Source organism: Thalassovita autumnalis (assembly GCF_001458255.1).
In the GTDB taxonomy this organism is placed as follows: Bacteria; Pseudomonadota; Alphaproteobacteria; order Rhodobacterales; family Rhodobacteraceae; genus Thalassobius; species Thalassobius autumnalis.
The window spans coordinates 110,939-219,264 of sequence record NZ_CYSB01000029.1 but is presented as its reverse complement, the minus strand read 5'-3'; the positions used below and the strand labels follow the sequence as shown (position 1 = coordinate 219,264).

The following is a 108,326-nucleotide window of genomic DNA, read 5'->3' as shown; positions in this document are numbered from 1 at the left end:
AACCTCGGGCGTTCTGTCTTTGGGACATGGGGACAGAACAGGAATGGAGGGACGCATGATCCACAAGAACTGGGCAGAATTGATCAAGCCGACCCAGCTTGACGTGAAGCCGGGCAACGACCCGACTCGTCAGGCAACCCTGGTTGCCGAGCCGCTGGAACGCGGTTTTGGTCTGACCTTGGGCAACGCGCTGCGCCGCGTTCTGATGAGCTCGCTGCAGGGCGCAGCCATCACCAGCGTTCAGATTGACAACGTTCTGCATGAATTCTCCAGCGTTGCTGGCGTGCGTGAAGACGTGACCGATGTGGTTCTGAACCTCAAAGGTGTGTCGCTGCGCATGGAAGTCGAAGGCCCTAAGCGCCTGTCGATCAACGCCAAAGGTCCGGCAGTTGTGACTGCTGGTGACATTTCGGACAGCGCTGGCATCGAGATCCTGAACAAGGAACACGTGATCTGCCACCTGGACGATGGTGCCGATCTCTACATGGAACTGACCGTCAACACCGGCAAAGGCTACGTCCCTGCGGACCGTAACAAGCCGGAAGATGCGCCCATCGGCCTGATGCCGATTGACGCCATCTACTCGCCGGTCAAAAAGGTTTCGTATGACGTTCAGCCGACCCGTGAAGGTCAGGTTCTGGACTATGACAAACTGACCATGAAGGTGGAAACCGACGGTTCGATCACCCCGGAAGATGCGATCGCATTTGCGGCGCGCATTCTGCAGGATCAGCTGTCGATCTTCGTAAACTTCGAAGAGCCCGAAGCCGCTGGCCGTCAGGACGAAGACGATGGTCTCGAGTTCAACCCGCTTCTGTTGAAGAAAGTGGACGAGCTGGAACTGTCGGTACGTTCGGCCAACTGCCTGAAGAACGACAACATCGTTTACATTGGCGACCTGATCCAGAAAACCGAAGCCGAGATGCTCCGCACCCCGAACTTCGGCCGCAAGTCGCTGAACGAGATCAAAGAAGTTCTGTCGGGCATGGGCCTGCACCTGGGCATGGATGTCGAGGACTGGCCGCCGGATAACATCGAAGATCTGGCGAAGAAGTTCGAAGACGCTTTCTAAGCCATACAGAATACCGGGGCGGTCCAGTGGGCCGCCCTGCGTTGCAAATGCCCGGACCTGCCGGGGACCATCTGGGTCACAAGACCCCAAGGAGAGCCCGCGACACGCATCGCTGGCCTGACAAAGCAAAAACGCAAGACTTAGGAGATAAACAATGCGTCACGCTCGTGGTTACCGCCGCCTGAACCGTACTCATGAACACCGCAAAGCGCTGTTCTCGAACATGGCCGGTTCGCTGATCGAACATGAACAGATCAAAACCACCCTGCCGAAAGCAAAAGAACTGCGCCCGATCATCGAAAAGATGATCACTCTGGCGAAACGTGGCGATCTGCACGCCCGTCGTCAGGCAGCTTCCAAGCTGAAGCAGGACCAGTATGTCACCAAACTGTTTGACGTTCTGGGCCCGCGCTACAAGGACCGTCAGGGCGGCTACGTCCGTATCCTGAAGGCCGGCTTCCGCTATGGCGACATGGCACCGATGGCGATCATCGAATTCGTTGATCGTGACGTCGACGCCAAAGGCGCGGCTGACAAAGCCCGCGTTGCAGCTGAAGAAGCAGCGGCTGACGAATAAGATCCTCGGTCATTAGACCGGACCTTTGCCCCCGTACCAGAAATGGTGCGGGGGTTTTTCTATGTCGTGCTTTGACGGGCTTGCCTGCGCTTATGCGCGTTGTAGAGCCAGGGCGCGGCGATTTTTTCATAGCCCCAGCAGGCCAGCTGATAGACCCCGGGCAGGCGGCCCAGGCGCGCTGCAAACCGGTACCGCGGTAGCTGCTCCCAGAGGATCAGGAAAGCGTCAAAACCGACGTAGAGCTGCCCCTGATGCAACACGTGCAGACGCTTGGCCGCGTCCTCAGCGCTGACGCCCCAGCCTGACAGGTCCACGCTGTTCAGATCCTCGAATCCCAGGGGCAGGGCGCGGGCCTCAGCATATACCGCGTAGTGGCCAATCTCAGCGTTGCAGATCGGACAATCCGCATTGTAGAGCGTGCGTGTTTCTGGTGACTTTGGCATCAGGCAGGTCCTGTCATTTCCAGACAGAGGTAGCGCGCAGTTTCTGGGTGTCATCCCCAAACCCCTAAAATTGCGCCGTTTTTTCCGCCTTTACAGAATCCCGAATCGCCGTTAGCGTCTGGACATGACCTACCAGACCGCATCTTTTTGGTATTACTTTTATCCGAGCCATCCGGCGGTCGGAGGGGTCTGCGCGTACTGAATTACCAGAACATACGCACCAGAGATACCAAACGAACCGCCCCCTCCGGGCGGTCTTTTTGTATCCGCCCAAGGTTCAGGACCAAGGGGGCATCCAGACAGACAAAATCTAGGACGCCACAAAATGACCACCCAAACCGAAAACCTGCGCATCGCCGATATGATGGAAATGCGCGCCCCCGATGAACTGGCGGCCAAGCTGCCGATCACCGCCAAATCAATCCGCACTGTGCTGGACGGCCGGGCGGCGGTGCAAAAGATCCTGCATGGTCACGATGATCGTCTGATCGTTGTGGTCGGCCCCTGTTCGATCCACGATCCCGAAGCGGCGGTCGACTACGCCAAGAAGCTGCAGCCACTGCGTGAGGAGCTGGGCGACAATCTGGAGATTGTCATGCGGGTCTACTTTGAGAAACCGCGCACCATTTCGGGCTGGAAAGGGTTGATCAATGATCCCGGTCTGGATGGATCTTTCTGCATCGATGCGGGCCTTGAGGTGGCGCGCCAGCTGCTGATCGATGTGAACCAGATGGGCCTGCCGGTTGGAACGGAGTTCCTGGACAGCGCCGTGCCACAATACATCAGCGATCTGGTCAGCTGGGCCGCTATTGGTGCGCGCACCACTGAAAGTCAGATCCACCGGGAAATGGCTTCGGGCCTCAGCTGCCCGGTTGGCTTCAAAAACGGCACCCGGGGCAACGTCCAGATCGCCATTGATGCGGTACGTTCGGCGGCACATCCCCATCATTTCATGGCGCTGGCGAAAAACGGCCGCGCGGCGATTGCGGCGACCAATGGCAATCCGGATTGCCACATCATTCTGCGCGGCGGTGGCGGCACCAACTTTGACGCGACCTCAGTCGATGCGGCCTGCCGGATGGCGGAACAAGACGGTATTCGCCCTCATGTGATGATCGACGCCAGCCATGCCAACAGCGGCAAGGATCCGTTGAAACAACCCGCCGTGCTGGAAGACATCGCCGGCCAGATGGAAGCAGGCGACCGCCGCATCACCGGTGTGATGATCGAAAGCAATCTGGTTGAGGGCCGTCAGGATCTGGTGAAAGGCCAGAAGCTGGTCTACGGCCAGTCGATCACTGATGGCTGCCTTGGTTGGGAGGATACCGAATTCATGCTGCGCCGTCTGGCACAGGCGGTGGACACCCGCCGGGCCATGCCGATGCGCAAAGCCGGCTGATTTCAGCCAAGTCATTACAGGGTTCTCCCCGGTCGGCCGGTCCGCCTTGCATTCGCAACGGGCCGGCCGCATATCATCTGCAAGATTGATTTAGAGGATCCCCATGTTGCGCACGCTGCCTGCATTCGTTTTTGCCCTTTCACTTGGCATCACCTCGGTGATCACCCCTGCGGTGGCTGAGACCAAGATCCCCACATCGCAGGCTGAGATCGCATTGGGCTTTGCGCCTTTGGTCAAACAGGCCGCGCCCGCCGTTGTGAACATCTACGCGAAACGCATTGTGCAGGCCCGTCAGAGCCCATTTCAAAACGATCCGTTCTTCCGCAACTTCTTCCGGGATTTTGGCGAAAGCCGCCCCCAGGTGCAGAACTCACTCGGATCGGGCGTGATCCTGTCGGCGGATGGCTATGTGGTGTCGAACTTCCATGTGGTGGGCGGCGCGACGGATATCCGCGTGGTGCTGAAGGACCGGCGGGAATATGCGGCTGAGGTTGTGCTGGCGGATGAAGACAGCGATCTGGCAATCCTGAAACTGAAAGACGCCCCTGAAATGCCCTACCTGCCGCTGCGCGACAGCGGCGCGGTGGAGGTCGGGGAACTGGTGCTGGCCATCGGCAACCCCTTTGGGATCGGCCAGACCGTCAGCAGCGGCATCGTATCTGGTCTGGCGCGATCCGGTGTCGCCACAGGCGCGGCGCGGGGCTATTTCCTGCAGACCGACGCGGCGATCAACCCTGGCAACTCGGGTGGGGCATTGATTGACGTAAATGGCGCGCTGATTGGGGTGAACACCTCAATCCTGACGCGCTCGGGTGGCTCCAACGGGGTGGGTTTTGCCATTCCTTCTGATCTGGTGGCGCAGTTCGTGGCGCAAGCCCGTCAGGGGTTTGAGACCTTCCAGCGTCCCTGGGCCGGGATGAGCGGGCAAACGATCGACAATGATATTGCCGAGAGTCTGGGGCTGGACCGGCCCGGTGGGGTTCTGATTTCCGGCCTGCATGAAGCCAGCCCGTTTCGCGCCGCTGGCGTTGAGGCAGGCGATGTGATCCAGCTGGTCGCAGGCGCTGAGGTGAACAGCCCACAGGAGATGATTTTCCGCATGTCCGTTGCAGGGCTGGGCAGCACGGTGCCGGTGACGCTGTACCGCGATGGCAGCCGGCAGGATGTTGAGGTGTCATTGGTCCTCGCCCCCGAGGATCCGCCGCGCGCCACACTGACCTTGAATAAAGGCGCAGCGCTGCCTGGCCTGCAACTGTCGCAGGTGAACCCGGCAGTGGTGGCGCAATACGGGTTGCGGTTTGACACATCGGGCGTGGTGATTGAGGATCCGGGCCCCTACGGCGCGCAGGTTGGTCTGCGCACGGGCGATCTGGTGCTGGGCATCAACGGTGTGGAAACAGACAGCCCCCAAGCTGTGGCTAAGGCGCTGGATCAGGCCAGCCGCCGCGTCGCCATTGTGGTGCAACGCGGGTTGCAGCGGGTGCAGATCCGGTTCAGACTCTGACCCATGGCTGATCTTTTTCAATCTGAAACCCCCGCACCCGTGGCGGATACGGCGCCGCGCCCGCTGGCGGACCGATTGCGGCCCAAATCCCTGTCCGAGGTGATCGGCCAGCAGCAGGTTCTGGGTGAGGAGGCACCGCTGGGCGTGATGCTGCGATCAGGCAGCCTGTCTTCGCTGATCTTCTGGGGGCCGCCGGGGGTGGGCAAGACAACCATCGCGCGACTGCTGGCGGATGAAACGGATTTGCACTTCGTCCAGATCAGCGCGATTTTCACCGGGGTTCCGGAGCTGCGCAAAGTCTTTGAGGCCGCCAAGATCCGGCGTCAGAACGGGCAGGGCACGCTGCTGTTCGTGGATGAGATCCATCGGTTCAACAAGGCGCAGCAGGATGGCTTCCTGCCCCATATGGAAGATGGCACCATCCTCTTGGTCGGGGCGACCACGGAAAACCCCAGTTTTGAATTGAACGCAGCGGTTCTGTCTCGTTCGCAGGTGTTGGTGCTGGAACGGCTGTCGCCTGAGGAGCTGGAGGCGCTGACCGCCCGCGCCGAGGCTGAGCTGAACCGCCAACTGCCGCTGGACAAGGACGCGCGCGACGCGCTGTTGGAAATGGCCGATGGCGACGGGCGTGCATTGCTTAATCTGATCGAACAGGTTGCCGCCTGGCAGGTCGATGCACCGCTGAATCGCGAAGCCCTGTCAAACCGGCTGATGAAACGCGCAGCCAAATACGATAAATCCGGTGAGGAACATTATAACCTCATCTCAGCGCTGCATAAATCGGTGCGCGGCTCAGATCCTGATGCGGCGCTCTACTGGTATGCGCGTATGCTCGAAGGTGGCGAAGATCCCCGCTATCTGGCGCGCCGTTTGCTGCGCATGTCGGTCGAAGATATCGCGTTGGCGGATCCACAGGCCCAAACCGTCTGTATGCACGCCTGGGAGGCCTATGAGCGCCTCGGCTCTCCCGAGGGGGAATTGGCGCTGGCGCAGGCGGTGATTTATCTGGCCCTCGCGCCGAAAACCAACGCCGGCTACATGGCTTATAAGGCAGCGCGCCGTGCCGCCAAGAAACACGGCTCAGAGCCGCCGCCCAAACACATCCTGAACGCACCGACCCAGATGATGAAGGATCAGGGCTACGGCACGGGCTACGCCTATGACCACGACGCCGAAGATGGCTTTTCGGGCCAGAACTACTTCCCCGAAACCATGCCGAGGGAACAGTTCTATCAACCGGTGGAACGTGGGTTTGAGCGTGATCTGAAAAAGCGGCTGGAGTATTTTGAGAACCTCCGGCGTAAGCGCGGCGATTAGCGTCGTGCAGATGAGTATTTGGGAAACGATGAAGGCACTTTCACTGTTTCAAAAATACTCAAACTGCAACACATCAGGTTGCTATGCGTCCGGGGCATAGGCGGCACCCGCGCTGCAAAACTTGACAATTCACCCCTCAACCCGCAGGAGGGGCGCCATGTTGACCACCGCATTCCATGTGGCCCTTGGCGGGGCCTTGGGCGCCGTGATGCGCTATCTCTCGGGGGTGGCCATTTTCAAACTACTGGGGTCTGGTTTTCCGCTGGGCGTGTTGTTTGTGAATGTGCTGGGCTCGGGCCTGATGGGGATGTGTGTGGTCTATCTGGGCCAGAAAGGTCTGAGTCAGCTGAACCCGTTTTTGATGACGGGAATTTTGGGCGGCTTTACCACGTTTTCGGCCTTTTCTTTGGAAGCCTACACGCTGTTCGAACGCGGGCAGCTGGGGTGGGCGGCGCTTTATGTTGGGCTGTCGGTGGTCTGTTCGCTGGCAGCACTGGTGGCAGGCGTTTACTTGATGCGATGGGTGTTGGCATGAGCCGGGTACAGATGATCACAGTGGGGCCGGGTGACGGCGATCAGCGGTTGGACCGCTGGCTGAAACGGATGTTCCCGCATGTTGCGCAGGGCCGCATTGAGAAGATGTGCCGCAAAGGTGAGCTGCGCGTCGATGGCGGCCGGGTCAAGGCCTCTACCCGGTTGGAAACCGGTCAGACCGTGCGTATTCCGCCGCTGCCAGAGGCGGGGGAACAGCCCGCTGAGCCTGCCAAACCCAAGATTTCGCCCGCGGATGAAAAGCTGATCCAGTCCTCCGTGATCTACCGCGATGACCATATCATCGCGATCAACAAACCCGCCGGCCTGCCGACCCAGGGCGGCAGCAAGCAGAAACGCCATGTGGATGGTCTGGCGGAGGCGCTGAAGTTTGGTTTTGAGGAAAAACCGCGGCTGGTGCATCGCCTTGATAAAGACACCTCGGGCGTGCTGTTGCTGGCGCGGACCCGTCAGATCGCGCAGGCCCTGACTGCCGCGATCCGTCACAAACAAACGCGCAAGATCTATTGGGCGTTGGTGGCCGGGGTGCCGACCCCCTATCTGGGGGAGGTGAAATATGGTCTGGTGAAAGCGCCGGGTCATGGCCGCCACGGCGAAGGTGAGAAGATGATCTGCGTGCACCCGCGTGAGATTGATCGCACTGATGGCGCGAAACGGGCGCATACGCTTTATGCCACGCTTTACCGTGTGGCGGGGCGTGCGGCCTGGGTGGCGATGGAGCCGGTGACCGGCCGCACCCATCAGCTGCGTGCGCATATGGCTGAGATTGGCCACCCGATCATCGGCGATGGCAAATATGGTGGCTCGGGTCAGGAAAATCTGGGCGACGGTTGGGGCGCTCAGCTGGGGGGTGCCATTTCGAAGAAGCTGCACCTGCATGCGCGCCAGATGCAGTTTGAGCATCCGGTGACCGGCAAGGTGACCTCTATCGAAGCGCCGTTGCCTGAACATATGGCGCACAGCTGGGAAACGCTGGGCTGGTCCGAAGACCTGATCGAACACGACCCGTTTGAGGGTCTCAGATGAGCGCCGATCTGCGGCTGATCCTCTTTGATGTGGATGGCACGCTGGTTGACAGTCAGGCCCATATCGTCGCCTCCATGACCCGGTCGTTTGAGGCGATGGATCTGGCGGCTCCCAGCCGTGAAGAGACGCTGAGCATCGTGGGGCTGTCCCTGCCGGTTGCCGTTGCGCAGTTGGCGCCGGCGCTGTCCGCGACGGATCAGGCCGCGGTCGTCGAGGGGTACAAACAGGCCTATATGCAGATCCGGGCTGAGCAGGGATCGGCGCAGTCATCGCCGTTTTACCCCCATGCCCGGAAGGTGCTGCAGGAATTGGCGGCGGTGGATCACTACCTGTTGGGAATCGCTACGGGGAAGTCCCGTCGTGGATTGGATGCCTTGTTGGCGGGGCATGGGTTGGAAAAGATGTTCCTGACCCAGCAGGTTGCGGACCATCACCCCTCCAAGCCGCATCCGGCCATGATCGAAACGGCGCTGGCCGAAATGGGGGTGGCCCCGGACCAGGCCGTGATGATCGGGGATACGGTGTTTGACATGGAAATGGCCCGCGCCGCAGGTGTTTCGGCGATTGCCGTTGAATGGGGCTATCACGACACGGCGCGACTGGCGCCCTTGGCGGATCACGTCATCAGTGACTTTCGCGCCTTGCCGCAGGCGATCGCGCAGATTTGGGAGAGCGATAAATGAGCATCATGAAGCCAAAACGCTTCTGGAAAGAGGCCGCCGTTGCCGAAGTTGAAGGTGGTTTCCGGGTCGAGTTGGACGGCCGCCCGGTGCGGACCCCGGCCAAAACGCAGGTGATTCTCCCCACCAAAGGGTTGGCTGAGGCCATCGCGGCTGAATGGGATGCCCAGGAAGGTGAAGTAGATCCGGCCAAAATGCCCTTTACCCGCACCGCGAATTCAGCGCTGGACAAGGTCGCCACACAGCAGGCAGAGGTCGCAGACATGCTGGCGGAATATGGGGGCACGGATCTGCTGTGCTATCGCGCCACGTCTCCGCAGGAATTGATCAGCCGTCAGGCGGCAGCCTGGGATCCGATGTTGGATTGGGCTGAGGCCGAATTGGGCGCCCGTCTGGCGATTGGATCGGGCGTGATGCATGTCGCGCAGGATCAAGCTGCATTGGACATCTTGGCGGCGCGCGTTCATGAAATGAACAACTTTAAGTTGGCTGGTTTCCATGATCTCGTTGGCATTTCAGGCTCCCTCGTTCTGGCCTTTGCGGCGGCGTTCAACCAACAGGAGATTGACGCTATCTGGGCCTTGTCGCGGATTGACGAAACCTGGCAGGAAGAGCAGTGGGGTGTTGACGAAGAAGCGGCGGAACAAGCTGCTGTGAAGAAAAGTGAATTTCTTCACGCAAAAAGTTTCTTCGATCTCAGCTGACCCCTGTATTTGCAGCATTTTTTACGCGTCCCTTCAGGGAAACTATACGAATGCTTCGGTTTTTGTGATCTTCGGGTTGACCTTTTGCGATGAATCCGCCTAATGTTTCGACATTGCCGGGGCTGCCCCCGGCTTTATCGCCCTCGGCCCGAACCGGGGCCGAAGCATAACCGTCCATCAACAGGGCGGATAATCAGGAAGAGGTAAACATGAAAAAATCCGTATTTCTTGGCGCGCTGACCGTTGCTGGCCTGGCAGCCGGTGCCGCAGCAGCCGGGACCCTCGACGACGTGAAAGCACGCGGCAAGCTGAACTGCGGCGTGACCACTGGTCTGGTTGGTTTCGCAGCGCCTGACGCAAACGGCAACTGGGATGGCTTCGACGTTGGCGTATGCCGCGCCGTTGCAGCAGCTGTACTGGGCGACGCTCAGGCAGTTGAATTCGTTCCCACCACCGGTAAAACCCGCTTCACCGCTCTGGCCTCCGGCGAGATCGACATGCTGGCGCGTAACACCACCTGGACCTTCTCGCGCGACGTCGACCTGAAGTTCGAATTCGTTGGCGTGAACTACTACGACGGTCAGGGCTTCATGGTTCCGAAAGAGCTGGGTGTATCCTCGGCCAAGGAACTGGACGGCGCCACCGTTTGTATCCAGACTGGTACCACTACCGAGCTGAACCTGGCGGACTTCTTCCGCGCGAACAACATCAGCTACGAGCCGGTTCCGATCGAAACCAACGCAGAAGCACAGCAGCAGTACCTGGCTGGCGCATGTGACGTATACACCACCGACGCTTCGGGCCTGGCCGCTACCCGCGCCACCTTCGAAGCTCCTGGTGACCACGTTGTTCTGCCCGAAATCATCTCGAAAGAGCCGCTGGGCCCGCTGGTCCGTCACGGCGACCACGAGTGGGGTGACGTTGTACGCTGGACCCTGAACGCGCTGATCTCGGCTGAAGAGCTGGGCGTGACCTCGGCCAACATCGCTGAGCTGGCAGCTGGCACCGACGTTCCGGAAACCAACCGTCTGCTGGGCACCGAGGGTACTCTGGGCGAAATGCTGGGTCTGGAAGCTGACTGGGCCGTGAAAGCAATCGCCGCCGGTGGTAACTACGGTGAGCTGTTCGAGAAGAACATCGGTGAAGCAACCCCGATCGCCCTGTCGCGCGGTCTGAACGCTTCCTACAAAGACGGCGGTCTGCTGTACTCGCCGCCGTTCCGTTAAGGACATCTGGTAATGAAGGGCGCGGCCAAGGCCGCGCCCTTTGACTAACTGACAGGTAAAAGTTCGACCAATAGGCCGCAAAAAAGGCCAGTGAAAACAACAAGGTCGACAGACGGGGACATCCCAAATGACAACACTCACCGACCCTCCGAAGGAGTCGTTTCGGCTATCTATGCTGATTTACGACACCCGGTATCGCTCGTTGACCATCCAGGTCATCGCGATGATCGGCTTCATGGTTCTGATCGGCTGGCTGATTTCCAACACCGCTCAAAACCTTCAGGCGCTTGGCAAAGAACCTAGCTTCCGTTTCCTCAGCGAACCGGCAGGCTATGATATCAACCAACGTCTTATCGAATATGATTCCCAGGCCACCCACTTGCGTGCTGCCTTTGTTGGCATCCTTAACACGCTGCTGGTGGCGGTAATGGGCTGTATCACGGCCACCATCCTGGGTGTGATTATCGGCGTTTTGCGCCTTTCCAAAAACTGGCTCATCTCGCGTTTGATGACGATCTATGTTGAAATGTTCCGCAACGTGCCGCTGCTGTTGTGGATCGTGTTCATCATGGCGATCCTGATCGAAACGTTGCCGGCACCGCGGGCGTTCCGGGGCGAAACCCCCGAAGCGACCATGAATCTGGCAGACAGTGTGGCCATCACCAACCGTGGTGTGTATGTGCCCGAGCCGCTGTTTTCCAACAGCCTTGGCAACATCCACCTGTTTGGCGAACACAGCCTGCGGTTTGACATCTCGCTGGATCTGATTGCGGTTCTGGCAGCGCTGTTCATCGGCCTGTTCATCCGCCGCAAGATCAAAACCCGCGCAGATGCCATTCAGGAAAGCACCGGTGATCGTCCGACCACCTGGTACCTGAGCCTGGGCGCTGTTGTGATCCCGACCGGCGCTGTGCTGATCGCACTGGGCTTCCACCTTGGCTACCCGGAGCTGAAAGGCTTCAACTTCAAAGGTGGCATTCACATGCGTAACTCGTTGATTGCGCTGTGGTTGGCTCTGTCGCTTTATACGGCAGCCTTTATCGCTGAAATCGTGCGTGCAGGTATCCTTGCGATCTCCAAGGGTCAGACCGAAGCCGCGTCGGCCCTGGGTCTGCGTCCCAACCGGACGATGAGCCTGGTGATCCTGCCGCAGGCGCTGCGGGTCATCATCCCGCCGCTGATTTCGAACTACCTGAACCTGACCAAGAACTCTTCGCTGGCAATTGCGGTGGGCTACATGGACCTCACCGGCACGCTGATGGGCGTGACGCTGAACCAGACCGGCCGTGAGCTTGAAACCGTTCTGATGGGCATGAGCATCTACCTGGCAATCAGCCTGCTGATCTCGATGGTCATGAACTGGTACAACAACAGCGTCAAACTGGTGGAGCGGTAATATGAGCGACGTATCTTTTGTTCGCACTGAGATGCTGCCGGAACAAGATCCGCCAGCAAGCTCGGTTGGGGTTGTCGGCTGGATGCGTGAGAACCTGTTCTCGGGCGTCTGGAACTCGATCCTGACAGTGATCTCCGGGGTGTTCATCTTCTACACCCTCTATGGTCTGCTCTCCTGGGCGATGGTGCCCACTTGGGCAGCAGGTTCGCTGAATGAGTGCCGTGAAATCCTGCACAACATGGGCCGTGAAGGCCACCTGGCAGGCGCCTGCTGGGGCGTGATCTCGGAACGCTGGGAGCAGCTGATGTTCGGCTTCTACCCGAACGGTTCGGAAGAAGGCACAGCCGATCTGCGCTGGCGTCCGGTTCTGGCCTTTGTTCTGTTGATCGTGGCACTGGCACCGGTTCTGTTTGCAGACAAGGTTCCGGGCAAGCTGATCTACCTCAGCATGGCCTATCCCTTCCTGCTGCCGTTCCTGCTGTGGGGCGGGTCGATCTGGTCGCCCATCGCCGTCGCCGCCGGTTTCGGTGTGGGCTATGCCGCCTATCGTGTCATCGATGGGGTCGCTGGCAGCCTGGCAGCTGTGATTGGATCGGTCGTCGCTGCAATCCTCTGGTGGCTCTTCCTTGCATCCCCTGTTGCGGGGCTGCTGGCGGATATCATCCCGCTGGGCCTGGAGCCGGTTGAAAGCCGTAAGTTTGGTGGCTTCATGCTGTCGATCACCATCGGTGTTGTGGCCATTGGCCTGTCGCTGCCGATCGGGATCGTTCTGGCGCTTGGCCGTCAGTCGGATCTGATGATCGTCAAGTCGCTCTGCGTTGGCTTCATCGAGTTCATCCGTGGTGTACCGCTGATCACCCTGTTGTTCGTCGCATCGACGCTGCTGAACATCTTCATGCCTCCGGGCACGGATTTTGACATCATCATGCGCGTGTTCATCATGGTGACCCTGTTTGCATCGGCCTATATGGCCGAGGTGATCCGGGGTGGTTTGGCCGCTTTGCCGAAAGGCCAGTACGAAGGGGCCGACTCGCTTGGTCTGAACTACTGGCAGGCACAGCGCCTGATCATCATGCCGCAGGCGCTGAAGATCTCGATCCCTGGGATCGTGTCGACCTTCATCGGCGTTTTCAAAGACACCACGCTGGTGTCGGTGATCGGCCTGTTTGACCCGCTGAACTTGACCAACGCCATCCGCGCGGACTCCAACTGGAACGGGATTGTCTGGGAACTCTACGGCTTCATTGCTGTGCTGTTCTTCATCTTCTGTTTCTCCATGTCCCGCTACTCCATGTATCTTGAGCGCAAGCTCAGAACTGACCATCACTAAGGAGATCATGATATGTCTGATCTTGCTGTAGACCGCGATATCGACCGCTCCAAGATGCAAGTCTCGGATGAGGTTGCGATTGAAATCTCGAACATGAACAAGTGGTACGGTGCGTTCCACGTTCTGCGCGACATCAACCTGACCGTAAACCAGGGCGAGCGTATCGTTATCGCTGGCCCCTCGGGCTCCGGTAAATCGACCCTGATCCGCTGCATCAACCGTCTGGAAGAACACCAGGCGGGGCGGATCATCGTTGATGGGACTGAGCTGACCTCGGATCTGAAAAACATCGATAAGATCCGGTCCGAAGTTGGTATGTGCTTCCAGCACTTCAACCTGTTCCCGCACCTGACCATTCTGGAAAACCTGACCCTCGCCCCGATCTGGGTGCGCAAGACGCCCCGTAAAGAGGCGATTGAGACGGCGATGTACTTCCTTGAGAAGGTGAAGATCCCGGATCAGGCCAACAAGTACCCGGGCCAGCTGTCCGGTGGTCAGCAGCAGCGTGTGGCGATTGCCCGCTCGCTCTGCATGAAGCCGCGCATCATGCTGTTTGACGAACCCACCTCGGCGCTTGACCCAGAGATGATCAAAGAGGTGCTCGACACCATGATCGAACTGGCCGAAGAGGGCATGACCATGCTCTGCGTGACCCACGAGATGGGCTTTGCCCGTCAGGTGGCCAACCGCGTGATCTTCATGGACCAGGGCCAGATCGTGGAACAGAACGAGCCGGAAGAGTTCTTCAACAACCCGAAGAGCGACCGGACCAAACTGTTCCTCAGCCAGATCCTGGGGCACTAAAATGGCTTTGCTCGGCCTCCGCTTCGCCCATGTGGCACCAGAAGCTGAGGCCGAGGGCATTGCCAAGGCCCTGCGGGGCCTTGGCCTTTCCCCGAAACACTTCCCCGAGGCGGAGGGGTTTCCGGGCACGATTTTCCCAACAGATGACGAGAAAAGCTGGGCCGAGTTCTGGCACGCCAGTGAGGAAATGCCGGCGGGCACCATGCTGCAGCTTGTTGTTGATGATGCAGATATGATGGCAGCAGAGGCCCGTCAGAACGGGCTGGAGCCGCAGGGCCCGATGGAGGCCCATGGTGAGCGGATTTATTTCCTGACGCTGCCCGGTGGTCTGCAGATGAGCTTTCAGTCCAAGCTCTGAGCTTGTTCCACACCTGCCAGTAATTTGCCTAGCAGTCGCGACAGCTCCGCCTGCTCGTTTGCGTTTAGCCCTGCTGTCAGACGGTGCTGATTGGCGACATGTTCGCTGACGCAGCCCTCAATCAGCTGAAACCCGGCATCGGTCAGCTGCACGGTCACGCTGCGCGCGTCGGTCGCGGATTTCACCCGTTCGATCAGGCCCTGTGCTTCCAACCGGTCCAGCCGGTTGGTCATCGTGCCTGAGGTGACCATCGTCCAGTCTATCAGTTCCGACGGGGTCAGCGCGTAGGGCGCACCGGACCGCCGCAAAGTGGCCAGCACATCAAAGCTGGCTGAGTTGAGCCCATGTGCCTTGAACACGATCTCCATCCCATGCCCCAAAGCCTGGGCGAGTCGCTTGTTGCGGCCGATAAGCGCCATGGGCAGCAGCTGCAGGTCAGGGCGTTCGGCGGCCCATTGCGCCAAAATTCTGTCGACGTTATCCATGTTTAGCAGATTTTCAGCAAACTATCTTGACGTCAAGCTAAATACAAATATCTTGACGTCAAGATAAATGGATAGGAATGATCCGATGACCCGTAAAACTGATTTGATGCTCACCGCTCTGGCCCCTGCGATCTGGGGCAGCAGCTACATTGTCACCACCGAATTGCTGCCGGATGGTTACCCGCTGACGGTTGCGGCGCTGCGGGCATTGCCTGCGGGGCTGTTGCTCTTGGTGCTGGTGCGCCAGCTGCCGCCCGTGGCCTGGCTGGGCCGCCTGTTCATTCTGGGGGCGCTGAACTTCACCCTGTTCTGGGCAGCCTTGTTTGTGGCGGCCTATCAATTGCCGGGCGGGGTGGCCGCAACCCTTGGTGCGATCCAGCCGTTGATCGTGTTGCTGCTGGCGCATCGGTTGCTGGGGGCTGCGCTGTCGCCGTTGTCCCTGACCGCTGCGCTGACCGGGATCCTTGGGGTTGCGCTCCTGATCCTTGGGCCGGATGCCCGGCTGAACAGCCTGGGCGTGCTGGCCGCGCTGGGGGGCGCTGGATCGATGGCGCTGGGTGTGGTGCTGACCCGCAAGTGGCAACCGCCAGTGCCGCCGCTGACCTTCACCGCCTGGCAGTTGACCGCAGGGGGGCTGCTGCTGGTGCCATTGGCGCTGATCTTTGAACCTGCCTTCCCGGCGCCGGATGCCAAGTCTTTGGCCGGCCTTGTCTGGCTGGGGCTGATCGGCGCGGCGCTGACCTATTACCTGTGGTTCCGCGGCATTGCCCGTTTGGGCCCGGAAGCGATTACCGGTCTGGGCTTTCTCAGCCCGCTGAGCGCCGTGATGCTGGGCTGGCTGGTGCTGGGGCAGGGGCTGAGCCCGTTGCAAAGCCTTGGCGCGTTGATTGTGCTGGGATCTGTCTGGGCTGGCAATTTGGGGGGGCGCCCCAAGCAGCCGACCCCCGCGCGCGCCTAAGCGATCAGGTCAATCGGCGTGGGATTATGAAATCGAGGATTTGGCCCATCCCCGGGCCAACCTCTGACCAGCTGTCAGCCTCAAATTGATAGACGGTTGTGGCGCAGGTGGGATAGCGGTCAAAATCCGCATCCCCCGGGTGGGCGGCGGCCAGTGTGTCAGCAAAATCTGCGATCCCGGGATTGTGGCCTAGCATCAATACGGTTGCCGCATCACCAGCCTGTTTCAGCACCTCCAGCATTGCTATCGACGGCGCCAGATATAGCCCGCGCAGAAACCTCTCCTCGGCCTCCAGCGCCAGACCCGCCCATGTTTCCCGCGTGCGCGTCGCGTCAGAGGACAGCATCAGATCCGGCAGGTGCCCATTCCCGCGCAGCCAGTCGCCCAAGGCCATGGCCGCGGCCTGACCGCGTGGGTTCAACCCCCGCTCATGATCGGATTGCAACGGGTCGTTCCAATCGGATTTGGCGTGGCGCATCAGGATCAATTTCAGGCTCATCGAAAGGCTTTCATATGGAAATGGCTGTGTTGGGGCAGCCTGCCATAGGACTGGCTGGTGGGACAAGATCGCCGCACCAGACAGCCCTGCATACACGCGGCACCTTCGGGGCTGTTGAGGTGGGTTTTGCAGGCGGCCACATCATAGCCCTGTGGCCCCAGCGCGCCGATCGGGCAGGCGGTCAGGCAGGGTTGCAAGGCGCAGAGGTCGCAGGGTTGGTTTGGGCGTGCGGGGATATCCAGCCGGTCGGCAAAGCCCAATGCGCCGCGGTAAGACACCAGTAGCCCGGCCTGATCATGCACCAACAGCCCAACCGGCGAGGACCAGGCGCGCCCGGTTTCCGTGGCCCAGCGGATGAAGGGTTGAAACGGCGGCCCGCCAAAGGGGAATAGCGCAGTCGCCCTCAGCTCGCGCGCCAGATCACCGATCACCCGTTCTGACCAGCGGTCCATCGGGTCGGCTGCGCCGTCACGATGCTCGGGTGTTTCGGTGAACATGGCCCAGAAACCGGGCTCCTGCGGGCCCAGCATGACCACGGTCTTTAGGCCATCCAAATCCTCGGGGTGCAGCGCCCCCATAACAGACAAATGCCGCCCGGAGGCGGCATCTTCTATCTCATCCCAACGGCTCACCCGTCCTCCGGGTCATCATTGCGGATCATCGATCCGGCGCCGTGTTCTGTGAACAGCTCCAGCAGGCAGGCATTGGCGACACGGCCATCCTGAATGACCACGGCGCGCACGCCATCCTCCACCGCCTTCAGCGCGGTTTCAGTTTTCGGGATCATGCCGCCCGCAATCGTGCCATCGGCGATCATGTCGCGCACCTGTTGGGTGCTGAGCTGTGTCACCACCTCACCATCGGCGCCTTTGACACCGGCCACATCGGTCAGCAGCAGCAGGCGATCGGCCTTTAGCGCTCCGGCGATGGCGCCTGCGGCCGTGTCACCGTTGACGTTATAGGTTTCATTGCCTTCCCGGCCTGCACCGATAGGGGCAATCACCGGGATCATGCCGGCGTCACACAGATCGCGCACCACCTGCACGTTCATCTCGCTCGGGCGGCCGACAAATCCCAGTTCCGGATCATCAGCGTCACAGATCATCAGCCCGTCATCCTTGCCGGAAATCCCGATGCCGCGACCCCCTTCGTGGTTGATCGCCTGCACAATCCGCTTGTTGACCATGCCGGCCAGCACCATCTCCACCACTTCAACCGTGGCCTTGTCGGTGACCCGCTTGCCGCGTACCCAGTCGCTTTCGATGTTCAGCTTGCCCAGCATCTCATTGATCATCGGGCCGCCACCGTGGACCACCACCGGGTTCACGCCGACTTGTCGCATCAGAACCATGTCACGGGCAAACTCGGCCATTGCCTCATCATTGCCCATGGCGTTGCCGCCAAATTTCACGACAACCACAGCGCCGGTGAAGCGCTGCAGATAAGGAAGCGCCTCGGACAAGGTCCGGGCCGTGGCAATCCAATCGCGGTTCATGTTCTGCTTCTTCATTGTGATCTGGTATCTTTTTTATAAACCCCCTCGTGTTAGCGGCTTCGCCGCGCGCTGCCAAGACCGTTCAAGCGGTTGCGCCCCCGGGCAAGGCTGCTACTGTCGGCGCGCGCGCATATGGGACAGAACAAGGAGTGGCCCGGATGAGTGGAAAAAGCAGTGACAGACGCAAGACCCTGCTGCTGACGGGGGCCAGTCGCGGGATTGGCCATGCCACGGTGCGCCGGTTCAACAAGGCAGGCTGGCGGGTGATCACCTGTTCCCGGGCGCCGTTTCCTGCGGAATGCCCCTGGGGCGGCGGTGAGGAAAACCACGTTCAGATCGATCTGTCGGACCCGACGGATACCATCAACAAAGTGGAAGAGATCCGCGATCGGCTGGACGGCAAGCTGGACGCGCTGGTCAACAACGCCGGAATCTCACCCAAAGGGCCAGACGGCGGCCGGTTGAACACCATCGACACCGATCTGATGACTTGGGGGCAGGTGTTCCATGTGAATTTCTTCTCCTCCGTCGTGCTGGCGCGGGGCCTGCGGGAAGAACTGGCCGCAGCCAAAGGCGCGGTGGTCAATGTGACCTCCATCGCGGGCTACCGGGTGCACCCCTTTGCCGGGGCGGCCTATGCCACGTCCAAGGCGGCGCTGACGGCGCTGACCCGCGAAATGGCGCATGATTTCGGGCCAATGGGGGTTCGGGTCAATGCAATTGCGCCGGGTGAGATTGAAACCGCAATCCTGAGCCCGGGCACGGAAAAACTGATTGAGGATATTCCGCTGCGCCGTCTGGGGCAGACCGAAGAGGTGGCAAACACCATCTACTTCCTCTGCACCGAGGCGTCTTCTTACATCTCAGGGACTGAGATTGAGGTGAACGGCGGCCAGCACGTCTAGGGCCGCCGTCCTTATTGCTTAAACCAGCGTCGCGATGGTGCTGCGCAGGGTTTCGATGCCGTCACCCTTTTCTGAGGAGGTCACGATCAGCTCAGGAAAGGCGGCGGGGTGTTTCGACAGTTTTTCACGCACCTGATCGAGGATCCGCTCGCGGTCCTTGGCCTTCACTTTGTCCTCTTTGGTCAGCACGCATTGAAACGTCACGGCTGAGCTGTCCAACAGGCTCATGATCTCTTCGTCGACCGGTTTGACCCCGTGACGATGATCCACCAGCACAAAGGCCCGGCGCAGGTTCTGCCGGCCTGACAGGTAGCGTTTCAGCAGGCGCTGCCATTTCTCGACCACGGCCAGCGGGGCATTGGCAAAGCCATAGCCGGGCAGGTCGACCAGATAGTGCTCTTCACCTGCGGTGAAGAAGTTGATCTCCTGCGTACGGCCCGGCGTGTTGGAGGCACGCGCCAGACCTTTGCGCCCCGTCAGCGCGTTGATCAGGCTGGATTTGCCCACGTTGGAACGGCCGGCAAAGCAGACCTCAATCCGGTCCGCAGGGGGCAGGCCATCCATGGCGACCACACCTTTGACGAAGTCGGTTTCGCCAGCAAACAGCAGGCGACCTTTTTCGCGTGTGGCTTGATCCGGCTCTTCGGCCAGCGGGAAAGGGAGTTGCATCACAGTACCTCTAGGTGGTCGCCAAGGGCGATCTCACCGTCATTCAGGACTTCGGCGCGGATGCCGAAATCAGTGTGACCCTGGGTGTCGCGGATCGCTTTCAGCGTATTCTGATCGCGCGCGCCGGTTTCAGGGTTGGTTTCAGTTGCGCGGCAGCGCTCAATCCGGTCGATGACCTTCAGGCGCACCGCACCGATCTGCAGCTCACGGCCGACCAGATCCAACTCGGCCCAGGGGGCAAGGCCATCAAGCCACAGGTTGCCGCGGAAACGGCGCTGATCCAGCTCAGCGCCCAGGGTTTGCCCCAGATCCGCAAGCGAGCTGTTTGACAGGATCGCCACGGCCGAAAAATCCGCATCCGCCATGCCCCCCGCAGGGGCCTTGATCAGCGTATGCGGGGCCGGGCGGGCCTCAGGGTAGATCGGGGTGATCCAGTCCACCACTTTGGCACCGTCCTGATCGGGGTTCACCGTCAGGTCGTCCAGCTTCGGATGGCTCAGGGTGATCTGATCGCCTTCGGTGCGGGCGGTCACTGCCATCAGCTCGGGCCCGAAACAGCCCCGGGCAAAGTTGCGGCATTTCTGCCATGTGCCGGTGTCTTCAGCCGTGCCGGTCAGCACCGCATAGGCCCGGTCCAACGGAACAGGCCCGCCTCGTGAGAGACGGACCTTGGAGAGAGGCTCGGCCCCGATGCCTTTGATCGGGTGCCGCCAAAGATTCGCGACTGTTGCGCTCATTCTTTTGCCTTCTCCTTGCGTTTGAAGCTCGACTTGATGTTGCCGAAGACGTCCGGCTTATACCCGTGCGAGCGCATGATCAGATACTGCTGCGTAAAGGTGATCATGTTGTTGGTGATCCAGTACAGCACCAGACCCGAGGCAAAGCCGCCCAGCATGAACATGAAGACCCATGGCATCCAGGCAAAGATCATCTGCTGGGTCGGATCGGTGGGTGCCGGGTTCAGCTTCTGCTGCAGCCACATCGACACACCCAGAAGGATCGGCAGCACACCAAGCGAGATGATCGCCAGCAGCGAACCGGGTTCCGGCGGGGTGAAGGCCAAGAGGCCAAAGAGGTTCAGGATCGAGCTGGGATCCGGTGCCGACAGGTCAGTGATCCAGCCGGCCCAAGGCGCGTGGCGCAGTTCCAGCGTAACGAAGATCACCTTGTAGAGCGAGAAGAAGATCGGGATCTGGATCAGGATCGGCAGACAGCCCGCGGCGGGGTTCACCTTTTCCTTCTTGTAAAGCTCCATCATACCCTGCTGCATCTTCTGACGGTCGTCGCCGGCCGCCTTTTTCAGCTCTTCCATCTGCGGCTGCAGTTCCTTCATCTTCGCCATCGAAGCGTAGGATTTATAGGCCAGCGGGAAGACGAGGATCTTGATCACTACGGTCAGACCGATGATGGCCCAGCCCATGTTGCCGATCATGGCGTTCAGCGTGTGCAGCAGCCAGAAGATCGGTTTGGTGAAGAAGAAGAACCAGCCCCAGTCAATCGAATCGAGGAACCCGGGCACGTTTTCGTCGTTCTCATAGGTGCGGATCGCTTCCCATTCCTTAGCGCCCGCAAACAGACGGGTGTCCGCGGTGATGGTTTCTCCGGGGGCCAGCGTCTGGGTCGGCTGCACCGCTTCGGTCTGGTAAACGTCCAGCTGATCCACATATTTGCGCACCGATTTGAACGGGCCTTCGGGGATCAGGGTCGACATCCAGTAGTGATCGGTGAAGCCGGTCCAGCCGGTTTCCGAAACCTGGGTCACCTCGGCGCGGGCGCCCTGGCTGGCGTCATAGCCCAGATCCGCAACGTCGTCGTAATCCACTTCCGACAGTTCACCGTCGGTCATGGCGATCAGGCCTTCGTGCAGAATGAAGAAGTTCTTCAGGTCTGCCGGCTCCCCATGGCGGGCGATCACGCCGTAAGGCGCCAGCGATACGGTGGCGCCACCGGTGTTTTCGACGCTCTGGCTGATGGAGAACATGTAGTTCTCATCAATCGACATCTCACGACGGAAGGTCAGGCCGGAACCATTGTCCCAGGTCAGGGTGATCGGGGCGTCCGGGGTCAGCGTCTGATTGCCGGTGACCGACCAGATGGTGTTGGCACCCGGCACCTGATCGATGCTCAGGCCTTGGCCCGGGGCCCAGCCGAACAGCGTGTAATAGGGGTTTGCTGAGTTCAGCGGCGACAGCATGGTGACGATGTCGGAATCTTCGTCCTGCGTTTCGCGGTAGTCTTTCAGCGACAGCTCATCCACACGGCCACCCATCAGCGAGATAGAGCCGCTGACGCGCGGGGTGTCGATCATCAGACGCGCGGCGTCTTCGGTGACCGCGGCATTGGCGACGGTGCCAGTGTCCGCAACGGCCGGATCGGCAACGGGTGCTGTGACCTCTGCAGTCACTTCGGTCGCGTTCGGGTCGGTTGCGGTTTGTTCCGGCGGGGGGAACATAAGGAACCAAACCAGGATGACGGCAAAGCTGAGGCCAGTTGCCAAAAGAAGGTTTTTATTCTGATCGTCCATCGGGAGTGCGTGCCTGTCCTTGGAATTCTTAGCCGCTGGTTCAACAGAGTGCGGCCCCAAAGGTCAAGCGGATTCCCCCTTTCGGCGTGTGATACGCGCTGTTTTGCTGGGCTCAGCCGGTGTTGCGGCCGATCTGGCGGTCAATCTTGGGGGTCAGGCTGGGCATAGGCTTGTCCTGACGTTCGTAGTTGCGCAGCCATTCCTGCGCCTTGGCCGCCGGCATCGGACGGGCCAGACCAAAGCCCTGCACATGCCGGCAACCCAGTTGCGCCAGCATTGAATGTTCGCCGGGGGTCTCCACCCCCTCGGCCAGGCTGTCCAGATCCAGCTGTTCAGCCATCGACAGGATTGCGGCCACCATGCGTTGTTGGCTGGGGTCGCGGTCAAGGTTGGTGACGAAGGATCGGTCGATCTTGATCCGGTTGACGTCAAACCGGCGCAAGGCGGTGATGGAGGCATTGCCGGTGCCAAAATCATCCAGATCAATGGCGCAGCCCAGATTGGACAGCCGGGCCACGTTCTGCACCACCACATCATCCGGCGAGGAGGCGACGACGCTTTCCAATATCTCCACCGCCAGGCGTTCCGGCTGCAGGTTAAAGCGATCCAGCGTCCACACGACCTTGTCGACAAGTTTGGGATTGCGCAGTTCTGCGGTGGAAAAATTGACCCCAACGCAAGGCACGGTCAATCCGGCCTCATCCCAGGAGGCCAGCGCCATCAGGCTGCGGGTCAGCATCACATCGCCCAACCGCTCCATCAGACCGTTTTCTTCCATCAGTGGCAGGAAATCCGACGGCGGCACCGTGTGGGTGCCCTGTTTCCAGCGCGCCAAAGCCTCCATCCCGCTGAGGGCGCCGGTGTCGGTGGAGATCTGCGGCTGGAACCATGGGTGGATTGCACCGTTTTCCAAGGCTTCGATCAGCTCATTCACCTGATCAGCATGACGGTGGGTGCGGCTGGTCATCCCGGGGGCGTAGGCCCGGATGGCGGCGGGGGCATTGTGCATCGCCTCATCCAACGCGGCCTGCGCGGCCTCAATCATCGGGGGGCCGTAGGGCATCGTCAGTTGACGATCCAGCACAAAGCCGATGCAGCAGCTGAGGTACAGCGTGGCCCCATCCAGCGCGACGGGTTCCTCCACCGCGGTCTGCAGCCGGCGGGCCAGTTGGATGGCGCTTTCTAGGTCCAGCTTTGCAACGGGGGCCAGCACAATGGCAAACCGCCCGTCCCCCTGCGGCAGCAGCCGGTCACCGGGGCGCAGGGTCTGGCTGAGGCGATCGCCAACCCAGGCCTCAATCCGTTCGGCGGCGGACAGGCCGTGATGGGTGTTCAACTGATGAAAGGAATCGATCGACAGCAGGTAGAGGCCGCAGCGCTGCTTGCGGCGGTCACACTGCAGCAGATTCTGGTCGAGCGTCTCCTCCAACCCCAGAGCCTGCCGTTTGTCTGGCGTCGTACCGATGTTCAGCGGCAGCCCGCCATTGAGAGCCATTACGGCTGGTAGCCCCAGTGCAACGGCCACCAGCCAGCCCTCACCACCGATCCAAAACGCAGCCAGCACCAAGGCTGGGAGGAAGGCCAAAGCCTGCGGACCAGCCACCAGCGCACGCAGCGCTTGCCGCAACTGGACCATCGCGGGGGAAAACAGCCGCATCATCTTGCCCTCTTGTTGTCAGTGGTGACAGCTTGAAGGCGAAATGATCAAGGGCAGGTTAACGCAGCTTGGGAATATCCTCAGAAATCTGATCAATTTTAGCAGTTCCCAGCGCGAGCCCTGCAAAATCGAACAGTTTCGGGTCCAGCATATGGCTGGGCCGCACATTGGTTAGGGCACGGAACATCACCTGACGGCGGCCGGGGCTGTTCTTTTCCCATTGATCCAGAATTTGTTTCACCTGCTGGCGCTGCAGACCATCTTGCGACCCGCACAGATCACAGGGGATGATCGGATAGTTCAGCGACTTGGCGAACTTCTCACAATCCGCTTCGGCCACATGGGCCAGCGGGCGGTAGACAAACAGATCGCCTTCTTCGTTGACCAGTTTGGGCGGCATAGTGGCCAGACGGCCGCCATGGAACAGGTTCATGAAGAAAGTTTCCAGAATGTCATCGCGGTGATGGCCCAGCACCACGGCTGAACAGCCCTCTTCGCGGGCAATGCGATAGAGGTTGCCGCGACGCAGGCGCGAACAGAGCGCGCAATAGGTGCGGCCGGCGGGAACCTTCTCTTTCACCACACTATAGGTGTCCTGATATTCCACCCGATGCGGCACGCCCATGTCTTCAAGGAACTTGGGCAGCACGGTTGAGGGAAATCCAGGTTGACCCTGATCCAGATTGCAGGCCAGCAGTTCCACTGGCAGCAGGCCGCGCCATTTCAGCTCATAAAGCACCGCCAGCAGCGTGTAACTGTCCTTGCCGCCCGACAGGCAGACCAGCCAGCGGCTGCCGCGTTCTATCATGCCGTATTGCTCAATCGCCTCACGCGTTTGACGCACGATGCGTTTGCGCAGCTTTTTGAACTCGGTCGTCGAAGGGGCGCCGGCAAAGAGCGGGTGGATATCGTCCAGATCAGTATCAAGCATGCCGCGCCCCTAGCCGGTGGCGGGCGTTTTGCCAAGGAAAAAACGCGGTTTCTGACCGAATGGACCCCACGCGGTCATCCGAATGCGGCGCCGGTGCGTATCAAGGGAAAGAGGAGAAGTTCATGCGTGCATTTGCCCTACTTGCCTTGGGTCTGGTGCTGGGTCTTGGCTTAAGTGCCTGCGGAAAACCCAGCCTTGAGGATCCAAAGCTCAGCGATAAGGTGCTGAATCTTGAAGAGTATTTTGATGGTCGGACGGTTGCCTACGGTCAGTTCAATGATCGTTTTGGCACGGTGCGGCGGCGCTTTGAGGTGGTGATTGATGGCACTTGGGATGGTGAGGTCCTGACCCTGGTTGAGGATTTCACCTATGCCGATGGCAGCAAGGAAGAGCGGATCTGGTCACTTGTCAAAACCGGGCCATACAGCTGGCAGGGCATGGCAGCGGGCGTACAGGGCGTCGCAACCGGGGAGGAGCGGGGCGATACGTTCAACTGGCGTTACCAGATCGATCTGCCGCTGCCTGAGGGGGACACGCTGCGGGTCGATTTTGATGATTGGATGTGGCTCCTCGAGGATGGGCGTCTGCTGAACCGCGCCTACATGAGCCGGTTTGGCGTTACATTGGGTGAGGTGATCATCTTCTTTGAAAAACGCTGATCGGCTTAAGTGACCGGTCTATCCGGTGAGGCGCCATGGTGGGAAGCGTCGGTTTTTGCCTGCGTGATAAAGGCAGAGGCGATGGCCCGAAGGATCCACAAGCCATGCTTCCCGCCAGAGCCAGGGCTGATCCATTGGCGGATGCTCAAACGCAATGCCTCTTGCCAGTAGCTCCTGATAGCGCGCGTCCAGATCGGCCACCTCGAAATAAAGCGCGGGGCCATTCTGCGGCGCGGTTTCAGACAGATGCAGCGATAGGGTTGCGTGGCCTTCGGGGAGTTCGAACCGAGCGTATTCGCCACGGGCAGAAACGATCAGCGTCAGCCCGAGGCGTTGATAAAAGGTGACGGAGGTGTCGAAATCGATCACCGGCAGGGTCACTTGGTTGAGGTTCATGGCAGGCTCAGCGCAACAGCGTAGGATGGTCGCGCGCATCGGGGGCAAGCCCCATGTCACGGCGCAGATGATCCGAAAGGTCCCCCGGACGCAGGCGGTCCACCCGCCGCAGATCGGGTACCAGCAGGATTGCGCGAAGAACACGCCAGCGGCCATGACGTTCAATCAGCTGGGTGATGGCGGCGGTCAGCCGGGCACGCGAACGTTCGCGTGCAATGGGGCGGTGAGGCAGGGCAAGTGACATGAGCTTTCTCCTTGGTCAGTGTCATCTGCCACGGGTGATAAAAGCTGAAGTGCACTTTAGCTCAAGACCTTTATGCCTCTATTTGCGAAATAATTTGCCAACACAGAAATTGCGCGGTGGGGGCGGGCGCTGAGGCACTCCCAGCGGGAGGTGTCTCAGCGCCCGCTGCGTTACCGCATACGTCTCGGTGGGGGGGCAAGTGTCGGCAAGCCCATGTCACGACGCAGGTGATCCGACAGCGCTGCTTCGTCATGGCGGCGACGCCGGTGGCGCAGGTTGGCGCTGAACAGCGCGCGCAGCACCGCGATCAGCCCGTGGCGGGCGATCAGTTCTTCTAGGATAAGATTCGGCCGCAGTCCGGCCGCTGTGGTTTCCAAACGGGTCATATGTCTTACCGGTCGGTGGTGACCGGTCCCTTAGTTAAGTGGATGTGTGGGTCAAAATCGAAGTAAAGCAGCGGACCAGCACAGGGGCTGGGGCGAAGCTCAGGCGATAGATTTCGAAGGTGAGAGATCCGGCAAAGGATCAGGAATGGCGAAGCGGGGTCTTAGATCAGAGCCAGCTTTTGGCGGCGAAACAGCGCCACATTGCCATAGCAGGTCCAGCCGAAGAGTGCGTTTGAAACAGAGATATTCATGGTCGCCCTCCTTGCTGATTGTTGGACCTGCGGTGGGGATACCGTAGTCGGTGCCATTTCCAAAGCCCGGAAAACCTTACCCCCAGCCAAGGGCGGGGTTGTGTGGTTTTACGGTCACTCGCCCGTGTCTTTGGAGGTTTTGTCGTTCTGCGGTGCGCTGTGGCATCCGCAGGATCCGCTGCGGCCTTCAGCACCGGGCACGGGATCATAGCCGTCACCGCCCCAGGGGTGGCAGCGGCCAATACGGCGCAGGGTTAGCCAGGAGCCTTTGATCGCCCCGTGTTTTTCCAGAGCTTCCAGCGCATAGGCGGAACAGGTTGGCTGATAGCGGCAGTTGAAGCCGACCCAGGGGCTGAACACTAGCCGGTAAAACCGAACGGGCAGGGCAGCGATATGGGCAAGCGGGCTCATCTGCTTAGGTCTTGTCCTTGGGATCCTTGCGGTGTGGCGCTTTGCGGCCCTTGTCACCCTCCTTGCGGGGGCGGGGCGGCTGATGCAGCCGTTTCAACGCATAGATAAGGTCACCCTGCAGCTGTTCAAAGGGGCGCGCGGCGGTAGCATCGGCGCGACCGATCAGCACATAGTCATATCCGGGCAGGCCGTGGTGAGGCAGCACCAGGCGCGCGGCCTCACGCATCCGCCGTTTGGCGCGGTTGCGGGCAACGGCATTGCCAACCTTTTTGGAACAGGTGAAGCCGACGCGAATCCCTGTTGCGGGTTCATCGGTCTGTCGTTTGCGGGCCTGCACCATCATGCCGCCCGTGCCTTGCCGCCGCGCCTTGGCCGCGCGCAGGAAATCTGACCGGTTCTTCAGAACCGTCACACAAACAGAAACCGCCGGGGGGCTATTCCCCATGTCGGCTATTGCGCCTGTCATGGGGGCCTCCGGCGGTGTCATCTGTCCGATAAGTGGCTGAGCTTATGCGCTCAGCGACTTGCGGCCACGTGCGCGACGTGCATTCAGAATCTTACGGCCTGCTTTGGTGGCCATGCGCGCACGGAAGCCGTGGCGGCGTTTGCGAACCAGGTTCGAGGGCTGGTAGGTGCGTTTCATCGCTCCGTCTCCATCTTGTCTAAGGGCCAGACAAGCGGAATCGCTACGGCCCGATATATAATCCGAGGCCCGTCCTTAGGGCGGATTTCGGCAATAGTCAAATGCCCAAATAGGGTTTTGCAACAAAAATGCTGCAACTTTGGGCGTGGGATCGGGGTTTGTGTTACAAAGCCCGGAAAATCGCCCTGTTTTCTGCCTTAGAGCGTCACCTGAGATCAAGCCAGCGTGAGGCGGCTGTGAGAGATCTGTCAAAAAAGCCCCCAGATCTTCATCTTACGGGGGAACAAGACATGTGGTGCCTATGGTGATGACAAACGATTCCCTCCCTCCTCAACCTCGCTCGGCGGCAGCGCCGGCTAAGGCAGACAGCAAATCCGGGCTGATGCGTTACCTGCCTATGGCAGTGATCGCGACAGCGGCGGTGCTGGGCGGGATCTATCTTCGAGATGTCTTCAGTTTTGAGGCCTTGGCGTCGAATCGGCAGATGCTCATCGAGTTCCGCGATGCCAACTATCTGCTGAGCGCTGTGGTGTTCATCGCGCTTTATGTGGGGATCGTTGCCTTTTCGCTGCCCGGGGCGCTGATCGCCACTTTGACCGGCGGGTTCCTGTTTGGTGTCTTCCCCGGGGCGCTGTTCAACGTCACCGCGGCAACGCTGGGGGCTTCGGCCATTTTCCTGGCTGCGCGCTGGGGGCTGGGCGAACGGCTGGCGGCTAAGATGGATGCGGGCCATGGCGCCGTGAAGAAGATCAAAGAGGGCATTGATGAAAACCAATGGTCGATGCTGTTTCTGATCCGGCTGGTGCCGGCGGTGCCCTTCTTTGTGGCCAATCTGGTGCCTGCACTTGTTGGCGTGCCGCTCAACCGCTTCATGATCTCAACCTTTTTGGGCATCATTCCAGGTGGCTTGGTCTTTACCTCGGTTGGGGCCGGATTGGGCGAAGTGTTTGCGCGCGGTGAAACACCGGACTTGGCGGTGATCTTTGAACCGGCCATTCTGCTGCCTATCCTTGGGCTTTGTGCGTTGGCCGCACTGCCGATCGTCATCAAGGCCCTGCGCGGCCAGAAAGGGCTCTGATCATGGCTGAGATTAAGACGGATCTGCTGGTCATCGGGGCCGGCTCTGGTGGCTTGTCTGTTGCGGCGGGGGCCTCGCAGATGGGGGCCGATGTGACCCTGCTGGAAGGCCACAAGATGGGCGGTGACTGTCTGAACTACGGCTGTGTCCCCTCCAAGGCGTTGCTTGCCGCGGGCCATGCGGCCCATGCGATGGGGGCAGGGGCGGCAATGGGAATCACCCCGGTCGCGCCTGAGGTCGACTATGCCGCCGCCAAAGACCACGTGATGCAGGTGATCGACCAGATCGCCCCGGTTGACAGTCAGGAACGGTTCGAAGGGTTCGGCGTGCGGGTGATCCGTGAGTTCGGCCGGTTCATCGCGCCGCGCAAGGTGCAGGCGGGTGAGGATATCATCACCGCGCGCCGCATTGTGATTGCCACAGGATCATCCCCCCTGGTGCCACCGATCAAGGGCCTGCAGGATGTGCCGTTCTACACCAATGAAACGCTGTTTGAACTGCGCGAAAAGCCCGCGCATCTGATCATCATTGGCGGTGGCCCCATCGGTATGGAAATGGCGCAGGCCCATGTCCGGCTGGGCTGCAAAGTCACCGTCATCGAGGCGATGCAGGCGCTTGGCAAAGACGATCCCGAACTGGCCGCCATTGCGCTGGAAAACCTGCGCGCCGAAGGGGTGGAGATTCTGGAAGACGCACCGGCGCAGGAAATTGTGGGGCAGGCGGGCAATATCGCTGTGGAAACCCCCAAGGGCCGGGTGCAGGGCACACACCTGTTGATGGCGGTGGGGCGCAAACCCAATATCGACGCTCTGGATCTGAACAAAGGCGGCATTGCCCACACCGGCAAGGGCATCACCGTGGACGAGAGCCTGCGCACCTCAGATCGCAAGGTTTTTGCCATTGGGGATGTAGCGGGGGGCATGCAGTTCACCCATGTGGCCGGCTACCACGCCGGGCTGATCATCCGTCAGGCGCTCTTTGGGTTGCCCGCGAAAGAGATGACCGCCCACATCCCCTGGGCCACCTACACCGATCCCGAGATTGCACAGGTAGGTCCGACCGAAGAACAGGCGCGTCAGATCCATGGCGACAAGCTGGAGGTGGCGCGCTTTGAATACGCCCACAATGACCGCGCTATAGCGACGCGGCGGACCACCGGGTTGATCAAGGTGATGGTGGTCAAAGGCCGGCCGGTCGGCGCCTCTATTGTGGGCCATCAGGCAGGGGAGTTGATCGCGACCTGGTCTCTTGCCATTGTGAACAAAGTGAAAATGTCGGGGATAAGTGCAATGATTGCGCCCTATCCGACGATTGCAGAGGTTAACAAGCGGGCTGCGGGTGCCTATTTCTCACCGAAACTGTTTGATAACCTTCGTGTGAAAAAGGTCGTGCGGCTGGTGCAGCGCTACCTGCTATGACCCCAAGCCCCTGAACGGAGCGCCCATGCTGAATTCGCTGTCCGGCCGGTTTCTGATCCTGACCATCATTTTTGTGATGCTGGCAGAGATCCTGATTTTCGTGCCGTCGATCGCGCGTTTCCGCGAAGATTATCTGCTGTCGCGCCTGGAACGGGCGCAGATCGCCTCGCTCGCGTTGCTGGCGGATGACATGATCTCCCCTGATCTGGAGGAGGAGCTGCTGCGCAACGCGGAGGTCTTCAACGTTGTACTGCGCCGCGATGAGGCGCGTCAGTTGATTCTGTCAGCCCCGATGCCGCAGCAGATCTCAGACAGTTTCGATTTGCGCGGCGCAACCGCTTTTCAGTTGATCCGTGATGCAATGGCGCGGCTGTTTGATCCTGATCCCAAGGTGATCCGGGTGATCGGCAACCCGGTGCGGGAGGCCGGGCTGCTGATTGAGGTCACGATGGAAACCAGTGAATTGCGCGATGCCATGATCGATTACGGCCTGCGGATCCTGATCCTTTCGGCGGTGATTTCGGCTGTGACGGCGTTCTTGCTGTTCCTTGCGGTGCAGGCCCTCCTTGTGCGGCCGATCAAAGGTGTGGTGCGCCACATGCAGGCCTATGCCCGCGATCCCGAAGATGCCCGCCGCATCATCAAACCCGAATCTGGCCTGCGTGAGCTGCGCGAAGCCGAAGAGGCGCTGGAAACCATGCAGGTACAGCTGACAGGGTCCCTGAAACAGAAGGAACGTCTGGCGCAGTTGGGCGGTGCCGTGGCCAAGGTCAGCCATGACCTGCGCAACATGCTGACCTCCGCCCAGCTGTTTACCGACCGGATTGAGATGTCACAGGATCCCGGTGTGAAACGCATGGCGCCGAAACTGGTGAACTCCATCACCCGCGCGGTGCACCTGTGTGAGGCAACCCTGGCCTTTGGCAAGGCAGAAGAGCCGGCGCCGCGATTGGAACGGGTGGTTCTGGCCGATCTGGTCAGCGATGTGATTGACAGCGAACGCCTGTCCGCTGGTGAACATGACCTCAGCTTTGCCGAAGACATCCCCTCGACCCTGCAGATCCGCGCGGACAGCGAACAGATCTACCGGGTGCTGGCCAATCTGGTGCGCAACGCGCGCCAGGCGGTGATGCAGTCCGGCGAAGGCGGGGAGATCAGTGTCGCAGCCCAAGAACATGAGGATCATTGGGTGATTCTGGTCAGCGACACAGGGCCGGGTTTGCCGAAAAAAGCGCTGGATAACCTGTTCCGTCCCTTCCAGGGCGGCGTGAGTAAAGGCGGCACGGGCCTTGGTCTGGCCATCGCGCAGGAGCTGATCCGCGGTCATGGCGGCCAGCTGCGCCTTAAGAAGACCGGTGAGTCGGGGACGGTGTTTGAAATCGACCTGCCCAAGGGGGATCTGGAACTGGCGATTGAGCCGGAGTTCGACAATGGTGAAGCGGTAACGCACTGATTTTCAAACGCTTTCAAAGAAAGTTTCGAAGAATTTCATTTTTCTGTCGTTTTCCGGTTGCGCCCCCCAGCGCCACAGCTTAAAAGCCGCCACACACGGACCGATAGCTCAGCTGGATAGAGTACTTGACTACGAATCAAGGGGTCGGGGGTTCGAATCCTCCTCGGTCCGCCATAAAAAGCCCGCCTCTCAGGCGGGCTTTTTTGTGTCTGCTGACTGCTACTTTTACGCGGTCGCTACGGGGGCAATCCGACCCCGCGCTTCAGTTAATCCTTGCAGGCGCGGGCGTTTCTGTATTGTGCTAGCGCAAACACCCCAAATCCATCCCGGCAGACCTGAGGGACCTATCGATGAACGTGACCGGCGCATTCTACGGCCTGCTGGCCTTTGGCATTTTTGCGACCCATGATGCTGTGATCAAATATCTGGGCGGCGCCTATTCGCCGTTTCAGGTGGTGTTCTTCGCGACGCTGTTTTCCTTCCCGCTGGTCACCTTGATGCTGATGCAGGACAAGACGGAGGGCAACCTGCGCCCGATTCATCCCTGGTGGACGGCGCTGCGCACCCTGTGTTCCACATTGAATGCCATCTGTGTCTTCTATGCCTTCACGGTGCTGCCGCTGGCGCAGGTCTATGCGATCCTTTTTGCGATGCCGCTGCTGATCACTGTCTTGTCGATCCCGATTCTGGGGGAAAAGGTTGGGATCCACCGTTGGTTTGCGGTGCTGGTCGGCCTGATCGGCGTGATCGTTGTGCTGCGTCCCGGCCAAACCGAGTTGGGGCTTGGGCACGCAGCGGCGCTGTCCAGTGCTTGCCTTGGCTCGGTCGCCTCGATCATCGTGCGCAAGGTTGGGCGCGAAGAGCGTTCGGTTGTGATGATGATCTATCCGATGGTGTCGAACTTTGTGGTGATGGGCAGCCTGATGATCTTCACCTATCAGCCGATGCCGCTGCCGGATCTGGCCGGCGTTGGCGCGATCGCGCTCCTCGGCTTCACCGCGGGCCTGTTGCTGGTCTTTGCCTATCGCGCCTCAGAGGCGGCGATCGTGGCGCCGATGCAATATTCGCAGATCCTTTGGGCCACTTTCTTTGGCTACATGTTCTTTGATGAACATCTGGATGGTGCAACGGTGCTGGGGGCAGGGATCATCATTGCCTCGGGCCTTTACATCCTGTTCCGCGAATCGCGGGGCGGCCGGTCGGAAAACACGCCTGTTCTGCGCAACCGGTCGCGTGCCTCCTCGGCGATTTCGTTCCGGGTGTCGACGCTGTTGCGGCGCCAGCGCGGTGACGGGGATGAAGGTTAACGCGCTGAGAACCTGTCGCTTGCCAGTTTGAGCAGGCGACGAAACTTGCCACATTGCATCGGGTCCTCTTCGCGGCAGCTTGCGGCGTGGGTCAGCCCATCGCGCAGGGCCGTCAATCGGCGAATCTGCTGATCCAGCACCTGCGCCTGATCGCGTAAGGCTTGCCGGTCAATCTTTGGCGCATCGCCAGGGCCAAACATTTGTTGCAAGTCATCCAGACTGAATCCCGCCGCACGGCCTGCGCTGATCAGCTGTTGAGGCAGGAAACAGCCGCTGCAACCCGTGCCGCCCGACCGAATGGATCAATCCCCGTTCCTCATAATAGCGCAGGGTGGAGGCCGGCAGCCCCGATTGCCGCGCCAGGGCCGAGGTCTCAAGGAGGGTCTTTGCCTGTGTCATTGCGCCTCACGGGAATTGGGTTTCGTCACTTGACCTCAAGTCGGCTTGAGTTGGCAGGATCGCCGCCAGTTGATCATTTTGCAAGAGGCAGAACAGATGGAAGAGCTTTGGGGATATGGTGCGGCGCTCGGGACCGTGGCGACCATCACAATGGATGGCTGGGAATGGGCAGAGGCCCGGCTGTTGGGGCTGCCGCGTCGCAATTATGCGATGTTGGGCCGTTGGCTGGGCCACATGACGCGGGGCACGTTCCTGCATGACAATATTGGTCAGGCGGCGCAGATACGCGGTGAGGCGGCACTGGGTCAGGTCGCACATTATGGCGTGGGGGTGGTGTTTGGGATCGCGTTTCTCACATTCACCGGCTTTAGCTGGTTGGCGCTGCCTGAACCGCTTGCGGCCTTGGCCTTTGGGGCTGTGACGGTGGTGATGCCGCTATGTGTGATGCAGCCCGCCTTTGGGTTTGGAATTGCCGCCGCAAACCTACCGCACCCCTGGGCAGCGCGGGCACGCAGCCTCGTTGGTCACCTCAGCTTTGGTTTGGGTCTTTATCTGGCGGGCCTGTTGCTGCGCTGGATTGCCTAACTAAAAGGGGCGCCCAAAGCGCCCCTAAACCTTTGCCAATGTGCGGGCGTTACCCGTTGCGCACGGTATCGATCATCAGTTGCACATTCTCAGGATCGGCATCCGGTGTGATGCCATGGCCCAAGTTGAAGATATGCGGCCCGTTGCCAAGCGCCTTCACGATGCGGCGGGTGTCATCGATCAGGTCCTGCCCGCCGGTCACCATATGGCGCGAGGCCAGGTTGCCCTGCACACAGCCATCCACCTGCACATGTTCCGCAACCCATTCGGCCGAGACCGAGTTGTCGACGGCAACACAATCTGCGCCGGTGGCCTTGGCAAAGCCGATGTAGCCGTCGCCCGCTTCGCGCGGGAAGGCAATCACGGGCACACCGGGGTGGCGTTCCTTGATGGCGGCAATGATGCGTTTTGCAGGCTCCAGCGCGTATTTCTGGAAGTCCGCGCCTTTCAGTGAACCGGCCCAGCTGTCGAACAGCTTCACCACTTCGGCACCAGCCTCAATCTGTTTGGACAGATATTCGATGGTGCCTTCGGTCAGCAGGTCCAGAAGGCCCTCGAACACAGCGCGGTTTTCATCTTTCAGTGCATGGGCAGGGCCCTGATCCTTGGTGCCGCGACCGGCGATCATATAGGTGGCCACAGTCCAGGGTGCGCCGGCGAAACCGATCAAAGTGGTCTCACGCGGCAATTCGCGGCTGAGGATTGATACGGTGTCATACACCGGATTCAGCACCTCATGAATGTCGTCCTTGCCCTTCAGCGCGGCCAGTTGATCGGCGGTGGTGGTGGTAGACAGACGCGGACCCTCACCAGTCACGAACCACAGATCCGCGCCTAGGGCCTGCGGCAACAGCAGGATGTCGGCAAACAGGATCGCCGCGTCAAAGCCATAGCGGCGGATCGGCTGCAGGGTCACCTCAGCGGCCAGTTCGCTGTTGTAGCACAGCGACAGGAAGTCACCGGCCTGAGCGCGGGTGGCGCGGTATTCGGGCAGATAGCGGCCCGCCTGACGCATCATCCAGATCGGCGGCGTGGGCAGGGTTTCGCCCGCAAGGGCGCGCAGGATTTTCTTTTGCGGTACGTGTGGCTCGGACATGTCGGCTTCCTTTCGCTTGAACGGTTGGTCCATTGCCGGGGCGCCGTTGTCAAGGCTTGCTGTGGCGCCGCAACCAAAGGCCGCAGGCCCGCACTGTGGCCAATGCTTGCGCGAGGCGGCGGCTGGGGCTAAGGCTTCGGCCATGACTTTGACATTGCCCACCCCCGCATCGCCCTTGAAAATTGGCACCCGAGGCTCGCCACTGGCACTGGCGCAGGCCTATGAGACCCGCGATCGCCTGATGGCGGCTTATGATCTGCCTGAGGCGGCCTTTGAGGTGGTGGTGATCAAAACCACTGGCGATGACATGGCGCTGATCAAAACGGATACGCCGCTGAAAACCTTGGGCGGCAAGGGGTTGTTCACCAAAGAGATTGAGCAATCCATGCTGGATGGTGGCATCGACATTGCGGTGCATTCGACCAAGGACATGCCGGTGGAACAGCCCAAAGGGCTGGTGCTGGACACCTTCCTGCCGCGTGAAGACGTGCGCGATGCTTTTGTCTCGCTGAAATATGAAAGCCTGCAGGATCTGCCCGAGGGCGCGGTTGTCGGCTCTTCTTCGCTGCGCCGTCGTGCCCAGCTGCTGAACCGGTTCCCACATCTGAAAGTGGTGGAGTTCCGTGGCAACGTGCAGACCCGTCTGAAAAAGCTGGAGGATGGCGTGGCGGAGGCAACCTTCCTTGCCAAGGCTGGCTTGAACCGATTGGGCAAGGCGGATGTGGCGCGCTCCGCCATTGACCCTGAGGATATGCTGCCCGCCATCGCGCAGGGCACCATCGGGATCGAACGGCGTGAGAATGACGATCGTGCGGGCGAAATGCTGGCGGCACTGCATCACGCAGAAACCGGCCAGCGTCTGGCGGCCGAACGCGCGTTTCTGGCCGCATTGGACGGTTCCTGCGAAACCCCGATTGCGGGTCTGGCGACGTTGGAAGGCGGTCAACTGCGGTTGCGCGGCGAAGTGCTGCGCCCTGACGGGTCCGAGGTGATCCGCGATGAGCGTACCTGCGCCATCTCCGACGGGGAGGCGCTGGGCAAGGCGATGGCCAAGGATATGCTGGCGCAGGCGGGGCCGGATTTCTTCAGCTGGCGTAGTTAAGCCAGGCAAGAATGACAAAGGGCGGGGGAGACCCCGCCCTTTTTTGTTTGTCGCAGAGGCCCAAGGCGTCTGTGTCGGCCCGTTTACAGTTTTACCTGCGCCCCTTCGGCAATCATGCGGGGCGCGTTGTTCAGCGTCTCAATCGCAAAGCCTGCTGCGGATTTGTATTTGGCCATGAACTCGGCCCGTTCGGCGGCTGGGATCACCGTGTCGATATCGTCAAACTCGCCACCGCAGCGGTCCTCCACCATATTCAGCAGACCAAAGGGACCAGCACCGCGATTGCGCAGGATCAGCTCTGACACCGGACCGCAGAGTTTGTCATTAAACGCCTGCACCGCTGCCCGTGTCACGCCATGTTCCAGCATCGCGATGCCCAGTTCGCGCGCATCAATCACCGCCTGACTGGCGCCGTTTGACCCCGTTGGATACATCGCATGGGCCGCGTCCCCCATCAGACAAGCCGCGCCATCTACCCAGAAAGGCACCGGATCGCGGTCAATCATCGGGTTTTCATAGGCCACGGTGGAGCCATTCAGCAGCGCTGGCACATCCATCCAGTCATAGGTCCAGCCATCGAAATGATGTTTGAACTCATCAAGTTCCGCCTGGCGGAACCAGCTGGAGACGTCATAGCCTTCGGTGTCCTCCAACGTGATCTCGGCAATCCAGTTGATCCAGGCCAGACCGGTGTCAGGATCAGGGTAGGAGATCGGGTAGATCACCATCCGGTGCTTGTCACTGCCAAGTCCAAGGAAGGACGAACCGGTGCGATGCGGCTTGGCCAAAGTGGTGCCGCGCCACATGACAATGCCACCCCACTGGATCGGCGGCTGGTCGGGATGCATCTGTGCCCGCACGCGGGAGTGGATGCCGTCAGAGCCGATCAGCAAGGTGCCAGTTTCGCGCAAGGTGGTGCCATCGCGTTGTTCGATGATCGCAGTTAACGATCCATCTGCGTTGTTTTCATAGCCCACAACCCGCTGACCCAGCCGCACGACACCTTCGCCCGCACGTTCCACCAGTTTGCGGTAGAGCAGCATGTGAAATTCGCCGCGATGCACGGCGTATTGTGGCCAGTTGTAGCCAGCCAGCAGGCCGCGTGGTTCGGCGTAGATGTCATTGCCGTTGCGGCCAACCAGCGCCCATTCCTTGGTGGGCACGCCGACCTGATCCAGATCCTCGGCGCCGATGCCCAGATCATAAAGCTCACGCACCGCGTTGGGCTGCAGGTTGATGCCGACGCCTAGCGGCTTCAGCTCAGGCACCGCCTCAAACACCACACAGGGCACACCGATCTGCGTGAGGGTCAGCGCAACAGACAGGCCACCGATGCCGCCACCGGCAATCATCACTAAGGGTTGGGTCATCAGCGCATTCCTTTCGTCTGCCTTTTCGCGGTCTTCAAAACCGTCTGGTCTGCGCTGATTAATTCACATGTTAATTGACGCAGTCAACTAAATCTTGCGCGCAGGGGTCACGGCAGCAGCTTGCCGGGGTTCAAAATCCCCTTGGGATCAAGCGCCGCCTTGATCGCCTTCATGGCGGCAATTGCGGCGGGGTTCTTGCGCCGTTGCATCGACGGCAGCTTGGAGGTGCCGATGCCGTGTTCGGCCGAAAAGGACCCGCCAAAGCTTAGCGCCACATCTTCGACCGCTTCCATGATGCTATCACGCAATGCGGCATCCTCGGACGACTGCCAGACGGTATAGTGCACATTGCCGTCGCCCAGATGGGCCACCACAATTTCCTCGGCCGCCGGATCCAGTTCCGGCAAGCGCTGCGCCATGGTTTTGAGGAAAGGCGCCACCTTGTCCAGCGGCACAGCGATGTCATTGGCGATGAAGGGTTTGCGCGACATGGCAATCTCTGCCGAGGCCTCGCGCCGTTCCCACATTTCCTGACGCTGCGCTTCGCTCTGCGCAACCACAGCATCCAGCAGCATGCCCTCTTCGAACATGGCCATCAGGGTTTCCTCCAGATAGGCCGCGATTGGGGTTTGCCCGTCTTTGCCCACCGTGCAGTCACGCGGGGCGGTGGCGCCTACCTCGACCAGAATGTTGATGTCTTGCGGCGTCTCAAACGGTTCGCGGGCGCTTGGGTTGATCTGCTGATGCACCTCAATGTGACGGCGAGGCATGTATTCAAAAGCCTCAACAGCGCCGCCCGTTGCCTCCTGCAGGCGGTTCAAAAGCACCAGCGCCTCATCCAGCGACGGGGTTGCCACCATCGCAGTGGCATAGGCGCCGGGTTTCGGGTGCAGTTTCAGCACTGCGGCGGTGATGATGCCCAATGTGCCCTCGGCGCCGATCAGCAGGTGTTTCAGATTATAGCCCGAGTTGTCCTTGTGCAGTTCGCTCATGATCTCAACCACCTCACCGGTGGGCATCACGGCCTCAATCCCCAACACCAGATCTCGCGTGTTGCCATAGCGCAGCACGTTCGAACCCCCGGCATTGGTCGACAGGCAACCGCCGATCATGGCCGAGCCTTTGGCGCCAAAGGTCAGCGGGAAGATCATATCGACCGCATCCGCCGCGTCATGCAGGTTGGACAGGATCACCCCGGCCTCCACAATCGCCACCCGGGCCTCGGGGCGCAGATCCCGGATCTGGTTCATCCGGTCAAGGGACAGCATTACGGCGCCGTCTGCACGGGTGCCCCCGGCCAGACCCGTGTTGCCGGACACCGGGACAATTGTGGTGTCGGTTTCATTGGCCCATTTCACGACGGCAGCAACCTCGGCGGTGGAGCCGGGGCGCACAACGGCCAGCGGGCTGAATCGATACGCCCCGGTCCAGTCGCTGGACCAACGTGCCATGTCTTCGCCCTGCATCACATTTGCTTCGCCCACCAGCGCTGCTAGCTCATTGATCATCCCGTGTCCTTTCACTGGCGCCACCGCCCTTTATCGCTCACTCAATATGCATGCAGGCGGCGCGATGTCAGCACCGGGGAATTGCGGGCGCAGGATCAACTTGGCCTGATGCAAAGATTTGCTTAACGTGATAAGAAAATCCGGGTTAAAGTCACAACCCTTAAGATCATAGACCGCGACAATCGGAGGCGCTCCGCCCGTATGGAAACTGAAGCCACCCTGCCACCCCTGACCCACCGCTCCTTGCCGATTGCGCTGTTGCGGGCCCGAGAAAAGGTCATGGGGCCGATCCGTCAGATGTTGGCCGATGCTGGAGTAACGGAACAGCAATGGCGGGTTTTGCGGGTGCTGGAAGAACGCGGCGTGCTGGACCCGACGGAGATTGCAGAGCATTCCTGCCTGTTGCTGCCGTCGCTGACGCGGATCCTGCAGACCCTGCAGGGCAAGGGTATGATCACCCGCAAACCACACCCAACCGACCGGCGCAAACAACAGATCCGCATCACCGATGCCGGGCGCCAGCTGATTCTGGACAACCTGCAGGAAAGCCGCCGTCTGAACGCCTGGCTGAAAAACAACATGGGCGAAGAGAAGCTGGAGCTGTTGCTGGACCTGCTGAATGAGTTGGACGGGTTGGAGCGCGGCGAGGGTGAGTGAGCCTAGCCTGTGTTCCAGCCACTGAGCATTAACGCAAAAGGGCCGCGTCGTGCGGCCCTGTCTAATTTTCGCTGCTGAACTCGGGATTAACCCTGATTTGTCCGCTCGATATAGGCGCGCAGTTCTTCGGCCTCATGGCGGGCCTCGCGTAGGCCTTCCATCGTGGCGGAAAGTTCCGCTTCGGTCTGGCTCAGCTGGGTGGTCAGCTCGGCCTCACGCTGTTGCAGATAGGTGATGGCCTGATCGCGGGTCTCTTCCGCCTCATGCAGCTCCTGCGCCATCCGGTCCAATTCGCCAATGTCGGATTTTGACACCTGGGTGAAGCGATGGATCAGCCAATAGGCAAACCAGCCCATGCAGAAGGCGACAAACAGGATGATCGCGGTGGCCATGATGAATTGAGTGCGCTCCATTAGGCTCAGTTCCCTTCGCTTGTCGTCTCAGCGGCCGCGTCCGTGGCCGGGGTATCTTCTGTTTGTTGGCTCTCATCCGATGCGGTGTCACCGCTGGTGCCATTGGCGGCTGCATCTGCGGCAACGGCATCCAATGTGCTGTTGCCCTCGGGCGTGCTGGCTTCGGGCCGGATCAGCTTGAATTCAATGCGCCGGTTGGCCTCGCGGCCTTCCTCGGTGTCGTTATCGGCAATCGGCTGCGCCTCACCATAGCCGACGGCGCGGTAGGCGGCGGTCAGCAGGCGGCGTTCACGCAGGCCGGTCAATACGGCAGCGGCACGGGCCTGGCTGAGCGCCTGGTTCATGCTTTCACGGCCCTGGCTGTCGGTGTGGCCGCCGATCTCAAACTTGATGTCGTCACCACATTCCTTCAGCACCGTGGCGATATCATCCAGCACCGCCTGGGCGGAGGCCGCCGGTGTGTCGGAGCCGGGCTCAAAGGTGATTTTGCGGGTTTTCAGGATATCGTTGATCCGCATCTCACATTCCTCGGGCGAGGGGAGCGAGGCGATCGGGTCCAGTTTTTCCAGATAGGTGACCTTGATATCAAAGCGCTGGGTCTCCCCCAGCTTCTGCGCCAGAAAACCTGCAATCCGGGCCGAAGCATCTTCGCGACCTGTGTTGCCGGATACGGTGATCAGGTCAGGGGCCACGATCACCACACCGTTTGACAGCAGCGACAATGCCTCAAGACCGGCCAGAACGCGCAGCGACCAGTTTGCCGGCACCGCCTCATCCAGACGGGCCGCGTTATGGACGCTGGCACTGCCGAAACGGGCGGTAGCAAAGCTTTCGACCGCGTTGCGGGCCAGTTCACCGCCCATGCGCCCGCGCAGCTGCACCTGCCCCTCAGGCGAAAGCGTGGCTGTGAACTCCGGCGCTTCGGTGACCTCTTCCGCAGCCACTGGCTGGGGCAGGTCAGAATGCAGCGAGAAGACCGGCGGCAGGCTGTTTTCCAATTCACCGATCACCCGGTCAAACCGCGCCTGATCGCTGCCTAGCGCGGCCACCAAGGACACATCCGCATCGTTGAAGGTGACCGTGCCACCGCCAATTTCGGCCAAAGCAGCGATGGATTTTTCGGCCGCCTCAGCCCAACGTGGGGAGGGCACGCCAAGGCCAACAGTACAGCTGGGCGCGGTGCTGGTCAGACCCGCGGCATTGGCGGCGGTCAAGATACGCGCGGCGGCGGCATCGCTGTCTGCGGAACAGGCATCAAAACGCGCAGCGCCATCCTCGATCAGGAACCGCAAGGTGAAGGGGGTCAGAACCGGACGCGGGGCTGAGAGGTTCAGCACCAACTCCATATCCGCCTTACGGGTCAGTTCACGTTCCAACATGCGCTGGTCCTCAGCGCTGTCGGTCATCGCGGTGATCGAAACTTTACCCGCCTCGATTGAGATTTTGGAACGCGGCAGCAGGCGCAGCGCATCAATGGCGTACCCCACCGAACGGTCCCAGCCTTTCGGCACCGGGTAATCGGCGGTCTGCAACAGGTCGGAGACTTTGCCATCTTCGGTGATCTTGCGCACCGCGTCGATCAGGGCGGCGCGGTCGGTGCCCGCAGGGATCAACCCGATCAGCGACAGCCCCATATCGTTGCGCAGGATCTCAATTGAGAAACGTGGCGGCGCAAGCGCCTCACTGTCGGCAACATCCATCTGGTCGATCACACGGGCTGCATCGACCAGCCCGCCGGCGGTTGAAACCGCTTTGAACCGCTGCGCCTCCGAGGGGGCGGTGCCGGTAAGGATCACCTGCAACCCATCGGCATGCACTTCGGCCCAGGTCAGGCCAGCGTCGTCCAGTCCGTTGCGGATCGACAGCTCAGAGCTGTCTTCGATGATGTTCGCGATCCCGCCGGCGGCAGCAACGCTCAGGGCGGCGGCGATGCCGAAAGGGGCCGCAATAAGTAGATACGAAGACAGTCGCATGTCGTCCGGTCATTTAGTCTTGGTCGCAAGATGTTTAGGGCGCGTCGCCCCACATCGCAATCAAATCAGCAGCGCACCGGCGAAAAACAGCAAGGTGATCAGCCCTGTGTCGCGGTTTGAACGGAAAAGCTGTAGGCAAACGGCGGTGTTTTCCGTATCCAGCCGCAGCATTTGCCAGACCATATGGGCACCGAACCCCCAGGGTGCCAGCAGTGCCACCAGAATGGCAAACGGCGTGTCCTGCCCGCCCGTCATCGCCAGCACAACCGCGGCAGCCATCAACAGAACCGACAGGATCAAAAACCGTTTCAGCCATTTCGGGGTTTCTTCGGCAAACAGCCGGGCGGTGGATTTGACCCCTATCAGCGCGTCATCCTCTTTGTCCTGATGGGCATAGATCGTGTCATAGAACAGCGTCCAGGCGATGCCGCTGAGGTAAAGCACGACCGCCGCCGGATGCAGCGACCCGGTATGGGCAACCCAAGCCAGCAGCGCCCCCCAGTTAAAGGCGACACCCAGAAACACCTGCGGCCACCAGGTGAACCGTTTGGCAAAAGGATAGATCGCAACCGGCACAACCGAGACAAAGCCGGCGATGATCGCAGCCATGTTGAAGCTCAGCAGGATGGCCAGCGAAATCAGGCATTGCAGCGCCATCCAGACCAGCGCCTGACGGACCGAGACCTGGCCCGACGGGATGGGGCGCGACCGGGTACGTTCCACCGCGGCGTCAAACTTGCGGTCAGTGATGTCATTCCAGGTACAGCCCGCACCGCGCATCAAAAACGCGCCGATGGCACAGCCGGCAAAGATCCACAGATCGTGCCAGCGCGCCTGACCGTCATGTAGCATTGCCAGCAACAGCCCCCACCAGCAGGGCAGCAGCAGCAACCATGTCCCGATCGGGCGATCCGCCCGGCTGAGCCGCAGATAGGGGCGGCTCCAGGCCGGGGCCAGATGATCCACCCAATTGCCTGTGACAGCATCCGAAACTTGGCCTTTAGGCTCTGGCATATGGGGGTGGTCGGGCATAAGAATGGCTCCATGAGCATCAAAATCCGTCTTTATGTAGATCATCCCTTGGGGCCGGGGCAATCGGTTCCCTTGGACCAGGGGCAGGCCCACTATCTGTTTGGCGTGATGCGCCAGAAGGTGGGGGCAGAGCTGGCGCTGTTTAACGGCGTTGATGGTGAATGGCGCGCGCGGGTGGAACAGGCGGGCAAACGCGGTGGTGAGCTGAGTTGCGTTGAACAAACCCGCCCGTTGCAGATGCCGCCGGACCTGTGGCTGCTGTTTGCTCCGATCAAAAAGGCGCGCACGGATTTCATCGTCGAAAAGGCGGCTGAAATGGGCGCGGCGCGGATCCTGCCTGTCCAGACGGAGTTCACCAATTCCGAACGGATCCGGCAGGACCGGCTGCAGGATCACGCGGTTCAGGCAGCGCAGCAATGTGGCGGCACCTATGTGCCTGAGGTCTGCGATTTGCAGCGGCTGGATCGTTTGCTGGCCGATTGGCCGACGGATCGCCAGCTGGTCTTTTGTGACGAAGCTGAGGTCGGCGCCGGCAAGGCGCTGGGCGAGGCGGCGAAAACCGGCGGTGACAAATGGGCGATCCTGATCGGTCCCGAAGGTGGCTTTTCTGAAGGCGAGCGTAAACGCCTGCACGCGTTGCCCTTTGCCCATGTGATCAGCCTGGGCCCACGTATTCTGCGCGCCGATACGGCGGCGGTTGCAGCTTTGACCGTTTGGCAGCAGCATCTCGGGGATTGGTAAGCGATTCCTTTTGATGCGAGAGGGGGAGGCCGCAGATGATCCGCCCTGCCGTGACGGCCGATGCTCCTGCGCTGGGCGCGTTTCTGGCGCGCCATCCAAACAGCTCGATGTTTCTACGCTCAAACCTTGCCACGGCAGGGATCGGCAATCTGGACCATCCGCATGGCACTTTCTTTCTGGTGCAGATGAAACAGGATGAGATCATGGGGACCTTCGGGGTGACCAATGAAGGCTACGCCATGTGTCAGGCGCCTGAGGCTGGCCCGGCAGAGTGGCAGGCCTTTGCCCGTGGTGTTGCGGGGCGCAGGATCAGCGGCATCACCGGATCTGACGAACAGGTGTTGCAGGCGATCGACGCGCTGGCACTGCCCGCCGATCTCTTCTCCCTCAACCACGCAGAACCGCTCTATCGGTTGGAACTTGCACAGTTGGACCCACCGCAGGTGACCCTGCGCGCGCCTGAAACATTGGACATCGATCTGCTGATGCAGTGGTTTCTGGCCTATATGCAGGACACCGGGCTAGGTGGCGGCGCGGATATGGCGAGCAAGGCGATTGAGCGCGCAGTGAATGCAATCAAGGGCGACTTGACCCGTCTGCTGATCGTTGAGGGTAAGCCGGTGGCCATGACGGCCTTCAACGCCCGCTTTGAGGATATCGTGCAGATCGGTGGCGTTTATACCCCGCCAGAGAAACGCAGCCGCGGCTACGGGCGGCAGGTGGTTGCGGCCCATCTGGCCGAGGCGCGCCAAGACGGTGTCAAAACCGCGATTTTGTTTTCCAATAATGATGCGGCTTCAAAGGCATATGAATCCATTGGATTTCAGCGCGTTGGCAGCTACCGTGTGGCGGTGTTGAAAGAACCTGTGACCATAGGATCCTGAAGATGAGCTTTATGCGACCCGAAGCTGCCGAAGGGCTGCGCCGCTGGCGCGAGGTGCTGATCGCGGTCTTGATGACGGCGCTGGGCCTGCATTGGCTGCTGACCTCATTTGGCATTTTCAAAGCGCTGGGGGCCTTGATCACGATCCTTGGGGTGGTCTGGGTTGTCCTGTCGGTACGTCGTGCGCGGTTTGACCGTGGCGGTGGTGGGGCAGGCGTCGTGACCGTGGACGAAGGCCGGGTGGCTTACTTCGGGCCAGAAACTGGCGGTACGCTGGCCATCGCGGGGCTGGTTTCGATCCGCATGGTTGTCAATGACGATGGATCCAAGAACTGGTATCTGCTGGCGCAAGACACCACGCCGCTTGACATTCCCGTGAACGCCGAGGGCGCAGATGCGCTTTTTGACGTGTTCTCGAACCTTCCGGGCCTTGATATGAAGGTGGTTCAGGCCGCGCTGGATCAGCCGCTCGCAGAGGATGTGCTGTTGTGGCATGTTGAGATGCGCAAGCTGCATTGACAATCTTCTATATTGGCCACAAGTCTTGCGGCCTGAATATGTGAATATCTGCCTGACCATAGCGGCGACACGCAGCAACAACGGAGCAAGCCATGTCCATTCCTCAATCCGGCGGCGGGCCAATCGAACATCGTGACCAGTTGGCTGAATTTTTGGCGTCTGGCTGCAAGCCTAAGGACCAGTGGCGCATCGGCACCGAGCATGAGAAGTTCGGCTACTGCAAGGACACACTGAAGCCGATCCCTTATGAAGGCGAACGGTCCGTGCTGGCCGTTCTGAAAGGGCTGCGCGATGGCCATGGCTGGCAACCGGTTGAAGAGGCGGGCAAGCTGATCGGCCTGCAAAAAGATGGCGCCAATGTCTCGCTGGAGCCGGGCGGGCAGCTGGAACTGTCAGGCGCGCCGCTGGAAAGCATTCACCAAACCTGTGATGAGGTGAACCAGCACCTAAAAGACGTCAAAGACATCGCCGATAAGGTTGGCGTGGGCTTCATCGGTCTGGGCGCCGCCCCGATTTGGAGCCATGAGCAGATGCCTGTGATGCCCAAGGGCCGCTATAAGCTGATGACCTCCTACATGGACGAGGTCGGCACCATGGGGAAATCCATGATGTACCGGACCTGCACCGTTCAGGTGAACCTCGACTTCGCGTCTGAGACCGACATGGTACAGAAGTTCCGCGTGGCGCTGGCGCTGCAGCCGGTGGCGACCGCGCTTTTCGCCAATTCGCCCTTCTTTGATGGCAAGGTAAACGGTCACAAAAGCTGGCGCTCGAACGTGTGGCGCCACCTTGATGACGCGCGTACCGGCATGCTGCCTTTTGTGTTTGAGGACGGCATGGGCTTTGAGCGCTATGTCGACTATGCGCTCGATGTACCGATGTATTTTGTCTACCGCGACGGCCAATACATCAACGCGCTGGGCCAGTCGTTCCGGGACTTCCTGAAAGGTGAATTGCCTGCGCTGCCCGGTGAGGTGCCGACGCTCAGCGACTGGGCGGATCACCTGACCACCGCCTTCCCTGAGGCGCGGATCAAGAAATACATGGAAATGCGCGGTGCGGATGGTGGACCTTGGCGACGTCTGTGTGCCTTGCCGGCCTTCTGGGTGGGGATGATGTATGATCAATCCGCGCTGGATGCGGCCTGGGATCTGGCCAAAGGCTGGGATGCCGAAACCCGCGAAGCGTTGCGCGTTGCGGCCTCGGTCGATGGGTTGCAGGCGCAGGTCGGCAACATCAACATGCACCATCTGGCCCGTGAGGTCCTGAAAATCTCAGAATCAGGGCTGGTGGCCCGCGCCAAAGAGGGCGCCGGGGGCTTGGTGCCGAATGAGACGCACTTCCTCAACGCCTTGAAGGAATCGGTGGAAACCGGTCAGGTGCCCGCGGATGAGCTACTGGCCAAATACCACGGCGACTGGGACGGCGACCTAAGCAAGATCTACAGCGAATACAGCTACTGATCGGCGCACACCGTACAGCGATTTGAAGGGGCGGGATCTGATGCAGATCGCGCCCTTTTGTGTGGCGCGGCAGAAATCACACCCGGGCTTGGGGAAATCTGTGACAAGATAGGCGACAGATTTTCAGGAGGGTTTGTTGATGGCATTTGATCGTATCCGCAGGGCGCTGGTTCTGGGCGCCGCGCTCAGCACGGTTGCCGGTATGGCCCTGGCGCAATCGGTTGCCGGGCAATATCGCGTTGAAGGGCGCAATCCCGATGGCTCCGCCTATAGCGGCTCCGTGGTGATTTCTGAACAGGACAATGCCGTGCAGTTCAACTGGCGCGTTGGCGCCTCGACCTATCTGGGATCAGGCACCCGCAATGGCGATGTGATCTGGGTGAACTGGGGCAGCCAGTATCCGGTTGTCTATGTGCTTATGCCCAGCGGTCAGCTGCATGGCACATGGGAAAACGGCACTGCGCTGGAACGGCTGTTGCCCTAGGTGTATGCGCTAGGGGAGAGTTTCCTTGTTAAGATTGAGAGCAGTCCGCGGATGTTTTCCACTGCGTGATACCGTCTTGATAGAGATCAGCGCAGATGTCATTTATTGCGCTGAGAAATTTCTGTCGCTACGACACAATTGGATTACATAGATGATATTTTTCGCGATGTCTGTATCGCGTGTTGGTTGGTTCCGATTTGAAGGATTAGGCCAATATCGCCTCTGAGTTTTGCATCAGAGGCGCCATGAAACAGACAACCTTCGAGAACATCCTGAAACGACTGCACGGCCTGACACCAGATCAGACCGCGATACTGATGCAGTCGGTTCAGGACATGACCGCGCAATCTGCAGCGCATACAGCCATCGACACGGCGGCAAGGGAGGGTGTTTGCCCGCACTGCGGCTCTTCCCACCGTCAGAAATGGGGACGCACACGCACTGGCGCTCAGCGATACCGGTGCAATCAGTGCAACAGGACCTTCAATGGCCGAACAGGCAGTTCAATCGCGCATCTGCAACGCATTGATCAGTTCTATCGCGTTCTGGAAGACATGTTCGGCGACGTAGCCCCCAGTTCCATCCGGCATCTGGCCCGGCAGCTCGGCGTCAACAAAGACACGGTCTGGCGGTGGCGGCAGATCATCCTGCGATCCTTGTCGCAATCCATCACGCCCCTTTCCGGGATTGTAGAGGTCGATGAGACTTTCGTCCGGGAAAGCCGTAAAGGTAGCCGTGAATGGGTGCGCCATGAGGCTGACCCGATCAACCACCCAAAGCCACCCCGCCTGCGTTGGTATGAGTATAAATTGCTCGGAGTGCTGAAAGAGCGCGGTCTGAACAAGTGGCAGCTGCCTGTGATGACCGCAATAGATCGCGCGGGAAATCGCTATGCAGAAAGGCTTCCTGACCGAAAGGATCCGACGATCATTCAGAGCCTTTCACCGCTTATCTGCCCGGATGCGGCTCTGTGTTCTGATGGCTATCCCGCATACGCAAAACTCGCCAAAACCATTGGCATGTCGCATGTCGTGCTGGGCACAACACCCGGCACACGAAAGGTCAACCAGACGTTTCACATCCAGAATGTGAATGCCCTGCACTCGCACCTGAAAGCGTTCCTTCGCCCCTTCAAAGGGCCATCCACGAAATATTTGGATGGCTATGTAAATTGGCATTTCGTGCGAAAAACAGTCAGCGCGGACGCGGCCCTAAAGGAGCTATTGGCACCGATTTCTTAGACGGTCCCAGCAGGGCCTACTGAGAAGGCCAGTCACAAGGCCCCTCCACTTCCGGTCCCATGTCCGTTTCTACCGGAGGAGCCACCGTCGGTTGAACCCTCCGCCTGTCTCATTACTGGAGGAGCCTTTCGCGCCGCCAAGAGTAGTGCGGCGAATTCTGCCTCGCTTACATAGCCGTCGCTGAGATCCACCCCCGCCGGAACAGTGATCGGCTCTCTGCCTGAGACTACGATCTCATTTTCATCTGCATCATAGCGGAAACACTTGTTGGCCCAGCAATTCCGACCTTCGTTAATCTGGATCTCGACACCATTCGGACCCTCTCGCATGGCGTTGTCGGACAGCTTCAAACACCCGGTCAGTGCCAACAATCCCATCGCCGCCATGCCGATTTTCGCAGTTGCCTTCAATCCCACCATGCTCAAATCCTCAAAATCAATTTTTCCAAATTGGTAGCGCGCAAAAACTGACCGCGCAACCGGAATGAACGTGCGCATTACGAGCTTACCCAACACGCAATGCAGACATCGCGATATTTTTTCCCTTATTCGGGGCTGCGATGGCCGCGACAGCGGCTTTTCTTCAAGTTGAAGCGAGGTGGTGGCACGGGGTGGCCTGCGCGGCGGCTTTGATGAGCGCTGGTTTGGCGGCGTTTGTCGTTATGGATGCACCAGAGTCACATAATCCTGCTTTGGGGATAGTTGTTGCCTTAGTTGTGGCGGCCGCCTGTATCGGTTTCGGATCCGTGGTCGCATTGGGTTTGCGCGGACGTGTACGCCATGGAAAAATCGTTTTTTTTGCATTTGCAGGTATGTGGCTTCTGTTCCTTGGCCTGCGCATCGTCGCCTAGGTGGTCCTTGCGTTACGGTGTGACGCTGCGTGCAGCGCATTCATTGGCTCAGGCAAACAAAAAAGGCGGCCCCGAAATCGGGACCGCCTTTCCGTGAGTGAGAGCCGCTTTAGTTCTGCAGCTCGGCCGGATCTTTAAATTCGATCTCGCCCCATTTTACATCGGCCGTGTCGATGAAGCCGGAGATGTCCTCTTCCCAACGGGCCTGAACACCGCTGCTGAGGTTGAGGAACAACTCACCGTCTACGATCTTCCAGACCTCAGGGTCACCGTCGAACTTGAAGCCCATCGCAGTGCCAAAAGCGCAGTAGCCACCATACTGCGGCGCATAGGCCTCAGGGTTGGCGTCAAACTTGGCTTTGTGCTCTTCCGAGACGAAGCGGTAGGTTGCGTCTGCATAGGTTGAGGTGATCTGGAAGTCGCCCGGGGTCGGTTCACCCAAGGTGAAGTAAGCGACCGGATCATAGCCGCGCAGGGCCAGACCTGTGGTGGTGGCGTTGACGTCCACACCAGCGGCAAAGGCGGTGCTGGTCAGGGCTACGGTTACGGCAAGGCCGCCGATGAGCGATTTGATTGCGTTCATGATGTCATTCCTTTGAAGTAGGGCCGTTCAGCGTAATTCCGATACGGCCGGTCAATTTCTGAGGCAGCGTAATTGCGTTGCCTTGATCCCCAGATGGACCATGCGGTGCTCACATTCAAAACAACATGAATTGAGTGTTTGGATCCGCAAAAAGGCTGTGCACAGAAGGGGATACACGATCTGGTGAGGGGTGCGTGAATGGGCGGGTGACCCAGACCAATGCAAGGACGGACCGCAAACTGCCGCAGCGCCGCAGCGTTGCCTTGCCCCGTGGTCCCCGGCTTCCTATAAGCGGGCAAACACCGCATTGGAGAGGGCCATGAGTTTTACGCAGAAGCACCTTCTGGGGATCGAGCCCCTGCATCCGATGGAAATCACCGCCATTCTGGATCTGGCGGACCAATATGTTGACCTCAACCGCCGCGAGCAGAAACATTCTGACGCGCTGCAGGGGCTGACGCAGATCAACATGTTCTTTGAAAACTCCACCCGGACGCAGGCCAGTTTTGAACTGGCGGGCAAACGTCTGGGGGCGGATGTGATGAACATGGCGATGCAGGCCTCGTCGATCAAGAAAGGTGAGACCCTGATCGACACGGCGCTGACCTTGAACGCGATGCACCCTGATCTGCTGGTGGTGCGGCACCCGCATTCCGGCGCGGTGGACCTTCTGGCGCAGAAGGTGAATTGCGCGGTGTTGAACGCTGGTGACGGCAAACACGAACACCCAACGCAGGCGCTGCTGGATGCTTTGACGATCCGCCGTGCCAAGGGCCGGTTGCATCGCCTGAACATTGCGATCTGTGGGGACATTGCCCACAGCCGCGTGGCCCGTTCGAACCTGATCCTGTTGGGCAAAATGGAAAACCGCGTGCGTCTGGTTGGGCCGCCGACCCTGATGCCTTCGCAGATCGATCAGTTTGGTGTTGAGGTTTACCACGACATGGAGGAAGGCCTGAAAGACGTCGATGTTGTGATGATGCTGCGCCTTCAGAAAGAGCGAATGGACGGTGGCTTCATCCCGTCTGAACGCGAGTATTACCATCGCTATGGTCTGGACGCTGAAAAGCTGAGCCATGCCAAAGACGACGCTATCGTGATGCACCCCGGACCGATGAACCGTGGGGTTGAAATTGACGGCACCATTGCCGATGACATCAACCGTTCGGTCATTCAGGAACAGGTGGAAATGGGTGTGGCTGTACGTATGGCAGCGATGGACCTTTTGGCACGCAACCTGCGGGCGGCGCTTGCAGCAACCAAAGACGTGGAGGTCTGATTATGGAAGATCCTAAAGATCCGCGTATGTCGGGCCGCGTGGCCTCAATCGCGCTTCTGGTCATGTTTATCTTTGTTGGCGTGATGGTGTGGATCAGCTGATGGCTGACGGGCGATTATCCCGCGAAGGGGCCGGAACATGATGGATCTCCTCTCTGTCCGACCTGATGAATTGCGCGGTGTGCGCATGTTCAGCGTTGCGGCCGACCGGGCTGAACTCGATCGTTTGCAGGCTATCCTTGCCGAAGCAGAACCGGGACTGGCTGAGGGCTATCTGGCTGACATCCTTGGCGCGCCAGCGATTGATGCCACCCGGGTTGAGGTGTTTGATCTTGAGGATCTGTCGAACTTCGGTCTGGTAAACTATCTGGTCAAAGCCAACGGCTTGCCCGCCGAGGCGGTTGAGCCTGATCGCGCCCGCCTGGAAGCGCTGAGCGGCGTTGTGCTGCTGCTTTATCCCGGTGCCTTCCGGGATCAGGTGCTGACCCTTCAGCCGGCGGAGGTTCTGACGCCTGTCGGTGCCTGGGACGAAGATATCCCCGATCTGGAATTTACCCCGCTGCGATCTGAGGCAGCCAAAGGCCAGCTGGCTGATGCGCCCCCCGCTGAGCCTGCGAAAGCCCCGCGCTGGGTCGCCTGGCTTGTGGCTGTGATGGTCCTGCTGGGCTTGGTCGCGGTTTATGCCGCCGTGGCAGGAGGAACCTGATGCAGCCTGAGATGACACCAACCACCGCCCTAGAGGATGGTGAAAACGTCCAGCATTCCTTTTACCCCTGCGGTTCGGCCTATTGGCGCGATCATGCTTGGCTGGCGGCAGGGGCGATGGGCTGTGGAATGGCGATTTTGATGTTGCTAGGCAATCCACATGTCTGGACCGGCGCCATTGGTGGCTTGGCGGCCATTGCAGTGCGCGGATTTTATCTGGCCTCGGATGAGTTGAAGGCCCGTTGGGACCTGACGGAAACCCGCCTTTTGGGCCCGCAGGGCCGCGCCGTGCGGCTGGGTGAGATCGCCAAAATCCGCAAGCTGGGCTCGGCCGTGCAGGTGGTCACCCTGTCTGGTGACAAACACCTGTTGAAATTTCAACAGGATCGGGATGACACTATTGCCCGGATAGAACGCGCAAAAGCCGTGGCTGGTTAAACCGTCACGGCAGCAGAGGGAGGTCACAGATGTCAGAACAGACAAGCGGCTGGGAAGGCCTGTTGGACCCCGGCGAAGAAATCCTCTGGCAGGGGCGCCCCGATGGCGCCATCGTGTTCCGCCCGCGCAATGTGATGATGTTTTTCTTTGGCCTGATGTTTGCCGGTTTTGCCCTGTTTTGGATGATCATGGCCAGCCAGGCCGGTGGGGCCTTTTGGATGTTCGGCCTGCTGCATTTCAGCGTCGGGGTGGGCATCAGTTTCGGCGGCATCTGGGGACCGGCCTACAAACGCCGCCACACCTGGTACACGCTGACCAATCAACGCGCCTTCATCGCATCGGACATGCCAATTGTCGGCAAAAAGCTGCAAAGCTATCCGATCACCCGTGAAATGGTGCTGGAGTTTGTTGATGAACCGCTGGCCTCGGTCCATTTTGCCAACAAGCGGAAACGGACCAAAAACGGATCTTATCTGGTGCCAATCGGGTTTGAGCGCATAGCCGATGGGCGCGACGTGTATCGCATGATGCGGGACATCCAGCGCGCGGATCGTCAGAAGGATCGTTCAGCGGATAACGCTTAGCCCTTTCCTCAACGACCGAACCCCAATAAGAGACGCCTAACACTGCCTCAGAGGAAGGATTTCCCATGACCACGATCTTGTTCACCAATGTGCACCTTGTGGATCCTGAGGCAGGCAATGTGGTTCTTGGCACCCTGTTGGTGAAGGACGGCGTCATTGCCGGTCACGGTCAGGAACTGGCGGTGCCCGATGGGGCGCAGGTGGTTGACGGGCAGGGCAAATACCTGGCGCCGGGCATCGTGGACATTGGCGTTAAGGTCTGTGAACCGGGTGAGCGGCACAAGGAAAGCTTCCGCTCGGCCGGATTGGCTGCTGCAGCCGGGGGCGTCACCACCATCGTGACCCGCCCAGACACCTCACCGACCATCGACAATCCCGAAACGCTGGAATTCGTCACCCGCCGCGCGCAGGAGGCAGCCCCGGTTAATGTGGTGCCAATGGCTGCGCTGACCAAGGACCGTGCAGGCCGGGAAATGACCGAAATCGGGTTTCTGCAGGATGCTGGCGCCGTAGCCTTCACCGATTGCGATCATGTGGTCACCGATACCAAGGTTCTGACCCGCGCGCTGTCTTACGCCAAATCACTGGGCGCGCTGGTGCTGGGGCATCCGCAGGAACCGATCCTGTCAAAAGGCGCGGCAGTCACCTCGGGCAAGTTTGCTTCCTTGCGTGGCTTGCCGGCTGTCTCTGCCATGGCAGAGCGGATGGGGCTTGATCGTGACATCGCCCTGCTGGAGATGACCGGCGCGAAGTACCATTTTGACCAGATCACCACCGCGCGGGCGTTGCCGGCGCTGGAACGGGCGAAAAACAACGGTCTGGATGTGACGGCGGGCACCTCAATCCACCATCTGACGCTGAATGAATTTGACGTCGCTGATTACCGCACCTTCTTCAAGGTGAAGCCGCCCTTGCGGGCTGAGGACGATCGTCTGGCCATCGTAGAGGCATTGCGTCACGGGTTGATTGACGTGATCAGCTCCTTCCACACCCCCCAGGATGAGGAAAGCAAACGCCTGCCGTTTGAAGAAGCCGCCAGCGGCGCGGTGGGGCTGGAAACCTTCCTGCCTGCGGTTTTGCGGCTCTATCACTCGGGCGATCTGACGCTGCCGCAGCTGTGGCGCGCCATGGCGCTGAACCCGGCAAACCGTCTGGGTCTGGCCGCCGGGCGTCTGTCAAACGGCGCACCGGCGGATCTGGTTTTGTTTGACCCGGATGCGCCATTTGTGATGGATCGGTTCAAACTGCAGTCGAAATCGAAAAATACCCCCTTTGACGGGCAGCGGTTGCAGGGCAAGGTGCTGGCAACAATTGTGAACGGCAAACCTGTCTTCGGAGAACTGTAAATGCCTGAAATCCTGTCCTCTGTTCCGACCCTGGGCCTCTGGGGGGTGATTGGTTACCTGCTGGGCTCCATTCCGTTTGGGATGGTGCTGGCGGCTGTGATGGGGCTGGGCAATCTGCGCGACATCGGTTCGGGCAACATCGGCGCGACCAATGTCCTGCGCACCGGCAGCAAAAAGGCGGCGGCGCTGACACTGATCCTGGATGGCGGCAAAGCGGCTGTGGCCGTTCTGCTGGCGCGCGCCTTTGCAGGCGAAGATGCGGCGCAACTGGCCGGTTTAGCAGCCTTCATCGGGCATTGTTTCCCGGTCTGGCTGAAATTCAAAGGTGGCAAAGGGGTTGCAACCTTCCTTGGCCTGTTGTTGGCCCTTGCATGGCCTGTGGGTCTGGCCTCCTGCGCGACCTGGCTGGTGGCGGCGGTGATCGGGCGCATTTCCTCGCTGTCGGCGCTGGTGGCTGCGGCGGCCTCGACCTTCTGGATGGTGCTTTTTGGGCATGGCGACATGATGTTTATGGGCGCTGCGCTAACGCTGCTGATCTTCTGGACGCACCGCGCCAATATTTCCCGCCTGCGCAAAGGCGAAGAGCCAAAAATCGGCCAGAAATGATCGCCCTTTTCCCTGTCCGCTCGGCAGGATAGCTTGGCGGCATGGAACAGGTGGAATCGGCACTCGACTATCATGTGGCTCTGGCCATGCTGGACTGGCAGATTGAGCTGGGGGCCGATGAGGTGCTGTCTGAAGCACCGGTTAACCGCTATGAATTGCAGCAAAGCCAGCCAAAACAGGCTCCTGCCGGGCCTGATGGCAAACGCCGCCCACCCACGCCGGTCGCAAAACCTAAAGTAGATCCTGTCGCCGATGCCAAGAAACTGGCCGCGGCAGCGCAGGATCTGGCAGGGCTGCGCGCCGCGCTTGAAGGTTTTGAGCATTGCGAGCTGAAACAGGCGGCCCGCCAGTTGATCCTGTCCCAAGGCAGCGTGGACGCCCGGGTGATGGTGATCGGTGAAGCGCCGGGCCGCGATGAAGACCGGGAAGGCCGCCCTTTCGCGGGGCGCACCGGCGCATTGCTGGATAAGATGCTGGCCGCAATTAACCTGTCCCGAAGTGGCGACGGTGCAAGCGGGGCCTATTTGACCACCGTCTTGCCATGGCGCGGGCCAACCAACCGCGATGCCTCCCCCGCTGAGGTGGCGATGATGAAACCGTTTCTGGAACGCCACATCGCCCTGCAGAAACCTGAGGTCATGGTGCTGATGGGCAACCTGCCCTGTCAGGCGTTGCTGGCCAAACGGGGCATCTCGCGTCTGCGCGGACAATGGGCTGAGGTGCAGGTGGCCGGCGGGCCAGCCATCCCTGCATTGCCGATGATGAACCCGGAACGGCTGATGCGAAACCCCAATGCCAAACGTGATGCCTGGGCCGATCTGCTGTTCCTGCGCGCCAAACTGGATGCCCTATGAGTGTTGATCCGATTGTCCTACTGGCCTTTGTGCCTGCGGCTCTGGCGCTGAACCTGACGCCGGGGGCCGATATGATGTTTTGCCTTGGGCAGGGCCTGCGCTCGGGCGCGCGGCCTGCAGTTGCGGCCAGCGCCGGTATTTCCGTGGGCGCCTTTGTGCATGCCGCCTTGGCTGGTCTGGGACTGTCGGCGCTGATTGCGGCGCTGCCCTGGGCCTTTGATGTGATCCGCTGGATCGGCGTGGCCTACCTGCTGTTTCTGGCTTGGCAATCGCTGCGGCAGGGCCCGCTGGATGCCACCGCCGCGCCCGCCCCAGCCCTGCGCGCTTTTAAGGAAGGGCTGCTGGTGAACCTCACCAACCCCAAAGTGATCCTCTTTGTGCTGGCCTTCGTACCTCAGTTCGTGGATCCCGCACGCGGGGCGGTTTTGATGCAGTTTCTGATATTTGGCGCGGTGCTGGCGCTGGGGGGCTTTATCGTGAATGGGCTGGTCGGGGTTTTCGCGGGTGGCATTGGCCGCCGCCTGACGCAAAGCCCGGGCTTTGCCCGTTGGCTGGGCCGCGTGAGCGCAGGAATTTTTGCCGGGCTGGCACTGCGCCTTGCCCTGTTGGAACGAGGGTAAAGAGATGTCGCGTATCGACGAAAGCAAAGAGTTCATTGCGGTGCGGATTGCCGTGCTGACGGTATCGGACACTCGCGATCTGAGTGAGGATCGCTCGGGCGATACGCTGGTCGGCCGGATCGAAGGCGCGGGCCACATCGTGGCAGACCGTAAGATCATTCGCGACGAACGGGGTGAAATTGCAGATCAGCTGCGGGCCTGGATCGCCGACCCGGAGGTGGATGTTATCATTTCCACCGGTGGCACCGGTCTGACCGGTCGCGATGTGACCGTCGAAGCCCATCGCGACGTCTATGAAAAAGAGATTGAGGCATTTGGCACCGTCTTCACCATCGTCTCGATGCAGAAGATTGGCACCTCCGCCGTGCAAAGCCGCGCCACGGGCGGGGTTGCAGGTGGCACCTACCTCTTTGCGCTGCCCGGCAGTCCCGGCGCCTGCAAGGATGCATGGGACGAAATTCTGGCGCTGCAACTGGACTATCGCCACCGTCCCTGCAACTTCGTGGAAATTTTTCCACGTTTAGACGAACATCAGCGACGGAAATAAAATTTTCCCTCGTATCAGTACCTAGACTTGGCTTTGTCGGATCGGGATTTACCTATCTGGCAGGGCCCAACACGTTGTGCGCAAGGGAAGAGACATGCGTTTTCTGCGACAAAGCCTTACTGGGCTTTTCCTCATGGCCGTCACCATCGGCCTGTTATTTTACGCCGTAACGCTGGTGCGGGGCGCCGTCGAAGACAGCCTGGGACAGGACAATCGCCGTGGTCAGGGCCGCGAACGCGTCTTTGCTGTATCTGTTCTCACTGCTGAACCCCAAACCGTTTCGCCGACCCTGCAGGCCTATGGCCAGATCGAAAGCCGCCGCGCCCTCGTGTTGCGTGCGGCCGTTTCAGGCCCGGTGGTGGAACTGGCCGATAACATGACCGAAGGCGGCGTTGTGTCGGCCGGGCAGATGTTGTTGCGGATCGATCCGGTGGACGCGCAGGCCGCCTTGGATCGCGCGCAGGCGGATTTGCAGGACAGTGAGGCCGAAACCCGCGATGCCGACCGCGCGCTGGAACTGGCCCAGGCGGATTTGACCGCAGCGCAGGAACAGGCGGCCCTGCGCCAAAAAGCGTTTGAGCGGCAACAGGGGCTGCAGGCCCGCGGTGTGGTCACCGATACAGCCGTGGAAACCGCGGAACTCGCCGCTGCGTCGGCGCGTCAATCCGTGGTCACCCGCCGCCAGTCGCTGGCCCAGGCTGAAGCCCGCGTGGACAAGGCCGCCACAGGTCTGGCCCGCGCCACAATTGCCCGGGACGAAGCACAACGGAACTTGGATGACACGGTGCTCCGGGCAGAATTTGACGGCACGCTTTCGGATGTTTCGGTTGTGGCCGGCGGGCTGGTCAGCACCAATGAACAATTGGCACAGCTGGTGGATGGGCAAACGCTGGAGGTGGCCTTCCGCGTCTCCACCGCGCAATACGCGCGCCTGCTGGATGACGCCGGCCGTCTGCGTCCGGCCCCGGTTGAGGTCTCACTGGATGTGAGCGGCATCGACCTGTCGACCAAAGGGCAGCTTAGCCGTGACAGTGCAGCGGTGGCCGAAGGCCAAAGCGGCCGTTTGATTTTCGCGACCCTCGACAGCCCGCGCGGCATGAAACCTGGTGACTTTGTGACCGTCGCAGTGGAAGAGCCGCCTCTGGATCGTGTGGTTCAGCTGCCGTCCAAGGCACTTGGCAGCGATGGCCGTGTGTTGGTTATCGGCGAAGGTGACCGGCTTGAGGCCATGGAGGTCACACTGCTACGGCGTCAAGGCGATGACGTTTTGGTACGCGCGCGCGGCCTTGCCGGGCGTCAGGTGGTCAAGGAACGCACGCCCTTGTTGGGGGCCGGGATCAAAGTGCGCCCGCTGAACCCGGCCGGGGCAGAGGCGGCGACAGATGAACCGCAGACCGTTACCCTGTCCGCAGAACGCCGCGCCAAGCTGGTTGCCTTTGTCGAAGCCAACAAACGGATGCCCGCCGACGCCAAGGAACGCATCCTGAACGCCCTGAAAGAAGAACAGGTGCCAACCCAGATGGTGCAACGCCTCGAAGACCGGATGGGGAGCTAAGCCATGGTGCGCGAAATCCCATCGGCGGCGGGCGGCATCCTGTCCTATTTCACCCGCCACAAAACCGTCGCCAACCTGTTGCTGGTGGTGCTTTTGGTGCTGGGCATGGCGGTGGTGCCGCAGATGCGGGCGCAGTTCTTCCCTGATGTTGTGGTTGATGATGTCTCTGTCTCAGTCACATGGGATGGGGCAGGGGCCGAAGACGTGGACGCCGCCATTGTGCAGGTCTTGGAACCCGCCTTGCTGGCGGTTGAAGGCGTCGAAAGCTCCTCCAGCACCAGCCGCGAAGGGCGTGCCAGCGTCAATCTGGAGTTTGAGCCGGGCTGGGACATGGCCCGCGCTGCCGATGATGTGCAATCGGCCGTTGATGCGATCACCACCTTGCCCGAAGACGCCGAAGACCCAAACGTGCGCCGGGGGGCATGGCGGGACCGGGTGACCGATGTGGTCATCACCGGCCCGGTGGAACCGCGTCAGCTGGGCCTGTTTGCCGATGAGTTCGTGACCCGGCTTTTTGCCGAAGGTGTGACGCGCACCACCATTCGCGGCGTTGTCGCGACCGAGGTGCTGGTTGAAGTGCCTTCGCTGAAGCTGATCGCTCATGACGTGACAATGGCGCAGATTTCTGATGCGATTGCACAAGAGGTGGATGCCGATCCCGCAGGCGATGTGGCCGGGGCCAATGCGCGTGTGCGCACCGGCGTGGCCAAACGCACCCCGGATGAGATTGAACAGATCGTTCTTCGCACCAATGAGGATGGTTCCAATTTGACTGTCGGCGACGTGGCGACGGTGTCTCAACTGGGTCCAGACCGGGCGCGCAGCTATTTTGTCGGCGACAATCCGGCGGTTTCTGTCCGGGTGGACCGAACGGCAACCGGCGATGCGATCCGAATGCAATATCAGGTCGAAGACGTGGCAGAGGCGCTGAACGCGACCCTGCCGGATGGCGTTTCCATCGATCTGATCCGCACCCGGGCCGAGGCCATCTCGGGCCGTTTGAACCTGCTGTTGGACAACGGTTTGATGGGGCTGGGGCTGGTGGTTCTGCTGCTGTTCCTGTTCCTCAATGCGCGCACCGCCTTCTGGGTGGCGGCGGGGATCCCGGTTGCAATGCTGGGGGCGGTGACGCTGATGTATGTGGGCGGATTGACGATCAACATGATCTCGCTCTTTGCGCTGATCATCACCCTTGGGATCGTTGTGGATGACGCCATTGTGGTCGGTGAACATGCCGATGCCCGTCTGCGAAAATTTGGCGACAGCCCGGTGGAGGCTGCAGAAAACGCCGCCCGCCGCATGGCGATGCCGGTTTTCGCAGCGACGCTGACCACCATCATTGCCTTCTTTGGTCTGACTGCGATCTCTGGCCGGTTTGGCGATCTGATTGCGGATATTCCCTTTACGGTGATCGCCGTTCTGGCGGCCTCCCTGGTGGAGTGTTTCCTGATCCTGCCCAACCACATGGCCCATGCGCTGAAGCATCAGTCTAAGGACCATTGGTACGATTGGCCCAGCCGGGTGGTGAACCGCGGGTTCCGCTGGATGCGGGATCATGCGTTCCGCCCGTTCATGCGGTTTGTGATCTGGGCGCGCTACCCGGTGCTGGCGCTGGCGGTTGTCCTGCTTGCGTCGCAGGCGGCGCTGTTCCTGAAGGGCGATGTCACCTGGCGGTTCTTCAACGCGCCCGAGCGCAGTTCGGTCACCGGCAACTTTGCCATGCTGGAGGGCGCCACGCGCGACGATTCCATCGCGATGATGAAGGAAATGCAGCGCGCAACCGAGGCGGTGAACCAGCGATTGCAGCAGCAATACGGTTGGGAGCCGGTGGATTATGTCATCACTGAGGTGGGTGGCAACGCCGGCCGCGGCCTCAGCGGCGCGGACAGCAAAGATGCAGACCTCTTGGGGGCGATTTCCATTGAGCTGATCGATGCGGACCTGCGCCTGAAGCAGGACGGCAGCCCCTATTCCAGTTTTGCCTTTGTGGCCGAACTGCAGGATGAGGTGCGCAAACACCCGCTGGCCGAAACCCTCAGCTTCCGTGGCTGGCGGTCGGGGCCGGGCGGGGATTCGCTGGACGTTCAGTTCTACGGCGCAACGGCTGAGGTTCTGAAACAGGCCAGTGAGGATCTGCAAACGGCCTTGGCGGAATATCCCGAGGTGTCAGCGGTTGAGGATAATCTGGCCTACGACAAGGAAGAGCTGATCCTTGAATTGACCGCACAGGGACAGGCGCTTGGTTTTACCATTGACGGGCTGGGCCGTGTGCTGCGCAACCGTCTGAACGGGATTGAGGCTGCAACCTTCCCCGATGGGCCACGTAGCGCCGCCATTCGCGTTGAACTGCCCGAAGATGAGCTGACCGCCGATTTCCTGGACCGCAGCCAGATGCGCAGCCCAACCGGCGTTTACGCGCCGCTGTCGGATCTGGTCACGGTCACCTCACGAAGCGGGTTCTCAACCGTGCGGCGGGAAAACGGCATCCGGCTGATCTCGGTCACCGGCGATATATCTGAGGATGATCCGGTCCGGGCCGAAGCCATCTCAACCGCGCTGGAAACCGAAATCCTGCCGACCATCGCCAGCGAGCGTCAGGTTGAGTTTCGCCTGTCAGGTTTGGCCGAGCAGGAAGAAAGCTTCCTTAATGAGGCGCGCACAGGTCTGATCCTGTGTCTGACCGGTATCTATCTGGTTCTGGCGTGGGTCTTTGCCAGCTGGACCCGGCCATTGGTGGTTATGGCGGTCATTCCCTTCGGCCTCGTCGGGGCGATCTGGGGGCATTACATCTGGGATGTGCCGCTCTCTATGTTCTCGGTCGTGGGGCTCTTGGGGATGACGGGGATCATCATCAACGACTCGATTGTTCTGGTGACCACCATTGATGATTACGCCAAAGATCGCGGGTTGCTGCCGTCGATCCTGGATGGGGCGTCGGACCGTCTGCGTCCGGTGATGTTGACGACGCTGACCACGGTGCTGGGGCTTGCACCGCTGCTGTATGAAAGTTCCAGTCAGGCGCAGTTCCTGCGGCCGACAGTGATTACGCTGGTTTATGGTTTGGGCTTTGGCATGGTGCTGGTGCTTCTGGTTGTCCCGGCGGTGATTGCTGCACAGCAGGACATCGGGCGGCAGTTTTCGGCCCTGCGGCATGCGGTGAAGGCCAAACCGCTACGCATGCCATTTGCGGCGGCTCTGGCTGCGCTGGCGCTTTGGCTGGTTCCGACATTGGGCCATGTGGCGATTTATGACACGGTGGCACCGCAAATCCTGCAGGCCGCGCCAGCGCTTGCGGAGCTTCCCGCGCTGCCGGTTGCCCTAGTGTTGTTCCTGTCGCTTGCGGTGGTTCTGGTGCTGCTGCTCTACATAGCAGCTAGCCTTAGGATCGCGCTCAGACGACGTGCAAATGCTTAACGAAAAAAGGCGGGCCCTGGCCCGCCTTTTCTATCTCAATGGATCTGTGGTTATCCCGCGACGCAGCCCTGCACATCCACCGCCCGGTTTTGACCTAGGACAGTAAACCGCAGGGTGGAGCGGTCCAGTGCCAGCGCGTCGCCCTCCACATGCATCATCTCGGTTTCCACCGTCAGCATATTGCCGTGGCGCGAAATATTGGCCTCGGCCACCCAGACCAGCGGGTCGCCTACTTCAACCACCGCATATTCCTGCCCGCCAGTATCGGGCAGCTGCAACTCGGCCCGCAGGGCCATGCCGTCAGCGGTTGGGCGCAGGTGACAATGGGCGGTACGTAGACCGGCCTCAGCCGCGGGCATCGGGCGATCGCGCAGCGCGGCCTCAATTCGGGGATCGGGGCCGCTGACCGAAGGGGGCAGTTCCACGTTGATCGACAGTTCCGCCGGCACGCAGACGTCGCGGCACACCCCCATCATCAAACGCCCTTTGAGCCGGATCGTTTCACCCGTCTGCGAAGGCCTGAGCAACACCGGCAGCAAGAGGGAACGTTGATACCCGACCGAGCGCATGCCGTTCTGGCTGAACACCTCGGGCGTTGGCCAATGCGGTGTCATCGCGGCCAGATTGCGGCTGCCAGACAGTTCAAACATCGGCGGGATCCCAGCATCACCGGGCGCGCGCCAGTAGGTTTTCCAGCCCGCAGCCAGATCGATCTGCAGCGCCGCCACACGGCTGCCGTCATCGCGCGTCCAGCCGGGCAACACGGTCAACTGCGCCATGTCCGGCTGCCAGCTTTCGGCCAAGGCCGCGGCGCTGCAGCTCAGGCTCAGCGCCATACCAGCGAAAAAGGGGAACAAACGGGTCTTTCTCATAGGCAACGGTTTGCGGCAGAATCGGTCGTTTGCCAACTCACATTCCAGAGATTGAATTGTGACAGCGGCTTTTTTCACCTGCCATTCTGGACCTTAGCCCATGCGCTGCCTATTCTCATACTATCAGAGGAGTAAAGCCCAGATGGATCTCACCGGACAGTTGTTGATTGCAATGCCAGGCATGGGGGACACCCGTTTTGAACATGCTGTGGTGTTGATCTGTGCCCATTCCGAAGATGGGGCCATGGGGCTGATCATCAACAAACCCACCGAAGACGTGGCACTGGCCGATCTGCTGGAGCAGGTCAAAATCACCCCGGTGGAGGGCGCGCCTGAGTTAGGGGTGCATTTTGGCGGGCCGGTTGAAACCGGGCGTGGCTTTGTGCTGCACGGGCGCGACTACCGCTCGGCGCTGAACACTCTGGATGTCTCTGGCCGCTTTGGCCTGACCGCAACGCTGGATGTGCTGGAGGATCTGGCCGCCGGTGAGGGGCCGAAAAACGCCATTGTTGCCCTGGGCTACTCCGGCTGGGGGCCGGGCCAGCTAGAGGATGAGATTTCTCACAACGGCTGGTTGACCTGCGCGGCCAGTTCTGAGCTGGTGTTCACCACCGCCGATGACGCCAAGTGGGAGGCTGCGCTGCAAAGCATTGGCGTGGATGCGCTGCTGCTCTCCGCGGATGCGGGGCACGCCTGATCTACTGACCTCAGGAAATGTACTTTTAGCGCGGCGCGGCGGCCCGGCGCAGCCGGTCGTTGATCGCACGGCCCAACCCAACCTCAGGGATGGGGGAGACGGCGATGCCGCGCGGGCCTTGGGCATCCAGCGCATGCAGGTGGTGAAACAGGTTCGCCGCCGCCTCGGTCAGATCGCCCGCCTCGGATAGGTTCAGCGCGCAGTCAACCTTGCCAAATCCCAACAACAGCTCATCCGCCGCAACATCGGTTGCGTTTAACCGGACCGTGGCGCCGGGGGCGTAATGCGATGTCATCTGCCCCGGCGCGATCAACGGATCACCGGATTGATGCAGCTTCACAGGACCGCCAAGGCAGGCCTCGATCGCCTCCTGCGGCAGACCGCCGGGGCGCAGCAGGATAGGTTCGTCAAACAGGCCAAGGATGGTGGATTCCACCCCAACCGGGCAGGCGCCGCCGTCCAGTATACCTTCGATCCGGCCGTTCAGCCCGGCGTTGACGTGTTCGGCTGTGGTGGGGCTGATCTTGCCAGATGGGTTGGCCGAAGGGGCCGCTAATGGGCCGTCAAACCTGGCCAGCAACTGATGCGCCAGTGGATGGGCTGGCACCCGCACGGCCAGGGTCGGCAGGTCAGCGGTCACCAAAGGCGACAGGCCGCTGTCGTCGCGCAGGGGCAGCACCAGCGTCAGCGCACCGGGCCAGAAGGCTTGTGCCAGCTGATCCGCCAGATCGGACCAGATGACGTAACGTTTCGCCGCCTCAGCATCCGCAACATGCACGATCAACGGGTTGAAGCGGGGGCGTCCCTTGGCCTCAAAAATTCGCGCCACAGCCAGATCATTGCGCGCATCTGCGGCCAGGCCATAGACTGTCTCCGTTGGCATGGCGATCAGCCCGCCAGCGTTCAACAAAGCGGCCGCACGGGCCACGCCAGCATGATCTGGGGCCAAATGCTCGGTCTCAAGAGGGCTCATTGGGGTGCTCATGATCTATGACGCCGCGTTTTGATTGAGTGGACGGGGGGCTTCCGCCTAGGTTGCCCCGCAAATCAAATGCATACATGCGGCCCCTCCCGAATCCAAGCCGCAGCCAGGAGGAATACCAATGAGCTACCGTGCCCAGGTGGAAGATATCCGATTCATCTTCGACAATGTTGCCCCGGTCGAGCAGCTGCGCGCGACCGAGCGTTTTGCCGAGGTCAGCGCCGACCTGTCTGATGCTGTGCTCGATGGCATGGGCAAACTGTGTGAAGAGGTGATCTACCCCACCGCGCGTGATGGTGATCTGACCCCGGCCAAATTGGAAAACGGTGTGGTGCGCACCTCACCCGGGTTCAAGGAAGCCTTTGAAGCCATCGCCGAGGGCGGCTGGGTCGCTGTTTCTGGCCCGGAAGCGCAGGGCGGCATGGGGCTGCCGATTGCCTATACCACTGCGTTCAACGAAATGATGTCGTCCTCCAACATGGCGCTGGGGCTGTGCCCGCTGCTGACGCAGGGCCAGGTCGAGGCGCTGGAACATCACGCCTCGGACGAGCTGAAAGAGCGCTATCTGCCCAAGCTGATCAGCGGTGAATGGACCGGCACCATGAACCTGACCGAGCCGGGCGCAGGCTCCGATGTGGGCGCGCTGAAATCCAAGGCCGAGCCAAACGGCGATGGCACCTATGCAATTTCGGGTCAGAAGATCTTTATCACCTGGGGTGATCATGATTTTGGCGGCAACGTCTGTCATCTGGTGCTGGCCCGTTTGCCTGACGGCGTGAAAGGCACGAAAGGCATCAGCCTGTTCATGGTTCCGAAATATCTGCTGGATGAAAACGGCAACCCCGGAGTGGCCAATGACCTGAAGGTGGTCAGCCTGGAACATAAGCTTGGCATCCACGGCTCACCCACAGCGGTGATGCAGTTTGACGGCGCCAAGGGCTGGCTTGTCGGCGAAGAACACAAAGGCATGGCTGCGATGTTCACCATGATGAACAACGCCCGTCTTGGTGTGGCCTCGCAAGGGGTTGGTATTGCCGAAGCCGCCTATCAGAAGGCGCTGGATTACGCCAAAGAGCGTCAGCAGTTCGGCCCGATCGTGAACCACGCTGATGTGCGCCGGATGCTGATTGGCATGAAGGCCGATACCTCCGCGGCGCGTTCGATCGTGATGTCTTGCGCCATCGCCTTGGACATGGCCACCGCCACCGGCACGCCGGAATGGAAGGCACGCGCAGCCCTGTTGACCCCAATCGCCAAATCCTTCGCCACCGAAGTGGGCATCGATGTGGCCGAGCAGGGTGTTCAGGTCCACGGCGGCATGGGCTTCATCGAAGAAACCGGCGCGGCCCAGTTCAGCCGCGATGTGCGCATCACTGCGATCTATGAGGGCACCAACGGCATTCAGGCGATGGACCTTGTGGGCCGCAAGATGATGGACGGGGGCGAAGCCGCCAACGTCCTGCTGGATGAGATTGAGGCCGAGGTGGAAGCCGCCCGCGCCGCCATGCCGGAGCTGGCCGAGCCTGTCTGGCAGGCCTGCGAGTCGCTGCGCGAAGCAGTGGAATGGCTGGTCAGCCAGACCGATATGAACACCCGTTTTGCTGGCTCCGTGCCCTTCCTGATGGCCTTTGGCCGGGTGCTGGGCGCCTATTACCATATGAAGGCCGCGCTGGCTGAGGGCGGCGAAGGCCCACGGTCGAAACTGGCGCGGTTCTACATCCGCCGTCTGCTGCCGCAGCATGTCTCTTATCTGGAACATGCACGCGCTGGGGCCGATGACCTCTACGCCTTCAGTCTGGAAGAACTGGAAGCATGAGCTTGGATACCAAATCGGAACGCGCAGCCCTTAACGGGCTGCGTTATCCTTTTGAGGCCCCGGAAAACGGCAGCGCCCTAGAGGTGGCCGAAGGGGTTCTGTGGATCCGAATGCCCCTGCCCATGGCGTTGGATCACGTCAATATCTACGCGCTGGACGAAGGCGATCACTGGACGATTGTGGATGCAGGCGTCTATTCCAAACGTTCGGTCGCGATCTGGGAAAATCTGCTGGCCGGTGCGTTGGGTGGGAAACCGGTGGGGCGGGTGATCCTGACCCATCACCACCCCGACCATGTTGGTGCCGTGGGCTGGTTCCGCGACCGTTTTGATGCCGAGCTGCTGACCACCCGCACCGCCTTTCTGACGGCGCGGATGCTGATCCTGGATGAGGAGGCTGAGCCGACAAAACAGGCGATCGCCTATTGGCGCAGCGCCGGCATGTCCGAAGAGGTCATGCAGAAACGTCTGAACGAACGGCCGTTCAACTTTGCCGACATCAGCCACCCGCTGCCTGTGGGCTACACGCGGGTCCGTCAGGGCGATGTGATTCGGGCTGGCGGGCGCGATTGGGACGTCCATATCGGGAATGGCCACGCGCCCGAGCATCTGACGCTCTGGTCGCGTGATGACAATCTGGTGATCTCGGGCGATCAGATCCTGCCCTCGATCAGCCCCAACATCGGTGTCCACCCGACAGAGCCTGAGGCCGATCCCTTGGGTGAGTGGCTGGAAAGCTGCCTGCGCCTGCAACCCCTCGCGCGCGAGGATCATCTGGTGCTGGGTGGCCATAAAACACCCTTCACCGGGCTGCCACTGCGCATGCATCAGCTGATTGAAAATCACCACGGCGGATTGCGCCGCCTGTTACAGCATCTGGAAAAGCCACGCACCGCGGTGGAGTGTTTTCCGCCGCTGTTCAAACGCAGCATTGATGGCGGCACTTACGGGCTGGCGATGGTCGAAGCGGTTGCGCATCTTAACCATCTGCATCACACAGGTGAGGTAACACGCGAAAGACGGGCGGATGGGGCCTGGCTGTGGCAGCGTAAGGCGCCATAACCGCCTCTCCTCGCCCTGAAAGGGAAGGAACGCGCGATGGACGACGAAATCCGCACCTCGGCTGAGGTTCATGAAACCACCGCGCTGCCGCGCCGCCATGAGGTGCATGCCGATCCCGATGCCCCCGCAGCCAAAGTGGATCGCGCTGTCCCTGCCGCTGTTGCCGCAACGCCGGTGCAGCAGAAAAGCGCGGCCCAATGGGCCTATGAGCGCCTGATCCTCTACATCCAGAACTTTGAACAGACCCTGGATCAGAACCATGAGGTCGCCATGGGGTTCGCCGGCAGCAATGCCGGTGTCCTGCGGATCGAAGGCATGGGGTATTTCGACCCTGATATCGTGACCTTCTACGGATCTGATGAGGCGGGCACCAAAACCCAGCTGGTGCAGCATGTCAGCCAGCTGAGCGTCATCCTGCGCGCCCTGCAGAAGCAGCCTGAAGCACCTGAGCCCAATCGTATCGGCTTCCGTCTGGCGGCGGATCTTGAGAAAGGCTAAGCGTCAGGAGGCGTCTGTGAAAATGGGCGCATCTGTCGTGGTGACACCCGTTGAAAAATCCGCTAATCAGCGTTGAACAGCGAAATATCAAGCCAACAAAAGGACGTGACTATGGCTGAGCACAAGCATGGTGAAATGGACATCGAAGTTCAGGAAAAGACCTATGAGGGCTTCATCAACTTCACCAAATGGTCGGTTGTGGCAATCATCGCCATCCTGATCTTCATGGCTCTGGTAAACGCCTAAGCTTTGATCCGGCCCTGATCTGCAAAGGTCCGGGCAAACCCGAGTGGGGGACCGCGATGCGTAATGTGATGCTTGCGATGGCTGCAGTATCGATGCTGTCGGCCTGTGTGGTGAAACAGGATCCCCCCATTTCGGACGAGGTGCTGGCGGCCTCGGTCTATCAACACGACGGGCCGCCGCGTCTGACCCTTTTCACCATGATCAACAACCGGACGGGCCGCGGCGCGCATACCTCGCTGATGATCAACGGCTCGCAGCGGGTGATCTTTGATCCGGCCGGGTCGTTCCGCAAAGGTGGGATCGTGACCCGGGATGATGTTGTCTACAACGTCACCCCTCGCCTGGCCGACATCTACACCCGGTTCCACGCCCGCCAGACCTACCATGTCGTGGTACAGGAACTGGATGTCAGCGCCGAGGTGGCCGAACAGGCGCTGCAGCTGGCGCTTGCGCGCGGTGAGGTGCCGGACGCCTATTGCGCCAATTCCACGTCTGAGCTGCTGGCAAAGCTGCCCGGCTTCGAAGGGATCAAGAAAACTTGGTACCCCAAGGACCTGTCCGAACAGTTCAATCAGATCCCCGGCGTCAGCCGCTCGGAGCTTTATGAATACGACGATGGTGACCGTTTCAAAGCGCTGGAAGCCTTTGACGCTGAACGGGTGCGTGACAACATGGCGGCCAACGGCCACTAACCCTGTCAGAACATCCTGAAGATATCGCCCGGTCTGATCTCAGGCCGGGTTTTTCTTATCGGGTTCTGCTTACCCCAGAAGGTACAGCAGCGCGTAAAGCGTTGCGGCGCCTGCAACAATCGCGGCGAGCACATTCTTGGTCACATAGCCCACCGCAAGCGTTACAATGCCGGCCAGAACCCGTGGCAGATCAAAGCTGCCGCCGGTGGCAGGGGGCCAGACGACCAGCGGGGCCACAAGACCCGGCAGGATCGCCACGGCCGTATAGCGCAGGTGGCGCAGCGCCCATTCCGGCATCTGACGATCGCCGATCAGCCCGATAAAGACAAAGCGCAGCGCAAAACTGCCTAGCCCAAGGCCGATGATCACGGTCCAAAGCGCGGTAGATGAAATCTCGGTCATCACTTGGCCTCCTGCGGGGTGGGGGGGGTGGTTCCGGTGCGGCGTTCCAGCCACAGCTCAACCTGTGCCCCGGTGATCATTGCACCCAAACCGGCGACCAGCAGGCCCAGATTATAGGGCAGGAAGGCAAAGGTCAGCGACAGCACCACAGACATCAGCGCCGCCGCACGATGGGCGCCTGTGCGCAGCATCGGGCCGGTCATCGCGATGAAGGTGATCGGCACGGCAAAATCCAGCGCCAGACCGTCCGGGATGCCACTGCCCACCCAAGCGCCGGCAGCCGTCGCCACATACCACAGCGGGCAGATCATCACGACCGCGGCGAAGAAGTAGCGCACCTTGTCCTGCGTGGTCCAATGCGGATTGCGCTCATAGGCGGCGATGGCGCAGGCATAGCTTTGATCGATGGTGAAATAGGCAATGATCGCCCGCTGCCACAGCGGGGCAGGGCCCACATGCGGCGTTAGGGAGGCCGAATACATCGCCATGCGCAGATTGACCGCCAGCGCTGAGGTCAGCACCAGAAAGGTAGGCACATGTTCGGTCAGCAGCTGCAGCGCGGTGAACTGGGCCGCGCCCGCGATCACCACAACGGAGAAGCTGAGCGCTTCAAACATGTTAAGTCCGGCCTCAGCCGAGACCACACCGAAAAGCATACCGAAGGGAATCACCACGGCGATGAAGGGCAGGCCGTCTGTCAGGCCTTGCCGGATAGGGGAGGCAGAGGAACGCATGGTTGACCAAAGTTAATTATTTTTCTCTGGGTAACGGCGCAACACGGCAGATGCAATCCCATGCTCTGTGCATTGCGGCACATTGGGGGCTGCGCTACGTCCTGAGCTTAATCGAAGCTGCCCGCAACACGTCCCAACAGCATGAAAGCCCGCGCCGTGCGGGTTTCCGACAGGGCGGTGATCTCGGCATCCGTTGCCGTGGCTTCAAAGTCCTGGAACATCCGGTCAAAGCGGCGCAGGAAATGATGCGCCGTGTCGCGAAAAATCGGATCTTCCTTCATCCGGCCCGCGCTCAGCGCCAGTGAGCTGCGGTCGTGAATGCCGCCGATCTTGGCCACAACCCGTCCGCGTTCGCCTTGGGCAAAACGGCGCCAGATCTCGGGCTTGCAGAGGTCAGGGCGCAGATCGTCCATGTAGATCCCATCCTGACTGAGCAGCGTGAGGATATCCTGGCTGGCCTGGATCAGCAGCGATGCATCGCGGTCCTTCAGCGCCCGACGCAGCGCGGCGAACCCTTCTTCGTCCTCAGCCGTGTCAGGGAAGTTCAGCGCCCGCACAAATGTCGCGCGCGACAGCGGCGGTGAAAGCTCTTCGGCCGGGGTGCCCAGCGGCAGGTCGCCCTGATCTTCCTCAGGTGCTTCAGGGGCGGGTTGACTTGGGCGCAGCACCTCGCGGTCCCGCGAGGAGGTGAAGGTTGCCAGCGCAGTTTCCGTCTTGCGCTGTGCTTCTGCAATTTCTTCCAGCTTTTTCGCAACCGTTGCCTCGGTCTGCGGGGTATTGCCCTGCGCCTGCGCCACATAGGCGTGGCGGATGGCATCAATGGCGGCCTGCAGGCGGGCGCTTTCTTCGCGCATCACCCGGCTGGACCGCGCCGCCGTTGCCCCGACCCAGATCATCGCCACGGGAAGGAACACCACCAATAGCGTCATCAGGAACCGTAGGCTGTCAGGCTCTGCCGGGGCTTCGGGTTGCGGCAATGTGACAAAGAACCAGCCCGCCCCCAGAACCCAGATCACGCTCAGCGCAATAGCGACCAGTTCGACACCGGTGATCCGCGCCTGGCTTGGCTTGTCATAAAGGCCCATAGGGGTTGGGTTACTGCGTTTGCCGGTCATTGCCGCGACCTGTTTTTGTCTGATGGGATCAGATGTATTCGATTTTCAGCACTTCGTAGGAGCGCATGCCACCGGGGGTGCGGACCTCAACGCTGTCGCCGTCTTCTTTGCCGATCAGGGCACGGGCGATGGGTGATTTGATGTTCAACAGGCCCTTTTCAATGTTGGCTTCGTATTCGCCAACAATTTGCCAGACCTTCTCTTCATCGGTGTCTTCATCCACCAAGGTGACGGTGGCGCCAAACTTGATGGCCCCCGAAAGCGAGGTGGGATCAATTACATCCGCCAGCGAAATAACGCCTTCCAGCTCTTTGATGCGCCCTTCGATGAAGCTCTGTTTTTCGCGCGCCGAATGGTATTCGGCGTTTTCCGACAGATCGCCCAGCTCACGCGCTTCGGCGATGGCTTTGATGATGGTCGGGCGCTCGACAGATTTCAGGTGCTTCAGCTCGGTTTCCAGCGCTGCAAACCCGCCGTGGGTCATCGGTATCTTTTCCATGGGCCCCTTTTCCATGAGAAGGGGCGGCGGGTCGGATTGCGACCCGCCGCCTTGTTATTGTTGCTTGGTAAATACCTGACCCAAACCGGGGGCGAAATGCAAGGGCAGCCGGGCATTCGGTTGGCAAATTTGTGCCGTTTGGGCGCGGTTTAGGCCCAGTGTAAGCCCGGTGCAGATCAGGCGGCGTAGCTGACAACTTCGAATTCAATGCCATCGGAATCGTGGAAGTAGAACCGCCTGCCGGGTTCGTAATCGCCGTGGTTGCCCGTGGTGAAACCTGCGGCTTTGACGCGATCCTCGACCCCATCCAGATCATCGACAACCACGGCCAGATGGTTCAGCCCACCACGGACGGTATAGCTGTTGTCATGGCCGTCTTTGGCCGTATCACCGGGGGTGTAAAGCGCAAGGTATGAGGTCTCATTGCCGACATGGATGGTGTAGCCGCCATTGATGGCCGCCCCTTCCCAGCGGATTTTCCAGCCAAAAACCTGGCCTAGCCATTGGGCTGTTTTCTGCGGATCGGACACGGTGACGTTGGCGTGTTCAAGGCTGACATTCATGATAATTTCCTTTCATTTGTTGATTTATCAGTCTCTTGCAGGCTAGTTTCTGAAGTACACTTTAGGTCAAGGGATAAGAAATGACGCAAAACAATCGGTTACGCCTACGATCCGGGCTATCGATCGGGGCATTGGCGGAACGCACCGGCCTCGCCGTCTCGGCAATTCGGTTTTACGAATCCGAAGGGCTGGTGCATCCGTGGCGCAATGCCGGCGGGCAGCGGCGGTTTGAACGATCGGACATCCGGCGGCTGTCTTTTGTGATGATCGCGCAGAAATTTGGCTTCTCCATCGCGCGGATCCGCGAGGTGATGCAGCGTCTGCCGGATCGCCGCACACCCAACGCCGCCGACTGGCGCCAGATCTCGGAAGAGTTCCGTGAGGAGCTGGACAGCCGCATCGCAGCATTGGAACGGATGCGCGACAAGCTGGATGGCTGTATCGGCTGCGGCTGCCTGTCGATGAAGGCCTGCGCGCTTTATAACGATGAGGACAAAGCCCATGAGAAGGGCAATGGCCCGCGCTACCTCCTGGGGGATGAGGTGGCAACGCGCCCACCAGCGCAGGATTGAGGACGATTCCAAATGGATTTTCCCGTCAGGTCAGAAAACGGGCCGTAAACAGCTGGTAAAAGGCCGGAAACAGCACCCCACCAGGCGGTTGTGACGATTTAACGTGTCGTCGCAATTGACGAACAATGCTGCAGCGCGGTAACCACGGGCGAAATAAAGTTTCGCGCCGCATCCAAGGAGGGCCACCCATGTCGGAAATCGAACGGGAAGCAATGGAATATGACGTTGTCATCGTAGGTGCAGGCCCTGCCGGTCTGTCCGCCGCGATCCGTCTGAAACAACTGGATGCCGATCTGGACGTTGTTGTTCTGGAAAAAGGCTCCGAGGTTGGCGCGCATATCCTGTCGGGTGCTGTGTTGGATCCTTGCGGTCTGGATAAGCTGATCCCGGACTGGAAAGAAAAAGGCGCACCGCTGAACGTTCCGGTGACCGAAGATAACTTCTACATGCTGGGCGAAGCCGGCGAAGTGCGCATCCCGAATTTCCCGATGCCGCCCCTGATGAATAACCACGGCAACTACATCGTCTCCATGGGCAACGTCTGCCGCTGGATGGCGGAGCAGGCCGAAGAACTGGGCGTTGAGATTTTCCCGGGCATGGCGTGTTCGGAACTGGTTTATGGCGAGCAGGGCACCGTCAAAGGGGTGGTTGCAGGTGAGTTCGGCAAAAACGCTGACGGCACCCATGGTCCCAGCTATGAGCCGGGCATGGAGCTGCACGGCAAATACGTCTTCCTGTCCGAAGGTGTGCGCGGGTCGCTCTCCAAAGAGGTGATCGAACGCTACGGCCTGTCGGATGGCAAAGAGCCGCAGAAGTTTGGCGTCGGCATGAAAGAGATCTGGGAGATTGATCCGGCCAAACACAAAGAGGGCACCGTCACCCACACCATGGGGTGGCCGCTGGGCTCAAACGCGGGTGGTGGTTCCTTCGTTTATCACCTGGAAAACAATCAGGTCTACGTCGGCTTCGTGGTTCACCTGAACTACAAGAACCCGCATCTGTTCCCCTACATGGAATTCCAGCGCTTCAAGCATCATCCGATGATCGCTGAGCTGCTGAAGGGCGGCAAACGTGTGGCCTATGGTGCGCGTGCGATTTCCGAAGGCGGCTATCAGTCGATGCCGCAGATGGTGGCGCCCGGCGTCGCGCTCTTGGGCTGTTCGGTCGGCATGGTTAACGTGCCGCGCATCAAGGGCAACCACAACGCCATGCTCTCGGGCATCGCGGCGGCTGAGGCGGCAAATAACGCGATCAAGGCGGGCCGCTCCAGCGATGAGCTGCATGATTATGAAACCGAGGTGCGCAAAGGCGCCATCGGCAAAGACCTGAAAAAGGTCCGCAACGTGAAACCGCTGTGGTCCAAGTTCGGCCTCACCGCCTCGCTGACGCTGGGTGGTTTTGACATGTGGTTCCAGACCCTGACCGGTGGCTTCTCGCTGTTTGGGACGCTGAAGCACGGGAAGACTGACGCCGCAGCCACCGAACCGGCCTCGGTGCATAAGCCGATTGACTACCCCAAGCCTGATGGCACGCTCAGCTTTGACCGTCTGACCAACGTCAGCTTCTCCTTCACCAACCACGAAGAAACCCAGCCGCCGCATCTGCGTCTGGCCGATGACACCGTTCCGATTGGGAATAACCTGCCGATGTATGATGAACCGGCGCAGCGTTACTGCCCGGCCGGCGTCTATGAGGTGGTTGAGAAGGACGGCAAAAAAGAGTTTGTGGTGAACTTCCAGAACTGCGTTCACTGCAAAACCTGTGACATCAAAGACCCCGCCCAGAACATCACCTGGGCCTGCCCGCAGGGGGGCGAAGGGCCAAACTATCCGAACATGTGATCCCTTCGATCACCACCCAGATCAAGGGCGGCCCATTGGGTCGCCCTTTTGCATTCCGGTCAGGATTTCACCCGGTAATGCACCTGCAACAAGCCGCTGCTGAGGGTCAGGCTGCGCACAAGTTCAAGATCCACATCCTGATCCAGCGGCCCGAAAAGGGGTTTGCCACGGCCCAGCAGGATCGGGATTTGCGTCAGGATCAAATCCTCGATCAACCCGGCCCGCAGGAAGCTTTGAATGACCTGTCCCCCATCGATATAGGCGCGCGCCCAGCCCTCAGCCTCCAGCTCCTCCATCAAGGCGGTGGGGTCTTTCCGGGTGATTCGGACCTTATGCTGCAAATCGTCGCGAATATCGGCATCGGTCATGGTCTGGCTCATCACCACGACGGGTTTGGTGTAGGGCCAATCGCCAAAACTGGCGACGGTGCGAAAACTGCCTGACCCCATCACCAGCCCATCCATGCCGCTGAAGAAGCTGTTGTAGCCGCCATCCTCATCAACATCGGGCTGGGGCTGTTTCATCAGCCAATCCAAGTTGTTGTCTTCGCGCGCAACGAACCCATCAAGGCTGGTTGCGATGTAAACATGTCCCGTGGTCATCAGATCCCTCCGTGCTGCGTCACATCTAGGACGCTTGCGGGGGGCTGGCAAATCGCGCGCTGAGTTAACGCCCTGTTCACGCAACCGACAGATCCTAAGGCTTCTGTTTGCCTTTATCCGCAGGGTCGTTAATTTAACCTTTGAAACAGGCATCAAACGGGCAGGTATTCATGCGCAAAACGGTATCGGGACTCATTCTGGCTGCAGTCATGGGATTGGCGCCATTCGCGGCGCAGGCACAGGGACTGGCCGGGGCTTACCTCGCCGCGCGCCATGCAGGGATGACCGCCGATTTCGAAGCCGCAGCGGATTACTACACCCGCGCCTTGGCCCGTGATCCGGGCAACCCGCAGCTGCTGGAATCCGCCACCCACGCGCAACTGGCGCTGGGTCGGTTGGATCGCGGCGTGCCAATCGCGCGCCGTCTCGATGCCGAAGGGCTGGCCAGCCAGATCGCCAATATGGTGCTGATGGCAGATGCCGCCGCCAAAGAGGACTTTGCCACTCTGATCACCCGCGATGATGAGGGGAAAGGTGTTGGTCCGCTGATTGACGGTCTGGTGCGGGCCTGGGCCTTGATGGGTCAGGGCGATGTGTCGGATGCAATGACAGCGTTTGATCTGGTTGCAGAAGAACGCGGTCTGGGCGGTTTTGCCAACTTCCACAAGGCCTTGGCGCTGGCGCTTGTCGGTGACTATGAGGCGGCCGAGGCGATCTTTGCCGATCCCGCCGTTGCCGGTCTCAACCGCACCCGCCGGGGTGTCATTGCCCATCTCGAAATCCTCAGCCAGCTGGAACGGGGGAACGAGGCGCTGCAGCTGATCGAGGCACAGTTTGGTCAGGATCTGGATCCCGAACTGCGGGGCCTGCAGGCGCAGCTGAAGGCGGGCAAACCGCTGCCCTTCAACAGCGTCACCTCCGCCCGCGATGGCCTGGCCGAGGTTTACTATACCGTCGCCGCCGCGCTGAGCAATGAGGCCGAGGGTGACTACACAATCCTCTATTCCCGCGTTGCAGAATACCTGCGCCCCGACCACACCGAGGCGCTGCTGCTTTCGGCGCAGCTGCTGGATGAATTGCAGCTTTATGATCTGGCGGTGGAAACCTACGGCCGGATCGGATCTGACAACGCGTCCTTCCATGCGGCGGAACTGGGCCGCGCGGATGCGCTGCGCCGTGGTGGCCGGATTGATGAAGCGGCTGAGGTTCTGACCGCCCTGGCCTCCAGCCACGGGGATCTGCCGGTGGTGCATGTCACGCTGGGCGATCTGCGGCGCCAGACCAAGGAATTTGACGCAGCCGTGCGCGCCTATGATGCGGCCCTGGCGCTTTATGAGGTTGAAGAGCCCGGTCAGTGGTTTGTCTATTACGCCCGCGCCATCAGCTTTGAACGTCTGGACCGTTGGGAACAGGCCGAGGCCGACTTCCGCAAAGCACTGGAGCTGAACCCGGATCACCCGCAGGTGCTGAACTATCTGGGCTATTCGCTGGTGGAAAAACGCATCAAGCTGGACGAAGCGCTGGATATGATCGAACGCGCGGTCGCTGCCCGTCCAAACAGCGGCTACATCGTCGATTCGCTGGGTTGGGTGCTCTACCGCCTCGGCCGCTATGAAGAGGCGGTGCCGCATATGGAACGCGCCGCGGAACTGATGGCCGTTGATCCTGTGGTGAATGACCACTTGGGTGATGTGCTCTGGGCTGTCGGCCGCCATCGTGAAGCTGAGTTCCAGTGGAAACGCGCCCTGTCGTTCATCGATCCTGATGACGTGCCCACCGATATCTCGCCCGACCGTGTGCGTGAGAAACTGGAGATTGGGCTGGACGCCGTGCTGGAAGGTGAAGGCGCGGCGCCGCTGCATGCGGTGAAGGACTGATCCCAAGACCATGGACAAGCTTGAGGGCTTCGCGCCCGCCAAGATCAATCTGACGCTGCATGTCACGGGCCAGCGGGCTGATGGCTATCACCTGCTGGATTCGCTGGTGGTCTTTGCAGACGTTGGGGATCACCTGACCTGTCGGCTGGGCGAAATGTCCTTGGCGGTCAGTGGCTCGATGGCGCAGGGCGTGCCGGTCGGCCCCTCCAACCTTGTGTTCCGCGCGGCGGAGCTGATGGGGGCGCAGGCTACCATAACGCTGGAAAAACACCTGCCCGCAGCCGCCGGAATTGGCGGTGGGTCCTCTGATGCAGCAGCTGCCCTGCGGTTGCTGGCGGATCTGACTGGACGCGCCGTGCCGGATCAGGGGGTGAGCCTTGGCGCGGATGTGCCGGTCTGCATGCTGGCCCGCGCGGGTTTCATGCGGGGTATCGGTGAGGAGGTGACCCCGGTCGACCTGCCGCCGCTGCACGCGGTCTTGGTCAACCCCGGCGTGCCGGTGCCCACCGGCGCGGTATTTGGCGGGCTGGCCAGCAAGGATAACGCCCCGATGGAGGCGCTGCCGCAGGGCATCAGCGTCGATCAACTGCTGGCCTGGCTTTCCCGGCAGCGCAATGATCTGGAGGCGCCGGCGATTGCGGCGCAGCCGGTGATCGCTGATGTTCTACAGGCGTTGCGGGAAAGTGGCGCGGGACTTGCTCGCATGTCAGGCTCGGGCGCGACCTGCTTTGGGCTTTACCCGGACAGCAAAAAGGCGGCTGACGCCGCCCTTGCATTGGCCCACCCCGGTTGGTGGGTGCAAGCCACGGTTTTGTCCTAGCCGTCAGTTGATCCGCGCGACCACGTAATCGGCAATCTCAATCAGCAGCTGGCGCACCGGATGATCCGGCAGCACCTGCAGGGCATCCTTGGCCTTGGTGGCCCAGGCCAGCGCATCCTGACGGGTTTCTTCCAGCGTATTGTGTTTGTTCAGCAGGCTCAGCGCGTGCTCCAGATCGCCCTCTTCCTGGCGGCCCTTTTCAATGGTGCGCACCCAGAATGCACGTTCTTCAGCGTCGGCTTTGGCAACTGCTTTGATCACCGGCAGGGTCAGCTTGCGTTCGCGGAAATCATCCCCGACGTTTTTACCCGTCGCAGCGCTATCACCCTGATAATCCAGCAGATCATCCACAATCTGGAAGGAGATGCCCAAAGCATCGCCATAGTCAAACAGCGCTTTCACCTGCTCTTCTGGGGCCTCAGCGATGACGCCGCCCACCTCGGTTGCAGCGGAAAACAGCGCGGCGGTCTTGCCGCGCACGACCTGCAGATAGATATCTTCATCCGTGGCCAGATCGGTGGCCGCGGTCAGCTGCAGAACCTCGCCTTCGGCAATTGTGGCCGAGGAATTGGACAGGATCGAAAGCACTCGCAGGTTGCCCGGCTCAACCATCATCTGGAATGAGCGCGAGAACAGGTAATCACCGACCAGAACCGACGATTTATTGTCCCACATCAGGTTTGCCGTCGGACGGCCACGACGTTGGGCGCTTTCGTCGACAACATCATCATGCAGCAGTGTTGCGGTGTGGATGAACTCCACCGTGGTGGCCAGATGCACATCATATTGGCCTTGGTAGCCGCACAGATCTGCCGCCGCCAAGGTCAGCATCGGACGCAGCCGTTTGCCGCCCGCATCGATCAGATGCGCGGTCACCTGCGGGATGCGCGGCGCGTGTTCGGACATCATGCGGGAATGAATCATCTCATTCACCGCCACCAGTTTGGTTTCCAGATGCGCCGCCAGACGCTCATGTGGTTTTGTGCTTGCGTGATCCAGGTTCATCTTGTCCCGCCCATGACGCTTCTTGTCCTCGACAAATCCGCACGTCATGCCCATATTTCCCCGATATGAAACAACTGCTTCGAACCACCGACCCGACGTCGATTGCCTTTGCCAAAGCGCTGCTTCAGGGGGAGGGTATAGACTGCTTTGAAATGGACGTAAACATGAGCGTCCTTGAGGGCAGCATCGGCATTTTGCCGCGCCGTCTGATGGTGCATCCTGACGACCTGGAAGAGGCCGAACAGGTGATGCGCGACAACGGTATCGCGCTGGAGGGCTGAGGCCGTTTCAGATGGCTGATCTGACCCACAATGATTTCCTCAACGGGGCCGTGAAGGCCTGGCAGCCGGCCAAAGGCTATCGCGCCGGGGTGGATCCTGTGTTGCTGGCGGCGTCCCTGCCTGCAAAGCCAGGGCAGCGTGCGCTGGAGCTGGGCTGCGGTGTTGGTGTGGCCTCTCTCTGCCTGTTGGCGCGGGTGCCAGGGGTCACGGTGACCGGGCTGGAGCTGCAGGAGGAGTATGCCCAACTGGCCCGCCGCAACGCTGCTGAGGCGGTCGCGGCCTTTGACGTTGTCACCGGTGATCTGACCCAACTGCCTGAGGGGCTGCGCCAGCAGCAGTTCGATCACGTTTTCGCCAATCCTCCCTATTTTCAGCGTGACCGGTCGACCGCGGCGCAGGATACGGGGCGTGATATCGCCTTTGCCGGGGAAACGCCCTTGGCGGATTGGGTGGCGGTGGCGGCAAAGCGCTGCAAGCCAAAGGGCTATGTCAGCTTCATCCAACGGGCGGAACGCCTGCCCGAGTTGATCAGCGAAATGGGCGGCGTGTTGGGGTCGCTGCAGCTGTTGCCGCTGATTCCCCGCGCGGGACGTGAGGCGCAGCTGGTCTTGATCCGTGGGCGCAAAAACGGCCGCGCTGACTTTCGCCTGCATGAGGGTCTGGTCCTGCATCAGGGCGCGCAGCACGGCAGCGATGGCGAAGACTATGCGCCTGTTATTCAGGCCGTTTTACGCGATGGCGCGGCGCTGCCTTTCCCAGTGTAAGTCCCGGTGTAAGCAAATCGCCGCTTGGGGCCTGTTTGCGCTGCACTGCAGCGTGACAGGGGCGACGATCTATGATCGACTGAGAGTCTCGCACTAACATTGAGAGGAGAATTATATGGCCTTGAGTTCGCATATCGAAGAACTGAAGAAAAAACACAGTGCCCTCTCGCATCAGGTCGAAGAAGCGCAGCGCGCTCCCGGCACGTCGGATGCGGAAATTGCCGAAATGAAAAAGCAGAAACTGCGCCTGAAGGAAGAAATCGAACGGCTCAGTACCGCAACCGCCTGATCACTTTTTCAAGCTGGCGCGGGCAGCCAATCCCGCGCCACCCGTGATCAGCAAAGCCGCCAGCCCCAGGGACCAGCTTGGGGCGGCGATGCCAAACCCCACCAAAACCAGTGTCGACAGCAAAGGTGCCGCGTAGGAGCTGACACCAAGCAGCTGAATGTCGCCGCGTTTCACCCCGATATCCCAGACGTAGAAGGCCAGGCCCACAGGCCCCAGCCCCAGTGCGATGGCCGATCCCCACCCCCAGAGGCCAACCGGCCATTGGGTGGTTTCCGTTGCCAGATGCAGCAGCGCCGACAGAACAGCAGTTGCGATGCAAAACACTGCCACAGCCTCGGTCGGGATGTCGCCCAGTTTGCGCGACAGGACGGAATAGCCGGACCAGAACAGCGCGCATCCCAGCGCCAGCAGATAGCCGGGCAGGGCGCTGGCATCAAAGCCGCTGCCGCCACCTTGGATTATCAGCGCGGCGCCTGCAAAGCCGATGATCCCACCAATGAAATGTCCCGCCCGCAGTTTTTCCCCTGGTAACAGCCCGGAAAACAGCACGATCAACAGCGGCCAAAGGTAGGCGATCAGCCCGGCCTGCGCAGGGGGCGCTAGCCGCAGGGCGCTGAAATAAAGCGCGTGATAGCCAAAAAGGCCGATCGTGCCAAAGGCATAGACCTTCAGCGGCACCGCCCGCAGCTTGCCTGCACCACCGGTGACACCGGTCCAGATCACCCCCAAGGTGCCGCCGATGGCAAAGCAGATCGCGTTCAGCAACAGCGGCGGCGTCGGGGCCGTGCCCACCGTAAACAACGCCAGCAGCGCCCAAAGCAGCACCGCAACAAAGCCGATGGCCGTGGCGCGGGATCGGGACATCGTCTGTGTGCCGCCCGTAGCGTTGGGGGCGGGGGAATTGGCGTGGCTGGTCATGGGGCGGGAACGTCCTCTACCGGGATAATGGTTAATGCGTTGTGAACAGAAATGGTTTTGGCGATTTCTGCAAGCATCCATTCCCGCAGTGCCACTATATGTGGACGGTTTTCCGTCCCCTTCCGACAGAGGAACCGGAAGTGCGCTTTTGTCCCGAGGCCCACCCCATAAGGGGCCACCAGCCGGCCATCATAGATGTCCTTGATCACCATGGCGCGGCGGCCCAGCACCACGCCGCCACCGGCAAGGGCCGCGTCCACCGCGTGGTCCGCCCCGGAAAAATGCAGCCCGTGTGATGGGGTGAAATCCACCCCCATGGCACGGAACCATGCAGGCCAGTCACAGGCGGGTTTGAGGAAATCAGTCGATTCATCAAAGATCAGCGGCGCTTTGGTCAGGCTTTCGGGTGTGGGATACCGCTCTGCCATTTCGGGCAGCATCACCGGGGTGAACCATTCGCTGCTCAGCTTTTGCGACCAGACGCCATGGTCGGGGCCGTAGCCAAACCGGATCGCCACATCGACCTCATCCCGCTCAAAATCCATCATCCTCAGGCTGGCGGAGAATCGCAGATCCACCTCAGGATGGGCGCGGGCAAATTCATAAAGGCGCGGCGCCATCCATTTGGCGGTGAAGGCCGGGCCTGCGGTGACGTTCAGCGTCGTATTGTCCTGCAGCCGCCGGGTGGCACGCCAGGCATTGGTCAGGGTCTGAAACGCCTCGGATGCGCCCGGTGACAGGGCGCGGCCCGCTTCGGTCAGTTCCACCGCGCGGTTAAGACGTATGAACAAAGGCGTGCCCAAATGCTCTTCAAGGGATTTGATCTGATAAGACAGCGCTGCGGGCGTCACATGCAATTCCTCCGCCGCTTTGGCAAAGGACATATGGCGCGCAGCCGCTTCAAAGGCACGAAGGGAGGTTAGGGGCGGTAGACGATCAGACATATCAGTTAAATACAGCTTAACTGACGCCTTGGAAACTCTCGTTTGTCGCAGCCCGGTATAAACCGCATATTAGGGTCAGTTCAGACATCTTAATGACGGAGATACCCGATGATCGAAGTTGCCCAGACCCGCCAGAGCCAAGCCGCCTACGCCGCACGTGGTGCCGCCTTCGTTGGTCTTTTCCGCGCCCTGTTTCGTTCCGCTGCGCCTGCCAAGACCTCGGCCGGTACTTACGGAACCGTCCCGCTGACCTGATCTTCAGGACTTACGAGACGAAAAGGCCGCCCACGGGAAAACCGGGGCGGCCTTTGTCACATCTGGCTCTGGGGATCAGACGAAGAACTGACCACCGTTGGCCGAAATGGTGGATCCGTTGATGAAACCCGCCTCATCAGACGCCAGGAAGGACACGCAGCGCGCAATCTCATCCGGTTCGCCCAGACGGCCGGTGGGGATCTGACCGATGATCGACTCGCGCACCTTTTCCGGCACGGCCATGACCATTTCAGTGGCGATGTAGCCGGGGCAGATGGCGTTGGCGGTGATGCCCGCGCGGGCGCCTTCCTGTGCCAGCGATTTCACAATGCCCAGATCGCCGGCTTTGGTGGCGGCATAGTTCACCTGGGCGAACTGGCCCTTCTGCCCGTTGATCGAGGAAATCACGATCACCCGGCCAAACTTGCGCTCCCGCATGCCGGGCCAGATCGGGTGCACGGTGTTGAACACACCGGTCAGGTTGGTGTCGACCACCTGATGCCACTGTTCCGGTGTCATCTTGTGGAACGGTGCGTCGCGAGTGATGCCGGCATTGGCCACCACCACATCGATCGGGCCCAGGTCCGCTTCAACTTTGGCGATACCTGCGGCGCTGTCCTCGTAAGAGGCGACATTCCATTTGTAGGTCTTGATGCCGGTCTCCGCAGTGAAGGCTGCAGCGGCGTCGTCATTGCCTGCATAGGTCGCGGCAACCTCATAACCTTCGGACTTAAGCCGTTTGGAAATTGCGGCGCCGATCCCGCGTGATCCACCGGTTACAAGTGCAATTCGTGCCATGGTCTTCTCTCCGTTCGGAAATTGGGTTGGTAATAGTGTTACGTTGTGATTTTCTTTTAAGCAATATTATTTCGCGATCAATTTGGGGTCTGTGGCAGTTTTTCGCACCTGCAGCACAGGCTGCCCAAAAAAAGGGCGCCGTGATGGCGCCCTTGATATGTCTCTTGCTCTCTCACCGGCGCCCTCAGGGACGTTCCAGGCACATGGCGACGCCCATGCCGCCACCGATGCAGAGTGTGGCCAGACCTTTTTTGGCCTCGCGCCGTTTCATTTCAAACAGCAGCGTATTGAGGATCCGGCAGCCCGAGGCGCCGATCGGGTGGCCGATGGCAATGGCGCCGCCGTTCACGTTCACGATCGACGGGTCCCAGCCCATATCTTTGTTCACGGCGCAGGCCTGGGCGGCGAAGGCTTCGTTGGCTTCCACCAGATCCAGATCGCCGGCGGCCCAGCCGGCCTTGTCCAGCGCTTTGCGCGAGGCGTAGATCGGGCCAACGCCCATGATCGACGGGTCCAGACCTGCGGTGGCGTATGAAGCGATGCGGGCCAGAGGCTCCAACCCGCGTTTTTCTGCCTCATCGGCGCTCATCAGCAAGACTGCGGCGGCGCCGTCGTTCAGGCCCGAGGCGTTGGCCGCGGTCACAGTGCCACCGTCGCGGACAAAGGCAGGGCGCAGCTTCTGCATGTTTTCGATCGTGGCGCCGTGGCGGATGTATTCATCCTTGTCGACCACGATCTCACCCTTGCGGGTCTTGATGGTGAAGGGGATCACCTCATCATCAAATTTCCCTGCGTTCTGAGCGGCTTCGGCCTTGTTTTGCGAGGCAAGCGCAAACTCGTCCTGCATGTCACGGCTGATCTGCCACTGTTCGGCAACATTCTCGGCCGTTTGGCCCATGTGGTAGCCGTTGAAGGCATCCCACAGACCGTCGCGGATCATCGAGTCGATGTATTTCATGTCGCCCATTTTGGTGCCGGCACGCAGATGCGCTACATGGGGGCTGAGGGTCATGTTTTCCTGACCACCTGCAGCCACAATCGCCGCATCGCCCAGCTGCACATGTTGGGCGCCCAAGGCAACGGCACGCAGGCCTGAGCCACAAACTTGGTTGATGCCCCAGGCGGCGCTTTCGATCGGCAGGCCGGCGTTGATATGGGCCTGACGGGCAGGGTTCTGGCCCTGACCGGCGGTCAGAACCTGACCAAGGATGGTTTCCGAAACCTCACCCTTTTCGATACCGGCGCGTTCTACGATCGCTTCCAGTACGGCTGCGCCTAGGTCATGGGCCGGGGTGTTTGCAAATGAGCCGCTGAATGATCCAACAGCGGTCCGCGCTGCCGATACGATGACGACATTGGTCATGTTCTTCCTCCACCAAGATCATGGCGGATCTGCGCAGGGGTAACGCGTCGCCGCGGGCCCAACACTTCCCGCCTTCCCCTTGGTCATAGAACATTCGCCGCAGTGCGGCAAGAGTGCGGAATTGCCGCGTTGCAGCGCATTCAGTGGCGGCGGCTCAGGCGCGTGCTTTTTCGCACTGGTCCTGATGCCAATGCGGGTGCAGGCGCGGATAGCCGAAGTGATAGCCCTGCAGGCAGTGCAGACCAGCGGCTGACAACCATTCGGCATCGGCTGGTTCTTCGATGCCCTCGGCAATCGTCATCATCTCAAACTGTTCTGAAATCATAACCATAGCGCGAACAAGCGTTTGATTATCGGGCTGTGTGCTGATCCGGTGACAGAACTGCCGGTCAATCTTCACCATGTCGAAGCGGAAGTCGCGCAAATAGCGGAACGCGGTGGCGCCCGCGCCGAAATCATCCAAGGCAAAGGCCAGGTCCAGCCGCCGCATCTCAGCCATGAAACTGCGCACCAGTTCGGGCACCGTCATCGCCGAACTTTCGGTGATTTCCAGAATCAGCCGCGCCCCGGCGCTGGGATCCGCCCGCAGCCCCTCATCCAGAACCCGCAGCCATTTGGCGTAACCGATTGACCGCGCAGACATGTTGATCGACAGTCTGAGCCCCGGCACATTGGCCAGCGCCTGCAACCCCAGCCTGAGGGCGGTGCAATCAATTTCCCGCCCGAGGGTGCGATCCTCCACCTGGGGCATGAATTGGGCGGCGGGAATTTCGCGGCCCGTGGCATCCAGTATGCGCACCAGACCTTCGTAAAAGGCGATGTGATCCTGACGCCTGCTTTCGACAATCGGCTGATAGGCCAGCAGCACCTCATCATGACGCAGCGCATCCGCCACCATCTGCAACACGTCCCGGTCACGTTGCTGCACCGCATAGTTCAGCGGGTTGTCCATCCCGGCGGGAATATCAGCACTTGGCGGCAGGCGGGGGGGCGGGGTGCCGTGCATGAGACAGGTCCTCTGGTTCATCGGGGCGCCAGCGGCCCCATAGGCATAGGATGTCCGAACTTCCCTAACAGAGGGTTAAATTGCGCCCATGACGCAGCCCGATGCCAAAAACGAACCGGCCCAACCTTTTGCCAAGGTCGGGCCAGTCAGGGCAGATCGCCCAGTTTCAATAGGACTGTGGTCTAGGCGTCAGAGGCCGATCCCGATGGAGATCGGGCCCTTGCGGACACCCACCCCGGCAGAGGTGGTGATTCCATTGGTGCCGATGTTGACCGAGGCCCCCGCCGTGGGTTTCACCGGTTCGCCATCGATGCCACAGGCCGCAAGGCTCAGTAGGCCAAGGGTAAGCAACAGAGGTTTCATTCCAGTTCTTTCTTCCAGCGTTTGATTTGTACCAGCACCTGTGCCGGTGCTGTGCCTCCATATGACATGCGCGAAGCGACCGAATTATCAACCCCCAAGACGCCGAAGACCTCTTCGGTGATCTGGTCGTTGACCGATTTCATGTCCTCCAGCGTCAGATCCGGCAGGTCACAGCCCTTTTCCTCGGCCAGGGCCACCAGCGATCCGGTGACGTGGTGGGCGTCGCGGAACGGCATGTTCAGCGCGCGTACACACCAGTCGGCCAGATCGGTTGCGGTTGAGAAGCCGGAACCAGCCGCCGCCGCAAGCGAGTCTTTGTTGCCGGTCATATCGCTGACCATGCCGGTCATCGCCGCCAGCGACAGCAGGAAGTTGTCGGCGGCGTCAAACACCTGTTCCTTATCTTCCTGCATGTCCTTGGAATAGGTCAGCGGCAGGCCCTTCATCACGGTCATCAGCGCAACATTGGCGCCAAAGATCCGGCCCAGCTTAGCGCGCAGCAGTTCAGCCGCGTCAGGGTTACGTTTCTGCGGCATGATGGATGAGCCGGTGGACCACTTGTCGGACATGGTGACAAAACGGAACTGCGCCGAGGACCAGATCACCAGCTCTTCGGCAAAGCGGCTTAGGTGCATCGCGCAGATTGAAGCGTTCGACAGAAACTCCAGTGCGAAATCACGATCCGCCACCGCATCCAGCGAGTTTGCCGCCGGGCGGTCAAATCCCAACGCCGCCGCCGTCATGTGGCGATCAATCGGGAAAGAGGTGCCGGCCAGCGCGGCCGCACCCAGGGGCGATTCGTTCATCCGGGCACGGGCATCTTTGAAACGGCTCAGGTCACGGCCCAGCATTTCCACATAGGCCATCATATGGTGGCCCCAGGTTACAGGCTGTGCAGTCTGCAGGTGGGTGAAACCGGGCATCACCCAGTTGTAGCCAACCTCTGCCTGACCGATCAGCGCTTTCATCAGCGCCTCAATCCCTTCGATCGACGCATCAATCTGATCGCGCACCCAGAGTTTGAAGTCGGTGGCCACCTGATCGTTGCGCGACCGTGCGGTGTGCAGACGGCCTGCAGGCTCACCGACGATTTCCTTCAAACGTGCCTCAACATTCATGTGGATGTCTTCCAGCGCGGTGGAAAACTGGAAGGTGCCGCTTTCAATCTCTGACAAGACCGTGAGCAGACCTTCCCGAATGACCTCAGCATCGCTATCAGTAATGATGCCTGTGGCGGCCAGCATGGCGGCATGGGCCCTGGAACCTTCGATGTCCTGTTTGGCCATGCGCTGGTCGTACCCGATCGAGGCATTGATCGCCTCCATGATCGCGTCCGGTCCGGCAGCGAAACGGCCGCCCCACATCTGGTTCGAGGATTTGTCACTCATGGTCTGCCCCTTGGGAGGAAAAATGCGAAAGTTTGTTGCCACAACCCTTTATACGGCCTTGATGCTTGGTGCAAATGGCGCTGCCGCCGCCGATATGGAGGCGTTGCGTGAGATGCGCGAAGGCGACATGAAGAAGCTGATCCTGCATGATGCGGCGAAGGATCTGAAATCAGATGCCTTTGAAACCGTGGAGGGCGCGCCCATCGCACTGGCCGATTACCGCGGCAAATATGTGTTGGTGAACTTCTGGGCCACATGGTGTGCCCCCTGCCGGGCTGAGATGCCGGCGCTGGATGCACTGAATGCTGAATTTGGCGGCGACGCCTTTGAGGTGGTGACCATCGCCACCGGCCGCAATCCGGTGCCATCGATGAAGAAATTCTTTGCCGATGCCGGGATCGAAACCCTGCCGCTGCACCGCGACCCCAAGCAGAAGCTGGCCCGCAACATGGCGGTGATCGGCCTGCCGCTTTCGGTTCTGATTGACCCTGAGGGGCGCGAGATTGGCCGCCTGATCGGTGATGCGGAATGGCATGACGACAATGCGCGCCTGCTGATCTCGACCCTGATTGGTGCCGAAGGCTGATTCAGGCTGTGGGGCGTCCCCCGTTGCCGGGGGACGCCGCCATTGTGTTGATACGATTGCCACGTTGATCCGATAGCGCGATCTGCTATGACCTCTGCGATCAAGACGGAAGGGCAGATAGATGGATCATTTCCTGTATCGTGATGGTGTTTTGCACGCCGAGGATGTGCCGGTGGCTGAGATTGCCGCCAAGGTCGGCACGCCGTTCTACTGCTATTCCACCGCCACGCTGCTGCGCCACTTCCGCCTGTTTGATGAGGCGCTGGCGGGCATGGACCATCTGGTCTGCTACGCGATGAAAGCGGCCTCCAACCAGGCGATCCTGAAAACCCTCGCGCAGGCTGGTGCCGGTATGGATGTGGTTTCGGGTGGCGAATACGCCCGCGCCATTGCCGCTGGCGTGCCGGGGGACAAAATCGTCTTCTCCGGCGTTGGCAAAACCCATGAGGAGATCCGCGCCGCTCTCAGCACCGGGATCCGCCAGTTCAATGTCGAATCCGAGCCCGAGATGGAGGTCATCAATGAGGTGGCGCTGTCACTGGGCAAGGTGGCACCGATCACCGTACGGGTGAACCCGGATGTGGATGCGAAAACCCACGCGAAGATCGCCACAGGCAAATCCGAAAACAAATTCGGCATCCCAATCGCCCGCGCGCGTGAGGTCTATGCCCGCGCGGCTGCCCTGCCGGGCCTGAAGGTTGTTGGCATCGACGTGCACATCGGCAGTCAGCTGACCGATCTGGACCCCTTCCGCCTGGCCTATCGCAAGGTTGCCGACCTGACCGAGACGCTGCGCAGTGACGGCCATGACATTCACCGTCTGGATCTGGGCGGCGGATTGGGCATTCCTTACACTCGCTCAAACGAAGCGCCGCCGCTGCCGGTTGAATATGGCGCGATGATCAAAGAAGAGCTGGGCCATCTGGGCTGTGAGATTGAGATTGAACCGGGTCGCCTGATTGCGGGCAACGCCGGGATCATGGTCTCCAAGGTGATCTATGTGAAATCCGGGGAAGGGCGCGACTTCCTTATTCTGGATGGTGCGATGAACGATTTGCTGCGCCCGGCGATGTATGAGGCCCATCATGACATCGTCTCGGTCAAGGAACCGGCGCCCGGCATCGAACAACAGCCCTATGACATCGTCGGCCCGGTCTGCGAAACCGGTGACACCTTCGCCAAGGAACGCATGATGGCGCCGCTGGCCCCCGGTGATCTGGTCGCCTTCCGTTCAGCAGGGGCCTACGGCGCGGTGATGGCCAGCGAATACAACACCCGGCCCCTGATCCCCGAGGTTTTGGTGCACGAAGATCAATTTGCCGTCATTCGTGAACGACCAACGTTTGACGAGATGCTGAAACGCGATACCATCCCAGAGTGGCTCTGACGCGATCCCCGCGCAGCGCCGCGGGGAAAGGTTATGTCAGACACGCAGGAAACCCGGAACCACACTGAAACACCCAAGCCCGCGCCGCCCAAGGCGCGGCTGCCGCTGTGGTCGATTCGGCTGACCTGGCTGGGGATGCTGTCAGAAAATCTGGCGCGGGCCTTCTGGCCGCTGTGGACGGCGGTGATTCTTGGCTTGGCGGCGCTGCTGCTTGGCGCGCAGGACTGGTTGTCGCCCTCATTGATCCTTGGAACCTACGCCGTCTTTGGTGCGCTGATCCTCTTTGGCCTGTTGCGCGGGTTATGGATGTTCCGCCTGCCCGCTGCAGGCGCGGCCTTGGCGCGGGTGGACGAAACCCTCAAGGGGCGCCCGATTCAGGCGGTGTTGGATCAGCAGGCCATTGGCGCCAGCGATCCCGCCTCACAGGCGCTTTGGGCGGCGCATCAGAAACGGATGGCGGACCGGATGGCCGATGCCCGGCCGGTGGCACCTGCTCCCGGCCTTGCCCGGCGCGATCCTTACGCGCTGCGCTACCATGCGATGCTGTTGCTCGGCATCGGTCTGATTTTCGGCAGCCTTGCCCGCGTCTCTGAGGTGGATCCGCTGAGCGGTGCCGCGCAGGCACTGACCGCAGGCCCCTCGTGGGAGGGCTGGATTGAGGCACCGGGCTACACTGGCCTGCCCACCCGCTACTTGGCCGATCAGAAAGAGGACCTGCTGGAGGTTGCCGAAGGCAGCCGGTTGATCCTACGCCTCTACGGTGAGGTCGGTGCCCTGAAGGTGGCCGAAACCATCAGCACCCCCAGCCCGGAGGCCCAAGACCCCGCCGCCCCCGAACAAACCTTTGCCATCACCCAAAACGGCGCCCTGACCATCGAGGGTGAGGGCGGCCGCAGTTGGGTTGTGGTGATCCAGCCTGATATGGCCCCGCGCATTGCAGTGACTGCGATGCCCGAAACCTCTTACGAAGGGCAAATGAGCCTGGGTTACGAGGCCGTGGATGACTACGGCATCCAGATGGGGGAGGCTGAGGTCACGCTGGATCTGGCCGCCGTGGATCGCCGCTATGGTCTGGCACTGCCACCTGAACCACGCGACGCACTGATGAGCGACCTGCCGCTGCCCATTGCCGGCGCCCGTGATGACTATGAAGAAACCTGGATTGAGGATTTTTCGAAACATCCCTGGGCACATCTGCCGGTCAGCATATCCCTGCGGGTTCAGGATGCTGCCGGGCAAGAAGGCATTGCCGATGTCTTGCAGATCCCGCTGCCGGCGCGCCGCTTCTTTGATCCGCTGGCCGCCGCCGTAATCGAACAGCGTCGGGACCTTCTGTGGAACCGGGAAAATGCCCCCCGCGTGGCGATGATCATGCGGGCGATCAGCTGGCAGCCTGAGGATCGCCTGTTCCGTGATGAGGGCACCTACCTGCAATTCCGCACCATCCTGCGCCGCCTTGAGGCCGCGCTGCCGAAAGGGCTGACGGATGACACCCGCGATGACCTGGCTGAGGCGCTGTGGAACCTTGCCGTGCAGCTGGAAGACGGCGACATCGATGATGCGCTGGAACGCATGCAATCGGCGCAGGAACGCCTGTCCGAGGCGATGCGCAACGGCGCCAGCGACGAGGAGATCGCCCAGCTGATGCAGGAATTGCGCGACGCCACGCAGGATTATCTGCGGCAACTGTCGCGTCAGGCGCAGCAAGAGCAGCAGGACATGGATGAGTTTGAGCGCGCGGAAAATGAAAACAGCATGCAGATGGATATGAACGATCTGCAGGCGATGATGGACCGCATTCAGGAGTTGATGGAGCAGGGCCGCATGGCCGAGGCGCAGCAGGCGCTGGAAGAGCTGCAACAGCTGATGGAAAACATGCAGGTCACCCAAGGTCAGGGCCAGAACTCGCCCGGGCAGCAGGCGATGGAGGATCTGGCAGAAACCCTGCGCGATCAGCAGGGGCTTTCGGATCAGGCTTTCCGCGACCTGCAGGAGCAGTTCAACCCCAACGCCAATCAGGGCCAGTCGCAACAAAACGAAGGCCGCAACGGCGGTCAGGGGCGCGGTCAGAGCCATGAGGGTCAGAACGGTCAGGGCCAGGACGGGGATGGCCCCGGTGGTCAGCCGGGCGAAAGCGGTGAAGAGGGCCAAGGTGGCCAACCCGACCAGGGCAGCCTTGCCGAACGGCAAGAGGCCCTGCGCCAGGAATTGAACCGCCAGCTGGGCAATCTGCCCGGGCAGGGCAGTGAGGCCGGCAATGCCGCCCGCGATGCCCTGCGGCAGGCTGAACGCGCGATGGAAGGCGCCGAACAGTCGCTGCGGGAAAACGATCTGGCGGGCGCTATTGATCAACAGGCCGAAGCGATGGATCAGCTGCGTGAAGGCATGCGCAATCTTGGTGAAGCACTGGCCGAACAGCAGCGCCAGCAGCAACCCGGTCAGGGACAGGCCGAAGGCAACACCGCCGGGGCGCAACGTGATCCTCTGGGCCGCAACCCCGGGGCCGGTGGGGCGCTTAACGGCGATGAAAACATGTTGCAGGGCGAAGATGTCTATCGCCGCGCCCGTGAATTGCTGGATGAGATCCGCCGCCGCTCAGGCGAAGGGGAACGGCCGCAGGAAGAGCTGGATTATCTGAAACGTCTGCTCGACCGGTTCTGATCGTCCTAACGGCACCGTCAGCGCCGGAATAGGTCAGGCTGCGGGCACCTCGATCCAGACATGGGTGCCATCTGACGGCTCCCGTTCCAGCCCGATTTCGCCGTGCATCGCGTGCACATAGGACCGCGCAATGGTCAGCCCCACACCGCCACCGGATTTGGTGCCATAGGTCTGTTCCAGCCGCTCATAGGGCTTGAAGGCCGCGCGGTGGTTCTGTTTGGGAATGCCCGGACCGGTGTCACTAACCATCAGCCGCACAGCGCCGCTTTTGCCATCACGGATCTGCAACCGGACGGAGCCCTGACAGGGCGTATAGGTCAGCGCATTGTCAAAGATCTGCGCGATCACCTCAGTGAACATGGCTGGATCGACGATCACCTTGTGATGGTTGGATTTGCTGATCTCGACGCTGATCTCTTTGCGATCGATCTTGTCGCGGAACCGCTCAATCACCGGATCAATCAGGCTTAGCGGATCCGCCGGGCTGAGATCGGGATCAACATTGCCGGCTGTGATGCGCGCATAAGCCATGCTTTTTTCCGTCAGCGACAGCAGGTCAGTGCCGGAATCCGCCACGATCTTGGCCAGGCGTTTGATATCTGGCGTGGCCTTGGGGTGATGCTCCAACAGATCTGCGGCCCCGAGCACAGCGCTCAGAGGCGTGCGCATTTCGTGGCTCATCGAGCGCAGAAAGGCGGTCTTGGCGCGGTTGGCGCGTTCCTCGGCCCGCAGTGCGCGGCGCAGGGCGCGGGAGTAGTTCTGCGTCACCCGGTCGTAGTAGAAGAACTCCATCATCACAAAGGCAAAAACCATGATGGAATGGCTGTAGCCAAACAGCGCGGTGATTTGCGGATCCAGCTCAAAATAGGCGCCATTGCCGTAGTTGGTGACCATCAGCATGATCCACAGCACCATCGGCAGAGCGCAGAAATAGGCCATCATCGGCCGGCTTTCACGCCAGGACATCACGATGAACGGCAGCCCGATAAAGGCCAGCAGGAACATCGACATGTTGCTGTTTTGTGGCAGGAAGAAGCTGGAGAGGAAGATCGCCAGATTGACCGACGTCAGCATCACGAACCGCGCAAGCGTGTGCCGCCCGATATGATGCAGCCAGGCCGCAGCCCCCAAAGCCCCCACCGCGCCAGAGGCGATCAGGGCAGTGTTGTAGCTGGCAAAGATGAGGTTGGATAAGACCGAATAGAGCGACAGCAGCGCCAGGATCAGCAAGACCGAATAGGATGTACGCACCTGTCGGCGGAACCGCCGGGGGGCGGGGAAGAGCGGGCTTTTGCCGATATCTAGGTACTTCATCAACGTTCGGTTTCTCGCAAACAGGTTGGCCTGGGGGACGATTCCGAGAGGGAAAAGCTGGCCTGACTACTGGAACCGAACCTGTTTAACATAAAAATGTCGACATTTGGGCGGGTACACACAAATGAAACACAGGAGAGCCCCGGCGGGTAGGTCCGGGGCTCTCTTAAGGAGTATAACGCTAAGGCAGCGGTTTAGTGCATGTCCTTGTAGTTGATTTCCTTGTTGTCGCCGCCGGGTGCAACTTTTTCGCGGCGCACGATCAGCCGGTTCAACGCACTGATGTAGGCTTTGACGCTGGCCACCACGGTGTCGGTATCCGCTGACGAGCCGGTTGCGATGCGGCCATCTTCTTCAACGCGGACCGAAACGGTGGCCTGCGCATCGGTGCCTTCGGTCACCGCGTGCACCTGATAAAGCTGCAGGCGTGCGTTGTGAGGGTAAAGCATCTTCACCGCGTTGAACGCCGCATCCACGGGGCCGTCGCCGGTCGCATCGATGCTTTTCTCTTCGCCATCAACGGTCAGGGTCAGCTCAGCCTCCTGTGGGCCGTCGGTGCCGCAGATCACCCGCAGGCGCTTCAACTGGATGGTATCGGCGTCGGCCTGACCGGCCTCCACCTGCACCAGCGCGATGATATCGTCGTCAAAGACCTCTTTCTTGCGGTCCGCCAGCTCCTTGAAGCGCACAAAAAGATCGTTCAGCTGATTGTCGGCCAGTTCAAAGCCCAACTCGGTCATCTTCGAACGCAGCGCCGCACGGCCCGAATGTTTGCCAAGCGGCAGCGAGGTGCCGGCGATGCCCACATCTTCGGGACGCATGATCTCAAAGGTTTCGGCGTTCTTCAGCATACCATCCTGGTGGATGCCGCTTTCATGGGCAAAGGCGTTCTTGCCCACAATCGCCTTGTTGAACTGCACGTTAAAGCCCGACACGGCCGCCACACGGCGCGAGATGCCCATGATCTTGGTGGTGTCGATGCCGGTGGCATAGGGCATGGTGTCATTTCGGACCTTCAGGGCCATCACAACCTCTTCCAGCGCGGTGTTGCCAGCGCGTTCGCCCAGGCCGTTGATGGTACATTCGATCTGACGCGCCCCCGCCTCAACCGCCGCCAGCGAGTTAGCGGTCGCCATGCCAAGGTCATTGTGACAATGGGTGGCAAAGATCACCTCATCCGCCCCCGGCACATTGGCGCGGATCTTGGCGATCAAGTCAGCGCTTTCGCGCGGGATGGTGTAGCCCACGGTGTCCGGGATGTTGATGGTGGTGGCCCCGGCTTTGATCGCGATCTCGATCACGCGGAACAGGTAGTCATGTTCGGTGCGCAGCGCATCCATCGGCGACCATTGCACGTTGTCACAGAGGTTGCGGGCGTGGGTCACGGTTTCATGGATCTTCTCGGCCATCTCATCCTTGGTGAGGTTGGGAATGGCGCGGTGCAGCGGTGAGGTGCCGATAAAGGTGTGAATGCGCGGCTGGGCGGCGTGTTTCACCGCCTCAAAGCAGCGGTCGATATCTTTGAAGTTGGCGCGCGACAGGCCACAGATGACCGAATTCTTCGAGCGCTGGGCGATCTCTTTCACCGCGTTGAAGTCACCTTCCGAGGCGATCGGGAAACCAGCCTCAATGATGTCCACGCCCATATCGTCCAGCATCTCGGCAATTTCGAGCTTTTCGTCATGGGTCATGGTGGCGCCGGGGCTCTGTTCGCCATCACGGAGCGTGGTGTCAAAGATCAATACGTGATCTTGCGCGGGGGATGTGGTCGCGGAATCGGTCATGTCAGGTCTCTTATGTAATTACGTGCGTAAGCCGGTGGTTTGGTTTTGCGGGTTTGGGCGCGAAACAGGCACATCCTCTGAGCGGTCGCGCCAAAACGGCACGCTCAGAGGCGGCTTAGCAGTAGGATGAGGGCAGCCGAAACGCCCGCGCAGCCAGCGCGGTGGTCGGTCGAAATGATATGGCCCTTCATCGTCATGGGGCGAAGTTATAACCGGCTTATTTGAAATGAAAAGTCAGAATCTCACCTTGGCGCGCAAGAAACGACCGCTAGGTCACCGCTTATGGAACACGCATTGGTAATCGGCGCGTCGGGCGGTATCGGCGCAGCAATGGTGGCAGAGTTGCAGGCAAGGGGCGTGTCCGTCACGGCCCTGTCACGCTCTGTCGATGGGTTGGATGTGACGGATGAGGCGTCCGTCAGCGCCCATCTTGGCGCCTTACAGGGGCCGTATGATCTGATTTTTGTGGCCACAGGCGCACTGCACGGGGCCGGGCAACCACCGGAAAAGACCATCAAGGCGCTGGACCCGGCAGCGATGGCGGATCAGTTCGCGATCAACTGTCTGGGGCCTGCGATGGTCCTGAAACATGCGCTGCCGCTGTTGCCGCGTCAGGGCAGGGCGGTTTTCGCCGCGCTGTCGGCCCGCGTTGGCTCCATCGGCGACAACCGCCTTGGTGGCTGGATCAGCTACCGCAGTGCCAAGGCGGCGCTCAATCAGGTGATCCACACCGCCGCGATCGAACTGGCCCGCAGCCACAAGGGCGTCATCTGCGCCGCCCTGCATCCGGGCACTGTGGCCACAACGTTCACTGAAAACTACGCCGCCCGCCACGCCACGGTGCATCCGGCCCAATCGGCGGCCAACCTGGTGCAGGTGATGGAGGCATTGCGCCCCGAAGACAGCGGTGGGTTCTTCGATTGGCAGGGCACACGGGTAGAATGGTGAGCCACCGTTAGGCTTGTCGCCAGCACCTATTTGGCGTTGGCCCGGTCATACTCCATCCGGGTTTGCCGCACCGGATCCATCTGATCATGTGACCAGAACACCAGCGGTTTCAGCAGCTCCAGCAGGCTGCGCCCGCGTGGCGTCAGCTCATAAGACACGGCCACCGGCGGGCCGGGATCGACCGTGCGCGTCAGATAGCCATCGCGCTGTAACCCGCGCAGGTTCTCTGTCAGCACGCTTTGGGTCACATCCCCGATGCAGCGCTTCAGATCGCCGAAGCGTTTCGGCTCATCCTCCAGCGCCAGAATGACGATCATCCGCCACTTTCCGGTCACATTGGACAGCACGGATCGGATGCAGCAGTTCGAAGCCTCGGCCTTATTGGCAACGCCAATGGGTAGCATGATCGTTCCTAGTAGTGATTCACAACTTGTCTCCACAGTAACGAAGCCCCCGCACCTCAACAAGTCCTGCATACACAAGCAGGTAGGGTTCAACATACCAGGTCACTTTAAGGTACGTAATTGCGATGTGGTATGAATTTGATACCACGTAGTCACAACCTACGAATCAGAGGACCACACCATGGCCATCAAAGAACTTGTCATCGCCCTTTTCACCGCCGCCTTCGTCGATCACGATCCCGAAGCCGCCCGTCAGCTGGTGACGCCCGACTACATTCAGCACAATCCGCAGGTGCCGACCGGGGCTGATGGGCTGGCCGGGTTGATCCCGCTGGTGGCGCAGTCCGGCATGACGGTGACAACGCACCGCGTCCTGTCCGAAGGGGACATGGTTGTGCTGCACAGCACCTTTGAAAACGCCGATGCGTTCGGCGCCCCGGCCCTCGCCGCCTTCGACATTTTCCGGGTGGAGGATGGCAAGGTTGCCGAACATTGGGACAACCTGCAGCCGGTGCCAGAAACCACCGTGTCTGGTCGCGGCATGACCGATGGCGCCACCGAGATCACCGATCTGGACAAAACCGAAGCGAACAAGGCGCTGGTCTTGGGCTTTGTGCGCGACGTGTTGGGCGGCGCCGCCCCGGAGAAAGCGCCGATCTATTCTGAGGTCTATATGCAGCACAATCCCAACCTGGCCGACGGGATCGACGGGCTGATTGCCGGCACCAAAGCCTGGGCCGATCAGGGATTTGTCATCACCAAATTTGAGCCGCAGATCGTCGTGGCCGAGGGCAACTTCGTCTTCGTCGCATCCGACGCCGTGGTCAGCGGCCAGCCCTGGGCCTTCTTTGACCTCTGGCGTGTCGAAGACGGCAAGATCGTCGAACACTGGGACGTCGTCGCCCCCACCCCCGCCGAAATGGTTCATGAAAACGGGAAGTTCTGAGCGTAGAGCCCGGAAATCCGTGTGCAACACTCATGAGGGGCGGCACGCGCCGCCCTTCGTTTTTTTTCAGGTCTGCGCTTCCTCGGCCAGTTTGCGCTCAAGGAATTCCATACGGCCTTGCATGGCTGGGGATAGATCGTTGCTGAGGCGGGCCATCAATTCGGGGATGCGTGGGATCACCTCTGGGTTTTGCCTATGGGCGATCAGCCCATCCGCCGCATTCAGCCGCACCCCGCGCGCCTTGTCCGAGGTGGCTGTTTCAAGCACCAGCAGCATAGGCACATCAACGGAGAGAGGTCGGGTCTTGTAAACTCTTTCCAGTCGCCGCTTGCCCAGCGATTTGTCTACCCAAACCATCTGGGTCCCACCTGTGGGCCAACGCATTTCACCGGTCAGTAGGCAGGTCAGGGCCATGCCGCGTATATGCGGCAGTGCGGCCTGCGCTGCGATTTCCTGCAGATGTGCGTCCAGCAGCACATTGCGGTTCAGGAGGGCAAAGACCAAACCCAGTTTTCCTTCCCCGCTGTGCAGTAAATCGACCAGCAAAACGTCCAACACGTCCCGCCGCAGCAACAGGTCAAACGCCACATCGCGCGTGGTTGGGTGGGGGCCCTTTGCCCACCTTTTCCAGTTTCCCATTTGCGGCAGTAGGGTTTTCAGGATTGGAGCCCAAACTTCGGCGCTTGTCGTCTCCACGCAACGTAGCAGCGCAGAAATTGCGGCGGTCCGGACCTGCGGCACCCAATCGTTGAGTCGCAGGAACACCGCACGGATCGTTTCGGGATCGTTAATCGGGCCGTTAAGTCGAACTAGAGCTGCCTCGCGCACGTAGCCGCTGTGATGGGTGAGCCTTGCCAAAAGTGGCGCGTCGCCGGTTGTAGGCGTTGAACGAAGGTGGGGCTGCCGGGCAAAGATCTTGGTAAATAAACGAAACACAGGTTGGATTCCAAAAGGCCAGGCTCAGGAAGCGATCCAATCGGCCGCAGATTATCGCGAAAGGTAATTGAGAAAGCCCCGGCAGGACCGGGGCTTTTCTATGTCTTGATCAGACGCTTTAGTTGCCCGAAGGCGCCGCGTCGTTGTTCAGGGCGCCGTTTTCCCAGGTGCCGCTGGCCTCTTGTCCGGTGGCGTAGCGCATGGTGCCCTGGCCTGAGCGTTTACCGTTCTCAAAGGCGCCCTCATAGCTGTCGCCATTGGGGTAGGTGGCAATCCCGTTGCCTGAGATTTCGCCGGCTTTCCACTGACCATTGTAGCGGAAGCCATCCGGCATGGTCAGCTCCCCCACACCTTCGCGCTGACCGGCAACAAAGTCGCCATTGTAAAGCGTGCCGTCCGCATAGGTGGCCTGCCCCTTGCCGTGGCGCTGCCCTTCCAGCCAATCGCCTTCGTAACGGTAGCCATCGGGGTAGGTCATGATGCCAAATCCGTGGTTCTGCGCGTTGATGAAACTGCCCTCATAGGTCAGCCCGTTGGGGTAGGTTGCCTTGCCCTGACCGTCGATCACACCGGCCTTCCAGTCGCCCTCATAAGTGGCGCCATCGGGGTAGGTGATCTTGCCAATGCCATCGGCCAGCCCGGCGCGGAACTGCCCGGCATAGGTTGAGCCATCGGGGTAGGTCACGGTGCCGTCGCCCTCGATCTGACCGGCGACCCAGGCGCCGACATAGCGATAGCCATCCGCCCCGTTAAAGGTGCCCTGACCGTCGCGCTTGTCCTCCTGGAACATGCCCTCATAGGTGTCGCCATTGGCGTAGGTGACTTTGCCCTGACCTTCCCGGCGACCGCCCACCAGCATGCCCTCATAGACATCGCCATTGGGCTGGGTCAGCTTGCCCTTGCCGTTGATCTGGCCGTCTTTCCACAGACCGGTGTAGACCAGCCCGTCCGGCATGGTCAGCGTGCCCTGACCTTCGCGCGCACCACGGGCGACAGCGCCTTCGTAAATCGCGCCATCGGGATAGGTGATCTTGCCAAAGCCCTCTTTGACGCCGCTCACCCAGTCGCCGTTGTACACATAGCCGCCCGGGCTCTGCATCCGGCCGCGGCCATGGTGCATCGCATCCTGAAAGCCGCCCTCATAGCGCACGCCGTTGGCATAGGTCGCCACACCCTGGCCTGAGATTTTGCCTTCGACCCAGTCGCCCTCATAGGTACCCCCATCGGTGAAGACGATCTTGCCCAACCCGTGCGGTTTGCCCTTTTCAAAGGCGCCCTCATAGACCGATCCATTGGGGAAGCGGGCCACACCCAGACCTTTGATCTCACCCTCAACCCACGCGCCGGTGTATTCATAGCCATTTGGCAACCGGTAGGTGCCGGTGCCATGCTGCAAACCACCCTTGAAGGTGCCCTCATAGACACCGCCGTCATCAAATTGCTTGGTGAGGACATCACTGTCCTGTGCCTGGCCTGCACCAGCTACAGCTGTCACCGCCAGTCCGGCCGCCAGTGCCACCCGCGCGACTGCTGCCGCCTGTTTATCGTGCTTTTTCGCCATGTTAATCCCTAAGCCCCAGGTCCCCGTTCCCTCTGAAACATGCAAAAACCTAGGCGAGGAATGCCGATCAGGCAACGGCTTTCCTGCAAATCGGCTTTCCCTTGCCGGGTGATCTGTTACATCACAGGGGTGACGCCAAAGAGGAGCGCAGCAATTGGCCGATACATTTCGACTGACACTGGCCCAGCTGAACCCGGTGATGGGGGATCTGGAGGGCAACGCCGTCAAGGTAAAAGAGGCTTGGGCTGAGGCCAAAGCCGCAGGCAGCCAATTGCTGGCCCTGCCGGAAATGTTCCTGCTGGGCTATAACGCGCAGGATCTGGTGATGAAGCCCGCGCTGCAGGCCCGCGCCTATGAGCTGATGGGGCTGCTGGCGGCCGATTGCGCAGACGGCCCCGCCATCGCAATCGGCGGCCCACTGGCTGAGGGCGGCCAGCTGTTCAACGCCTATTACATCCTGTCAGGCGGCAAGATCGCCCATATCCGGCGCAAACATCACCTGCCCAATTACACCGTCTTTGACGAAGAGCGCCTGTTTGATCACGGCCCGCTGGAAGGGCCCTATGACATCGACGGGGTGCGCATTGGCTCGCCGATCTGCGAAGATGCTTGGTTTGAAGATGTGGCCGAAACGCTGGAGGAAACCGGCGCCGAGTTCCTGCTGGTGCCCAATGGATCACCTTACTATCGCGGCAAGTTCGAACGCCGGATGAACCATATGGTGGCCCGCGTGGTCGAAACCGGCCTGCCGCTGATCTATCTCAACATGGTGGGCGGTCAGGACGATCAGGTCTTTGATGGCGGTTCGTTCATCCTGAACCCGGGCGGCGCGCTGGCGCTGCAACTGCCGCTGTTTGATGAGGCGCTGGCCCATGTCACGCTGAAGCGCACAGAGGGTGGCTGGATGGCCGAAGATGGCCCAAAGGCCAGCCTGCCCGATGAGATGGAACAGGATTATCGCTGCATGGTGCAGTCGCTGCGCGACTATTGTGGCAAATCTGGTTTCCAGAAGGTGCTGCTGGGGCTCTCCGGCGGGATCGACAGTGCCATTGTTGCCACCATCGCCGCTGACGCGCTGGGCGCTGAAAACGTGCGCTGCGTGATGTTGCCGTCGGAATATACCTCGCAAGGCTCGCTCGATGATGCTGAGGCGTTGGCGAAAAACCTTGGCTGCCATTACGACTACGTGCCGATCTCCGAAAGCCGTCAGGCGGTCACCAACACGCTGGCGCCGCTTTTTGCCGGCCGGGATGAGGACCTGACCGAGGAAAACATCCAATCCCGCCTGCGCGGCCTGCTGCTGATGGCGCTGTCCAACAAGTTTGGCGAAATGCTGCTGACCACCGGCAACAAATCCGAGGTCGCGGTCGGCTATGCCACCATCTACGGCGACATGAACGGCGGCTACAATCCGATCAAGGATATGTACAAAACCCGCGTCTTTGACGTCTGCCGCTGGCGCAATGCCAATCATCGCAACTGGATGGAAGGGCCAGAGGGCACGGTGATCCCGGTGTCGATCATCGACAAACCCCCAAGCGCCGAGCTGCGCCCCGACCAAAAAGACGAAGACAGCCTGCCGCCTTATGAGATCCTCGATGGGATCCTGACCATGCTGGTCGATGAGGAAGCTTCGGTCGCCGATTGCATGGCCGCGGGCTATGAACGTGACACGGTAAAACGGGTGGAGCATCTGCTGTTGATCAGCGAATACAAACGTTTCCAATCCGCGCCGGGCACCCGGCTGTCGCGCAAAGCCTTCTGGCTGGACCGCCGCTACCCGATCGTCAACCGCTGGCGCGACCCCAGCGGCGCCTGATTTATCCCGTATTCAAATTGTGCGCCCCTGATCGGGGCGCGCTGGATGTCTCGGGCCCTGCGGCCCTCGGGGTGCCTCCGGCGGGAGTTTTCGGGGCAGGTGAAAAGCGCTTTTCATCTTGCCAAAAATACTCACTGCGCTCCCCCATCCTGCAGCAGGGGGCAAGTGGCTTGATCCCCGTATGTCTCTGCGCCAGCATGGGATATGGCCAATAAAACCCAACCCCATGACCTGAACCCGCGTGATTTTCTAGCGACTGTGGAACCTGTGAAACGGCGTGAGGATGGCTTGGTTCTGCTGGACCTGTTCCAGCGCGTCACCGGATTCCCGCCCATCATGTGGGGGCCGTCGATCATTGGCTATGGCCGCTATTACTATCGCTACAAATCCGGGCGCGAGGGTGATTTCCTGGCCACCGGGTTCAGTCCGCGCAAGGCGAACCTGTCGATCTACATCATGCCGGGGTATCAGGAATACGCAGAGATCCTCGGCCGGTTGGGCAAACATAAACTGGGCAAATCCTGCCTTTATGTGAATAAGCTGGCGGACATTGATCTGGAGGTTCTGGCGGAATTGATCCACGCTGGATTGCAGGATCTGGACCGGATCTGGCCGGTCCAGCCTGCGTGAGCACCTATCAGAGCATGTGTTGATAGCTGGCCGCGGTGTAGTGGAAGCCGTCGCCGCGGGTTTCGACATAGCCCATGCCGGGGAAAGGCATGTGATAGCCGATGAAGGGCACGCGGTCTGCGGCCAGCATCGACAGCACCTTGCGGCGGGTCCGGGCAGCGGCGGCTTTGTCCATGTCAAAACGCACCTCCCAATCGGGATAGCCCAGCGACCACACATAGTGGTTGGCAAAATCCGCCGCGATCAGCAACTGTTTGCCACCGGAATCCAGCATATAGGTCATATGGCCCGGCGTATGGCCAAAGGCTGCCATCGCGGTGATGCCTGAGGCCGGGCTGTCGCCATCGCCGATCATCGCCATCTGTTCGGCCAACGGGCGCACGTTGCCTTCGAAGCGTTCGTTTTCAGCCCCGGCCCAATGGTCAAATTCAGCCGATCCGGTCACGTAGCGGGCATTGGGGAAGGTGGCGGTGCCATCGGTCAGCAGGCCACCGATATGATCGCCATGCATATGGGTGATCACCACCACATCTACCTGATCCGGCGTGTAGCCTGCCGCTGTCACCGCGGCAGCGATGCCCGCGCCATTGAGGCCGGTGTCAAACAGAACCAGCTCACTGCCGGTGTTGACGATGGTGGGGGTAAAGAAGAACTGCGCCTTATCGGTGGGGATATTCGCCATGTCCGAGGCTTTGGCAAAATCATCGGCACTGACATTCATGCCAAAGATCTTTTGCGGTTCTTCCACGGTGCGGGTGCCGGCCAGGAGGGTGGTGACCTCCATCTCGCCCAGTTTGAAACGGTTGAATTTGGGCGTTGCGGCCCCCAGCATTTCAGCCGCGGCAAAAGCAGGGGACGGGGTCAGCGCACCTGCGATGGGCAGGGCAGCGCCGGCCAACAACAGATGGCGGCGCGAAAGTAACGGGGACGTCAGGGGCATTCGGGGTTCCTCCACAGATCAGCGGGTCAAGATCAATGGCTCAGGAGGGTAGGCGGCGCGGCGCAATAGTCTCGCGCTTTCACGCTTTCGTGATAATCGGCACGGACCCCTTGGAAACGCAGCCCCAACTGGACAAATCGCACAACCTGTGACATGTGGCCCAGCAACAGGAGATCACGATGACCGTTACCCGTTTTGCCCCTTCGCCGACAGGCTACATCCATGTCGGCAACCTGCGTACCGCGCTGATGAACTATCTGATCGCCAAAAAGGCGGGCGGCAAGTTCATTCTGCGCATCGATGACACCGACCCGGAGCGGTCGAAGGAAGAGTATGTCGACCAGATCCAACGGGATCTGGAATGGCTGGGGCTGGAGTGGGACGTGATGGAGCGCCAGTCGCTGCGTCTGGACCGCTATGCCGAAGCGGCTGACAAGCTGCGTGAGATGGGCCGGTTCTATGAGGCGTTTGAAACCCCGACCGAGCTGGACCTGAAACGCAAGAAACAGCTGAACATGGGCAAGCCGCCGGTCTATGACCGCGCCGCATTGGCCCTGTCGGAGGCCGAAAAAGATGCCCTGCGCGCGGAGCGTGGCGATGGCGTTTGGCGGTTCAAGCTGGACCACCAGCGGATTGAATGGACCGATGGTGTTTTGGGCGACATCTCCATTGATGCGGCCTCGGTGTCTGATCCGGTGCTGATCCGGGCTGATGGTCAGGTGCTCTACACCATTGCCTCGATCGTGGATGACACCGAAATGGGCGTGACCAATGTTGTGCGTGGCTCCGACCATGTGACCAACACCGCGACCCAAATCCAGATGATCCAGGCGCTGGGCGGCACGGTTCCGGCCTTTGCCCACCATTCGCTGCTGACCGGCCCACAGGGTGAGGCGCTGTCAAAACGTCTGGGCACATTGGCGATCAAGGATCTGCGCGAACAGGGCGTGGAGCCGCTGGCGCTGCTGAGCCAGATGGCGCGTCTGGGCTCCTCTGATCCGGTGGAACTGCGGTCTTCGATGGAGGAGTTGGCAGAAGGCTTTGACATCAACAAGTTCGGCTCGGCGCCGACCAAGTTTGATGTGCAGGACCTGTTCCCGCTGACCGGGCATTATCTGCAGACCCTGCCGTTTGACGCGGTGAAGGATGAGATTGCCGAAATCGGTGTGCCTGCAGATCTGGCTGAACAGTTCTGGACCGTGACCCGTGACAACATCACCGTGCGCGCAGACCTCAAAGGCTGGTGGACCCTGTTCAGCGAAGGCGCAGAGCCTGAGATCGCGGATGAGGACAAGGCGTTCATTGCCGAAGCGATGAAACTGCTACCTGAGGGCCCGTTTGACGGTGACACCTGGAAAAGCTGGACCATGGCCGTGAAAGAGGCCACAGGCCGCAAAGGCAAAGGTCTGTTCATGCCGCTGCGCAAGGCGCTGACCGGTCAGGGCCACGGTCCCGACATGGGCGATGTGATGCCGCTGCTGCAGGTGGTCAAGGCGCGCGGCTAACGCGCCCACAGATCAAAGAAACGCAAAACCCCCGCGATCTGCATCGCGGGGGTTTTTCTTTGCGGCCACAAGGCGAGGTGGGGGGAAGTGCCCCGTAGCGCTAAATCGGATCAGACGCGCTCAGCGACCTGCAGTTCAGTGTCTTGAACGATGCCAGCCAGGCCAAAGTTCTGCACGGCCAGGGTCGACAGCTCGGTCACCACTTCGCGCATGCAGATCATGCCAATGACCACACCGTTTTCAACAACCGGAAGGTTACGGATCTGGTTCTGCATCATCACCGCGATGGCCACCACGATGGTGTCATCGGATTTGGCAACGATGGGATCCGGGGTCATCACCTCACGGATCGGAGTGCGTACGGTTTTGCGTTTGCCACCAATGCAGCGGCGCACGATGTCACGCTCGGAAATCACGCCAATCAGGGTGCCGTTGTCATCAATGACCGGCAGCGCGCCCAGTTTGCGGTTTGTCATGATTTTACAGGCCTGACGGGCCATGTCGTCGGGCGACACACAGAAAAGGCGACGTTTGCGAATAATCTGCGAGACGGTTCTTAGTTTCTTCATGTTTCCCCCTTCGAGAGCTTTCTCTAGTTGTCCGATCTGCGTCATTGGTAAAAAGCCCTCGTGAAACGTTACAAAAATACATGTGACCCTAAGCGGCAGCGTTGGATCGTTTTTCCCAGTATGAAGAACGGCCGGAAACGGCCCCATTTAACCCCGTCAAAACGGAGGGGAGGGGCTCTCTTTAGGGGGTATTGGGGCGAAATTTGCGGAACAAAAGCGGGAAATTGACCGAATTGTTCACGTCTTGGGGGGATTTTATCGCAGCCCCGGCCCTAAGACGGGGCGGGGAATGCGTGGTTTTAGCGCTTAATTGAGACGCAGATCCTCAGCTGCGGCCGCCAAACTGCAGGGCGGCTTCAAAGTCCGCCAGTTCGGTGCCCTCCAGATGCATCGGTGTGGCCCCGACCTGCACCAGCATCTGATCCACCAGACTGCGCTCTTTTGCACTCAGCACCTGATGGCGGGGGTAGTAAGGCGCGGCGCGGTCATCAAGGATCGGCGCGTCCCAGCCATCTGTGGTGGCAAAGAAGTCAGCAACGCCGTCTGCGCCAAATTCCTGCAAGTATCCCTGAGCCACCACATCAAGGTAGCTGAGCAGAACCGGGTGACGCCGGTCCGGGGCGCCATGTTTGCCCTCAGGGATCGCATAAATCGCCACATCCGGACGCGCCGGCAGCGGATGATCCAGCGTTTCCGTCAGCGCCACCCGGTCATAGGCAAATTCGCGTTCGTCCAGCGCCGCCCAGTCATTGCCCGGCACGCCGGCAATCAGCCCTTCAATGGCGCTGCCGGGCGCGGGCACCCCGGTCAGAAAGGCAATCGGGCGCAGCGAAGTGTGGCGCCAGGCCCGCCGCCAGCCCTGCACTTTGGCGCGGTGGGCATCCTCATAGACGTGGGTTTTTCGGTTCACGAGGGAGCCGTAGCCAAAGAAAAATGCATTTGCCATGCAGGAAATCACCCCAATCTTGATCCATATCAATCCCTCACAGGCCTGTGAGGTGCATGGTGCAGGCCTCAGCTGCTGTAAGGGCAAGAACATGCGTGTTACCAAACGAACCAACATTGCGATCCGTATTCTGATGTTTTGCGCCGCCAATGACGGCCGCTTGGTGACAAAATCGGAAATCGCCGAAAGGTGCAATGCCTCGGAAAACCATTTGGCGCAGGTCATCAACCAATTGGGTCAGCTGGGCTTCCTGCGCACGCAACGGGGTCGCAATGGCGGGTTAATGCTGGGCCGCCCCGCAACCGAAATTCACATCGGCGATGTGTTTCGCTCGCTGGAGGCCTCGGTGCCGCTGGCCGAGTGTTTTGCCGACGTTGATAACACCTGTCCCCTGACCGAGGCCTGCCGCCTGCGGTTGGCCCTGGCCGATGCGGCCGAGGCGTTTTTTGCCCACCTCGATCAGGTCTCATTGGATTCGCTGGTTTGCGGCAATGACCGCCTGCTGGAGATCCTCAGCCCCGCAACTTGTCGCGCCTGATCGGCAATCTGTCGCATTGAGACCCTTGCTCTGAAAATCCGACTAGGATAATCACCCTGTCAACTGATCGGGAGAACTGGCCGCGTGCCAGTGCCGAAGGAGCAACCGCCCCGGAAACTCTCAGGCCAAAGGGACCGATCAGGGCTGACTACTCTGGAGAGAGGCGCGAAAACGCGTCCGCCGAAGGGATAACGATCTCAGGCACCGTGACAGAGGGGGCATCAGTGGCGCGGCTTCGCTGCGTCTGAATGATGCCGGACGGGGAGTTTCAAATTCCGACCCGGTTGAGCGACAGCTGGGAGGCGACATGTCCGAACTGAAATCCCTCACCCTGGATGCATTGCATCGTGAACTGGGCGGCAAGATGGTGCCGTTCGCAGGCTATGAGATGCCGGTGCAATACCCCGCCGGTGTGATGAAGGAACACCTGCACACCCGCAGCCAGGCTGGTCTGTTTGACGTCTCGCACATGGGACAGGTGATCCTGCGCGGCTCTTCCTACGAAGAGGCCGCGCTGGCGCTTGAGGCGCTGATCCCGGTAAATGTGGCAGGCCTGAAAGAGAACCGTCAGCGCTACGGGTTCTTCACCAACGATCAGGGTGGCATTCTAGACGATCTGATGTTTGCCAACCGGGGCGATCATATCTTCGTTGTGGTGAACGCCGCCTGTAAAGATCAGGACATCGCCCTGATGCAAAACGGTCTGCCCGAAGGCGTTGCGGTTGAAGTGATCGACGATCGCGCCCTCTTGGCTCTGCAAGGCCCGGCGGCTGAGGCGGCGCTGGCGGCGCTGAACCCGGCTGTGGCGGATATGAAATTCATGGATGTCGGCATCTATGATCTGAACGGTGCGGAATGCTGGATCTCGCGTTCGGGCTACACCGGCGAAGACGGCTATGAAATCTCTGTTCCGAATGACGCCGCCGAAGGTCTGGCGCGCGCCCTCCTCGCGGACGAACGTGTTCTGCCCATCGGCCTTGGTGCCCGTGACAGCCTGCGCCTTGAGGGCGGCATGTGCCTTTACGGTCATGACATTGACGAAACCACCAGCCCAGTTGAGGCCGCGCTGACCTGGGGCATCCAGAAAATCCGCCGCACCGGCGGCGACCGCGAAGGCGGCTTCCCCGGCGCCGAACGTATTCTGGCCGAGCTGGAAAACGGCGCCCCGCGTGCCCGTGTTGGCCTGAAACCCCAGACCCGCGCCCCGATGCGCGAAGGTGTTGAACTTTACGCCACCGACAACGGTGGCGCGCCGATCGGCAAAGTGACCTCGGGCGGCTTTGGCCCCTCGGTCGAAGGCCCCGTTGCGATGGGCTATGTCGCAACCGAAAACGCCGACACCGGAACAGTTCTTTACGGCGATGTACGTGGTAAACGTATGGCCGTGGAAGTTGTCGCGCTGCCCTTCGTGGCTGCGCAATTCAAACGATAATCCAGATCTCTGCAGGGAAGGATCCAGACATGAAATATACCGAAGATCACGAGTGGCTGAAGGCCGACGGCAACATCATCACCGTAGGCATCACCGAGCACGCCTCGACCTCGCTGGGCGATGTTGTGTTCGTTGAGCTGCCCGAAGTCGGCACCGAAGTGGAAAAAGGCGATGAGATCGTTGTGATCGAATCCGTGAAAGCTGCCTCGGACATTGTGGCCCCGGTTGACGGTGAAATCGTCGAAGTGAACGAAGCCCTGGAAGATGAGCCGGGCAAAGTGAACGAAGACCCCACCGGCGAAGCTTGGTTCTTCAAGGTGAAGGTCGAAGATGCCTCGGTCATCAACGACTACATGGATGAAGCCGCCTACAAAGCGCTGGTTGAGTAAACCAAACGTTAAGCCTGCGCAGCGCTGCTGACGGGCTGACACCTCGGGCGCTGCATGGCGCCCCTTGTACCGCGCCCCAGACGGGGAGGGGCGCGGTGCCTCCCGGCAGCGACGCTGCCGCCACAACGACCACATATCGCGCGATAAGGAGCTTGGGATGCCGTT

Annotated in this window: 118 protein-coding genes, 1 tRNA gene and 2 riboswitches (1 of these 121 cut by a window edge); of the genes, 69 read left to right on the top strand and 50 right to left on the bottom strand. The window is 60.5% G+C overall.

Annotated elements, in window-relative coordinates; translation table 11 throughout:
- Positions 1 to 55: 55 nt before the first annotated feature.
- Both TL5118_RS11450 and rplQ read left to right on the top strand, forming a co-directional pair.
- Entirely contained in the window at positions 56 to 1,072 is a 1,017-nt protein-coding gene (locus tag TL5118_RS11450; protein WP_058260789.1) for a DNA-directed RNA polymerase subunit alpha, read from the top strand.
- Positions 1,073 to 1,226: 154 nt separating this feature from the next.
- On the top strand, positions 1,227 to 1,649 hold the full coding sequence (gene rplQ / locus TL5118_RS11445) for a 50S ribosomal protein L17 (protein ID WP_058245134.1): 423 nt from the start codon (positions 1,227 to 1,229) through the stop codon (positions 1,647 to 1,649).
- 59 nt (positions 1,650 to 1,708) lie between these two features.
- Here rplQ and TL5118_RS11440 read toward each other — a convergent pair whose 3' ends face one another.
- Positions 1,709 to 2,092, bottom strand: coding sequence for a thiol-disulfide oxidoreductase DCC family protein (locus TL5118_RS11440; RefSeq protein WP_058245133.1), 384 nt, complete (start codon positions 2,090 to 2,092; stop codon positions 1,709 to 1,711).
- Between the two features lie 325 nt (positions 2,093 to 2,417).
- Here TL5118_RS11440 and TL5118_RS11435 point away from each other — a divergent pair, with 325 nt between their 5' ends.
- The 12 genes from TL5118_RS11435 to TL5118_RS11380 all read left to right on the top strand — a co-directional run bounded on the left by TL5118_RS11435 (position 2,418) and on the right by TL5118_RS11380 (position 14,388).
- Complete coding sequence (locus TL5118_RS11435; protein WP_058245132.1) at positions 2,418 to 3,491, top strand: 3-deoxy-7-phosphoheptulonate synthase; 1,074 nt, start codon at positions 2,418 to 2,420, stop codon at positions 3,489 to 3,491.
- 103 nt (positions 3,492 to 3,594) lie between these two features.
- Complete coding sequence (locus TL5118_RS11430) at positions 3,595 to 4,995, top strand: trypsin-like peptidase domain-containing protein (RefSeq protein WP_058245131.1); 1,401 nt, start codon at positions 3,595 to 3,597, stop codon at positions 4,993 to 4,995.
- 3 nt (positions 4,996 to 4,998) lie between these two features.
- Positions 4,999 to 6,312 (top strand): replication-associated recombination protein A, encoded by a 1,314-nt coding sequence (locus TL5118_RS11425; protein WP_058245130.1) that lies wholly within the window; start codon positions 4,999 to 5,001, stop codon positions 6,310 to 6,312.
- 157 nt (positions 6,313 to 6,469) lie between these two features.
- The gene (gene crcB, locus TL5118_RS11420) at positions 6,470 to 6,847 is read left to right on the top strand and encodes a fluoride efflux transporter CrcB (RefSeq protein ID WP_058245129.1); all 378 of its coding nucleotides are present in this window, start codon (positions 6,470 to 6,472) and stop codon (positions 6,845 to 6,847) included.
- Positions 6,844 to 7,890, top strand: coding sequence for an RluA family pseudouridine synthase (locus TL5118_RS11415; RefSeq protein ID WP_058245185.1), 1,047 nt, complete (start codon positions 6,844 to 6,846; stop codon positions 7,888 to 7,890). Before crcB ends, TL5118_RS11415 begins: the two co-directional genes overlap by 4 nt.
- Entirely contained in the window at positions 7,887 to 8,573 is a 687-nt protein-coding gene (locus TL5118_RS11410; RefSeq protein WP_058245128.1) for an HAD-IA family hydrolase, read from the top strand. Before TL5118_RS11415 ends, TL5118_RS11410 begins: the two co-directional genes overlap by 4 nt.
- On the top strand, positions 8,570 to 9,274 hold the full coding sequence (locus TL5118_RS11405; protein ID WP_058245127.1) for an ATP12 family chaperone protein: 705 nt from the start codon (positions 8,570 to 8,572) through the stop codon (positions 9,272 to 9,274). The genes TL5118_RS11410 and TL5118_RS11405 overlap by 4 nt, the downstream gene beginning before the upstream one ends.
- Before the next feature lie 209 nt (positions 9,275 to 9,483).
- The gene (locus TL5118_RS11400) at positions 9,484 to 10,500 is read left to right on the top strand and encodes an amino acid ABC transporter substrate-binding protein (RefSeq protein WP_058245126.1); all 1,017 of its coding nucleotides are present in this window, start codon (positions 9,484 to 9,486) and stop codon (positions 10,498 to 10,500) included.
- Positions 10,501 to 10,627: 127 nt separating this feature from the next.
- Complete coding sequence (locus TL5118_RS11395) at positions 10,628 to 11,896, top strand: amino acid ABC transporter permease (RefSeq protein ID WP_058245125.1); 1,269 nt, start codon at positions 10,628 to 10,630, stop codon at positions 11,894 to 11,896.
- 1 nt (position 11,897) lies between these two features.
- On the top strand, positions 11,898 to 13,226 hold the full coding sequence (locus TL5118_RS11390) for an amino acid ABC transporter permease (RefSeq protein WP_058245124.1): 1,329 nt from the start codon (positions 11,898 to 11,900) through the stop codon (positions 13,224 to 13,226).
- A 12-nt stretch (positions 13,227 to 13,238) separates the two neighbouring features.
- Complete coding sequence (locus TL5118_RS11385) at positions 13,239 to 14,030, top strand: amino acid ABC transporter ATP-binding protein (RefSeq protein ID WP_058245123.1); 792 nt, start codon at positions 13,239 to 13,241, stop codon at positions 14,028 to 14,030.
- 1 nt (position 14,031) lies between these two features.
- Positions 14,032 to 14,388 carry a VOC family protein gene (locus TL5118_RS11380; RefSeq protein ID WP_058245122.1) on the top strand — a complete coding sequence of 119 codons (357 nt, stop codon included), beginning with the start codon at positions 14,032 to 14,034 and terminating at the stop codon, positions 14,386 to 14,388.
- On the opposite strand, the gene TL5118_RS11375 is transcribed toward TL5118_RS11380, so the two are convergent.
- Positions 14,373 to 14,873, bottom strand: a complete 501-nt coding sequence (locus TL5118_RS11375; RefSeq protein WP_058245121.1) for a MarR family winged helix-turn-helix transcriptional regulator — start codon at positions 14,871 to 14,873, stop codon at positions 14,373 to 14,375. The genes TL5118_RS11380 and TL5118_RS11375 overlap by 16 nt on opposite strands.
- Before the next feature lie 85 nt (positions 14,874 to 14,958).
- Between TL5118_RS11375 and TL5118_RS11370 the strand changes: the two genes are divergently transcribed.
- The gene (locus TL5118_RS11370) at positions 14,959 to 15,831 is read left to right on the top strand and encodes an EamA family transporter (protein ID WP_058245120.1); all 873 of its coding nucleotides are present in this window, start codon (positions 14,959 to 14,961) and stop codon (positions 15,829 to 15,831) included.
- A 4-nt stretch (positions 15,832 to 15,835) separates the two neighbouring features.
- Here TL5118_RS11370 and TL5118_RS11365 read toward each other — a convergent pair whose 3' ends face one another.
- From TL5118_RS11365 to argB, 3 genes are read right to left on the bottom strand one after another with little or no spacing between them, the layout of a single operon-like run.
- Positions 15,836 to 16,330 (bottom strand): SixA phosphatase family protein, encoded by a 495-nt coding sequence (locus TL5118_RS11365; RefSeq protein WP_058245119.1) that lies wholly within the window; start codon positions 16,328 to 16,330, stop codon positions 15,836 to 15,838.
- Positions 16,327 to 16,962, bottom strand: coding sequence for a ferredoxin (locus TL5118_RS11360; protein WP_306345436.1), 636 nt, complete (start codon positions 16,960 to 16,962; stop codon positions 16,327 to 16,329). Before TL5118_RS11360 ends, TL5118_RS11365 begins: the two co-directional genes overlap by 4 nt.
- A complete protein-coding gene (gene argB / locus TL5118_RS11355) occupies positions 16,959 to 17,840 on the bottom strand; it encodes an acetylglutamate kinase (protein ID WP_058245117.1) in 882 nt (293 codons plus the stop codon). The genes TL5118_RS11360 and argB overlap by 4 nt, the downstream gene beginning before the upstream one ends.
- A 143-nt stretch (positions 17,841 to 17,983) precedes the next feature.
- On the opposite strand from argB, the gene TL5118_RS11350 reads away from it, so the two are divergent.
- Positions 17,984 to 18,730, top strand: coding sequence for an SDR family NAD(P)-dependent oxidoreductase (locus TL5118_RS11350; RefSeq protein ID WP_058245116.1), 747 nt, complete (start codon positions 17,984 to 17,986; stop codon positions 18,728 to 18,730).
- Between the two features lie 18 nt (positions 18,731 to 18,748).
- Here TL5118_RS11350 and yihA read toward each other — a convergent pair whose 3' ends face one another.
- From yihA to ttcA, 5 genes are all read right to left on the bottom strand, one after another.
- Entirely contained in the window at positions 18,749 to 19,399 is a 651-nt protein-coding gene (gene yihA / locus TL5118_RS11345; protein ID WP_058245115.1) for a ribosome biogenesis GTP-binding protein YihA/YsxC, read from the bottom strand.
- Positions 19,399 to 20,136, bottom strand: coding sequence for an MOSC domain-containing protein (locus TL5118_RS11340; protein ID WP_058245114.1), 738 nt, complete (start codon positions 20,134 to 20,136; stop codon positions 19,399 to 19,401). The genes yihA and TL5118_RS11340 overlap by 1 nt, the downstream gene beginning before the upstream one ends.
- The gene (yidC, locus tag TL5118_RS11335; RefSeq protein WP_058245113.1) at positions 20,133 to 21,923 is read right to left on the bottom strand and encodes a membrane protein insertase YidC; all 1,791 of its coding nucleotides are present in this window, start codon (positions 21,921 to 21,923) and stop codon (positions 20,133 to 20,135) included. The genes TL5118_RS11340 and yidC overlap by 4 nt, the downstream gene beginning before the upstream one ends.
- 112 nt (positions 21,924 to 22,035) lie before the next feature.
- Entirely contained in the window at positions 22,036 to 23,583 is a 1,548-nt protein-coding gene (locus TL5118_RS11330; protein WP_082626425.1) for a putative bifunctional diguanylate cyclase/phosphodiesterase, read from the bottom strand.
- A gap of 55 nt (positions 23,584 to 23,638) precedes the next feature.
- Positions 23,639 to 24,511, bottom strand: a complete 873-nt coding sequence (gene ttcA, locus TL5118_RS11325; protein ID WP_058245112.1) for a tRNA 2-thiocytidine(32) synthetase TtcA — start codon at positions 24,509 to 24,511, stop codon at positions 23,639 to 23,641.
- A 122-nt stretch (positions 24,512 to 24,633) separates the two neighbouring features.
- On the opposite strand from ttcA, the gene TL5118_RS11320 reads away from it, so the two are divergent.
- On the top strand, positions 24,634 to 25,170 hold the full coding sequence (locus TL5118_RS11320) for a DUF3833 domain-containing protein (RefSeq protein ID WP_058245111.1): 537 nt from the start codon (positions 24,634 to 24,636) through the stop codon (positions 25,168 to 25,170).
- 18 nt (positions 25,171 to 25,188) lie between these two features.
- Here TL5118_RS11320 and TL5118_RS11315 read toward each other — a convergent pair whose 3' ends face one another.
- From TL5118_RS11315 to rpmH, 6 genes are all read right to left on the bottom strand, one after another.
- Entirely contained in the window at positions 25,189 to 25,566 is a 378-nt protein-coding gene (locus TL5118_RS11315) for a VOC family protein (protein ID WP_058245110.1), read from the bottom strand.
- Between the two features lie 7 nt (positions 25,567 to 25,573).
- Positions 25,574 to 25,810, bottom strand: coding sequence for a hypothetical protein (locus tag TL5118_RS11310; RefSeq protein ID WP_058245109.1), 237 nt, complete (start codon positions 25,808 to 25,810; stop codon positions 25,574 to 25,576).
- 170 nt (positions 25,811 to 25,980) lie between these two features.
- Positions 25,981 to 26,196: a hypothetical protein gene (locus tag TL5118_RS11305; protein ID WP_058245108.1), complete on the bottom strand. Its 216-nt coding sequence runs from the start codon at positions 26,194 to 26,196 to the stop codon at positions 25,981 to 25,983.
- 365 nt (positions 26,197 to 26,561) lie between these two features.
- Positions 26,562 to 26,858, bottom strand: a complete 297-nt coding sequence (gene yidD / locus TL5118_RS11300; protein ID WP_058245107.1) for a membrane protein insertion efficiency factor YidD — start codon at positions 26,856 to 26,858, stop codon at positions 26,562 to 26,564.
- Positions 26,859 to 26,862: 4 nt separating this feature from the next.
- The gene (gene rnpA, locus TL5118_RS11295; protein ID WP_082626424.1) at positions 26,863 to 27,345 is read right to left on the bottom strand and encodes a ribonuclease P protein component; all 483 of its coding nucleotides are present in this window, start codon (positions 27,343 to 27,345) and stop codon (positions 26,863 to 26,865) included.
- 21 nt (positions 27,346 to 27,366) lie between these two features.
- Entirely contained in the window at positions 27,367 to 27,501 is a 135-nt protein-coding gene (rpmH, locus tag TL5118_RS11290; RefSeq protein WP_005980833.1) for a 50S ribosomal protein L34, read from the bottom strand.
- Between the two features lie 382 nt (positions 27,502 to 27,883).
- Between rpmH and TL5118_RS11285 the strand changes: the two genes are divergently transcribed.
- The 5 genes from TL5118_RS11285 to TL5118_RS11265 all read left to right on the top strand — a co-directional run bounded on the left by TL5118_RS11285 (position 27,884) and on the right by TL5118_RS11265 (position 32,757).
- A complete protein-coding gene (locus TL5118_RS11285; RefSeq protein ID WP_058245105.1) occupies positions 27,884 to 28,579 on the top strand; it encodes a TVP38/TMEM64 family protein in 696 nt (231 codons plus the stop codon).
- Between the two features lie 2 nt (positions 28,580 to 28,581).
- Entirely contained in the window at positions 28,582 to 29,997 is a 1,416-nt protein-coding gene (locus tag TL5118_RS11280) for a dihydrolipoyl dehydrogenase family protein (RefSeq protein WP_058245104.1), read from the top strand.
- Between the two features lie 25 nt (positions 29,998 to 30,022).
- Positions 30,023 to 31,450: a sensor histidine kinase gene (locus TL5118_RS11275; protein ID WP_058245103.1), complete on the top strand. Its 1,428-nt coding sequence runs from the start codon at positions 30,023 to 30,025 to the stop codon at positions 31,448 to 31,450.
- Between the two features lie 97 nt (positions 31,451 to 31,547).
- A tRNA-Arg gene (locus tag TL5118_RS11270) sits at positions 31,548 to 31,624 on the top strand.
- Between the two features lie 176 nt (positions 31,625 to 31,800).
- The gene (locus TL5118_RS11265; protein ID WP_058245102.1) at positions 31,801 to 32,757 is read left to right on the top strand and encodes a DMT family transporter; all 957 of its coding nucleotides are present in this window, start codon (positions 31,801 to 31,803) and stop codon (positions 32,755 to 32,757) included.
- Here the strand turns inward: TL5118_RS11265 and TL5118_RS21620 are convergent.
- Together TL5118_RS21620 and TL5118_RS21615 are read right to left on the bottom strand one after the other, a co-directional pair.
- Complete coding sequence (locus TL5118_RS21620; RefSeq protein ID WP_370701674.1) at positions 32,754 to 33,005, bottom strand: MerR family DNA-binding protein; 252 nt, start codon at positions 33,003 to 33,005, stop codon at positions 32,754 to 32,756. The two genes, TL5118_RS11265 and TL5118_RS21620, sit on opposite strands and share 4 nt — an antisense overlap.
- Positions 32,968 to 33,156, bottom strand: coding sequence for a MerR family DNA-binding transcriptional regulator (locus TL5118_RS21615; protein ID WP_242601771.1), 189 nt, complete (start codon positions 33,154 to 33,156; stop codon positions 32,968 to 32,970). Before TL5118_RS21615 ends, TL5118_RS21620 begins: the two co-directional genes overlap by 38 nt.
- A gap of 69 nt (positions 33,157 to 33,225) precedes the next feature.
- Here TL5118_RS21615 and TL5118_RS11255 point away from each other — a divergent pair, with 69 nt between their 5' ends.
- Positions 33,226 to 33,741, top strand: coding sequence for a DUF2938 family protein (locus TL5118_RS11255; RefSeq protein WP_207383449.1), 516 nt, complete (start codon positions 33,226 to 33,228; stop codon positions 33,739 to 33,741).
- A gap of 49 nt (positions 33,742 to 33,790) precedes the next feature.
- Here TL5118_RS11255 and hemE read toward each other — a convergent pair whose 3' ends face one another.
- On the bottom strand, positions 33,791 to 34,837 hold the full coding sequence (gene hemE / locus TL5118_RS11250; RefSeq protein WP_058245101.1) for a uroporphyrinogen decarboxylase: 1,047 nt from the start codon (positions 34,835 to 34,837) through the stop codon (positions 33,791 to 33,793).
- A 142-nt stretch (positions 34,838 to 34,979) separates the two neighbouring features.
- Between hemE and hemC the strand changes: the two genes are divergently transcribed.
- Complete coding sequence (gene hemC, locus TL5118_RS11245; protein ID WP_058245100.1) at positions 34,980 to 35,939, top strand: hydroxymethylbilane synthase; 960 nt, start codon at positions 34,980 to 34,982, stop codon at positions 35,937 to 35,939.
- 83 nt (positions 35,940 to 36,022) lie between these two features.
- On the opposite strand, the gene TL5118_RS11240 is transcribed toward hemC, so the two are convergent.
- A complete protein-coding gene (locus tag TL5118_RS11240) occupies positions 36,023 to 37,309 on the bottom strand; it encodes a flavin-dependent oxidoreductase (protein WP_058245099.1) in 1,287 nt (428 codons plus the stop codon).
- Between the two features lie 107 nt (positions 37,310 to 37,416).
- Positions 37,417 to 38,817, bottom strand: coding sequence for an FAD-binding oxidoreductase (locus TL5118_RS11235; protein ID WP_058245098.1), 1,401 nt, complete (start codon positions 38,815 to 38,817; stop codon positions 37,417 to 37,419).
- A 201-nt stretch (positions 38,818 to 39,018) separates the two neighbouring features.
- On the opposite strand from TL5118_RS11235, the gene hpaR reads away from it, so the two are divergent.
- Positions 39,019 to 39,474, top strand: coding sequence for a homoprotocatechuate degradation operon regulator HpaR (gene hpaR, locus TL5118_RS11230; RefSeq protein ID WP_058245097.1), 456 nt, complete (start codon positions 39,019 to 39,021; stop codon positions 39,472 to 39,474).
- Between the two features lie 86 nt (positions 39,475 to 39,560).
- Here hpaR and TL5118_RS11225 read toward each other — a convergent pair whose 3' ends face one another.
- Genes TL5118_RS11225 through ubiA form a run of 3 tightly spaced genes read right to left on the bottom strand, consistent with a single transcriptional unit; the run spans position 39,561 to position 42,892 of the window.
- Complete coding sequence (locus tag TL5118_RS11225) at positions 39,561 to 39,887, bottom strand: hypothetical protein (RefSeq protein WP_058245096.1); 327 nt, start codon at positions 39,885 to 39,887, stop codon at positions 39,561 to 39,563.
- 5 nt (positions 39,888 to 39,892) lie between these two features.
- Positions 39,893 to 41,860 carry an OmpA family protein gene (locus TL5118_RS11220; protein WP_058245095.1) on the bottom strand — a complete coding sequence of 656 codons (1,968 nt, stop codon included), beginning with the start codon at positions 41,858 to 41,860 and terminating at the stop codon, positions 39,893 to 39,895.
- A gap of 60 nt (positions 41,861 to 41,920) precedes the next feature.
- Positions 41,921 to 42,892 (bottom strand): 4-hydroxybenzoate octaprenyltransferase, encoded by a 972-nt coding sequence (ubiA, locus tag TL5118_RS11215; protein ID WP_058245094.1) that lies wholly within the window; start codon positions 42,890 to 42,892, stop codon positions 41,921 to 41,923.
- Positions 42,893 to 42,904: 12 nt separating this feature from the next.
- Between ubiA and TL5118_RS11210 the strand changes: the two genes are divergently transcribed.
- From TL5118_RS11210 to TL5118_RS11185, 6 genes are all read left to right on the top strand, one after another.
- The gene (locus TL5118_RS11210) at positions 42,905 to 43,633 is read left to right on the top strand and encodes a 16S rRNA (uracil(1498)-N(3))-methyltransferase (RefSeq protein ID WP_058245093.1); all 729 of its coding nucleotides are present in this window, start codon (positions 42,905 to 42,907) and stop codon (positions 43,631 to 43,633) included.
- A gap of 35 nt (positions 43,634 to 43,668) precedes the next feature.
- On the top strand, positions 43,669 to 44,517 hold the full coding sequence (locus TL5118_RS11205) for a GNAT family N-acetyltransferase (RefSeq protein WP_058245092.1): 849 nt from the start codon (positions 43,669 to 43,671) through the stop codon (positions 44,515 to 44,517).
- A gap of 2 nt (positions 44,518 to 44,519) precedes the next feature.
- Complete coding sequence (locus TL5118_RS11200; RefSeq protein WP_058245091.1) at positions 44,520 to 45,035, top strand: hypothetical protein; 516 nt, start codon at positions 44,520 to 44,522, stop codon at positions 45,033 to 45,035.
- A gap of 92 nt (positions 45,036 to 45,127) precedes the next feature.
- Positions 45,128 to 46,498, top strand: coding sequence for a glutamate--cysteine ligase (locus TL5118_RS11195; RefSeq protein ID WP_058245090.1), 1,371 nt, complete (start codon positions 45,128 to 45,130; stop codon positions 46,496 to 46,498).
- Between the two features lie 139 nt (positions 46,499 to 46,637).
- Positions 46,638 to 46,982, top strand: a complete 345-nt coding sequence (gene lfb1, locus TL5118_RS11190; protein ID WP_058245089.1) for an LIC10280 family protein — start codon at positions 46,638 to 46,640, stop codon at positions 46,980 to 46,982.
- A gap of 245 nt (positions 46,983 to 47,227) precedes the next feature.
- On the top strand, positions 47,228 to 48,223 hold the full coding sequence (locus tag TL5118_RS11185; protein ID WP_058245088.1) for an IS1595-like element ISTme1 family transposase: 996 nt from the start codon (positions 47,228 to 47,230) through the stop codon (positions 48,221 to 48,223).
- 32 nt (positions 48,224 to 48,255) lie between these two features.
- Here the strand turns inward: TL5118_RS11185 and TL5118_RS11180 are convergent, their stop codons facing one another.
- Positions 48,256 to 48,720 carry a hypothetical protein gene (locus TL5118_RS11180; protein WP_131727438.1) on the bottom strand — a complete coding sequence of 155 codons (465 nt, stop codon included), beginning with the start codon at positions 48,718 to 48,720 and terminating at the stop codon, positions 48,256 to 48,258.
- Between the two features lie 62 nt (positions 48,721 to 48,782).
- Here TL5118_RS11180 and TL5118_RS11175 point away from each other — a divergent pair, with 62 nt between their 5' ends.
- Entirely contained in the window at positions 48,783 to 49,073 is a 291-nt protein-coding gene (locus TL5118_RS11175) for a hypothetical protein (RefSeq protein WP_058260788.1), read from the top strand.
- 109 nt (positions 49,074 to 49,182) lie between these two features.
- Here the strand turns inward: TL5118_RS11175 and TL5118_RS11170 are convergent, their stop codons facing one another.
- The gene (locus TL5118_RS11170; RefSeq protein ID WP_058245086.1) at positions 49,183 to 49,656 is read right to left on the bottom strand and encodes a YHS domain-containing (seleno)protein; all 474 of its coding nucleotides are present in this window, start codon (positions 49,654 to 49,656) and stop codon (positions 49,183 to 49,185) included.
- A gap of 319 nt (positions 49,657 to 49,975) precedes the next feature.
- On the opposite strand from TL5118_RS11170, the gene TL5118_RS11165 reads away from it, so the two are divergent.
- The 11 genes from TL5118_RS11165 to TL5118_RS11115 all read left to right on the top strand — a co-directional run bounded on the left by TL5118_RS11165 (position 49,976) and on the right by TL5118_RS11115 (position 61,603).
- Positions 49,976 to 50,935 carry an aspartate carbamoyltransferase catalytic subunit gene (locus tag TL5118_RS11165; protein WP_058245085.1) on the top strand — a complete coding sequence of 320 codons (960 nt, stop codon included), beginning with the start codon at positions 49,976 to 49,978 and terminating at the stop codon, positions 50,933 to 50,935.
- A gap of 138 nt (positions 50,936 to 51,073) precedes the next feature.
- Positions 51,074 to 51,640, top strand: a complete 567-nt coding sequence (locus TL5118_RS11160; RefSeq protein ID WP_058245084.1) for a hypothetical protein — start codon at positions 51,074 to 51,076, stop codon at positions 51,638 to 51,640.
- The gene (locus tag TL5118_RS11155; RefSeq protein WP_106404206.1) at positions 51,640 to 52,077 is read left to right on the top strand and encodes a hypothetical protein; all 438 of its coding nucleotides are present in this window, start codon (positions 51,640 to 51,642) and stop codon (positions 52,075 to 52,077) included. The genes TL5118_RS11160 and TL5118_RS11155 overlap by 1 nt, the downstream gene beginning before the upstream one ends.
- Positions 52,078 to 52,106: 29 nt before the next feature.
- Complete coding sequence (locus tag TL5118_RS11150) at positions 52,107 to 52,661, top strand: cytochrome b (protein WP_058245083.1); 555 nt, start codon at positions 52,107 to 52,109, stop codon at positions 52,659 to 52,661.
- Between the two features lie 65 nt (positions 52,662 to 52,726).
- A complete protein-coding gene (pyrC, locus tag TL5118_RS11145; protein ID WP_058245082.1) occupies positions 52,727 to 54,007 on the top strand; it encodes a dihydroorotase in 1,281 nt (426 codons plus the stop codon).
- Positions 54,008 to 54,613, top strand: coding sequence for a glycerol-3-phosphate 1-O-acyltransferase PlsY (gene plsY / locus TL5118_RS11140; protein ID WP_058245081.1), 606 nt, complete (start codon positions 54,008 to 54,010; stop codon positions 54,611 to 54,613).
- Positions 54,614 to 54,663: 50 nt separating this feature from the next.
- Complete coding sequence (locus TL5118_RS11135; RefSeq protein WP_179945301.1) at positions 54,664 to 55,467, top strand: uracil-DNA glycosylase; 804 nt, start codon at positions 54,664 to 54,666, stop codon at positions 55,465 to 55,467.
- Positions 55,464 to 56,087 (top strand): LysE family translocator, encoded by a 624-nt coding sequence (locus TL5118_RS11130; RefSeq protein ID WP_058245079.1) that lies wholly within the window; start codon positions 55,464 to 55,466, stop codon positions 56,085 to 56,087. The genes TL5118_RS11135 and TL5118_RS11130 overlap by 4 nt, the downstream gene beginning before the upstream one ends.
- 4 nt (positions 56,088 to 56,091) lie before the next feature.
- A complete protein-coding gene (gene moaB / locus TL5118_RS11125; protein ID WP_058245078.1) occupies positions 56,092 to 56,634 on the top strand; it encodes a molybdenum cofactor biosynthesis protein B in 543 nt (180 codons plus the stop codon).
- A gap of 94 nt (positions 56,635 to 56,728) precedes the next feature.
- The gene (locus tag TL5118_RS11120) at positions 56,729 to 58,189 is read left to right on the top strand and encodes an efflux RND transporter periplasmic adaptor subunit (protein WP_058245077.1); all 1,461 of its coding nucleotides are present in this window, start codon (positions 56,729 to 56,731) and stop codon (positions 58,187 to 58,189) included.
- Between the two features lie 3 nt (positions 58,190 to 58,192).
- Positions 58,193 to 61,603: an efflux RND transporter permease subunit gene (locus tag TL5118_RS11115; RefSeq protein WP_058245076.1), complete on the top strand. Its 3,411-nt coding sequence runs from the start codon at positions 58,193 to 58,195 to the stop codon at positions 61,601 to 61,603.
- Between the two features lie 50 nt (positions 61,604 to 61,653).
- Here TL5118_RS11115 and TL5118_RS11110 read toward each other — a convergent pair whose 3' ends face one another.
- On the bottom strand, positions 61,654 to 62,475 hold the full coding sequence (locus tag TL5118_RS11110; RefSeq protein WP_082626422.1) for a protein-disulfide reductase DsbD domain-containing protein: 822 nt from the start codon (positions 62,473 to 62,475) through the stop codon (positions 61,654 to 61,656).
- Between the two features lie 142 nt (positions 62,476 to 62,617).
- Here TL5118_RS11110 and TL5118_RS11105 point away from each other — a divergent pair, with 142 nt between their 5' ends.
- Positions 62,618 to 63,172 carry a YqgE/AlgH family protein gene (locus TL5118_RS11105; protein WP_058245074.1) on the top strand — a complete coding sequence of 185 codons (555 nt, stop codon included), beginning with the start codon at positions 62,618 to 62,620 and terminating at the stop codon, positions 63,170 to 63,172.
- 25 nt (positions 63,173 to 63,197) lie between these two features.
- Here the strand turns inward: TL5118_RS11105 and TL5118_RS11100 are convergent, their stop codons facing one another.
- Positions 63,198 to 64,145 (bottom strand): L-threonylcarbamoyladenylate synthase, encoded by a 948-nt coding sequence (locus tag TL5118_RS11100; protein ID WP_058245073.1) that lies wholly within the window; start codon positions 64,143 to 64,145, stop codon positions 63,198 to 63,200.
- 130 nt (positions 64,146 to 64,275) lie between these two features.
- Here TL5118_RS11100 and TL5118_RS11095 point away from each other — a divergent pair, with 130 nt between their 5' ends.
- From TL5118_RS11095 to TL5118_RS11075, 5 genes are all read left to right on the top strand, one after another.
- Positions 64,276 to 65,970, top strand: a complete 1,695-nt coding sequence (locus TL5118_RS11095; RefSeq protein ID WP_058260787.1) for an acyl-CoA dehydrogenase — start codon at positions 64,276 to 64,278, stop codon at positions 65,968 to 65,970.
- Positions 65,967 to 67,031 (top strand): MBL fold metallo-hydrolase, encoded by a 1,065-nt coding sequence (locus tag TL5118_RS11090; RefSeq protein ID WP_058245071.1) that lies wholly within the window; start codon positions 65,967 to 65,969, stop codon positions 67,029 to 67,031. The genes TL5118_RS11095 and TL5118_RS11090 overlap by 4 nt, the downstream gene beginning before the upstream one ends.
- A gap of 36 nt (positions 67,032 to 67,067) precedes the next feature.
- Positions 67,068 to 67,529, top strand: a complete 462-nt coding sequence (locus TL5118_RS11085; RefSeq protein WP_058245070.1) for a DUF6173 family protein — start codon at positions 67,068 to 67,070, stop codon at positions 67,527 to 67,529.
- A 111-nt stretch (positions 67,530 to 67,640) separates the two neighbouring features.
- The gene (locus TL5118_RS11080) at positions 67,641 to 67,775 is read left to right on the top strand and encodes an aa3-type cytochrome c oxidase subunit IV (RefSeq protein ID WP_058245069.1); all 135 of its coding nucleotides are present in this window, start codon (positions 67,641 to 67,643) and stop codon (positions 67,773 to 67,775) included.
- Between the two features lie 56 nt (positions 67,776 to 67,831).
- Positions 67,832 to 68,467 carry a hypothetical protein gene (locus TL5118_RS11075; protein WP_179945300.1) on the top strand — a complete coding sequence of 212 codons (636 nt, stop codon included), beginning with the start codon at positions 67,832 to 67,834 and terminating at the stop codon, positions 68,465 to 68,467.
- 69 nt (positions 68,468 to 68,536) lie between these two features.
- On the opposite strand, the gene TL5118_RS11070 is transcribed toward TL5118_RS11075, so the two are convergent.
- From TL5118_RS11070 to TL5118_RS11050, 5 genes are all read right to left on the bottom strand, one after another.
- On the bottom strand, positions 68,537 to 68,869 hold the full coding sequence (locus TL5118_RS11070) for an AzlD domain-containing protein (RefSeq protein ID WP_058245068.1): 333 nt from the start codon (positions 68,867 to 68,869) through the stop codon (positions 68,537 to 68,539).
- Positions 68,869 to 69,603, bottom strand: a complete 735-nt coding sequence (locus TL5118_RS11065; RefSeq protein WP_058245067.1) for an AzlC family ABC transporter permease — start codon at positions 69,601 to 69,603, stop codon at positions 68,869 to 68,871. The genes TL5118_RS11070 and TL5118_RS11065 overlap by 1 nt, the downstream gene beginning before the upstream one ends.
- Before the next feature lie 107 nt (positions 69,604 to 69,710).
- Positions 69,711 to 70,718, bottom strand: a complete 1,008-nt coding sequence (locus tag TL5118_RS11060) for a hypothetical protein (protein WP_058245066.1) — start codon at positions 70,716 to 70,718, stop codon at positions 69,711 to 69,713.
- A 28-nt stretch (positions 70,719 to 70,746) separates the two neighbouring features.
- Positions 70,747 to 71,217 (bottom strand): transcription elongation factor GreA, encoded by a 471-nt coding sequence (gene greA, locus TL5118_RS11055; RefSeq protein ID WP_058245065.1) that lies wholly within the window; start codon positions 71,215 to 71,217, stop codon positions 70,747 to 70,749.
- 176 nt (positions 71,218 to 71,393) lie between these two features.
- The gene (locus TL5118_RS11050) at positions 71,394 to 71,780 is read right to left on the bottom strand and encodes a VOC family protein (protein ID WP_058245064.1); all 387 of its coding nucleotides are present in this window, start codon (positions 71,778 to 71,780) and stop codon (positions 71,394 to 71,396) included.
- 80 nt (positions 71,781 to 71,860) lie between these two features.
- Here TL5118_RS11050 and soxR point away from each other — a divergent pair, with 80 nt between their 5' ends.
- Together soxR and TL5118_RS11040 are read left to right on the top strand one after the other, a co-directional pair.
- Positions 71,861 to 72,352 carry a redox-sensitive transcriptional activator SoxR gene (gene soxR / locus TL5118_RS11045; protein WP_058245063.1) on the top strand — a complete coding sequence of 164 codons (492 nt, stop codon included), beginning with the start codon at positions 71,861 to 71,863 and terminating at the stop codon, positions 72,350 to 72,352.
- A 188-nt stretch (positions 72,353 to 72,540) separates the two neighbouring features.
- On the top strand, positions 72,541 to 74,193 hold the full coding sequence (locus TL5118_RS11040; RefSeq protein WP_058245062.1) for an electron transfer flavoprotein-ubiquinone oxidoreductase: 1,653 nt from the start codon (positions 72,541 to 72,543) through the stop codon (positions 74,191 to 74,193).
- Positions 74,194 to 74,252: 59 nt separating this feature from the next.
- Here TL5118_RS11040 and TL5118_RS11035 read toward each other — a convergent pair whose 3' ends face one another.
- A complete protein-coding gene (locus tag TL5118_RS11035) occupies positions 74,253 to 74,795 on the bottom strand; it encodes a dihydrofolate reductase family protein (protein ID WP_058245061.1) in 543 nt (180 codons plus the stop codon).
- Positions 74,796 to 74,965: 170 nt separating this feature from the next.
- Here TL5118_RS11035 and TL5118_RS11030 point away from each other — a divergent pair, with 170 nt between their 5' ends.
- Together TL5118_RS11030 and TL5118_RS11025 are read left to right on the top strand one after the other, a co-directional pair.
- Positions 74,966 to 76,672 (top strand): tetratricopeptide repeat protein, encoded by a 1,707-nt coding sequence (locus TL5118_RS11030; RefSeq protein ID WP_058245060.1) that lies wholly within the window; start codon positions 74,966 to 74,968, stop codon positions 76,670 to 76,672.
- A 10-nt stretch (positions 76,673 to 76,682) separates the two neighbouring features.
- Entirely contained in the window at positions 76,683 to 77,492 is an 810-nt protein-coding gene (locus tag TL5118_RS11025) for a 4-(cytidine 5'-diphospho)-2-C-methyl-D-erythritol kinase (RefSeq protein ID WP_058245059.1), read from the top strand.
- Between the two features lie 3 nt (positions 77,493 to 77,495).
- Here TL5118_RS11025 and TL5118_RS11020 read toward each other — a convergent pair whose 3' ends face one another.
- Complete coding sequence (locus TL5118_RS11020; RefSeq protein ID WP_058245058.1) at positions 77,496 to 78,497, bottom strand: polyprenyl synthetase family protein; 1,002 nt, start codon at positions 78,495 to 78,497, stop codon at positions 77,496 to 77,498.
- A gap of 65 nt (positions 78,498 to 78,562) precedes the next feature.
- Here TL5118_RS11020 and TL5118_RS11015 point away from each other — a divergent pair, with 65 nt between their 5' ends.
- The 3 genes from TL5118_RS11015 (at position 78,563) to TL5118_RS20920 (ending at position 79,831) form a co-directional block, all read left to right on the top strand.
- The gene (locus TL5118_RS11015; RefSeq protein ID WP_058245057.1) at positions 78,563 to 78,778 is read left to right on the top strand and encodes a putative signal transducing protein; all 216 of its coding nucleotides are present in this window, start codon (positions 78,563 to 78,565) and stop codon (positions 78,776 to 78,778) included.
- A gap of 11 nt (positions 78,779 to 78,789) precedes the next feature.
- A complete protein-coding gene (locus TL5118_RS11010; RefSeq protein ID WP_058245056.1) occupies positions 78,790 to 79,542 on the top strand; it encodes a tRNA1(Val) (adenine(37)-N6)-methyltransferase in 753 nt (250 codons plus the stop codon).
- A gap of 115 nt (positions 79,543 to 79,657) precedes the next feature.
- Positions 79,658 to 79,831: a YdcH family protein gene (locus TL5118_RS20920; protein WP_082626421.1), complete on the top strand. Its 174-nt coding sequence runs from the start codon at positions 79,658 to 79,660 to the stop codon at positions 79,829 to 79,831.
- Here TL5118_RS20920 and yddG read toward each other — a convergent pair whose 3' ends face one another.
- On the bottom strand, positions 79,832 to 80,695 hold the full coding sequence (gene yddG / locus TL5118_RS11005) for an aromatic amino acid exporter YddG (RefSeq protein WP_058245180.1): 864 nt from the start codon (positions 80,693 to 80,695) through the stop codon (positions 79,832 to 79,834).
- A 50-nt stretch (positions 80,696 to 80,745) separates the two neighbouring features.
- Positions 80,746 to 81,693, bottom strand: a complete 948-nt coding sequence (locus tag TL5118_RS11000) for a transcriptional regulator GcvA (protein ID WP_058245055.1) — start codon at positions 81,691 to 81,693, stop codon at positions 80,746 to 80,748.
- A gap of 108 nt (positions 81,694 to 81,801) precedes the next feature.
- On the opposite strand from TL5118_RS11000, the gene TL5118_RS21385 reads away from it, so the two are divergent.
- The gene (locus TL5118_RS21385; RefSeq protein WP_165590044.1) at positions 81,802 to 81,948 is read left to right on the top strand and encodes a hypothetical protein; all 147 of its coding nucleotides are present in this window, start codon (positions 81,802 to 81,804) and stop codon (positions 81,946 to 81,948) included.
- Positions 81,949 to 82,023: 75 nt separating this feature from the next.
- Here TL5118_RS21385 and phbB read toward each other — a convergent pair whose 3' ends face one another.
- The 5 genes from phbB to argH form a co-directional block, all read right to left on the bottom strand.
- Positions 82,024 to 82,746: an acetoacetyl-CoA reductase gene (gene phbB / locus TL5118_RS10995; RefSeq protein ID WP_058245054.1), complete on the bottom strand. Its 723-nt coding sequence runs from the start codon at positions 82,744 to 82,746 to the stop codon at positions 82,024 to 82,026.
- A gap of 184 nt (positions 82,747 to 82,930) precedes the next feature.
- Positions 82,931 to 84,109, bottom strand: coding sequence for an acetyl-CoA C-acetyltransferase (locus TL5118_RS10990; protein ID WP_058245053.1), 1,179 nt, complete (start codon positions 84,107 to 84,109; stop codon positions 82,931 to 82,933).
- Positions 84,110 to 84,263: 154 nt separating this feature from the next.
- Entirely contained in the window at positions 84,264 to 85,115 is an 852-nt protein-coding gene (locus TL5118_RS10985; protein WP_058245052.1) for an EAL domain-containing protein, read from the bottom strand.
- A 189-nt stretch (positions 85,116 to 85,304) separates the two neighbouring features.
- Positions 85,305 to 85,478: a hypothetical protein gene (locus TL5118_RS21380; protein WP_165590043.1), complete on the bottom strand. Its 174-nt coding sequence runs from the start codon at positions 85,476 to 85,478 to the stop codon at positions 85,305 to 85,307.
- The gene (gene argH / locus TL5118_RS10980; RefSeq protein WP_058245051.1) at positions 85,475 to 86,866 is read right to left on the bottom strand and encodes an argininosuccinate lyase; all 1,392 of its coding nucleotides are present in this window, start codon (positions 86,864 to 86,866) and stop codon (positions 85,475 to 85,477) included. Before argH ends, TL5118_RS21380 begins: the two co-directional genes overlap by 4 nt.
- A gap of 22 nt (positions 86,867 to 86,888) precedes the next feature.
- On the opposite strand from argH, the gene TL5118_RS10975 reads away from it, so the two are divergent.
- From TL5118_RS10975 to TL5118_RS10965, 3 genes are all read left to right on the top strand, one after another.
- Positions 86,889 to 87,452 carry a TlpA disulfide reductase family protein gene (locus tag TL5118_RS10975; protein ID WP_058245050.1) on the top strand — a complete coding sequence of 188 codons (564 nt, stop codon included), beginning with the start codon at positions 86,889 to 86,891 and terminating at the stop codon, positions 87,450 to 87,452.
- A gap of 121 nt (positions 87,453 to 87,573) precedes the next feature.
- On the top strand, positions 87,574 to 88,839 hold the full coding sequence (lysA, locus tag TL5118_RS10970) for a diaminopimelate decarboxylase (RefSeq protein WP_058260786.1): 1,266 nt from the start codon (positions 87,574 to 87,576) through the stop codon (positions 88,837 to 88,839).
- Positions 88,840 to 88,872: 33 nt separating this feature from the next.
- Complete coding sequence (locus tag TL5118_RS10965) at positions 88,873 to 91,500, top strand: TIGR02302 family protein (RefSeq protein ID WP_058245048.1); 2,628 nt, start codon at positions 88,873 to 88,875, stop codon at positions 91,498 to 91,500.
- Positions 91,501 to 91,533: 33 nt separating this feature from the next.
- Here the strand turns inward: TL5118_RS10965 and TL5118_RS10960 are convergent, their stop codons facing one another.
- Together TL5118_RS10960 and TL5118_RS10955 are read right to left on the bottom strand one after the other, a co-directional pair.
- Positions 91,534 to 92,814: a sensor histidine kinase gene (locus TL5118_RS10960; RefSeq protein WP_058245047.1), complete on the bottom strand. Its 1,281-nt coding sequence runs from the start codon at positions 92,812 to 92,814 to the stop codon at positions 91,534 to 91,536.
- 194 nt (positions 92,815 to 93,008) lie between these two features.
- Positions 93,009 to 94,598, bottom strand: coding sequence for a 2-isopropylmalate synthase (locus TL5118_RS10955; protein ID WP_058245046.1), 1,590 nt, complete (start codon positions 94,596 to 94,598; stop codon positions 93,009 to 93,011).
- 282 nt (positions 94,599 to 94,880) lie between these two features.
- Here TL5118_RS10955 and TL5118_RS10950 point away from each other — a divergent pair, with 282 nt between their 5' ends.
- Positions 94,881 to 95,546 carry an SDR family NAD(P)-dependent oxidoreductase gene (locus TL5118_RS10950; protein ID WP_058245045.1) on the top strand — a complete coding sequence of 222 codons (666 nt, stop codon included), beginning with the start codon at positions 94,881 to 94,883 and terminating at the stop codon, positions 95,544 to 95,546.
- Positions 95,547 to 95,572: 26 nt separating this feature from the next.
- On the opposite strand, the gene TL5118_RS10945 is transcribed toward TL5118_RS10950, so the two are convergent.
- On the bottom strand, positions 95,573 to 95,950 hold the full coding sequence (locus TL5118_RS10945; protein ID WP_058245044.1) for a winged helix-turn-helix transcriptional regulator: 378 nt from the start codon (positions 95,948 to 95,950) through the stop codon (positions 95,573 to 95,575).
- A gap of 181 nt (positions 95,951 to 96,131) precedes the next feature.
- Between TL5118_RS10945 and TL5118_RS10940 the strand changes: the two genes are divergently transcribed.
- Positions 96,132 to 96,896: a nuclear transport factor 2 family protein gene (locus TL5118_RS10940; protein WP_058245043.1), complete on the top strand. Its 765-nt coding sequence runs from the start codon at positions 96,132 to 96,134 to the stop codon at positions 96,894 to 96,896.
- Positions 96,897 to 96,962: 66 nt separating this feature from the next.
- Here the strand turns inward: TL5118_RS10940 and TL5118_RS21535 are convergent, their stop codons facing one another.
- Together TL5118_RS21535 and TL5118_RS10930 are read right to left on the bottom strand one after the other, a co-directional pair.
- Positions 96,963 to 97,454: a hypothetical protein gene (locus TL5118_RS21535; RefSeq protein WP_131727634.1), complete on the bottom strand. Its 492-nt coding sequence runs from the start codon at positions 97,452 to 97,454 to the stop codon at positions 96,963 to 96,965.
- Between the two features lie 496 nt (positions 97,455 to 97,950).
- Positions 97,951 to 99,393, bottom strand: a complete 1,443-nt coding sequence (locus TL5118_RS10930) for an MORN repeat-containing protein (protein WP_082638147.1) — start codon at positions 99,391 to 99,393, stop codon at positions 97,951 to 97,953.
- A gap of 154 nt (positions 99,394 to 99,547) precedes the next feature.
- Between TL5118_RS10930 and TL5118_RS10925 the strand changes: the two genes are divergently transcribed.
- Together TL5118_RS10925 and TL5118_RS10920 are read left to right on the top strand one after the other, a co-directional pair.
- Positions 99,548 to 101,212 carry an NAD+ synthase gene (locus TL5118_RS10925; protein ID WP_082626418.1) on the top strand — a complete coding sequence of 555 codons (1,665 nt, stop codon included), beginning with the start codon at positions 99,548 to 99,550 and terminating at the stop codon, positions 101,210 to 101,212.
- A gap of 204 nt (positions 101,213 to 101,416) precedes the next feature.
- A complete protein-coding gene (locus TL5118_RS10920) occupies positions 101,417 to 101,842 on the top strand; it encodes a DUF1801 domain-containing protein (protein WP_058245041.1) in 426 nt (141 codons plus the stop codon).
- 7 nt (positions 101,843 to 101,849) lie between these two features.
- Here TL5118_RS10920 and TL5118_RS10915 read toward each other — a convergent pair whose 3' ends face one another.
- Positions 101,850 to 102,782 carry an MBL fold metallo-hydrolase gene (locus TL5118_RS10915; RefSeq protein ID WP_058245040.1) on the bottom strand — a complete coding sequence of 311 codons (933 nt, stop codon included), beginning with the start codon at positions 102,780 to 102,782 and terminating at the stop codon, positions 101,850 to 101,852.
- 179 nt (positions 102,783 to 102,961) lie between these two features.
- Between TL5118_RS10915 and gltX the strand changes: the two genes are divergently transcribed.
- On the top strand, positions 102,962 to 104,287 hold the full coding sequence (gltX, locus tag TL5118_RS10910; protein ID WP_058245039.1) for a glutamate--tRNA ligase: 1,326 nt from the start codon (positions 102,962 to 102,964) through the stop codon (positions 104,285 to 104,287).
- A 110-nt stretch (positions 104,288 to 104,397) separates the two neighbouring features.
- On the opposite strand, the gene TL5118_RS10905 is transcribed toward gltX, so the two are convergent.
- Positions 104,398 to 104,856 carry a CBS domain-containing protein gene (locus tag TL5118_RS10905; RefSeq protein WP_058245038.1) on the bottom strand — a complete coding sequence of 153 codons (459 nt, stop codon included), beginning with the start codon at positions 104,854 to 104,856 and terminating at the stop codon, positions 104,398 to 104,400.
- A 325-nt stretch (positions 104,857 to 105,181) separates the two neighbouring features.
- On the bottom strand, positions 105,182 to 105,802 hold the full coding sequence (locus TL5118_RS10900; protein ID WP_106404205.1) for a gamma-glutamylcyclotransferase family protein: 621 nt from the start codon (positions 105,800 to 105,802) through the stop codon (positions 105,182 to 105,184).
- Positions 105,803 to 105,893: 91 nt separating this feature from the next.
- On the opposite strand from TL5118_RS10900, the gene TL5118_RS10895 reads away from it, so the two are divergent.
- The 4 genes from TL5118_RS10895 to gcvP all read left to right on the top strand — a co-directional run.
- On the top strand, positions 105,894 to 106,340 hold the full coding sequence (locus TL5118_RS10895) for an RrF2 family transcriptional regulator (protein ID WP_058245037.1): 447 nt from the start codon (positions 105,894 to 105,896) through the stop codon (positions 106,338 to 106,340).
- A 58-nt stretch (positions 106,341 to 106,398) separates the two neighbouring features.
- A riboswitch (glycine riboswitch) is annotated at positions 106,399 to 106,487 on the top strand.
- A riboswitch (glycine riboswitch) is annotated at positions 106,488 to 106,563 on the top strand.
- Positions 106,564 to 106,647: 84 nt separating this feature from the next.
- Positions 106,648 to 107,772, top strand: coding sequence for a glycine cleavage system aminomethyltransferase GcvT (gcvT, locus tag TL5118_RS10890; RefSeq protein WP_058245036.1), 1,125 nt, complete (start codon positions 106,648 to 106,650; stop codon positions 107,770 to 107,772).
- Positions 107,773 to 107,801: 29 nt separating this feature from the next.
- Positions 107,802 to 108,161, top strand: a complete 360-nt coding sequence (gene gcvH / locus TL5118_RS10885) for a glycine cleavage system protein GcvH (RefSeq protein ID WP_058245035.1) — start codon at positions 107,802 to 107,804, stop codon at positions 108,159 to 108,161.
- Between the two features lie 157 nt (positions 108,162 to 108,318).
- On the top strand, positions 108,319 to 108,326 hold the 5' end (the start) of the coding sequence (gene gcvP, locus TL5118_RS10880; RefSeq protein WP_058245034.1) for an aminomethyl-transferring glycine dehydrogenase. The gene runs 2,839 nt beyond the window's last position; the window shows 8 of its 2,847 coding nt (coding positions 1–8); the start codon lies at positions 108,319 to 108,321; its stop codon lies off the right edge, out of view.

Excerpts from the sequence above, each read along its gene's own strand:
- TL5118_RS11450 (WP_058260789.1), top strand. The coding sequence starts at position 56 with ATGATCCACAAGAACTGGGCAGAATTGATCAAGCCGACCCAGCTTGAC.
- rplQ (WP_058245134.1), top strand. The coding sequence starts at position 1,227 with ATGCGTCACGCTCGTGGTTACCGCCGCCTGAACCGTACTCATGAACAC.
- TL5118_RS11440 (WP_058245133.1), bottom strand. The coding sequence starts at position 2,092 with ATGCCAAAGTCACCAGAAACACGCACGCTCTACAATGCGGATTGTCCG.
- TL5118_RS11435 (WP_058245132.1), top strand. The coding sequence starts at position 2,418 with ATGACCACCCAAACCGAAAACCTGCGCATCGCCGATATGATGGAAATG.
- TL5118_RS11430 (WP_058245131.1), top strand. The coding sequence starts at position 3,595 with ATGTTGCGCACGCTGCCTGCATTCGTTTTTGCCCTTTCACTTGGCATC.
- TL5118_RS11425 (WP_058245130.1), top strand. The coding sequence starts at position 4,999 with ATGGCTGATCTTTTTCAATCTGAAACCCCCGCACCCGTGGCGGATACG.
- crcB (WP_058245129.1), top strand. The coding sequence starts at position 6,470 with ATGTTGACCACCGCATTCCATGTGGCCCTTGGCGGGGCCTTGGGCGCC.
- TL5118_RS11415 (WP_058245185.1), top strand. The coding sequence starts at position 6,844 with ATGAGCCGGGTACAGATGATCACAGTGGGGCCGGGTGACGGCGATCAG.
- TL5118_RS11410 (WP_058245128.1), top strand. The coding sequence starts at position 7,887 with ATGAGCGCCGATCTGCGGCTGATCCTCTTTGATGTGGATGGCACGCTG.
- TL5118_RS11405 (WP_058245127.1), top strand. The coding sequence starts at position 8,570 with ATGAGCATCATGAAGCCAAAACGCTTCTGGAAAGAGGCCGCCGTTGCC.
- TL5118_RS11400 (WP_058245126.1), top strand. The coding sequence starts at position 9,484 with ATGAAAAAATCCGTATTTCTTGGCGCGCTGACCGTTGCTGGCCTGGCA.
- TL5118_RS11395 (WP_058245125.1), top strand. The coding sequence starts at position 10,628 with ATGACAACACTCACCGACCCTCCGAAGGAGTCGTTTCGGCTATCTATG.
- TL5118_RS11390 (WP_058245124.1), top strand. The coding sequence starts at position 11,898 with ATGAGCGACGTATCTTTTGTTCGCACTGAGATGCTGCCGGAACAAGAT.
- TL5118_RS11385 (WP_058245123.1), top strand. The coding sequence starts at position 13,239 with ATGTCTGATCTTGCTGTAGACCGCGATATCGACCGCTCCAAGATGCAA.
- TL5118_RS11380 (WP_058245122.1), top strand. The coding sequence starts at position 14,032 with ATGGCTTTGCTCGGCCTCCGCTTCGCCCATGTGGCACCAGAAGCTGAG.
- TL5118_RS11375 (WP_058245121.1), bottom strand. The coding sequence starts at position 14,873 with ATGGATAACGTCGACAGAATTTTGGCGCAATGGGCCGCCGAACGCCCT.
- TL5118_RS11370 (WP_058245120.1), top strand. The coding sequence starts at position 14,959 with ATGACCCGTAAAACTGATTTGATGCTCACCGCTCTGGCCCCTGCGATC.
- TL5118_RS11365 (WP_058245119.1), bottom strand. The coding sequence starts at position 16,330 with ATGAGCCTGAAATTGATCCTGATGCGCCACGCCAAATCCGATTGGAAC.
- argB (WP_058245117.1), bottom strand. The coding sequence starts at position 17,840 with ATGAAGAAGCAGAACATGAACCGCGATTGGATTGCCACGGCCCGGACC.
- TL5118_RS11350 (WP_058245116.1), top strand. The coding sequence starts at position 17,984 with ATGAGTGGAAAAAGCAGTGACAGACGCAAGACCCTGCTGCTGACGGGG.
- yihA (WP_058245115.1), bottom strand. The coding sequence starts at position 19,399 with ATGCAACTCCCTTTCCCGCTGGCCGAAGAGCCGGATCAAGCCACACGC.
- TL5118_RS11340 (WP_058245114.1), bottom strand. The coding sequence starts at position 20,136 with ATGAGCGCAACAGTCGCGAATCTTTGGCGGCACCCGATCAAAGGCATC.
- yidC (WP_058245113.1), bottom strand. The coding sequence starts at position 21,923 with ATGGACGATCAGAATAAAAACCTTCTTTTGGCAACTGGCCTCAGCTTT.
- TL5118_RS11330 (WP_082626425.1), bottom strand. The coding sequence starts at position 23,583 with ATGATGCGGCTGTTTTCCCCCGCGATGGTCCAGTTGCGGCAAGCGCTG.
- ttcA (WP_058245112.1), bottom strand. The coding sequence starts at position 24,511 with ATGCTTGATACTGATCTGGACGATATCCACCCGCTCTTTGCCGGCGCC.
- TL5118_RS11320 (WP_058245111.1), top strand. The coding sequence starts at position 24,634 with ATGCGTGCATTTGCCCTACTTGCCTTGGGTCTGGTGCTGGGTCTTGGC.
- TL5118_RS11315 (WP_058245110.1), bottom strand. The coding sequence starts at position 25,566 with ATGAACCTCAACCAAGTGACCCTGCCGGTGATCGATTTCGACACCTCC.
- TL5118_RS11310 (WP_058245109.1), bottom strand. The coding sequence starts at position 25,810 with ATGTCACTTGCCCTGCCTCACCGCCCCATTGCACGCGAACGTTCGCGT.
- TL5118_RS11305 (WP_058245108.1), bottom strand. The coding sequence starts at position 26,196 with ATGACCCGTTTGGAAACCACAGCGGCCGGACTGCGGCCGAATCTTATC.
- yidD (WP_058245107.1), bottom strand. The coding sequence starts at position 26,858 with ATGAGCCCGCTTGCCCATATCGCTGCCCTGCCCGTTCGGTTTTACCGG.
- rnpA (WP_082626424.1), bottom strand. The coding sequence starts at position 27,345 with ATGACACCGCCGGAGGCCCCCATGACAGGCGCAATAGCCGACATGGGG.
- rpmH (WP_005980833.1), bottom strand. The coding sequence starts at position 27,501 with ATGAAACGCACCTACCAGCCCTCGAACCTGGTTCGCAAACGCCGCCAC.
- TL5118_RS11285 (WP_058245105.1), top strand. The coding sequence starts at position 27,884 with ATGCGTTACCTGCCTATGGCAGTGATCGCGACAGCGGCGGTGCTGGGC.
- TL5118_RS11280 (WP_058245104.1), top strand. The coding sequence starts at position 28,582 with ATGGCTGAGATTAAGACGGATCTGCTGGTCATCGGGGCCGGCTCTGGT.
- TL5118_RS11275 (WP_058245103.1), top strand. The coding sequence starts at position 30,023 with ATGCTGAATTCGCTGTCCGGCCGGTTTCTGATCCTGACCATCATTTTT.
- TL5118_RS11265 (WP_058245102.1), top strand. The coding sequence starts at position 31,801 with ATGAACGTGACCGGCGCATTCTACGGCCTGCTGGCCTTTGGCATTTTT.
- TL5118_RS21615 (WP_242601771.1), bottom strand. The coding sequence starts at position 33,156 with ATGACACAGGCAAAGACCCTCCTTGAGACCTCGGCCCTGGCGCGGCAA.
- hemE (WP_058245101.1), bottom strand. The coding sequence starts at position 34,837 with ATGTCCGAGCCACACGTACCGCAAAAGAAAATCCTGCGCGCCCTTGCG.
- hemC (WP_058245100.1), top strand. The coding sequence starts at position 34,980 with ATGACTTTGACATTGCCCACCCCCGCATCGCCCTTGAAAATTGGCACC.
- TL5118_RS11240 (WP_058245099.1), bottom strand. The coding sequence starts at position 37,309 with ATGACCCAACCCTTAGTGATGATTGCCGGTGGCGGCATCGGTGGCCTG.
- TL5118_RS11235 (WP_058245098.1), bottom strand. The coding sequence starts at position 38,817 with ATGATCAATGAGCTAGCAGCGCTGGTGGGCGAAGCAAATGTGATGCAG.
- hpaR (WP_058245097.1), top strand. The coding sequence starts at position 39,019 with ATGGAAACTGAAGCCACCCTGCCACCCCTGACCCACCGCTCCTTGCCG.
- TL5118_RS11225 (WP_058245096.1), bottom strand. The coding sequence starts at position 39,887 with ATGGAGCGCACTCAATTCATCATGGCCACCGCGATCATCCTGTTTGTC.
- TL5118_RS11220 (WP_058245095.1), bottom strand. The coding sequence starts at position 41,860 with ATGCGACTGTCTTCGTATCTACTTATTGCGGCCCCTTTCGGCATCGCC.
- ubiA (WP_058245094.1), bottom strand. The coding sequence starts at position 42,892 with ATGCCCGACCACCCCCATATGCCAGAGCCTAAAGGCCAAGTTTCGGAT.
- TL5118_RS11210 (WP_058245093.1), top strand. The coding sequence starts at position 42,905 with ATGAGCATCAAAATCCGTCTTTATGTAGATCATCCCTTGGGGCCGGGG.
- TL5118_RS11205 (WP_058245092.1), top strand. The coding sequence starts at position 43,669 with ATGATCCGCCCTGCCGTGACGGCCGATGCTCCTGCGCTGGGCGCGTTT.
- TL5118_RS11200 (WP_058245091.1), top strand. The coding sequence starts at position 44,520 with ATGAGCTTTATGCGACCCGAAGCTGCCGAAGGGCTGCGCCGCTGGCGC.
- TL5118_RS11195 (WP_058245090.1), top strand. The coding sequence starts at position 45,128 with ATGTCCATTCCTCAATCCGGCGGCGGGCCAATCGAACATCGTGACCAG.
- lfb1 (WP_058245089.1), top strand. The coding sequence starts at position 46,638 with ATGGCATTTGATCGTATCCGCAGGGCGCTGGTTCTGGGCGCCGCGCTC.
- TL5118_RS11185 (WP_058245088.1), top strand. The coding sequence starts at position 47,228 with ATGAAACAGACAACCTTCGAGAACATCCTGAAACGACTGCACGGCCTG.
- TL5118_RS11180 (WP_131727438.1), bottom strand. The coding sequence starts at position 48,720 with ATGCGCACGTTCATTCCGGTTGCGCGGTCAGTTTTTGCGCGCTACCAA.
- TL5118_RS11175 (WP_058260788.1), top strand. The coding sequence starts at position 48,783 with ATGGCCGCGACAGCGGCTTTTCTTCAAGTTGAAGCGAGGTGGTGGCAC.
- TL5118_RS11170 (WP_058245086.1), bottom strand. The coding sequence starts at position 49,656 with ATGAACGCAATCAAATCGCTCATCGGCGGCCTTGCCGTAACCGTAGCC.
- TL5118_RS11165 (WP_058245085.1), top strand. The coding sequence starts at position 49,976 with ATGAGTTTTACGCAGAAGCACCTTCTGGGGATCGAGCCCCTGCATCCG.
- TL5118_RS11160 (WP_058245084.1), top strand. The coding sequence starts at position 51,074 with ATGATGGATCTCCTCTCTGTCCGACCTGATGAATTGCGCGGTGTGCGC.
- TL5118_RS11155 (WP_106404206.1), top strand. The coding sequence starts at position 51,640 with ATGCAGCCTGAGATGACACCAACCACCGCCCTAGAGGATGGTGAAAAC.
- TL5118_RS11150 (WP_058245083.1), top strand. The coding sequence starts at position 52,107 with ATGTCAGAACAGACAAGCGGCTGGGAAGGCCTGTTGGACCCCGGCGAA.
- pyrC (WP_058245082.1), top strand. The coding sequence starts at position 52,727 with ATGACCACGATCTTGTTCACCAATGTGCACCTTGTGGATCCTGAGGCA.
- plsY (WP_058245081.1), top strand. The coding sequence starts at position 54,008 with ATGCCTGAAATCCTGTCCTCTGTTCCGACCCTGGGCCTCTGGGGGGTG.
- TL5118_RS11130 (WP_058245079.1), top strand. The coding sequence starts at position 55,464 with ATGAGTGTTGATCCGATTGTCCTACTGGCCTTTGTGCCTGCGGCTCTG.
- moaB (WP_058245078.1), top strand. The coding sequence starts at position 56,092 with ATGTCGCGTATCGACGAAAGCAAAGAGTTCATTGCGGTGCGGATTGCC.
- TL5118_RS11120 (WP_058245077.1), top strand. The coding sequence starts at position 56,729 with ATGCGTTTTCTGCGACAAAGCCTTACTGGGCTTTTCCTCATGGCCGTC.
- TL5118_RS11115 (WP_058245076.1), top strand. The coding sequence starts at position 58,193 with ATGGTGCGCGAAATCCCATCGGCGGCGGGCGGCATCCTGTCCTATTTC.
- TL5118_RS11110 (WP_082626422.1), bottom strand. The coding sequence starts at position 62,475 with ATGAGAAAGACCCGTTTGTTCCCCTTTTTCGCTGGTATGGCGCTGAGC.
- TL5118_RS11105 (WP_058245074.1), top strand. The coding sequence starts at position 62,618 with ATGGATCTCACCGGACAGTTGTTGATTGCAATGCCAGGCATGGGGGAC.
- TL5118_RS11100 (WP_058245073.1), bottom strand. The coding sequence starts at position 64,145 with ATGAGCCCTCTTGAGACCGAGCATTTGGCCCCAGATCATGCTGGCGTG.
- TL5118_RS11095 (WP_058260787.1), top strand. The coding sequence starts at position 64,276 with ATGAGCTACCGTGCCCAGGTGGAAGATATCCGATTCATCTTCGACAAT.
- TL5118_RS11090 (WP_058245071.1), top strand. The coding sequence starts at position 65,967 with ATGAGCTTGGATACCAAATCGGAACGCGCAGCCCTTAACGGGCTGCGT.
- TL5118_RS11085 (WP_058245070.1), top strand. The coding sequence starts at position 67,068 with ATGGACGACGAAATCCGCACCTCGGCTGAGGTTCATGAAACCACCGCG.
- TL5118_RS11080 (WP_058245069.1), top strand. The coding sequence starts at position 67,641 with ATGGCTGAGCACAAGCATGGTGAAATGGACATCGAAGTTCAGGAAAAG.
- TL5118_RS11075 (WP_179945300.1), top strand. The coding sequence starts at position 67,832 with ATGCGTAATGTGATGCTTGCGATGGCTGCAGTATCGATGCTGTCGGCC.
- TL5118_RS11070 (WP_058245068.1), bottom strand. The coding sequence starts at position 68,869 with ATGACCGAGATTTCATCTACCGCGCTTTGGACCGTGATCATCGGCCTT.
- TL5118_RS11065 (WP_058245067.1), bottom strand. The coding sequence starts at position 69,603 with ATGCGTTCCTCTGCCTCCCCTATCCGGCAAGGCCTGACAGACGGCCTG.
- TL5118_RS11060 (WP_058245066.1), bottom strand. The coding sequence starts at position 70,718 with ATGACCGGCAAACGCAGTAACCCAACCCCTATGGGCCTTTATGACAAG.
- greA (WP_058245065.1), bottom strand. The coding sequence starts at position 71,217 with ATGGAAAAGATACCGATGACCCACGGCGGGTTTGCAGCGCTGGAAACC.
- TL5118_RS11050 (WP_058245064.1), bottom strand. The coding sequence starts at position 71,780 with ATGAATGTCAGCCTTGAACACGCCAACGTCACCGTGTCCGATCCGCAG.
- soxR (WP_058245063.1), top strand. The coding sequence starts at position 71,861 with ATGACGCAAAACAATCGGTTACGCCTACGATCCGGGCTATCGATCGGG.
- TL5118_RS11040 (WP_058245062.1), top strand. The coding sequence starts at position 72,541 with ATGTCGGAAATCGAACGGGAAGCAATGGAATATGACGTTGTCATCGTA.
- TL5118_RS11035 (WP_058245061.1), bottom strand. The coding sequence starts at position 74,795 with ATGACCACGGGACATGTTTACATCGCAACCAGCCTTGATGGGTTCGTT.
- TL5118_RS11030 (WP_058245060.1), top strand. The coding sequence starts at position 74,966 with ATGCGCAAAACGGTATCGGGACTCATTCTGGCTGCAGTCATGGGATTG.
- TL5118_RS11025 (WP_058245059.1), top strand. The coding sequence starts at position 76,683 with ATGGACAAGCTTGAGGGCTTCGCGCCCGCCAAGATCAATCTGACGCTG.
- TL5118_RS11020 (WP_058245058.1), bottom strand. The coding sequence starts at position 78,497 with ATGAACCTGGATCACGCAAGCACAAAACCACATGAGCGTCTGGCGGCG.
- TL5118_RS11015 (WP_058245057.1), top strand. The coding sequence starts at position 78,563 with ATGAAACAACTGCTTCGAACCACCGACCCGACGTCGATTGCCTTTGCC.
- TL5118_RS11010 (WP_058245056.1), top strand. The coding sequence starts at position 78,790 with ATGGCTGATCTGACCCACAATGATTTCCTCAACGGGGCCGTGAAGGCC.
- TL5118_RS20920 (WP_082626421.1), top strand. The coding sequence starts at position 79,658 with ATGGCCTTGAGTTCGCATATCGAAGAACTGAAGAAAAAACACAGTGCC.
- yddG (WP_058245180.1), bottom strand. The coding sequence starts at position 80,695 with ATGTCCCGATCCCGCGCCACGGCCATCGGCTTTGTTGCGGTGCTGCTT.
- TL5118_RS11000 (WP_058245055.1), bottom strand. The coding sequence starts at position 81,693 with ATGTCTGATCGTCTACCGCCCCTAACCTCCCTTCGTGCCTTTGAAGCG.
- TL5118_RS21385 (WP_165590044.1), top strand. The coding sequence starts at position 81,802 with ATGATCGAAGTTGCCCAGACCCGCCAGAGCCAAGCCGCCTACGCCGCA.
- phbB (WP_058245054.1), bottom strand. The coding sequence starts at position 82,746 with ATGGCACGAATTGCACTTGTAACCGGTGGATCACGCGGGATCGGCGCC.
- TL5118_RS10990 (WP_058245053.1), bottom strand. The coding sequence starts at position 84,109 with ATGACCAATGTCGTCATCGTATCGGCAGCGCGGACCGCTGTTGGATCA.
- TL5118_RS10985 (WP_058245052.1), bottom strand. The coding sequence starts at position 85,115 with ATGCACGGCACCCCGCCCCCCCGCCTGCCGCCAAGTGCTGATATTCCC.
- TL5118_RS21380 (WP_165590043.1), bottom strand. The coding sequence starts at position 85,478 with ATGAAACCTCTGTTGCTTACCCTTGGCCTACTGAGCCTTGCGGCCTGT.
- argH (WP_058245051.1), bottom strand. The coding sequence starts at position 86,866 with ATGAGTGACAAATCCTCGAACCAGATGTGGGGCGGCCGTTTCGCTGCC.
- TL5118_RS10975 (WP_058245050.1), top strand. The coding sequence starts at position 86,889 with ATGCGAAAGTTTGTTGCCACAACCCTTTATACGGCCTTGATGCTTGGT.
- lysA (WP_058260786.1), top strand. The coding sequence starts at position 87,574 with ATGGATCATTTCCTGTATCGTGATGGTGTTTTGCACGCCGAGGATGTG.
- TL5118_RS10965 (WP_058245048.1), top strand. The coding sequence starts at position 88,873 with ATGTCAGACACGCAGGAAACCCGGAACCACACTGAAACACCCAAGCCC.
- TL5118_RS10960 (WP_058245047.1), bottom strand. The coding sequence starts at position 92,814 with ATGAAGTACCTAGATATCGGCAAAAGCCCGCTCTTCCCCGCCCCCCGG.
- TL5118_RS10955 (WP_058245046.1), bottom strand. The coding sequence starts at position 94,598 with ATGACCGATTCCGCGACCACATCCCCCGCGCAAGATCACGTATTGATC.
- TL5118_RS10950 (WP_058245045.1), top strand. The coding sequence starts at position 94,881 with ATGGAACACGCATTGGTAATCGGCGCGTCGGGCGGTATCGGCGCAGCA.
- TL5118_RS10945 (WP_058245044.1), bottom strand. The coding sequence starts at position 95,950 with ATGCTACCCATTGGCGTTGCCAATAAGGCCGAGGCTTCGAACTGCTGC.
- TL5118_RS10940 (WP_058245043.1), top strand. The coding sequence starts at position 96,132 with ATGGCCATCAAAGAACTTGTCATCGCCCTTTTCACCGCCGCCTTCGTC.
- TL5118_RS10930 (WP_082638147.1), bottom strand. The coding sequence starts at position 99,393 with ATGGCGAAAAAGCACGATAAACAGGCGGCAGCAGTCGCGCGGGTGGCA.
- TL5118_RS10920 (WP_058245041.1), top strand. The coding sequence starts at position 101,417 with ATGGCCAATAAAACCCAACCCCATGACCTGAACCCGCGTGATTTTCTA.
- TL5118_RS10915 (WP_058245040.1), bottom strand. The coding sequence starts at position 102,782 with ATGCCCCTGACGTCCCCGTTACTTTCGCGCCGCCATCTGTTGTTGGCC.
- gltX (WP_058245039.1), top strand. The coding sequence starts at position 102,962 with ATGACCGTTACCCGTTTTGCCCCTTCGCCGACAGGCTACATCCATGTC.
- TL5118_RS10905 (WP_058245038.1), bottom strand. The coding sequence starts at position 104,856 with ATGAAGAAACTAAGAACCGTCTCGCAGATTATTCGCAAACGTCGCCTT.
- TL5118_RS10900 (WP_106404205.1), bottom strand. The coding sequence starts at position 105,802 with ATGGCAAATGCATTTTTCTTTGGCTACGGCTCCCTCGTGAACCGAAAA.
- TL5118_RS10895 (WP_058245037.1), top strand. The coding sequence starts at position 105,894 with ATGCGTGTTACCAAACGAACCAACATTGCGATCCGTATTCTGATGTTT.
- gcvT (WP_058245036.1), top strand. The coding sequence starts at position 106,648 with ATGTCCGAACTGAAATCCCTCACCCTGGATGCATTGCATCGTGAACTG.
- gcvH (WP_058245035.1), top strand. The coding sequence starts at position 107,802 with ATGAAATATACCGAAGATCACGAGTGGCTGAAGGCCGACGGCAACATC.